We start from the raw sequence: 114471 nt of genomic DNA on the forward strand, positions 1-114471 counted from the left end.
GGGATCTGTTCCCCGCGACCGCGGGGATGAACCGTCGCACCGACTACGCTCGTGGATCGCAGCGGCCTGTTCCCCGCGACCGCGGGGATGAACCGGAACCCGAGGTGCCGCCCACGCTCAGCCTGGGCTGTTCCCCGCGACCGCGGGGATGAACCGGATGGGCAGGCGCAGGCGGTGGGCGTGCCTGACTGTTCCCCGCGACCGCGGGGATGAACCGATGGCGATCGCCAACCTCGACGCGAAGACCAACTGTTCCCCGCGACCGCGGGGATGAACCGACCTTGTGCGGCTGGAGAAGCTTGCAGTCGGTCTGTTCCCCGCGACCGCGGGGATGAACCGGTCAACGTGCAACGCGATCCGCTGGACGTGGCCTGTTCCCCGCGACCGCGGGGATGAACCGTTGGCCGTGGACGAGAAGATGGCCATGGATCACTGTTCCCCGCGACCGCGGGGATGAACCGCTCACGCAGAAACAGCAGCAATTTGCGCTGGACTGTTCCCCGCGACCGCGGGGATGAACCGGTGGGGTGCACGGCGATCCAACGACTGCTGACCTGTTCCCCGCGACCGCGGGGATGAACCGCTCACGCAGAAACAGCAGCAATTTGCGCTGGACTGTTCCCCGCGACCGCGGGGATGAACCGGTGGGGTGCACGGCGATCCAACGACTGCTGACCTGTTCCCCGCGACCGCGGGGATGAACCGGAGAAGTACAAGGGCAAGGAAGTGGTTGGGCTCTGTTCCCCGCGACCGCGGGGATGAACCGCTGCCAGCGGACGCCAGCGACGGGCGGAAGATCTGTTCCCCGCGACCGCGGGGATGAACCGCGTGAGGAATCCAGCGCCGGGATGATGGAGCTCTGTTCCCCGCGACCGCGGGGATGAACCGGTGACGAAATGGTCCTCGCCGTTGATGCGCGCCTGTTCCCCGCGACCGCGGGGGTGAACCGTGTTCGCCCGCGTGGCCCTGCGCCTGCTGGCCCTGTTCCCCGCGACCGCGGGGATGAACCGCGCAGGCCGGCCGGGTCCTTCGGGCCGTTCACCTGTTCCCCGCGACCGCAGGGATGAACCGCGTTGCACGCGGCTGGCACCCGGCCCCGCCAACTGTTCCCCGCGACTGCGGGGATGAACCGTCGTACGGCAGTTCCCCGCTGTCCAGTGTGTTCTGTTCCCCGCGACCGCGGGGATAACCGTGAAACTTTCAGGCCGATCTTCGCCCAAGTCACTGTTCCCCGCGACCGCGGGGATGAACCGTCATCCAGTCCGACAAACTCCGGGCCATCGGGCTGTTCCCCGCGACCGCGGGGATGAACCGCAGGCCAGGGCGGCGAAGTAGAGCCCGCCCCTCTGTTCCCCGCGACCGCGGGGATGAACCGACGGGCCACGATATCGCGGCCCGTCCTTTGGTCTGTTCCCCGCGACTGCGGGGATGAACCGCTTCCTTCGTTGTTCATCTCCACGCGTATAGCCTGTTCCCCGCGACCGCGGGGATGAACCGGCCTGCGCGTAGCTGATGAACAGCACGCCATGCTGTTCCCCGCGACCGCGGGGATGAACCGCTGCTGCCGGGGCTGTCGCGATCTCTGCTGGACTGTTCCCCGCGACCGCGGGGATGAACCGATCGCGCCGGTGAAGCCGGCGAAACAGTTTCGCTGTTCCCCGCGACCGCAGGGATGAACCGACCGGATCGCTCATCGCCAACGCCTTCCTTACCTGTTCCCCGCGACCGCGGGGATGAACCGTTCAGCAACTACACCGAGCAGAACATTCTGCACTGTTCCCCGCGACTGCGGAGATGAACCGCAAAACGAAGCAGAAATGAACTCGTGACGCCACCTATTCCCCGCGACTGCGGGGATGAACCGGGATGCTTGGTACGAGTGGGGATACACCTACTCTGTTCCCCTCGACTGCGGGGATGAACCGGACGACGTGCTGATGGAGCGCGCCGTGGAGGCCTGTTCCCCTCGACCGTGGGGATGACCCGGGGTAGTAGTCCGTAACGTATGGCCGCACGATCTGTTCCCCGCGACTGCGGGGATGAACCAGGAGATTTTCTAATATGGCCGCACGCGACGTACTGTTCCCCGCGACCGCGGGGATGAACCGCTCTTTGCGAACGGCACGACACTGCGAGTACTCTGTTCCCCGCGACCGCAGGTATGAACCGCCGCCCAAGGGCGCGAACTTGAGGCGTTCATCTGTTCCCCGCGACTGTGAGGATGAACCGGAGTGTCTCATGGGCCCTAGCACCTTGATGTTCTGTTCCCCGCAAGTGCGGGGATGAACCGATCAGCAGGCAGGCTGTGGTGTATCAGGAGGACTGTTCCCCGCGAGCGCGGAGATGAACTGCAGTCGTTCGTCGCCGACATGGACACTTGCGTCTGCTTCTTGTCAGCGCTCGGGACATGGTGGGCTTTCGGTTTTAGAAGGAGCTCCGGAAATCAAAGTCATGACGCCTACTAGTGCCCAAGTTCGTGACCTCGGTGTGGTGGCAACTTGGATTCCCGCCTGCGCGGGAATGACGGGGCGTCGGCGGAACTCATTTCCCGCATGGCGACACCGTATTTCTATATAGATAACTATGGTCTCGGCGGAGTATGACTCGTTTTTCAATCTGATCTCGCTGTCGTATTGGCGGAGTTGTCCACCAGCCGGGTTACAATCCTGCCTTTATTAGATTTACGCGATATCGGCGGCCCCACCACGCGGGGCGGCCCCGGCCGGCCACGGCCGGGCGCGAGCAACTACGGATTCCTACAATATGACCAAGCAGCGCCCCGTCCTGAAACTGAAAACCGCCTCGGCGCCCGCCAGCGCGGCCCCAGCCAAGGGCGCGACGTCCCGGCCCGCGCCGGGCAAGGGCGGAGCTTACAAAGCCGGCCCCACACCGCCGTACAAGAGCGGACCGGCCGCGCGCCAGGACGGTCCCGGCAAGCCGCCGGCTGGCAAGGATGGCGCCGCGCGTCCACCGCGCAAGGACGGCGAGTTCAAGCCAGCGCCCTACAACAAGGACGGCGCCGCGCGTCCGCCGCGCCGGAACGAAGAGTCCCAGTCATCGCCATACAAGGACGCGGCGTCCAGGACGCCGAACAGGGACGCCGCCCCGAGGTCCGCCCCCGAGCGCGAGGCCACGCCCGGGGTCTCCCCCTACGGCGCCGGCCCCTCCAAGCACCCCGGCCGCGGCGGCCCGGCCAGGCGCGACGGCCAAGGCAAACCCTCGTTCCAGGACGACCACGCCCGCGCCCAGGACCGCTCCGGCGCCTCGCGCGCGCTGCCGTACAAGCCATCCCCCGTGCGCGCCGAGCCGGCCGAGCCCGGCCTGCGCGCCAGCCACCACCGCGACTTCAAGCCCGTGCTGCAGACCCAGTTCAAGACCGACCTGCGCCCCGATTCGCTGTCCTTCGCGCTGATGGGCGCGGCCACCGCCGTGGCCCAGGTGCGCACCGGCATGGCGCTGCCGCAGGCGCTGGCCGGCGTGTTCGCCAGCTCGGACGCCACGCCGCAATCGCGCGGCGCGATCCAGGACATCGCCTACCGCGCCATGCGCAAGCTGGGCCACAGCGACGCGCTGATCGCCATGATGGCGCCCAAGGCGCCGGATCCGCTGGTGGCCGGCCTGCTGGCCTGCGCGTTGCCGCTGATGCAGAAGGACGAGGACGGCACGTCGGCCTACGAGCAGTTCACCGTGGTCGACCAGACCGTGACGGCCGCCGCCGCCCATCCGGACACGGCGCGCGCGAAAGCCATGATCAACGCCGTGCTGCGCCGTTTCCAGCGCGAGCGCAAGGAGTTGCTGGAGGCGGCGCAGCTGCAGCCGGTGGCGAAATGGAACTATCCCCAATGGTGGATCGACGCCGTGCGCGCCGCCTATCCGGACCAGTGGCAGGCCGTGCTGGCCACCGGCAACCAGCCGCCGCCGCTGACGCTGCGCGTCAACGCCCGCAAGGGCACGGTGGAGGATTACCTGCAAACGCTGGAGCAGGCCGGCATCGCCGCCACCCGCATCGGCCCGCAGGCGGTGCGCCTGGCCAAGCCGGTCGGCGTGCACCTGATCCCGGGCTTCGACGAGGGCCTGGTGTCGGTGCAGGACGCGGCGGCCCAGCTGGCGGCGCAATTGCTCGACGTTAAGGATGGCCAGCGCGTGCTGGACGCCTGCGCGGCGCCCGGCGGCAAGACTTGCCACATCCTGGAACTGGCCGACGCGCAGGTCACCGCGCTGGACGCGGACGCCAAGCGCCTGCTGCGCGTGGGCGAGAACCTGGAGCGGCTGGGTCTCCAGGCCGCGCTGCAGCCGGCCGAGGCGCAAAACCGCGACTGGTGGGACGGCCAGGCCTACGACCGCATCCTGGCCGACGTGCCGTGCACGGCGTCCGGCATCGTGCGCCGCCACCCGGATATCCGCTGGCTGCGCCGCAAGGGCGATACGCTCCAACTTGCAACACTTTCGGCCAAAATTCTAGACAATCTTTGGCAGATGCTGGCACCGAATGGTAAATTGCTGTTCGTGACATGTTCGTTGTGGCCGCAAGAGTCCGAGGCGCAGGCGGCCGCTTTCGCGGCGCGCAATGGCGCGGTCCGCCTCGACGCGCCCGGTCAATTGCTGCCCACCGGCGGTTCCGAGCAGGATCACGATGGATTGTTCTACGCTTTGTTCCAGAAACATGCGTGAACGTTTTATCTGGCAAATTTCGACGGATCTACTGAGTACCGGCCCACTTGTGACGCGACGTTTTTTTCGACTCCTGGCTTGCCAGTTGCTGCTGCTGCTCGCGTGCGCGCTGCCGGCGGCGCACGCCGACGACACGGTGGAGATCACGCGCAACTACATCGAGGCGGCCGAGGAGGGCTACCGCCTGTCCGCCGCCTATTCCTTTGAACTGAACCACGGCCTGGAGGACGCGCTGCAGCACGGCCTGTCCCTGTACTTCACCACCGAGGTGGAGCTGACCCGGCCGCGCTGGTACTGGGTCGACGAGAAGGCCGTCTCCGTCAAGCGCACCGCCAAGATCTCCTACAACGTGCTGACGCGCCAGTACCATGTCGGCATCGTCGGCAGCGTGCAGCAGAGTTTCGCGGCGCTGGAGGACGCGCTGTTCCTGATACGCCGGCCCAGCCGCTGGGTGGTGGCGCCGCGCGGCGCCCTGAAGATCGGCGAGGTCTACAACGTGTCGCTGCGCATGCGGCTGGACCGCGACTTCCTGCCCAAGCCGATACAGGTGAACGCCTTCAACAACAGCGAGTGGCGCCTGGAAACCAAGAAAACCTTCCAGTACAGGGCGGAATAAGTGACACCGGCGTTGCGGTATCTGTTCGTCGTGGCCGGCGCCACCGTCAGCATCCTGCTGTTCCTGCTGGCCTCCGCCTCCGACAACTCCGGCTTCTTCGACCGCTATTACTCCTGGCTGCTGGGCTTGAACGCGGCGGTGGCGGTGGCGCTGCTGCTGCTGGTGGGCGTGTCGCTGTTCCGCCTGTATTCGCGCTACAAGGCCGGCAAGTTCGGCTCGCGGCTGATGACGCGGCTGGTGCTGCTGTTCGCCGGCATCGGCGTGCTGCCGGGCCTGGTGATCTTCCTCGTGTCGGTGCAGTTCGTCTCCCACTCGATCGAATCGTGGTTCAACGTGCGCATCGAGGAGGCGCTGGACGCCGGCCTGAACCTGGGCCGCGACGCGCTGGACAAGGCCGTCATCGAACTCAACGCGCAAACCAAGAAGACCGCCGGCCTGCTGGCCGAGGAGCAGTTCTACGCCGCGCCGGCCATCCTGGCGCGCTTCGTCAAGAACCATCCGGGCACGCAGAGCGCCATCATCGTCGACGCCGAGGGCGGGCTGATCGTCTCGGCCACGGGCCCGCAGCGCATCAACCTGTCGGCCGATTTGCCGAACTCGTCGATGCTGGCCACCGCCAAGAGCGAGGATGCCTACGCCATGGCCGAGGACGGCAGCGAGCTGCGCGACGACCGCGTGGGCGCGCCGCCGCCGCCCCAGCCGGACGCCGCCAACCAGCTGCGGGTGCGGGTGCTGATGGCGATCCCGGACCTGGTGCAGGCCAACGGCACCCACCTGGCGCCGCGCTACCTGCAGATCATCCAGGCGGTGCCGGTGCAGCTGGCCGCCAACGGCAAGATCCTGCGCACCGCCTACAGCGAATACAAGGAACGCTTCGTGGCGCGGGTCGGGCTGCGCAAGATGTATGTGGAGACGCTGACGCTGACGCTGCTGCTGGCCGTGTTCGGCGCGATCGCCGCCGCCTTCCTGATCGCCAACGACCTGGCCCAGCCGCTGCTGCTGCTGGCCGAGGGCACGCGCGCGGTGGCCGGCGGCGACCTGTCGCCGCGGCCCATCGTCGCCAGTTCGGACGAACTGGGCACGTTGACGCAGTCCTTCAACACCATGACGCGCCAGCTGTCGGACGCGCGCAGCGCCGTGGAGCGCAACCGCGCCGCGCTGCAGAACGCCAAGGCCCACCTGGAATCGGTGCTGGCCAACATGTCGGCCGGCGTGATGGTGCTGGACGGCGAGTTCCGCCTGGTCAGCTGCAACGATTCGGTCGAGCGCATCCTGCAGCACGCGGGCGTCACCCTGATCGGCCAGCAGCTGACCCAGATCGACGGCCTGCAGGAGTTCGCCGCCGCCATCGTCGCCGCCTTTTCCGCCCAGAGCGCGCACTCGGCGGCCGGGCGCCACCTGCAGCGCCTGCACTGGCAGCGTCAGATCGAGATCCCGCGCCCGCCCAACAGCCAGGACGACCACGACCTGACGCTGCTGACGCGCGGCTCGCGCCTGCCGGTCGAGAGCGGCAGCGGCTACATCGTCGTGTTCGACGACATCACCGACGTGATCGCCGCGCAGCGCTCCTTCGCCTGGGGCGAGGTGGCGCGCCGCCTGGCCCATGAAATCAAGAATCCGCTGACGCCCATCCAGTTGTCGGCCGAACGGCTGCAGATGAAGCTTGAAAACAAGCTCGAGATGCAAGCCGACGTGGACCTGCTCAACAAGGCCACCACCACCATCGTCAACCAGGTGGCCGCGATGAAGCGCATGGTCGACGACTTCCGCGACTACGCGAAGACGCCGCCCGCCGTGCTGGAGCCGCTGGACCTGAACGCGCTGGTGGAGGAGATCCTGAACCTCTACCTGAGCGGCGAGGGCAGCGACGTCATCCGCCTGGCGCTGGCGCCCAACCTGCCGCAGGTGATGGGCGATCCCACCCAGCTGCGCCAGGTCATCCATAATCTCTTGCAGAACGCCCAGGACGCGATGGCGGATCTGCCGGCCGGCACGGTCGAACCCCGCATCGACGTGGTCACCGAGGCCATCCATTACCAGAGCGCCGACGGCGGCACCCGGGTCGCGGTGCGCCTGGCGATCTCCGACAACGGCCCCGGTTTCGCGCCCAAAATCCTGGCGCGCGCCTTCGAGCCCTACGTGACTTCCAAGGCCAAGGGCACCGGTTTGGGCCTGGCGATGGTGAAAAAGATTATCGATGAACATGGGGGCCGGATCGATATCCAGAACCATGTCGATAGAAGTGGCGCTTCGGTACTGATTTTGCTGTTAAAGTTGGCACCGGTGCAGTTGGCATAATGTTGAAAGACTAATAAAATCATTGCTAGCCGTGCGGGCAGTCGTTGCCCCATGTCCAGCGAAGTGAACAAAGGCAGGGATAGATGGCAAACATTCTGGTAGTCGATGATGAAATGGGTATCCGCGAGTTGCTCTCCGAGATTTTGAGCGACGAAGGACATGCGATACAACTTGCCGAGAACGCGCAGCAGGCGCGCGAGGCGCGCGCGCAGGGCGCGCCCGACCTGGTCCTGCTCGATATCTGGATGCCGGACACGGACGGCGTCACGCTGCTGAAGGAATGGCAGCGCGACGGCTTGTTGACGATGCCGGTGATCATGATGTCCGGCCACGCCACCATCGACACGGCGGTCGAGGCCACGCGGATAGGCGCGTTGAATTTCCTGGAAAAACCGATCGCCATGCAAAAGCTGCTGAAGGCGGTGCAGGCCGGCCTGACGCGCGCGCAGGAGACGGTGCGCGCGCCGGCGCTGGCGCCGCGTCCGGCAGTGGCGCCGCCGCCCGAGGACGGCGCGCTGGCCGCCGGCGTGCCGTTCAGCGCGGCCGTGCCGCAGGCGCACGCGTCCGTGCGCGGCGCCGGCGCGACCGCCGGCGAGGGCCATATGTTCAACCTGTCGTTCGACCTGCCGCTGCGCGAGGCGCGCGACGCGTTCGAGCGCATGTACTTCGAGCACCACCTGGGCCGCGAGGGCGGCAGCATGACGCGCGTGGCCGAGAAGACCGGCCTGGAACGCACCCACCTGTACCGCAAGCTCAAGCAGCTGGGCGTCGAGCCCGGCAAACTGGCCAAGAAGAACCAATGACGGACGGGGCCGCCGCCGGCGGCACCCGCACCACGCTGGTCACCGGCCCCTCCGCGGCCGCGCGCGAAGCCGCCATCGCCGCCGCCCTGGCGGCGGACGGCGGCGCCGGACCGGCCGCCGTCGTCCTGGAAGGCCTGGCCGACGCCACCTCCCCCCTCGCCGCCAACGACCTGCCCGCCGTGCAGGTGTTGCGCATCGCCCCGGGTTGTCTTTGCTGCGCCGGCAACCTCGTTTTGCGGGTAACATTGAATCGTCTGCTGCGCCATCCGCCGGCGCGGCTGTACATCAGCCTGGCCAACGCGGAACACGCCGACCAGCTACGCGAAATGCTGTCGGATCCTCCTTATGTTAGTTTGCTAACCCTCGGACCATATTTGCATGCCGGCCTCACTTGAATTCCCTTTCCAGGGCCTCACCTCGAAGGTGTAAGGCGGAACCCTATGCTTCCGCCACTAAGCGCGAAGGAAGCGATATGAACCTGATCTATAACAGCGAGCAGTACAGTGTTGTTGAGTTTGGCGCCGACCGAGACCTGGAAGCCTTGCGGTTTGGGGGCTATGAAATCGTGGACAAGGGGGGCAAGCGGGAGATCTTCATCGCCGGCGTGCTGGCGCAATCGTTCCGTCGCGACGTCAACAAGCTCATCGCCGGAGAGCCGACGATGGAGGAGGTCGACGAATTCCTCGGCAGCTACGAGCCGCTGATGAGCCAGCCGGTGTTGCTGCACTAGCGGCCCGCCGGGGGCGCATGGTAAGGTGGGGGCTAGTAGACCAGCCCCCATCGACTATCTCCTATGTGCCAACTCCTGGGAATGAACTGCAATGTGCCGACCGACATTGTGTTTAGCTTCACCGGCTTCGCCATGCGTGGCGGCCAGACCGACACCCACCACGACGGTTGGGGCATCGCCTTTTTCGAGGGCGCCGGCGTGCGCCATTTCGTCGACCACGAGGCGGCCGTCAGTTCGCCGATCGCCGAGCTGATCAAGCGCTACCCGATCAAATCCAAGAACGTCATCGCCCATATCCGCAAGGCCACGCAGGGCGTGGTCGCGCTGGAGAACTGCCATCCCTTCGTGCGCGAGCTGTGGGGCCGCTACTGGGTGTTCGCGCACAACGGCGACCTGAAGGAATTCCACCCGGAACTCGACGGCGCCTACCGCCCGGTCGGCAGCACCGACAGCGAGCGCGCCTTCTGCTACATCCTGCAATCGCTGTGCCGCCGCTTCGGCGACCGCCGGCCCGAACGCGCCGCGCTGCGCGCGGCGCTGGGCGAACTGACGCGCGAAATCGCCGCGCACGGCACCTTCAACATGATGCTGTCCAGTGGCGGCGAGCTGTACGCGCATTGCTCCACCAGCCTGCACTACCTGGTGCGCCAGTACCCGTTCGAGACGGCCAGGCTGTCGGACGAGGACGTCAGCGTGGACTTTTCCCAGGTCACCACGCCGGACGACAGGGTGGCCATCATCGTGACCCAGCCGCTGACCACCAACGAGGCGTGGACCGCGTTCGCGCCCGGCGAGCTGAAGTTATTTCTGGACGGTATGCCCCAGCCTGAAGGCTACGCCTAAAATGTCCGAGACAATGCCGGGAATTGATGCCAAAATATCAGTTAATTCCCTGAATTGATGAGTTATAGTTGCCGTCTGGCATTACCCCACCTGAGACACTTCCATGATCGACCTTTCGACTAACGATACCGCTTCCAAGAACTTGCGCGTGCGCGAGTTTTACCTGGGACGGCAGCCGATACTGGATCGTAACCAGGCGCTGTTCGGCTACGAGTTGTTATTCCGCAACGCCCCCGTCGGCCCCGCCAACATCGACAGCGACCTCGGCGCGACCGCGTCGGTGATCGCGCACGCGGCCCAGCTGGGCATGGAGAAGGTGATCGGCGACGCGCTCGGCTTCGTCAACGTCGACGCCGATGTCATCATGAGCGACATCTTCGGTTTCCTGCCGCGCGAAAAAGTGGTGCTGGAAATCGTCGAGACCATGGAGGCCACGCCCGAGGTGCTGCGCCGCATGGCCGAGCTGGTGGGCCACGGCTTCAGCTTCGCGCTGGACGACGTGCTGGCCGAGACCGGCCAGGTGCAGACGCTGCTGCCGATGATCGAATACGTCAAGATGGACATGCGCAACACGCCGCTGCCCGTCTTGATGAAGCTGGCGCCGCGCTTCAAGCAGGACGGCAAGAAGCTGGTGGCGGAAAAGGTCGAGACGCGCGAGGAATTCAAGAATTGCCTGGACCTGGGCTTCGACTACTTCCAGGGCTATTACTTCGCCAAGCCGGTCATCATGAGCGGCAAGAAGCTGTCGCCGTCGCAGCTGGCCGTGATGGAGCTGATGACGCTGGTGACGTCGGACGCGGAGAACGCCGAGATCGAGCGCGCCATCAAGCGCGACGTGTCGCTGGCGCTGAACCTGCTGCGCCTGGTGAACACGCCGGCGGTGGGCGCGCGCCAGCGCATCGATTCGCTGAGCCAGGCCGTCACCATCCTGGGCCGCCGCCAGCTGCAGCGCTGGCTGCAGATCATGCTGTACGCCGAGCCGAGCAAGCGCGGCCACAGCATGACGCCGCTGCTGATGCTGGCCACCACCCGCGGCCGCCTGCTGGAACTGCTGGCGCACAAGCTGCGCCCCAGTCAGCGCAATGTGGCCGACACCGCCTTCACGGTCGGCATCATGTCGCTGATGGACACGCTGTTCGGCATCCCGATGTCCGAGATCCTGACCCAGATCCCCGTCAACGACGAGGTGCAGGACGCGCTGATGTACCGCGGCGGCTTCTTCGGCGACCTGCTGAAGCTGGCCGAATGCATCGAGCAGATCGAGGACATGGAGGGCCACATCGTGCCGACCCTGCGCGACCTGGCCATGTCGACCGACGAGCTGGTGGAACTGGAAATGGCCGCCTTCGAGTGGAGCGACAACGTGGTGCGCTACGCGCTGTAGGCGTCCCGGCGGCGAAAAAATGGCGAGCCGTGGCTCGCCATTTTGCTTTCTTGCCTGTCTACTTGTAGATGCCCGAGGCGACCAGCACGTCCTCGTATTTTTCCAGGTAGGTGGACTTGCTTTCCACGGTTTTCTGGATGGGATTCGGCCACTTGTAATCGACCCAGCCCTTGCCCTTGCCCTTGGCCAGTTCGATGAAAGACTTGACCATGGTCTTGCCCTCGGCGTCCTTCAGGTCCAGCACGTTCTTGCCGACGATTTTCTGGTTGGCCCCGTTGGCCCACTCCAGGCCCGTCATGTCGATGACGAAGATATAGAGGTCGCGGTCCTTGAACTGGCCGTTGGGGTTGTTGAACTCGGCGTACGCCTTTTCCTTGCCGTTGGCCTTCAGGTAGGCCACCGCCTTCTGCACCAGGGCGACGGCCTCCTCGGGCGTCCCGCGCTCGGCCGCCATCGCCCCGGGGGCGAAGCTCAGGCACATCAGAAACACGACTGCGGCGTTCAGCAAGGCTTTCATGAGTCCCCCTCCAAAGTGATGATATGAAATCCCACTCTAGGCAGTGACTGGCGGCCTGTAAAGAACGCCGGTCCCAAGTGTTGCCTTTACGCCAGTGCACCAAAAAAAAAGGGGTCAGGTTCGATATTCATAAATCGAACCTGACCCCTTTTTGCTTTTAGAGGTTGGGCGCCAGCCAGCGTTCCATGTCGGCCTTGTCCACCTTGCGGCGGGCCACCATGTCTTCCAGCTGGTCGTCGCCGATCTTGCCGACCACGAAGTACTTCGATTCCGGATGGGCGAAGTAGAAGCCGGACACGGCCGCGCCGGGGTACATGGCGAAGGACTCGGTCAACTCCATGCCGATCTCCTCGGCCTGCAGGTGCTTGAACATGTCGGCCTTCACGGTGTGCTCGGGGCAGGCCGGGTAGCCCGGCGCCGGGCGGATGCCCTTGTATTCCTCGGCGATCATCTGCTCGTTGCTCAGGTTTTCGCCGGCCTCGTAGCCCCACAGGTCCTTGCGCACGCGCTCGTGCATGTATTCGGCGAAGGCCTCGGCCAGGCGGTCGGCCAGCGCCTTCAGCATGATGGACGAGTAGTCGTCGTGCGCGTCCTCGAAGCGCTGCTCGTATTTCTCGATGCCCAGGCCCGAGGTCACGGCGAACATGCCGATGTAGTCCTTGATGCCGGACTCTTTCGGCGCGATGAAGTCGGCCAGGCACTGGTTGGGGCGCTGCACGCCGTCGATGACGGGCTTCACGCCCTGCTGGCGCAGGCCGTAGTAGGTGAAGGCCACGGTGTCGCGGTCGTCGTCGGTGTAGATCTCGATGTCGTCGTGGTTCACCGTGTTGGCTGGCAGCAGCGCGACCACGCCGTTGGCGGTCAGCCAGCGGCCGTCGATCAGCTTCTTCAGCAGCGCCTGGCCCTCCTCGAACACCTTGCTGGCGGCCTCGCCCACCACCTCATCCTTCAGGATGGCGGGGAAGGGGCCGGCCAGGTCCCAGGTCTGGAAGAACGGGCCCCAGTCGATGTAGTTGGCCAGCGTGGCCAGGTCCACGTTCTTGAACACGCGGCGGCCGACGAACTTCGGCTTCACCGGGGCGAACGCCAGCTTCATCTTGTTGGCGCGCGCGGCGGCCAGCGAGACGATGGGCAGCGCCTTCTTGTTGGCGTGCTGCTCGCGGATGCGGGCGTAGTCGTGCTCGATGTCCTCGATGTATTGCTCGCGGCTTTCCGGCGTCAGCAGCGACTGCGCCACCGACACCGAGCGCGACGCGTCCGGCACGTAGACCACGGGACCGTCGTAGTTGTGGGCGATCTTCACGGCCGTGTGGGCGCGGCTGGTGGTGGCGCCGCCGATCAGCAGCGGGATCTTCAGCATGCGGAAGTGCTCGTCGCGCTGCATTTCCTTGGCCACGTGGGCCATTTCCTCCAGCGACGGCGTGATCAGGCCGGACAGGCCGATGATGTCGGCGTTCTCGACCTTGGCGCGCGCCAGGATCTCGGAGGCCGGCACCATCACGCCCATGTTGACCACTTCGAAGTTGTTGCACTGCAGGACCACGGACACGATGTTCTTGCCGATGTCGTGCACGTCGCCCTTGACGGTGGCGATCACGATCTTGCCCTTGGGCTTGGCGACGATGCCGGTGCGCGCCTCTTCCGCCTTCTTTTCCTCCTCGATGTAGGGGATCAGGTGGGCCACGGCCTGCTTCATCACGCGCGCCGATTTCACCACCTGCGGCAGGAACATCTTGCCCTGGCCGAACAGGTCGCCGACGATGTTCATGCCGTCCATCAGCGGGCCCTCGATCACGTTGATCGGGCGGCCGCCGCTGTTGAGCACTTGCTGGCGCATTTCCTCGGTGTCGTCGGTGATCCACTGCGTGATGCCGTGCACCAGCGCGTGCGCCAGGCGCTTCTCGACCGGCGCGTTGCGCCATTCCAGGTTCTGTTCCTGCTGCTTGCCGCCGGCCTTCAGGGTGCCGGCGAACTCGATCATGCGCTCGGTGGCGTCGTCGCGGCGGTTCAGCACCACGTCCTCGACGCGCTCGCGCAGCTCGGCAGGCAGGTCGTCGTAGACGCCCACCATGCCGGCGTTGACGATGCCCATGGTCATGCCGGCCTTGATGGCGTGGTACAGGAACACGGTGTGGATCGCCTCGCGCGCCGGGTCGTTGCCGCGGAAGGAGAAGGACACGTTGGACACGCCGCCCGAGATCTTGGCGTGCGGCAGATTGTCCTTGATCCAGCGGGTGGCGTTGATGAAGTCCACCGCGTAGTTGTTGTGCTCCTCGATGCCGGTCGCCACGGCGAAGATGTTGGGGTCGAAGATGATGTCCTCGGCCGGGAAGCCGACCTGTTCGGTCAGCACCTTGTAGGCGCGCGCGCAGATCTCGATCTTGCGCTCGAAGGTGTCGGCCTGGCCCTTCTCGTCGAAGGCCATGACGATCACGGCGGCGCCGTAGCGGCGGCACAGCTTGGCCTGGCGGATGAACTCCTCCTCGCCTTCCTTCATCGAGATCGAGTTGACGATGGATTTGCCCTGCACGCACTTCAGGCCGGCCTCGATCACGCTCCATTTCGAGGAGTCGATCATGATGGGCACGCGCGAGATGTCCGGTTCGGAGGCGATCAGGTTCAGGAAGCGCGTCATGGCCGCTTGCGAGTCCAGCATCGCCTCGTCCATGTTGATGTCGATGACCTGGGCGCCGTTCTCCACCTGCTGGCGCGCCACCGACAGCGCCTCGTCGAACTGCTCGTTCAGGATCATGCGGGCGAAGGCCTTGGAGCCGGTCACGTTGGTGCGCTCGCCGACGTTGACGAACAGCGAGTCGTCGTCGATGGTGAACGGTTCCAGGCCGGACAGGCGCTGGGCGATCTTCACTTCCGGCACGGCGCGCGGCTTGGTGTCGGCCAGCAGCGCGGCGATGGCGGCGATGTGGTCCGGCGTGGTGCCGCAGCAGCCGCCGGCGACGTTGATGAAGCCGGCGTCGGCGAACTCGCGCAGCAGGGCCGAGGTGTCGGCCGGCAGCTCGTCGAAGCCGGTGTCGCTCATCGGGTTGGGCAGGCCGGCGTTCGGGTAGATGCAGACGTGGGTGTCGGCGATCTGCGACAGTTCCTCGGCGTAGGGACGCATCAGCGCCGCGCCCAGCGCGCAGTTCAGGCCGATGGTCAGCGGACGCGCGTGGCGCACCGAGTTCCAGAAGGCCGGCACGGTCTGGCCGGACAGGATGCGGCCGGAGGCGTCGGTGACGGTGCCGGAGATCATCAGCGGCAGGCGCTCGATCCCGGGATGCTCGTCGAAGTACTGGTCGATGGCGAACAGGGCGGCCTTGCAGTTCAAGGTGTCGAAGATGGTTTCCACCAGCAGCACGTCGGAGCCGCCGTCCACCAGGCCGCGCACCTGGTCGTAATAGGACGCCACCAGCTGGTCGAAGGTGATGTTGCGGGCGGCGGGGTCGTTCACGTCCGGCGAGATCGAGGCGGTCTTCGGCGTCGGGCCGAGCGCGCCGCAGACGAAGCGCGGCTTGTCCGGCGTGCTGTATTTCGCCGTCGCCGCCTTCGCCAGCCTGGCCGCCTCCACGTTCATCTCGTAGGCCAGGTGGGCCATGTGGTAGTCGTCCTGGGCGATGGTGGTGGCGCCGAAGGTGTTGGTTTCGATCAGGTCCGCGCCGGCCGCCAGGTAGCGTTCGTGGATCTCCTGGATCACCTGCGGCTGCGTCAGGGTCAACAGCTCGTTGTTGCCCTTGACGAACAGCTCGCGCGCGCCGCTATCGGCGGGGGCGGCGAAGTCCACGAAGCGGCCGGTCGGGCCGCCGCGGTAAGCCAGCTCATCGAGCTTGTATTGCTGGATGATGGTGCCCATCGCGCCGTCCAGGAACATGATGCGGCGGGACAGGATCTCGCGCAGTTGCGTTTCGGTCTTGGAACGGGCTGGCAGGCTGGCTTTGTTGTTCATTTCATACTTTCTGGAGCGTGGCGGGGGGAACTTTACCGGGTCTAAAATTATACGGCATTGCCACGCCGCTGGCTTGGCGCCGGCGGGGGGCCGATCATCCAGCATACCGTTCGTGGTTCCGGTAACATTGCGGGCATGAAAATAACCGTTATCATCTCCGCGCACAAAAAGCGCCGTGAAATGGAATTCGTGCTGGCCGGCTACGCGGCGCAGACACGCCCGGCGGACGAGATCATCGTCTCGCAGGACGGGGAATTCCCTGAAATCGCCGAGGCGGTGGCGAATTCGCGCCACCTCGGCCTGCCGCTGATCCACCTGACCCAGGAACACCGCGGTTTCGGCAAGTGCCGTGCGCTGAACAAGGCCATCCTGCAGGCGACCGGCGACCTGTTGCTGTTCACCGACGGCGATTGCGTGCCGCGCGACGACTTCGTCGAAACCTATCTGCGCCTGAGCCGTCCCGGGACCTTCCTGGCCGGCGGCAGCCACATCAGCGTGCCCGAGCAGTACCACCAGGCCCACGACCTGCGCCAGCACATCCTGGACCAGAAACTGTTCGACTACGCCTTCCTGAGCGCCATCCCCGGCTTCGACAAGAGCCGCAACCGGCTGCTGCGCAATCCCCGCTTGCAGCGCTTCTACGACTTCCTGTCGCCGCGCAACGCCTTCAGCGGCGCCAACAGCTGCGCCTGGCGCATCGACGTGCTGAAAGTGGGCGGCTTCGACGAGAGCATGGCCTACGGCGGCGAGGACTTGAACATGGGCCTGCGGCTCAACAACATCGGCGTGCGCGGCGTGCGCGCGCGGCACTCCATCGTCAGCCTGCACCTGGATCACGGACGCGGCTATTACGACGCCGCGCTGCACCAGGCCAACCAGGCGTGGAACCGGGAAGTGCGCGCCAAGGGCATCGTGTATCCGCGCGCCTCGCCCATCCGGCCCCATGAGCTGATGGGGCAGGCCGCCGACCGGCACCGCTGAGCATTGGATTTGTGCGTCGAACGCGCAAATCATGTGCTTCCAGCTGGCTGGCGTGCTTCGGGCGCGCGTCCTACGATGGTGACACTCAACCACCGATAGGAGTCACACCATGCCCATCCTGAACCTCACCCTGTCCACCGCGCCGGACCTTGAAACCTCGCGCCAAGCCGCCGCCATCCTGCTGCGCCTGACCCACGGCATCCTGCACAAGGCGCAGCCGCTGACCTCGATCGCCATCTCGCACGTGCCGCCGGAGCACTGGTACATCGGTGAGCGGACGCTGGCGGACCACGGGCGGGCCAGCTTCTTCCTCGACATCAAGATCACCGACGAAACCAACACCGCCGCCGAGAAGGCCGCCTACATCGCGGCCGTGTTCGAGGAGATGGCGGCGTTGCTGGGACCGCTGCACGAGGTCAGCTACGTCCACATCGACGACGCCCGTCCCGCCGCCTGGGGCTACGGCGGACTAACCCAGCAGTACCGCGCCGTCAAGAAGATGGAACAGGCCGCGTAGGGTGGGGGCGCGCCGGCTCGCCACGCGTGCATGCCAGCGCCGCGTGCTTCAATCCCAGCGGCGCTGACGATAATACTCGGCGGCGAAATCGACGAAGGCGCGCACCTTGGGCGACAGGTGGCGGTTTTGCGGATACAGCACGAACAGCTCGCGCGGCTTCAACGTGTAGCCCGGCAGCAGCCGGACCAGCGCGCCGCTTTTCACATCCCCGTGCACGATGAAGTCGGCCGTGGCGGCGACGCCCAGCCCCGCCAGCGCCGCCGTGCGCAGGGCGATGCTGGTGTTGGCTTGCAGCTTGCCCTTGACCTCGACGGTCTCGGCCGCGCCGCTTTCACCGGTGAAAGTCCACTCGCGCGGACGCGGCTGCTGCGTGTACACCAGGCAGTTGTGCCGCGCCAGGTCGGCCGGCGTTCGCGGCGCGCCGTGCCGCCGCACATAGTCCGGACTGGCGACCGCCAGCACGGCGCTGTCGGCCAGCTTGCGCGCGATCAGCGTGGAGTCGGGCAGTTCGCGCGTCAGGCGCAGCGCGACGTCGAAGCCGTCCTCGATCAGGTCCACCATGCGGTCGTTGCACACCAGGTCCACTTGCAGTTCGGGGTGGAGCGCGATGAAGTCCGGCAGCCAGGTGGCCAGTTCCGTGGTGCCGAAGGCCATCGGCGCGTTGACGCGCAGCGTGCCGGACGGCCGCGCCTGGTGCTGGCCGACGGCGAGGTCGGCATCGTCCAGGGCGTCGAGGATCTGGCGGCTGGCCTCGTAGTATTGCCTGCCCGCCTCGGTGAGGGCGATGCGGCGCGTGCTGCGGTTCAGCAGTTGCGCGCCCAGCCGCGCTTCCAGTTGCTTGATCTGGCGCGACACCTGGGAATGGGTGGTGCCGGCCGCTTCGGCGGCGGCCGTGAAGCTGCCCAGCTCGACCACGCGGCGCAGCGCGCGCAGCGCCGCGAGCTGGTCCAGGCGGGCGGTGTCGCTCAAGGGCGAGGCTGGCGATCGGCCAAGGACTCAGGCAAAGCGCAGGCCGTCGAGCGGGAAGCCTTTGATGAACTCGCTGGCCGCCAGGCGCTTGCCGCCCGGCTTTTGCAGTTCGGTCAGGCGCAGCGAGCCGCCGCCGCCGCAGGCGACCACGATGCCGTGCTGCGCGTCGGCCGCCAGCACCTGGCCGGCCGGCGCGCTGCTGTCGGCGTCCAGCACCTCGGCGCCCCACAGCTTGATGGTGACGCCGTTGACGTCCGCGTGGGCGCCGGGGAAGGGGTTGAAGGCGCGGATCTTGCGGCCGATGTCGCGCGCGGACTGGTTGAAGTCCAGCGCGGCCTCTTCCTTGCTGATCTTGGCCGCGTAGGTGACGCCGTTTTCCGGCTGCGGCACGGCCTCGTAGATGCCCTGCTCGATCTTGCGCATCACCTTGACCACCATCTTCGCGCCCAGCGCGGCCAGCTTGTCGTGCACGGCGCCGGTGGTGTCGTGCGGGCCGATCGGCAGGCGCTCGATCAGCAGCATGGGGCCGGTGTCCAGGCCTTCCTCCATCCGCATGATGGTCACGCCGGTCTCCGCGTCGCCCGCCTCGATCGCGCGGTGGATCGGCGCGGCGCCGCGCCAGCGCGGCAGCAGGGAGCCGTGGATGTTGATGCAGGGCTTGATGTCGAGCGTGCTGCGCGGCAGGATCAGGCCGTAGGCGGCCACCACCATCGCGTCGTAGTCGGTCGATGTCAACAACTCATGGGCTTGCTTCGCCTCGGCGGCGCGCAGCGGGTCCTTGCTGTCCATGCGCAGCGACAGCGGCTGGGCGACGGGAATGCCGTTGGCCGTCGCGTACTGCTTGACGGCCGAGGGCTGTAAATGCATGCCGCGCCCGGCAGGGCGGTCGGGCTGGGTCAGGACCAGGGGGATGTCGAAACCCGACTCGTGCAGGGTCTGGAGCGCTACTGCCGCGAATTCGGGCGTGCCGGCGAAGATGATCTTCATTGTTGTTCCTCTTGGGTTGCATGCGCGCGGCCTGCGGCGCCGGCAGGGGTCGGCCGGGGGGCAGGGATCAGTAGCGGCGGCCTTGCAGCGCCTTGTCGCGCGCGATGCCCCGTTCTTCCTTGATCATTTTGGTCTTGATACGGTTGCGCTTCAAGGGGGAAAGGTACTCGACGAACACTTTGCCCACCAAATGGTCCATTTCGTGCTGGATGCACACGGCCAGCAGGCCGTCCGCCTCCAGCTCGAACTGCTCGCCCTTGACGTCGAACGCGCGCACCTTCACGCGCGACGGGCGCTCCACGCCGTCGTACACGCCGGGCACGGACAGGCAGCCCTCGTCGTAGACCTGGCGGTCCTCGCTGGTCCAGATGATTTCGGGATTGATGAACGCGGTCAGCCCTTCCTTGGTCTCGGTGACGTCGATGACGATCACCTGCTCGTGCACGTCCACCTGGGTCGCGGCCAAGCCGACGCCGGGCGCCTCGTACATGGTTTCGGCCATGTCGTCGACCAGTTTGGCCAGGCGGGCGTCGAAGGCGTTGACGGGCTTCGCGATCTTGTGCAGGCGCGGGTCGGGGTAGCGGAGGATATTCAGTATGGACATTCGGGTGATCTGGTGACTTAAAAATGCAACAGGCGCACCCTGCGGCGCAGCGTGCTTTCTCTTGCTAGTTCAGGGTATTATGGGCAGAATTTGATTTAATTCGGCTTGCCGTAGGGCAAGCATCCTCTGTGGATCGGCCCGCCGTCATCGCCGCCGTTCACGGCGCATCAACGGCGCATCTATCGGACATATTAATGAAAAATTTTAGCACAGTCGGCGCACGCCTGTTGGTCGCCAGCGCCATCTACGGTGTGACGGCCGCCTCCGCTCAGGCCCTGCAGTGCGATTTCCGTCCCAACGCGCCGGACCAGCACGTGGTGGTCAAGGGCGACACCCTGTGGGACATTTCCGGCAAGTTCCTCGAGCGTCCGTGGTGCTGGCCGCAGGTGTGGGGCATGAACCGCGAGGAGATCCGCAATCCGCACTGGATCTATCCGGGCCAGATCGTCTACCTGGACCGCGCCTCGGGCCGGCTGCGCCTGGGCACGCCGGTCGGCGCGCGCGGCGCCGGCGGCGCGGGCGGCGACCCGTCCGGCCTGCGCCTGTCGCCGCAGCTGCGCATGGAGGGCCTGGGCAAGGACGCGGTGCAATCCATCCCCACCGGCGACATCGAACCCTTCCTGTCGCAGCCGCTGATCATCGAGGACGACGAGCTGCAAAACGCGCCGCGCATCATCGCCGCCCAGGAGGGCCACGTCTTCCTCGGCAAGGACGAGAAGGCCTATGTGCGCGGCGACCTCAAGGATGGCACCTCCTTCCAGGTGTTCCGTCCCGGCAAACCGCTGAAGGACCCGGTCACCAAGGCCGTGATCGGCCAGGAGGCGTTTTACCTGGGCACGCTGAAACTGACGGCGGCGGCCAAGCCGGGCTCCGACGTGCACACCTTCCTGGTGGCGACCGCCAAGGAGGAAATGGGCAAGGGCGACCTGCTGATGCAGACCCCGCCGACGCCGATGCGCAACTACGTGCCGCACCCGCCGGAGCGCAAGGTGGACGCGGCGGTGGTGGCGATTTACGGCGGCGTCTCGCACGCCGGGCAGAACCAGGTTGTGAGCATCAACCGCGGCAAACTTGACGGACTCGATATCGGCTCCGTGCTGCAGCTATACCATAAGGGGAAGACGGTGACCGATCCGGGCGCCAGCAAAGGCTGGCACAACCTGGGGAATCCGCAGGTCAAGCTGCCGGACGAGGAAGTGGGCAGCTTGTTTATCTTCCGCGTGTTCAAGCATATTTCCTACGGCCTGATCATGCAGGTGACGGAGCCAGTCGAGGTGGGCGACGTCGCCAAATCGCCGGAGTGACCCCCACCGTGCAAGCCACGGACCACCAACCCCCAACCGCCCAGCCCGCCGCTCAGCCGAACCCGGCCGGCGCGCCGGCGGGACACGCCGCCGCGGCGGCATCGGACGCGGCCACCGCATCGAACGCGACCGCTTTTGCGGACGTGTCCGCCGCGCCGGACGCGCCTGCGCTCGGCGGCGCCGAACTGGCCGCCTGGTTGCGCCTGAGCGAGACGCCCGGCGTCGGGCCCACCGCGGCCGGCGCGCTGCTCGCGGCGCTGAACGATCCCCCATCCATTTTCCGGGCCGAGCCCGACACCCTGTCGCGCTTGCTGGGCGAGGCGCTGCCGCCGGCGCGGGTGGCGGAGGCGGTCCAGGCGCTGCGCCATCCCGGCGCCGCGGTGCTGGACGAGGCGGCGCGGCAAACGGACGCCGCGCTGGCCTGGCACGTCCAGCCGGGCAACGCCGTCCTGACCCTGCACAGTCCCGGCTATCCGCCGCAGCTGCGCGAAATCCCGAATCCGCCGCTGCTACTATATATAAAGGGACGGCGCGAATTGCTGGCGCGGCCGGCGCTGGCCATGGTCGGCAGCCGCAACGCCAGCATGCAGGGCATGGCCAACGCCGAGCATTTCGCTGCGGCGCTGTCGCGCCAGGGGGTGACCATCGTGTCCGGCCTGGCGCTGGGCATCGACGCGGCCGCGCACCGGGGCGGGCTGGCCGGCGGCGGCTCCACGGTGGCCGTGATCGGCACCGGCATCGACCGCAGCTATCCGGCCCGCAACCACGAGCTGGCGCTGCGCATCGCCGACCAGGGCTGCATCGTCAGCGAGTATCCGCTGGGCACGCGTCCGCTGTCGGCCAACTTCCCGCGCCGCAACCGCGTCATCAGCGGGCTGGCGCGCGGCGTGCTGGTGGTCGAGGCGGCGGTCGGCTCCGGCTCGCTGATCACCACCCGCTACGCGCTGGCCCAGGGCCGCGACGTGTTCGCCATCCCCGGCTCCATCCATTCCTCCCTCAGCAAGGGCTGCAACGACCTGATCAAACAGGGCGCCAGGCTGGTGGAGACGGTGGACGACGTGCTGGGCGAAGTGCTGCCCGGCGCCAGGTCCGAGCGGGCCGGCGCGCGGGCCGCCGTCACCCTCCAGCTAAAGGAAGAGCTGGAGGCCTTGCTGCTGGCGCTGGGCCACGATCCGGCCGGCGCCGAGGCGCTGGCGCTGCGCGCGGGACTGGCGCCGGCCGCCGCGCAAGGCCATCTGCTGGCCCTGGAACTGGCCGGACTGGTGGAGAGATTGCCCGGTGGAATCTTTCAAAGGATCAAGACCTGAGGCCCGCGCTATTGCGGTGCGGGGCTTGTGTTTGGCCGATCTTAACTGTTAGAGTAGCGCCATGTTCGACATCCTAGTTTATCTCTACGAGACTTATTACCGACCCGACGCGTGCCCGGAACCGGCCGCTTTGGCGAGGAAACTGTCCGCCGTCGGTTTCGACGACGTCGAGATATCCGAGGCGCTGGTCTGGTTGACCGACCTGACCGCCATGGCTGGCGCCGAACAGGCGCTGACGGCCGCTTCCACCGGTACCCGCTACTATGTGGAAGAGGAAAAGGATGCGCTGGGCACCGCCGCGATCGGCTTCATCCAGTTCCTCGAGAGCGCGCAGGTGCTGTCGCCGCTGCAGCGCGAAATCGTCATCGAGCGCGCGTTGGCGCTGGAGGAAATGCCCGTGTCGCTGGGCAAGCTGAAGGTCATTGTGCTGATGCTGCTGTGGAGCCAGGGCAAGGAACCGGACGCGCTGATGTTCGACGACCTGTTCGGTTCCGATGAAGACCAGATGCCGCGTCTGCTGCACTGAACCGCTTATCAGCTTGCTTATCCGCTGCCCACCCGCCTGCGCGCCACGCAAGCCTGCGCGCCGTATCGGCTAGCCCTACGGCCCGCGACAATTACAGTATAAAAAAGAGAATACACAATATGAGCAAAACCCTCATCATCGCCGAGAAGCCATCTGTCGCGAACGACATCGCGAAGTCGCTGGGCGGCTTTACCAAGCACGATGAGTACTTTGAATCCGACGAATACGTGCTGTCCTCGGCCGTCGGCCACCTGCTGGAGATCGCCGTGCCGGAAGAGCACGACGTCAAGCGCGGCAAGTGGAGCTTCGCGCACCTGCCGATGATCCCGCCGTACTTCGCGCTGAACCCGATCGCCAAGACCGAGTCGCGCCTGAAAGTGCTCAACCGCTTGATCAAACGCAAGGACGTCACCGGCCTGATCAACGCATGCGACGCGGGCCGCGAGGGTGAACTGATCTTCCGCCTGATCGCGCAAAACGCCAAGGCCAAGCAGCCGGTGCGGCGCCTGTGGCTGCAGTCGATGACGCCCAACGCGATCCGCGAGGGCTTCACCCACCTGCGCAGCGACGAGGAAATGCTGCCGCTGGCGGACGCCGCGCGCTGCCGCTCGGAGGCGGACTGGCTGATCGGCATCAACGGCACCCGCGCCATGACCGCCTTCAACTCGAAAGAGGGCGGCTTCTACCTGACCACCGTGGGCCGCGTGCAGACGCCGACCCTGTCGATCGTGGTCGAGCGCGAGGAGAAGATCAAGAAGTTCGTCTCGCGCGACTACTGGGAAGTGCGCGCCGAGTTCATCTGCGCGGCCGGCGTGTACGAGGGCCGCTGGCTGGACACCGGCTTCAAGAAGGACGAGCACGACCCCGAGAAGCGCGCCGAGCGCCTGTGGTCGAAGGCCGCCGCCGACAGCATCGCCATGGCCTGCAAGGGCAAGATCGGCAATGTCACCGAGGAATCGAAGCCGACCACGTCGATGGCCCCCGGCCTGTTCGACCTGACCAGCCTGCAGCGCGAGGCCAACGGCCGCTTCGGCTTCTCGGCCAAGAACACGCTGGGCCTGGCGCAGGCGCTGTACGAGAAGCACAAGGTGCTGACCTACCCGCGTACCGATTCGCGCCACCTGCCGGAAGACTACATCGACACCACCAAGCAGGTGCTCAATGTGCTCACCGAGAACAACAACTACCACACCTTCGCCAAGCAGATCCTGGCCAAGGGCTGGGTCAAGCCGAACAAGCGCATCTTCGACAACACCAAGATCTCGGACCACTTCGCCATCATCCCGACCGGCATCGCGCCCAAGGGCTTGTCCGAGCCGGAACAGAAGCTGTACGACCTGGTGACGCGCCGCTTCATGGCCGTGTTCTTCCCGGCCGCCGAGTTCCAGGTCACCACCCGCTACACCGAGGTGTCCGGCCACCAGTTCAAGACCGAGGGCAAGGTCATGACCAATCCGGGCTGGCTGGCGATCTACGGCAAGGACGTGGCCGCCGACGACGACAAGGAAGGCAGCGGCATGCTGGTGCCGGTCGCCAAGGGCGAGAAGGTCAAGACCGAGAAGGTCACGCCGAACGGCCTGGTGACCAAGCCGCCCGCGCGCTATTCGGAGGCGACCCTGCTGTCCGCCATGGAGGGCGCCGGCAAGCTGGTCGATTCGGACGAGCTGCGCGACGCCATGGCCGGCAAGGGCCTGGGCACGCCTGCGACGCGCGCGGCCATCATCGAGGGCCTGCTGACCGAGAAATACCTGCTGCGCGAAGGCCGCGAGCTGATCCCGACCGCCAAGGCGTCGCAGCTGATGACCTTGCTGCGCGGCCTGGGCGTGAACGAGCTGACCGCGCCGGAACTGACCGGCGAGTGGGAATACAAGCTGTCGCAGATGGAGAAGGGCCGCATCTCGCGCGAGGAATTCATGCGCGAGATCGCCCAGATGACGCAGATCATCGTCAAGCGCGCCAAGGAATACGACAACGAGACCATCCCCGGCGACTACGCCACGCTGCAGACGCCATGCCCGAACTGCGCCGGCGTGGTGAAGGAGAACTACCGCCGCTTCGCCTGCACCAAGTGCGAATTCTCGATGAGCAAGACGCCGGGCAGCCGCCAGTTTGAAATCGCCGAGGTGGAAGAGCTGCTGAAGGAACGCACCATCGGTCCGCTGCAGGGCTTCCGCTCCAAGATGGGCCGTCCGTTCGCCGCCATCCTGCGCATCGTGCGCGACGAGGACATCGGCAACTTCAAGCTGGAGTTCGACTTCGGCCAGAACGACGAGGAGGGCGAGGACGGCGAGGGCGTCGACTTCACCGGCCAGACGCCGGTCGGTCCCTGCCCGAAATGCAATGCCGGCGTGTACGAAATGGGCCTGGCCTATGTGTGCGAGCACAGCGTCGCCAAGCCGAAGACCTGCGACTTCCGCAGCAGCCGCATCATCCTGCAGCAGGAAATCCTGCCCGAGCAGATGGGCAAGCTGCTCAACGAGGGCAAGACCGACCTGCTGCCGGGCTTTGTCTCGCAGCGCACGCGCCGCGCGTTCAAGGCCTTCCTGGTGAGGGGCAAGGACGGCAAGGTCAGCTTCGAGTTCGAACCACGCAAGGCCAAGCCTGGCGCCAAGGGCAAGGAAGCCGTCGAGGGCGAAGGCGCGGAAGCGGCGGCGGTGGAAGGCGACACCGCTGCGGCGCCGGCCAAGAAGCCGGCGGCGAAGAAAGCCGCGGCGAAGCCGGCCGCCAAGGCGGCCGCCAAACCGGCGGCCAAGAAAGCGCCGGCGAAAAAAGCGCCGGCCAAGAAGGCCGCCGCGACGGCCGAGTAAGCAAAACGGGACCGCGAGGTCCCGTTTGTTTTCGTGGCGCCACCTCGCCTAATCGATGGTGGCGAGGCGCCAGAGGTGGTGAGGGGCGTAGGGGATGGCGACCAGGTCGCCGACGCACCAGAGCCGCAACCGGTCCGGTTCCAGCGCGCTGGCGGCCGGCACCTCCCGGCCCTCCAGCCAGGGCAGCGTGGAACCGGCGACGGTCCAGTTGCCGCCCTTGTGCAGCACCGTGATCTCGGTCCATTCCCCCGCCAGTGGCGATTGCGGATCGAACACGTCCGCCGGGCTGCCGCAAGCCCAGCCCATCCAGCGCTCGCCCGCCACCAGATAGGCCACCGCCTCCGAATGGGGATCCTCGAAGCGCAACCCCAGCATCGGGCCGGACGCCATCCGCACCCAGTCCTCCTCGTAGCTGTTGTCCACGCCGGTCTCGTGCAAGGCGTCCGCGTCCTTGAAGCGCATCCAGCCGGCGTCCAGGTCCTCGCCGAGCGCCGGGAAGGCGATCTCGGGGTGCCATTCGCAGCGCTCGCCAGCGACGACGGTGGCGCCGGCGAAACCGGTCTGCGCGCCGAAACGGGCCAGTTGGCTGGCGGGTAGCACGGCCACGTGGGCGCGGTCGCGCGGGGCGGGGCGATCGAAGGGAATCCGCAGGTCGATATGGAAGCGTCCAGCCTGCAGCCACCACACTTGCGTGCTCATGTCGCTGCTGCCGTCGCTGCGCCAAATGCCAGTCCGGCGCCACAAGCCCTGGTAGATCGCCGGCACTGTCATGGTATCAGCGTAGGTCGTCCGTATAGAAATAGACCGTGCCGCGCAAGGCGGACGGCAGCGCGTTGAGCGCCGCCGCCAGTGCCGCCGCGTCCGGTTCCGCCATGCCGTTCTTGGCGACGCGAACTGGCGCTGTGGAAGCACTCGCTGCCGCGCGGTAAGAAACAATATGATCGAAATCGGGGCGGCTGTCGATCTCCTTGATGAGGAAACGCTGCTGTCCGTTGCCAACCTGCACATACGTTGCATGGCTGTCCACCTTGGCCGCCGGGGAAAGCTGACGGAACAGCAACACCTGGTCGACCACCAGGGTGGCGCCGCCGTACTGCGTCTTGCCGCCCTGTTCGAAGTGGCCCAGCACCAGGTCCGCCTTGAACCGGCGCAAGGGATCGCGGGCGCCGGGGGCGAGACGGTCCAGTTCGAACTTCTCGGGCGCCACGGTCCACAGCGCGGTTTTGCCGTCCAGGCGGCTTTTCAGCGCCGCGTCCAGCGCCGGATCGGCGGCATGCAGGCGCAGCACAACCTGATAGTCGTGCGGCGCGTGGAACATGGGCAGGTGGGAGGCGTACAGGCCGTCCTTGCCGCCGAACAGCGCCATGCCGTGTTCTCCATGCGTGGGGCCCGCGGCCGGCGCCGGGCCGGAATGCAGGGATAGCCCGGTGGCGAGCAGCAGCGCCGGGAAGTGTCGGATGAGGGTATGCATGGGGCGATGGTATGCTGGCGTTCGTGTCGCGTAAAGCAACTTAAATTCATCCTTTGTGTCCTATTTGGAATATGAACCTGACCGACCTGCGCATCTTCGTCAGCGCCGCGCGCCGCCCCACCTTGGGCGCGGTGGCGCTGGAAATGCACCTGACCCCCTCGGCCGTCTCCAAGGCCTTGAAACGGCTGGAGGATAGCCTCGGCGCGCCGCTGTTCGACCGCAGCGCCCGGCAACTGGTGCTGAACCAGCGCGGCGCGCTGCTGCTGTCGCGCGCGCGGACGCTGCTGGCGCTGGCGGACCAGACCCGGGCCGACCTGCTGGGCGAGCACGCCGCGCTCGATTGCCGCGTCGGCGGGCCGGCCGTGCTGCTGTGGCGGCATGGCGGCGACATGGCGTCCGCCTTGCGCCGCTATCCAGAGGCGAGCCTCCATTGGCAGGGCATGTTCGAGGGCGAGGCGCTGGCCGCGCTGGCGCGCGGCGAGATCGACGCCGCCATCGTCACCGGGGAGGTCGCCGAGGGTCGGGGCGAACACTGGTCGGAGGAGTGGACGGCGACCCATCTGGGCGACATGGTGCAACACCTAGCCGCCGGTCGGACGCATCCGCTGGTGACCGCGCTGGCCGGCCAGGCGGACGGGCGGGACGGCGCGCTGCCGGACGCGCTGCCGGGGGCGGCTCCGCACGTTCCGTTGAGCGCGACACTGGCGCAAGTGCTGGCGCATGACTTCGCGTGCCCGTCCCATTCGCTGTTTTGCGGCGCCCGGCGCGGGGCGCGTTCGGACGGCTGGCGCGACGAGCATTTGCCGCGCAAGATACGCTATTGGGCGGACGACCTCCAGCTATTGCTGCACTTCGTCAAGTCCGGCCAGGCACTGGCCTATCTGCCGGATTTCGCGCTGGCCGAGGGTGACTTGGCGCGCATAGTCGTGACGGACAGCGCCTACGCCTGCGGCGAGCGGGTGGTGCTGGTGTGGAACCATGTCCGCGCGCCGGCTTGGCTGCGCGGCTTGGCGCAAGCGCTCGCGCACGCTTGACTGGCGGCCGGGGCGGCCTATATTGAAGACATAGCTCTGCTCTGTCGACCGCCATGATCACCCCCATCACCCCCCTGTCCGGATACGCCGTGCGCCGCCTCGCGGCGGTGGACGAGACCGGCAATGAGGACAGCCTGCTGCCCCGGCTGGCCGTGGGCCTGTCCGAGAACGCCAGCGTGGTGGCGACGCTGGGCGGCGCGAAATCCACCACCCAGATCTACACGGCGGCGGGCTTGCTGAGCGCCTTCCAGCAGGCCGGCACCCTGCCGGCGCCGGTGGAATTGCCCGCGCCCGGCAGCGTCACGCGGGAACAGGCGCAGCAGCAATTGGCGCGGCAGATCGCGGCCTCGCTCGCGTCCGACCCGTCCGGCTCCGGCGCCTACACGGGCACGCCAGTGCTGCAGAGCCTGCCAACCGCGCCGCAGGCGCCATCCTGGGGCAACGTCTTGAAGGCGCGTCCGGGTTTGACCAGCACGGCGGTCGCCAACGCCTACAACGCCGGCATAGTCAGTTCGTTCAGCGTTTATGCGTAAGCCTGCGTGATTCCCCGCGGAACCTTGTTAACGGCACCGGCGCCGCCGCGGGGGCGACGCCGCGCGACATGCCTAGTCCGCCAGATCGGCCGGAACCTTGCCGCCGTTGGCGGCCAGCTTGATCATCACCTGCTTGTGCAGCCACACGTTCATGGTGGCCGAATCGCCGGTGTCGCCGCTGAAATGCAGCTCCTTGGCCAACTCCTTGCGCGAATCCAGGCTGCTGTCCAGTTCGAGCAGCTTGAGCAGGTCGACGATGGAGGTGCGCCAGTTCAACGGTTGTCCGGCGCTTTGCACCTTCTGGTCCAGGATGGCCGTCACGTCGACCAGCGCGATGGCCGGATTGGGCGCGGGCGCGGCCGGAGCGGGCGCCGCCGGGGTCGCCGCGGGGGCGGCCGCGGGGGCGGCCGGGGCGGCGCCCGCCGCCGGTTTCACGGCCGGGTGCGAGCTGGGGAAGATCTTGTGGAAGATATTGCTGAGTATGCCCATGATGTTGCCTTTCAAGTAGAGGTTGCGGATGGCGGGCCGGCTTAGCGCCGGCTGGCCTCGGCCATTTTGCCCAGCACGATGGCGAGCGCCACGCCGCCCAGTGTCTTCACCAGCGTCGGGTGCTCGGCGTAGAAGTCGCCCATGCGGTCGACGATGCCGGGGTTTTGCCGCTCGGCCGTGGCGGCGATTTCCTGCACTTGCCGCGGATTGAGCTGGTTGGCGAGTTCCGGCGTGACCTGTCCGGGCTTGCCGTCGAACAGCCTGCCCAGCACGCCACCGGCCACCGAACTGAGCAAGGCGGGGCTGAGGCCGCTGATGAGCTGGCTCAGCATGCCGCTGCGCTGGTCGGCGCCGCTGCGTTCGAACAGCTGGCCGACCATTTCCGGGAACGGCGGAGTCTGGTCCGAGCGCAGGGCCTGGGTGACGCCTTGCGCCACCGTCTCGCGCGGCGCGGCCTGCGTGGCCTGGTCGAAGTCGGCGCTGGCGCGTTCGGGCGGCGGGTTCAGCGCGCCGCCCAGGTATTGCTGCAGAATGTTTCCTAAGTCGAATCCCATGCTGTACTCCAGTGAGGTGGCAGGGTAGCCACTATGCCGCGACGCTGGAACGCGGTCTGTGGGTGAACTAACGGAGTCCGGGCTTGCCGCCCATGGGCCCGGGCCTTACGGGCCGATCTCCACCGGGATCAGGTTGTCGTCCGGCTTGCGGTCGATCAGCTTGTTGTCCGGGTCGATGCCGGCCTTGGCGGGCCGGGCGCCGACCACCATCACGTGGGTGCTCTCCTTCCGGCTCAGCAGCTTGCGCTCGCGCAGCAGGCTGTTGCCGTCCTTGTCGTCCACGCCGATGTCGACCAGGTCGCGCATCGGCACCTCCTGCTCGGCGCCCAGCCCGTCGGCGCGCAGCTTGCTGGCGTGCACCGTCACCGTGACCTCGTACTTGCCGTTGGCCAGCTTGCGCGCCGTCGCGCTCAGGGCCCGGTTGTCGTGCAGCACGATGGAATTGAACAGGTCGTCGATCAGGTAGGCCTGGTCCGGCGGCGTCACCTTGCGCAGCCCGTCCACCAGCACCGACACGCTCGGATACGGCGCGCCGTGGAAGGCGTGCAGGCGCAGCAGCTCGCGCAGCACGCCGTTCACCTTGTCCTCGCCGAGGATGTCCTGCAGCTGGTACATGGCCAGGCTGCCCTTGCGGTAGTGGATGTAGTCCTGGTTCTCGTTGTCGGCCAGCGGCAGTTCCTTCTTGTTCTCGACCGCGCGGCCCATCAGGTACTTGTTCAGGTTGTAGCGCAGGAAACGGCGCATCTTGTCCGGCCCGAACTGCTTCTTCATCACCATCAGCGCCGAGTATTCGGACAGGGTCTCGCTCAGCACCGTGGCGCCGCGCGTGTTGCCGCCCACCAGCTGGTGCGCCCACCACTGGTGCGCCACCTCGTGCGCGGTGATGTAGAACGGGTAGTCGATGTCCTTCGGATTGCGGTCCTCCACCTTGGCGATGAAGCCCACGCTCTCCGAATACGGAATGGTGTTGGGGAACGATTGCGCGAACGCGGCGTAGCGCGGGAACTCGACGATGCGCACCACCTTGTGCTGGTAGGGGCTGTAGTTCCTGGTGTAGTACTCCAGCGCGTCCTTGACGCCCTTGTTGATGCGGTCCAGGTTGAACTCGTGGCCGGGGTGGTAGTAGATCTCGATGCCGACGTCCTGCCACCAGTCGTGCCGGACCGCGTAGCGGGCCGACTGGAAGGCGTAGAAGTTCAGGATGGGGCGGTCCATCTTGTAGTGGAAGTAGCGGCGGCCCTTGGCCTGCCATTCCTTTTGCAGCACGCCGGGCGCGATGGCGGTCTGGTCCGGCGCGGTGCTGATGGTGGCGTCGAAGGTCACCCAGTCCGCGTCGCCGCCGAGGTAATTGTCGGCCAGGCCCTTGGGGTCGTCGCGCGGCAGCGCCCGTTCCTGCGCGGGCAGGCCGTGCTTCTTGCGGTCGCGCGGGTCGGTCAGTTCCGCCTGGCGCTGGTAGCCGATGTGCGGCAGCACGCCGTTGTTGAAGAAGGTGCCGTTGCCCACCACCGGCGTGTCCTGGCCCAGGCCGAGGACGCCCTTGGGCGCGTATTCGAGTTCGAATTCCAGCGGCATGCTGGCGCCCGGCGCCAGCGGCGTGGCCAGCTTGTAGCTGTGGAAGCCCAGGTCCCTGTCGTTCAGGCCCGGCGCCGACACCTGGCCGAAGCGCAGCGGGCGCATGTCCGCGCGCACGTCCTGGGTGATGTAGATTTCGCTGATCGGCCGGGCGCTCTTGTTCTCCAGCATGTAGCGGCCCTTGACCAGCAGGCGGCGCCGTTCCGGCTCGATCGCCACGCCCAGCTTCACGTCCGTGATGCGCGGCTGAGGCAGGTCGGCCAACCGCTGGTATTTGCGCTCGTAGGCGGCCCGGTCCGCGTCCTGGCGGTAGGGCGATTTGTAGTCGTTGGCGATGTGCAAGTTGTAGAACAGCACTCCGCCGGCGGACACGAAGACCGCCAGCGCCACGCCCATCGTCGCCAGCACCGGCATGGTGAGCGCGTGGCGCGCCAGTTGCACGCGCTGGCGCCATTCGTCGTTGGCGCCGCGGGCCCAGAACAGCAGCGACATCACCACCAGCATCAGCGCGAAGCCGGACCAGTACAGCAGGAACCAGCGCTCGCGCGCCAGGAAATGGCCGTAGCCGTTCATGTCCGAATAGACGAACTGGGGCGAGGTCGCGTACAGCAGCATCGGATGGCTCAGGCCCAGCGAGCCGAAGGCGAGGGTGGCCACGTAGTACAGGATCATGGCGAAGTAGGCCAGGTATTTCTGGTTGATCAGCACTTGCGTGGCGATGGCCAGCACGGCCACCAGCGCGTACCTGGGCAGCTCGATCAGGAACAGCTGTTCGAAGTACAGGCCCGGCTGCAACAGGAAATAGCCCTTGACGATCTGGATCGCCATGCCGCACAGCATGACCACCACCATCAGCAGCGCCTGCAGGCCGATCAGCCCGAACAGCTTGGCCAGCAGCGGCAGCCAGCTCGGCACCGGCATGGCGTCCAGCATCAGCGCCATGCGGTTTTCGCGCTCGCGCCAGATCAGCTCGCCCGCGTAGAAGGTGGTGATGGCCAGCATGAACAGGGTGAAGGTCTCGGACACCAGTTCCAGCACCTTGTAGGTGACGGGATAGGTCTTGGTGCCGTACATCGAACCCAGGTCCAGCGCGCCGGCGAACATCAGCAGCACGCCGGCCAGCACGATGACGAGGAAGTAAATGTTCTTCACGGTCTCGCGCAGGTTCAGCCAGCTCATCCTGGCCAGCAGCAGGCCCAGGTTGCGCGCCTGGAAGTCGGGCGCCTGCTGCGTGTTGGCGGCGGTGGCGCTGAGGCGGGCCGGCGGCTCGCCGTCGCCGGGCGCGTCGTTCTTGCCGGTGTCGATGGCGCTGACGAAGTGGAAGCGCCAGTAACCCAGCAGCAGCGCCACCAGCGCGAAGGAGGACCAGATCACCCGGTTCAGCAGGTACACGCCCTCCGGCAGCACCAGGCGCGCGTTGCGCTCGGCGATGGGCCAGTACTCGGTCAGGCGGATCACGGCGGTGGTGCCGAAGGGGTCGATCAGGGCGGCGAAAGTCTTGTAGTCCAGGTCGCGCGCCAGGCCGGGCGCGACGATGTAGCCGATCAGCATGACGACGCTGCTGATGTAGACCGGCAGCATGCGCCGCGTCAGCGCCGCCAGCACGAAGAAGATGGCGCCGAAGATGAACAGGTTGGGCAGCAGCGTGCAGAAGTAGGGGATCAGGTAGGCCGACAGGCTGGCCGGCCCCAGCCGCTCGGGGTCGACGCCCGGGATGAAGGTGCCCAGCCAGGCGCCCAGCAGGATGCTGGAGAACACCACCGCCAGGGTGGCGTAGGCGCCCAGGAAGCGGCCGAACATGTACTGGTACTTGCGGATCGGCGCGCTGAAGAAGAAGTGGTGCATATCGTATTCGAAGTCCTGCTGCACCGAGCGGCCCATCATGGCCGCCACCACGATCACGCCGAAACAGCCCAGGAAGCTGGCGGTGAACATGATGGAGCGGGGCGCGTTGATGTACACCCGGCCGCCGAAGCTGACGATGGCCTCCTTGAACACGCCGCCGGCGGCGGCCATCCACAGCATGGCCAGCAGCAGGAACATGCCGAAGTACACCCAGGTGGACAGCAGCTTGAGCCGCTGCCGCGCTTCGAAACTGGCGATGGCGAACATGGCCGGCCTCAGTCGCAGCGGTCGGCGGCGTGGTGGCGGCCGGCGATGGTGGCGAAGTACAGGTCCTCCAAGTCGCCGATGGCCTCCTCGAAGCCGTCGCCCGGGTCGTCGTCGCTGTAGACGTGGATCAGGGTGCGGCCCGACAGCAGCCGGGTGGAGATCACCGCGTGGCGGGTCTGGAACTGTTGCAGGTCCTTCTTGTCGACGAAGCGCGCCCAGATCTTGCAGCTGACGTCGTCGATCAGTTCCTGCGTGCGGCCGGTCAACAGCAGGTGGCCCTTGTTGATGATGGCCATGTTGGCGCACAGGTCGGCCACGTCGCTGACGATGTGGGTGGACAGGATGACGGTGCGGTCGTCGCCGATGTCCGACAGCAGGTTGTGGAAGCGCACCCGCTCCTGCGGGTCCAGGCCGGCGGTGGGCTCGTCGACGATGATCAGTTTCGGGTCGCCCAGCAGCGCCTGGGCGATGCCGAAGCGCTGGCGCATGCCGCCGGAGAAGGTGCCCAGTTTCTGGTGGCGCACGTCGAACAGGTTGGTTTGTTGCAAGAGGCCGTCCACCACCTCGCGCCGGCGGCCGCGGCCGGACAGGCCTTTGAGCACGGCGAAATGGTCCAGCATCTCGTAGGCGGTGACCTTGGGATAGACGCCGAAGTCCTGCGGCAGGTAGCCCAGCAGGCGGCGGATCTCGTCCTTTTCGTCCAGCACATCCAGTTCGCCCAGGAACACCGAGCCGGAGTCGCATTCCTGCAGGGTCGCCAGCGTCCGCATCAAGGTCGACTTGCCGGCGCCGTTGGGGCCGAGCAGGCCGAACATCCCGGCCGGGATCGTGAGCGAAATATTGTCCAGCGCCACCACCCCGTTGGCGTAAGTCTTGGACAAATTGCGGATGCGTAACTCCATGCTAACTCCTGTCATGTCCCGCCGCGCGGCGGCGGGACTACCACTTTACGATGTTGGCATTGTATTGAATTTGCGACACACCGGTTGCTTCATTGCGACAGTCGGCGCAATCCTGCGCCCAGATTGCGCCATGTCGGGATGGGGCGCGGCGGTTTAGTTGCGGAACAGGACTTTTTCGCGTTTGAACCACCAGCTGCACAGGGCGAGCAGGGCGCCGGCGGTGAGCGTGGTCGATAGCAGGATGACGGCGAACATGTTGTAGTTCATCGTGCCTTTGACCAGCTCCTTCATGGCCAGCGCCACGTTGGTCAGCGGCACCATCGCCCACATCCAGTTCAGCTCGACACCCGGCAGCAGCGCCGCCATCACCGGCAGCAGCGTCAGTATCATCAGCGGCGAGATCAGGCCGGCGGCCTCCTTGTAGCTCTTGGCGTAGATCGACAGCGACAGCAGGATGGAGGCGAAGATGGCGGCCGAGGGCGCCAGCATCAGCGCCACCATGGCCAGTTCGCCGGCGCCTATCGATTGCATCATCTCCGTCAGGCCGGACATGCCGGACTGCGCGCTCGACCGGGCCGAGGCGCTGCCGGCCGCGAACAGCAGCGCGCTCATGCTGCCCACCATCAGCAGCGACGAGGTCATGCCGACCGTGAACAGCACCAGGAACTTGGCCAGCACGATGGACCCGCGCGGCACCGGGGCCAGCAGCAGGGTCTCCAGCGTGCCGCGCTCCTTCTCGCCGGCGCCCAGGTCGATGGCGGGATACATGGCCGCCATCAGGCAGCCCATCAGCAGCAGGTAGGGCAGCATGCCGCCCACCACGGCGCCCAGCCGCTCGCGCTTGCCGGCCGTGGAGCGCTCCTCCAGCTTGATGGGGTTGAGCGCGAAGCTGAGCTGCTGCTGGCTCAGCCCCAGCGCGGACAGGGCGCGCTCGCGCTGCGCCACGTTCTCCTCCTCCAGCACCGCCTGCACCCGCTTGCGGATCACGTCGACCGTCACCGCGTTGTTGTAGTGCAGCTCGACGGCGGCCTGCCGCTGGCCGTCCAGCCGCTGCTGGAAGCCGTCCGGGATCACCAGCGCGAACTTGATCACTTCCTTGTCGATGGCGGCCCGGATCGCCGCCCGGTCCGGCAGCGCGACTTCGCGGAAGCCGCGGTCCGCGGCGAACAGCGCGGCGACCTCGGGCGCGTGCTGCTTGCCGAACACGGCGTAGGGCAGCTCGGCGCGGTGCGCCTTGTCGAACATGCTCGACGAGAAATAGCCGAAGGCGGTCACGATGGCCGGCACGGCGAAGATGGGGATCAGGATGGTGAAGATGAAGGTCTTGCGGTCGCGCACCAGTTCCAGCATCTCCTTCAGGTAGATGGTCCACATGGCTTAGCGCTCCCGCGCGGTTTCGCGCTGGTTGATGACGCCGACGAAGGCGTCGTACAGGTCGGCGCTACCGCCCAGGTGGCGCAACTGCTCCAGCGTGCCGTGGAACGCCGTCTTGCCGCGGTTGATGACGCACACCCGGTCGCACAGCTTTTCCACCTCGTGCAGGTGGTGGGTGGAGAAGATCAGCGGGATGCGCAGCGCCTTGTAGCTGGCGATGAAGTCCAGCAGGATCTTGGCCGACATCACGTCCAGCCCGGTGGTGGGCTCGTCCAGGATGACCAGCCGCGGCTCGTGCACGACGGTGCGGGCGATCGCGCACTTCTGTTTCATGCCGGTGGACAGCTGGTCGGCGCGCTTGTTGCCGTAGTCCTGCATCTGCAGCAGCTCGAACAGCTCGTCGCAGCGGCGCTTCAGGTAGGGCGCGCTCATGCCGTGCAGGCGGCCGAAGTACTCGACGTTCTCGCGCGCGGTCAGGCGGCCGTACAGGCCGGTGGAGCCGGACAGGAAGCCGATCCGCTGGCGCGCGGCCAGCGGGTCTTGCAGCAGGTCCACGCCGTCCACCCAGGCGCTGCCGGCGTCGGCCTTCAGGGCGGTGGACAGCAGGCGCAGGGTGGTGGTCTTGCCGGCGCCGTTCGGGCCCAGCAGGCCCAGCACCTCGCCCGGCGCGCAGCTGAACTCGACGTTGCGCACCGCGTGGAACCAGCCGTCGTGGTCGCGCGGGTCGCGCGCGCCGGCCTTGTCTTTTTGCGCAGGCAGCGCAAAACGCTTGGCCAGGCCGCGAACTTCGAGCATCGCTTGTCCCTTTGTAATCGTGTGCGCTAGGTTAGCACGCCAAAATTCTCGTGTGCAAGATACAAAACCCGTTTTGTCTTGCTATAGTCGTGCCACGATGGGATCACGCTTGGCTATGGACGACAACACGCAGCAAAAAATACTGGCCGTCACGCGCTGCGGCCTGACGGTGCCGGAGGCGACCGGCTTCTTCCGGGTCGCGCTGGGCCTGCATTACCTGGCCGGCCTGATGACCAAGGAGACGCTGGACTTCAAGAAGCTGGACAAGGAATACAACCGCTTCATCTACCGCTCCATCGGCAAGGGCCACAGCATCACCAGCATCCTGCAATACATGAGCGGGGAAAAGGTCATCAAGGTGATCGACTCGCCGCGCTTCCTGCGCGCCTTCGCCGAGTACTGCGACGAGGTCGCGGTGGACAGCATCCCCTTCCTGCTGGGGCTGAACCTGGGCGTGGCGAAGGACTTGTCCGGCATCGACGTGCGCGGCCCGGTGGCGGACTGGATCGAGCGCCAGCGCGTGCTGCGGGAAGAGCAAGAGGAGCGGCGGGCGGCGGGCGAAGGCCTATAATGATGTCTTTAGAACCTGCCGGGCACGACATCATGGACGCCAACCGCCACCACCACCCCCTGGACCGATTCATCGCCAGCGCCGACAAGGCGCTGCGCGTGGTTGCCGGTGTCGCCTCGGCCTCGCGGCCGAACCCGGCGGCGCACACGGACGACGCGGTGCTGAGCGAATCGGAGCAGCGCCACGCGGCCGGCCTGATGCGCGTGAACCATGTGGGCGAGGTGATGGCTCAGGCGCTGTACAACTCGCAGGCGCGCTTCGCCAGGAGCGACGAGATCCGCGCGCAGTTCGAACTGGCCTCGCGCGAGGAGGAGGACCACCTGGCGTGGACCGCGCAGCGGCTGCACGAGCTGGGCTCGCAGCCCAGCGTGCTCAATCCCCTGTTCTACGCGGGCGCCTACGCGCTGGGCACGGTCGCGGCCGTGATGGGCGACGCGCGCAGCCTGGGATTCGTGGTGGAAACGGAGCGCCAGGTGGAGGCCCACCTGGCCAGCCACCTGGACAAGCTGCCGCCGCAGGACGCCAAGTCGCGCGCCATCGTCGAGCAGATGAAGTCGGACGAGGTGGCGCACGGCGAGAAGGCGCGCGAACTGGGCGCCGAGGAGGCGCCGCTGCCGGCCAGGATGGCGATGACGGCCATGGGCAAGCTCATGACCAGCACCGCCTACTACATCTGAATCAGCCCTCGACGATCTCGTAGGAGTGCGTGATCTCGGCCGTCTTGGCCAGCATGATGGACGCCGAGCAATACTTGTCGTGCGACAGCGAAACGGCGCGCTCCACCGTGGTCTGCTTCAGGTTCTTGCCGGTGACGGTGAAATGGAAGTGGATCTTGGTGAACACCTTCGGATCGGTGTCCGCGCGCTCGGCCTTCAGCGTCACGTCGCAGCCGCGCACGTCCTCGCGGCCCCGCTTCAGGATCAGCACCACGTCATAGGCGGTGCAGCCGCCCGTGCCCAGCAACACCATTTCCATCGGCCGCGGCGCCAGGTTGTGGCCGCCGCCCTCGGGCGCGCCATCCATGTTGACCAAGTGGCCGGAGCCGGTCTGGGCCAAAAAACTCATCCCGGATGGGCCGTTCCAGCTGACTTTGCATTCCATTTTCCATCTCCGTAAGAAAAAACTTTCCCGTATTGTAATGGAGCGCCGCGGCCCGTGCCGAGGCCCCGCCGAATGCTTGCAATAGCGCAATGCAGCAATCCCGGGACTGTGCTTGTTGTGTCCGCGCACCACTGTCGCTACTAGCGGTATCCCGCCATTCGCCTTGCTGAATGGAAGTCAATGGGGAAGGGCGCGAATCGCGCACGGATTTCCACGCCATGGGATGTGACTACTGGTGGCAATCCACTCCGGTGCGGCGCAATAACCTTGTTGCTGACGTGCAAACAATCTCGCATACTTGACTGGATACGCCCCACGTCCGTCCCTTTCAATCCCGTAGGAGTAACCGATGACGCAACTTACCCTGGACGACAACAGCTTCACGCACCTGTGCCATTACGGTGAACTTGTCCTGCCCGGCATGACCAAGAGCGGCCAGACGCCGGACGATTTCACGATGAACTCGCCGGTCGGCGTCGCGCGCGACAACTACAACCACGTGTGGGTCTGCGATACCGGCAACAGCCGCGTGCTGGTCTTCACGGCGGACTTCGAGACGCTGCTGCACGTGATCGACGGCAAGCCCGACGGTAGCGGCCTGGACAAGCGCCTGCTGATGCCTTTCCACCTGTGCCCGCATCCGACCGAAGACATCATGTACTGCACCGACATGGGCAACGGCCGCGTGGTGGCCTTCGCGTACGACGAGCACAGCGCCGAGTTCCAGTTCGCCTTCGGCGACAAGGCGGGCAAGAACTTCCTGCCGCTGTCCGATCCGAACGGCATCACCATCGTGCGCGAGGCCGGCGGCGGGCACTTCATCTACGTGGCCGACGAGTTCTTCCACACCGAGGGCGACAACCGCAGCCGCTGCGTGAAGTTCACGCTGGACGGCGAGTTCGTGCTGCAGTTCCGCGCCGTGAAGGACCTGGACAGCACCCACAGCCTGTTGTGGCCGCAGGGCCTGGCCAGCGACTCGAAGGGCAACCTCTACCTGGCCAACACCGGCTATTACGAGATCCTGAAGATCGACACCGCGTGGCCGGTCAAGGACGACACCATCATCGCCCCCAAGGAAACCTCGCTGCTGCACAGCTTCGGCAACCCCACCGGCATCGGCAAGTTCAACGTCATGCGCTCGGTGTGCGTGATCGACGATTACGTGTTCGTGCCGGGCCAGGTGGAGAACGCCATCATGGTCTACAACCCCGAGGGCAAGCTGCAGGAAAAAGTGATGGGCATGCTGCCGATCTGGAACCACGAGCCCGAGCCCGTGCATTCCTATTCCGACCTGATCTACGGCGCGCTGGAGGACCGCGTGTTCGTCGGCCCCTACCAGATCTGCGCCGGCAAGGAAAAGAACACCTATTACATCAGCGAGCCCTTCGCCTCGACGGTGCTGCACGTGAGCATCAACATCATCGACGACGACTTGCCGACCATGGCCGTGCTGCTGGACTCGGTCGGCCACCGCCGCGACAACTCGTCCAAGGCGCTGGCCACCTCGCAGTTCAACTGCATGACGTCGGTGATCCGGGTCGACCCCAACCGCAAGGGCGGCAAGGGCGTGCTGCCGAACAAGAACTGGCTGGACGGCTGGGCCAAGACCACGGCCAGCGTCTACCAGTACTGGTACAACAAGGTCATCACGCACACCGGCTACGACCCGCTGGCGCATGTCGGCACCTCCTCGTACAACATCGACTCCGGCAACTGGTGCCTGAAGACCTTCAACACCGCCGTCAATCCCTACGCCCAGCTGCAGGACATGGTGCGCGGCTTCTTCACGCCCGGCGACATCGCGATGACGGCCTACTATCCGTCGCAGCCGCTGCTGGGCCAGATCTGCCCCGGCACGCCGCTGATCTTCATCACCAACTTCAACATGTGCACGGTGTCCATGTACCAGTACGGCCCCAACGGCCACCTGCTGAACTACGGCATCCCCTTCGGCCGCGAGGGCCTGGGCGGGGAGGGGACGCTGAAGGCGCCGCAGGGCATCGCCGTCAACAGCCACGGCGAGATCTACATCGCCGATTCGCTCAACAACCGCGTGTCGATGTGGCAGCTGCAGGCCACCGGCATCGTTGCCTTCGTCAAGAACTTCGTGTGGGAACAGGACGGCAAGCCGCTGGCCTCGTTCACGCCCTGCGACATGGATGTCGATTCCCAGGACCGGCTGTTCGTGTGCGACCAGTTCAACAACTGCATCCGCGTGTTCGACCGCGAGGGCAAGAGCCTGTGGTCCTATGGCAAGGAAGGCTATTGCGACGACCTGGACAAGGATTACGAGAATTTCTACCTGCCGGCCAGCCTGTGCATCGACGAGAGCGACAACCTGATCGTCAACGACCTGGTCAACCGCGCGCTGAAGGTGTTCAAGATCAAGGACGACGGCCTGGACTACGTGACCGGCGACCTGGTGTTCAAGAAATACCCGGAGGCGGGCGGGGTGTGGATGCCGTTCTTCATCTACGCGCACAACCGGCACGTGTACGTGCCGGACACCACGTTCAATGTGGTGAACGTCTACAACTATTGACCTGTGAGGGAAGCCGGGCTATAATCGCCGGCTTTCCATTCGCTCAGGAAAAGTAAACAACAAGGCTGCGTCCGCTGCAACACCGGGGCGGAACCACCAGATGAGCGTTTTTATCTTTCACAGAAAGTCATAACATGAAAACTTTTTCCGCTAAGGGCCATGAAGTCCAGCGCGATTGGTTCGTGATTGACGCGACGGACAAAGTCCTCGGCCGTGTTGCCAGCGAAGTGGCACGCCGACTGCGCGGCAAACACAAGCCAGAGTTCACCCCTCACGTCGACACCGGTGACTTCATCGTCATCGTCAACGCAGGCAAGCTGCGCGTCACGGGCACCAAGGCAACCGAGAAGACCTACTACCGTCACTCCGGCTACCCAGGTGGCATCTACGAGACCAACTTCCTGAAAATGCAACAGCGCTTCCCGGGCCGCGCCCTGGAAAAAGCCGTCAAAGGCATGCTGCCAAAAGGCCCGCTGGGCTACGCAATGATCAAGAAGCTGAAAGTGTACGCAGAGGGTTCGCACCCGCACGCTGCCCAGCAACCTAAAGCACTCGAAATCTAAGGAACTGACATGATCGGTAACTACAACTACGGCACCGGCCGTCGCAAGAGTGCAGTGGCTCGCGTGTTCATCAAGGCAGGCTCCGGCCAAATCATCGTCAACGGCAAACCAGCCGCTGAGTACTTCTCCCGCGAAACCGGCCTGATGGTGATCCGTCAGCCGCTGGAACTGACCGGCAACGTTGAGCGCTTCGACATCAAGGTCAACGTGCACGGCGGCGGCGAGTCCGGCCAGGCAGGCGCCGTTCGTCACGGCATCACCCGCGCCCTGATCGACTACGACGCGGCACTGAAGGGCGACCTGGCGCGTGCCGGCTTCGTCACTCGCGACGCGCGTGAAGTTGAACGTAAAAAAGTCGGTCTGCGCAAAGCACGTCGCGCAAAGCAATTCTCGAAGCGTTAATTCTGCTTCCACAGCATGTGCCACGGCACATGCTGCCGAAAAAGCCGCCCGCTACGCCGGGCGGTTTTTTTTCAGCCCTGCTAAAATACACTCCCTTTTTACCCACATCCCAAGGAAAGAACATGATCAAAGTTGGCATCGTCGGCGGCACCGGCTACACCGGAGTTGAACTGCTGCGATTGTTGGCAGTCCATCCCCAGGTGCAGCTGACGGCTATCACGTCGCGCAAGGAGGATGGTTTGCCTGTGGCCGACATGTATCCTTCCCTGCGCGGCCGCGTGAACCTGGCGTTCTCGGCCCCGGACAAGGTCGACCTGACCCAGTGCGACGTGGTGTTCTTCGCCACCCCGCACGGCGTGGCCATGGAGCAGGCGCCCGCGCTGCTGAAGGCGGGCGTGAAGGTGATCGACCTGGCGGCGGACTTCCGCATCAAGGACCAGGCGGTCTTCGAGAAGACCTACAAGATTCCCCACACCGCGCCGCAGCTGATCGAGGAGGCCGTCTACGGCCTGCCGGAGCTGAACCGCGACGACATCAAGGCGGCCAAGCTGATCGCCAACCCGGGCTGCTACCCGACCACCATGCAGCTGGGCTTCGTGCCGCTGCTGAAGGCGGGCGTGGTCGACGCCGGCAACCTGATCGCCGACTGCAAGTCGGGCGTGTCCGGCGCCGGCCGCAAGGCCGAGATCGGCATCCTGTTCTCCGAGTCCAGCGACAACTTCAAGGCCTACGGCGTGTCCGGCCATCGCCACACGCCGGAAACCGTGGCCCAGCTGCAGCGTTTCACCAGCGACAAGGTCGGCCTGATCTTCTCGCCGCACCTGGTGCCGATGATCCGCGGCATGCATTCCACCTTGTACGCGCGCCTGACCAAGGAGATCAGCAACGAGGAATTGCAGGCCCTGTTCGTGGACGCCTACAAGGACCAGCCCTTCGTCGACGTGATGCCGTTCGGCTCGCATCCGGAAACCCGCAGCACGCGCGGCGCCAACATGCTGCGCCTGGCGCTGCACCGTCCGGACAACGGCGACACCGTGGTCGTGCTGGTGGTGCAGGACAACCTGGTCAAGGGCGCGTCCGGCCAGGCCGTGCAGTGCATGAACCTGATGTTCGGCCTGGAAGAGGGCTTGGGCCTGAACAATATCGCGCTGCTGCCGTAAGCGGCCGTGAAAGAGGGCAAGTGGCGCGGCGGCGGTGGCGCCGAGTCCACCACGGTATTGCAGGAGCAGAAAGCGCCGCTGCTGGCCCGCGTGGCCGGCATCGCGGTGGTGCTGGTGCTGGCCGGCGTGCTCGTCGTGTGGGGCGTGGACCTGGGACGGCGGCTGTTCGGCGCCAGCCAGGGCGTGACCCCGTCCAGCCTGCAGCAGCGGCTGGACGAGGCGCGGATCGAGATCGCCACGCTCAAGGCCGAGCGCGACGCGCTGCTGGCGGCCGCGAAAGCGGCGCCGGAGGGCGGGGCTGCAGCGGCCGCCGCTGCCTCCGCGCCGGTGGCGGGAGGCGACCTCGCCGCGGCGCGCCTGGAAAACGGCAAACTGGCGGCCGACCTGGCCCTGGCCGAAAAGGCGCTGCCGCTGGTGCCCGCCGGTGGCGGGCTGGTGATCCAGGGCTTGCAGGCCCGCATGGCGACGCCTCGGCTGCTGCACTACACCATCCTGCTGGGTTACGGCCCGAAAAAGGGCGGCCCGGCGCGCTTCGCCGGCCGGCTCACCGTCGCGGTGACGATCAGCAAGGACGGCAAGCGATCGGTGATGGAATTTCCGGTTGAAAAAGATGCCGCCCGCTACGATATAACAGTCCAGCGCAATCAGCGGCTGGACGGCACGCTGGAGCTGCCGGAGGGCGCGGCGGCCAGCGCCATCGAGATCAGCATCGCCGCCAAGGGCAAAGTTGTTGCAAAGCAGGCCGGCGCGGTGCTGGAACATCAGCCCTGAGAGCATGAGTCCGGACTAAGGACTATAATGGGCGCATGAATTTTAAGGAGTACCACATGAACGCAGTAGCCAACGCAGTAGCAGAAGCCGAAGACGTGATCCCGTCGCCCATCGTATTCACCGACAGCGCCGCCGAGAAGGTCGCCCAGCTGATCGAGGAGGAAGGCAATCCAGACCTGAAACTGCGCGTGTTCGTGCAGGGTGGCGGTTGTTCGGGCTTCCAGTACGGTTTCACGTTCGATGAAATCGTCAACGAGGACGACACCACCATGGAAAAGAACGGCGTGCAACTGCTGATCGACTCCATGAGCTACCAGTACCTGATCGGCGCCGAGATCGATTACAAGGACGACCTCGAAGGCGCCCAGTTCGTGATCAAGAACCCGAACGCCACCTCGACCTGCGGCTGCGGTTCGTCGTTCTCCGCCTAAACCGGCTCAGCGAGGGTAGAGCGCGCCCAATACGCGCTCGCCCTTCGCCCCCGTCACGGCCGGCAGGTTGCCCGCCAGGCGTTCGTTGAAACGGAACGCCAGCCACGCGAACGCCAGCGCCTCCACGCGATTCGGCGCCACACCCAGCGCATCGGTCGTTTCCAGTTTGACAGCATCCCCCAATTCGCGCGCCAGCGCGCGCATCAGCACGCCATTGCAGGCGCCGCCTCCGCACACATAAACCGCGTCCGCGCGCGGCGCGTGCTGCTTGATGGCGCGCGCCAGCGAGACGGCGGTCAGCTCGGTCAGCGTGGCTTGCACATCGCGCGGCGCCGCGGCCGGGAGCCGCGCCAGTTGCGCGTCCAGCCACGCGGGATGGAACAGGTCGCGGCCCGTGCTCTTCGGCGCGGGCAGGGCGAAATAGGGCTCGGCCAGCAGCGACGCGAGCAGCGCGGGGATCACGGCGCCGGTCGCGGCCCAGGCCCCGTCGGCGTCGTAGGGCCGGCCCTGGTGGCGGCCTATCCACGCGTCCATCAACACATTGCCGGGACCGGTGTCGAAACCGGTGGTCGTGCCGTCGGCGTGCAGCGCGCTGATGTTGGCGATGCCGCCGATGTTGGCCACCACGCGCGTCCTGCCCTCCTGGCCGAACAGATCGCGATGGAAGGCCGGCACCAGCGGCGCGCCCTGGCCGCCGGCCGCCACGTCGCGGCTGCGGAAGTCCGCGACCACGTCGATGCCGCACAGCTCGGCCAGCAGGGCGGGGTTGTTGGTCTGGCGCGTGAAACCGAGCTCGGGGCGGTGGCGTATGGTCTGGCCATGCACGCCCACGGCGCGCACATCGGCCGCCTTCATCTCCGTCTGCGCCAGGGTCGCCGCCACGCACTGCGCGTAAAGCCCGGCCAGCCGGTTGGCCGCCAGCGCCTCGCGTTCCAATTCGTTGTCGCCGGCCGACTGCAGCGCCATCAGCTCGGCGCGCAGATCGTCGGGAAAGGGCGTGTAAGCCGCCGCCATGGTGCGGGCCGCGCCGCCCCAGAAATCCACCAGCACGCCATCCACGCCATCCAGGCTGGTGCCGGACATCAGGCCGATATACAGGCTCATAAAGCGCTCGCAAGAGTAAGTTGTACCGTATTGTGCCGCACTCCCTTCCGCAAAGCAAAAAGGGGTCAGGTTGAATATTCCCAAATGGGAATATTCAACCTGACCCCTTTTTGCTTTGGCGAAAAAAACGGCGCCGTGGGACGGGCGCCGCTTTTGTGCCGCCGGGCCGCGCTTACTTGGCGGCCAGGTTGCCGCTGTTGGCGTTGGTGGGGCGCAGCAGCGCGAAGCGGTGCAGCATGTCGCCGGAGACTTGCTTGAAGCGGGTCAGCTCGGCCGCCGTCAGCGGCGCCTGCGCTTGCACGTTCAGCTTGGCCGGGTCCTTGGCTTCGCCGCCGACACGGAATTCGTAGTGCAGGTGGGCGCCGGTGGACCAGCCGGTGGAGCCGACATAGCCGATCACGTCGCCCTGGCTGACCTTGCTGCCCTTTTTCACGCCGGGCGCGAAACGGCTCATGTGGGCGTAGGCGGTGGTGTAGTTGTTCCAGTGCTTCAGCACCACCAGGTTACCGTAGCCGCCTTGCGTGCCGGCGAAGTCCACCACGCCGTCGCCCGAGGCGCGGATCGGGGTGCCGGTCGCGGCCGCGAAGTCGATGCCCTTGTGCGCTTTCCAGTTGCCCGAGATCGGGTGCACGCGCATCGAGAAGCCGGACGAGATGCGGGAGAATTCGAGCGGGGATTTCAGGAACGCTTTTTTCAGGGACTTGCCGTCGAAGCTGTAGTAGCCGCCGCCCTGGCCGGTCTGCGGGTCTTCGAACCAGACGGACTGGTAGGTCACGCCGCGGTTGGTGAACTCGCCCGCCAGGATGCGGCCGGCGCGCACGAACTCGCCGTCTTGCCAGAAGGTCTCGTACACCACGTTGAAATGGTCGCCGCGCTTCAGGTCGGAACGGAAGTCGATATTGGTCGAGAACATCTCGACGATCTGCTTGACCACGGTGTCGGGCAGTTTGGCGCCGTCGTTGCTGGCGTCGGTGGCGGCGAACAGCGTGGAATTGATGGTGCGCGCGTGCATTTCAACGCGGCGCTCCAGTTTCGCGGCCACTTCCGTCGCCTCGAAGGAATCGCCCTTGCGGGTGATCGAGATGTTCTTGACCGGGATGTCCTTGCCGTCCACCACGGTGGCGCGCAGCCACACCAGGTTGCCGTTCTCGTCGGTTTGCGCCTGCACCCGCTTGCCGGTCTTCAGCTGCATCACGCCCTTGGCGACCTTGTCCTTCTTGATGAAGGTCTCGGCCGCGTCGTCTTCCACGCCGAGACGGTTCATCAGCGTGGCCAGCGTGTCGCCGGCGCGGATGCGCTCTTCGTGTACGTACTGCTCGGTGGATTCTTGCTGCTGCAGAGCGTTGATCTGCTCGGAGATGTTGGGGAGTTCCAGGTTTTGGGCAACCGATGTGACCGGCAGATCCGCGGCGTCTGGCGCGAGCGGAGCCACGCCGGCCGCACCAAAAGCGCACACCGCCAGGAACAGCGCGGACGCACTCATGATACGCGCCTTGCGCGTCGAACCTAGCAGATTGTACAGGCGCGAGCCTGTGAATTTGTTTGTATGGTTCATGCAATCAGTTAAAATTTGCCGCTTGAACTATTCCGGAACTTGATATTTTTCTAGTTGTTATACTGTTTCGTTTTCGCGCGGCAAGATTGATGGGATCGCGAATTATATCAAACTATCGGACACCTCCTACATTTTCACGAGAATTCGTATCACCCATATGGATAACACAAGCAGCTCCGCCAAGAAGGCCCCCACCCCAGCACTGCCGCTGACCGACAGCGTTCAGGAAGCCCTGGCCATCACCAAGCGCGGTGTCGACGAACTCCTGATTGAAAGCGAATTCGCGCAAAAGCTGGCGCGTTCCGAGCAGAGCGGCGTGCCGCTGCGCATCAAGCTGGGCCTGGACCCGACCGCGCCCGACCTGCACCTGGGCCACACCGTCGTGCTCAACAAGATGCGCCAGTTGCAGAACCTGGGCCACCAGGTGATCTTCCTGATCGGCGACTTCACGTCGATGATCGGCGACCCCTCCGGCCGCAACGCCACCCGTCCGCCGCTGACCCGCGAGCAGATCGAGGCCAACGCCGCCACCTATTTCAAGCAGGCCTCGCTGGTGCTCGACCCGGCGAAGACCGAAATCCGCTACAACTCCGAGTGGTGCGACCCGCTCGGCGCCCGCGGCATGATCCAGCTGGCGTCCCGCTACACGGTGGCGCGCATGATGGAACGCGACGACTTCACCAAGCGCTTCAAGAGTGGGACACCGATATCGGTCCACGAGTTCCTTTATCCGCTGATGCAGGGCTACGATTCCGTCGCCCTGAAGGCCGACCTCGAGCTGGGCGGCACCGACCAGAAGTTCAACCTGCTGGTCGGCCGCGAGCTGCAGAAGGACTGGGACCAGGAGCCCCAGTGCATTTTGACCATGCCGCTGCTGGAAGGTTTGGACGGCGTGGAAAAAATGTCCAAGTCGAAGAACAACTACATCGGCATCACCGAGCCGGGCAACACCATGTTCGCCAAGCTGATGAGCATCTCGGACGTGATGATGTGGCGCTACTTCGAGCTGCTGTCGTGGAAGTCCATCGACGAGGTCGCCGCGCTGAAGCGCGCCGTGGAGGAGGGCGCCAACCCGCGCGACGCCAAGGTGGCGCTGGCGCAGGAGATCGTCGAGCGCTTCCACGACCGCCAGGCGGCCGAGGACGCGCTGACCGATTTCGTCAACCGCTCCAAGGGCGGCATCCCGGACGACGTGCCGGAAGTGGCGCTCTCCGGCGCGCCGGCCGGCATCGCCCACCTGCTCAAGCAGGCCAAGCTGTGCGCCTCGACCTCCGAGGCCATGCGCATGGTGGACCAGGGCGGCGTGCGCCTGGACGGCGCGGTCGTCAGCGACAAGGCGCTGAAGATCGAGGCGGGCACTTTCGTGCTGCAAGTGGGCAAGCGCAAGTTCGCGCGCGTGACCTTGACGGCATGATAGGCTTGCTGCAACGCGTGAGCGGCGCCAGCGTGGTGGTCGATGGCGAGCGCGTCGGCGCCATCGACGCCGGCCTGATGGTGCTGGTCTGCGCCGAGCGCGGCGACACCGAGCGCGAGGCGGACGCGCTGCTGAACAAGCTGCTGGGCTACCGCGTGTTCGCCGACGACGCGGGCAAGATGAACCGCAGCGTGACGGACGTGGCCGGCGGCCTGCTGCTGGTGCCGCAGTTCACGCTGGCGGCGGACACTAATTCCGGCACGCGGCCCTCGTTCACGCCGGCCGCCAGCCCGGCCGACGGCCAGCGCCTGTTCGAGCATTTCGTGCGTCAGGCGCGCGGCCGGCACGCGGTCGTGGAGACCGGGCGTTTCGGCGCGGACATGAAGGTGACGCTGACCAACGACGGTCCGGTGACCTTCTGGCTGCAAGTGCCGCCTAAAGTCGCCTAAATAAAAATACGCTGGGAGATGTCGATGAAACTGTGGAGCGATTCCTTCAAGGATGGCGGCGCGATACCCGCCGAGTTCGCGTTCGCCGAGCCGGACGCCGCCAGCCGCGTCCGGCTGGCGCCCAACCGCAATCCCCATCTGGCCTGGAACGACGTGCCCAACGGCACCGCGTCCCTGCTGCTGCTGTGCATAGACGGCGACGCGCCCAGCGTGGGCACCGACGTCAACCAGGAGGGCAAGTCGCTGCCGGTGGAGCTGCCCCGCGCCGACTTCTATCACTGGACGCTGGCCGACATTCCGTCCAGCCTGTCGTCCATCGCCGCCGGGCAACTGGCGGACGGCGTGGTGGCCAAGGGCAAGCCCGGGCCGGAGGCCGCGCTGGTCGTGCGCGACGGCATCGAGCACCCGCTGCGCCAGGGCGTGAACGACTACACCGGCTGGTTCGCCGGCGACGCCGCCATGGCCGGCGACTATTTCGGCTACGACGGCCCCTGCCCGCCATGGAACGACCTGCGCTTGCACCATTACGTTTTCCGGCTGTACGCGCTGGACGTGCCGCGCCTGCCGCTGGAGGGGCGTTTCACCGGTCCCGAGGCGCTGGAGGCGATCCGCGGCCACATCCTGGACGAAGCACAAATCATCGGCGCCTACAGTTTGAATCCGTCGGCCCGCACTTAGGACCACATGAGCACCACCATCTTATTAATACGCCATGGCGAAACGGCGTGGAACGCCGTGCGCCGGCTGCAGGGCCACATCGACATTCCACTGAATGAAGAGGGACAACGCCAGGCCGAGGCGCTGGCGCGCGCGCTCGCCGCCGAACCGCTGGCCGCCATCGTCGCCAGCGACCTGCGGCGCGCGCTGCAGACGGCGCAGGCCGTCGCCGTCCACCACCCCCACGCCGTGCAGCAGGACAGCGCGCTGCGCGAGCGCTGCTACGGCGTGTTCGAGGGCATGATGTACGCGGACATCGAAACGGTCTATCCGGCCGAGTTCGCCGCCTGGCAGGCGCGCGACGTCGATGCCGTGATGCCGCCCGGCGAGCGGGTGGCGGAAAGCTTCCTCCAGTTCTACCGGCGCAGCATGGACGGCATCGCCGCCTGGGCCGAGCGCCATCCGGGCCAGACCATCGCCATCGTCGCCCACGGTGGCGTGCTGGAATGCGCCTACCGCGCCGCCACCGGCATGACCCTGGACAGCCCGCGCGACTTCCAGGTCAAGAACGCCAGCATCAACCGTTTCAGCTACGCCGGCGGCAAGCTGGCGCTGCGGAGCTGGGGCGAGGTCGCCCACCTCGAACTCGCCGTCCTGGACGACATCATCTAGCCCAAGCAGATTGAGCCCCATCTGGTGACTCGGCGTCCCCGCCTGCCCCCCAATGGGGCTCAGTCTGCTTTGCCGCCGCACGCCCGTGCGGAACTTTTCGCTGGGGAAACAGCCGTTAGAACCCCTTACATGGCACAAGCATGGGTTTAATATCAAATAGTGCTTATTATTTGAGCAGTCCTTCGGTTAGAATAGACGGTTTCCCCGTTGAGAATCAGGTTTAGCCAGTGCAAATCGGTCCGCATTTACTCCGTAACAACGTCTTCGTCGCGCCCATGGCGGGTGTCACGGACAGGCCGTTCCGCCAGCTTTGCAAGGAGCTGGGGGCCGGCTACGCCGTGTCGGAGATGGCCGCGTCGAACCCGCGGCTGTGGGCCAGCGAGAAGAGTTCGCGCCGTATCGACCACGCGGGCGAAATGGAACCGAAGGCCGTGCAGATCGCCGGCGCCGACCCGCAGGAGCTGGCCGATTGCGCCAAGTTCAACGTGGACAAGGGCGCGCAGATCATCGACATCAACATGGGCTGCCCGGTCAAGAAGGTGTGCAACAAGTGGTGCGGCTCGGCCCTGCTGCCGCACGAGGACTTGGTGGAACGCATCGTCAACGCCGTGGTCCAAGCCGTGGACGTGCCGGTCACCTTGAAATTCCGCACCGGCTGGGACCGCCAGAACAAGAACGCGCTGCGCATCGCCCGCATCGCCGAGCGGGCCGGCATCCAGATGCTGACCCTGCACGGCCGCACCCGGGCCGACGGCTACACCGGCGACGCGGAATACGACACCATCGCCGCCGTCAAGGCATCCGTCGCGATTCCCGTGGTGGCCAACGGCGACATCACCACGCCGGAGAAGGCGCGCCATGTGCTGGACAAGACCGGCGCGGACGCCATCATGATCGGCCGCGCGGCCCAGGGCCGGCCGTGGATCTTCCGCGAGATCGACCATTTCCTGCGCACCGGCCAGCATTTGCCGGCACCCATGGTGGCCGAGGTGCGCCACCTGATGGACGAGCACCTGCGGGCCCACTACGCCTTTTACGGCGAGTCGCTGGGCGTGCGCACGGCGCGCAAGCACATCGGCTGGTACGTGCGCGACCTCGAGGGCGGCGAGGAATTCCGCCAGCGAATGAACCGGCTCGAGTCGACCGGCGAGCAGTTGCTCGCGGTGAATCAATTTTTTGAATCGCAACTGAAGTATGGCGAACGGTTACAATACCGCCTCGCCGAAGAAAAGCTGGCCGCCTGACCGGTGGCCGCGTGGCAGATACCTTAGCAAGAAGACATAAAAATGAGCAAAGAAAGCATCCAGGAAGTCGTCCAGAAAAGCCTCGAAGATTACTTCAACGACCTGGGCGAACAGCAAGCTTCGAACATTTACGACATGGTCGTGCTGACCGTGGAAAAGCCTATTCTCGAAGTCGTCATGACGCGCGCCGACGGCAACCAGTCGCACGCCGCCCAGATGCTGGGCATCAACCGCAATACTTTGCGGAAAAAATTGCAGGAACACGGCCTGCTGTAAGGGCCCCGCTGACGTCCCGGCACGCGAGTGGCTGTGACTGGCCATGGTTGCCGGAGTCTGTCGCCATCATTAGATAGATACTCTTCAACAACCTAGCCACAGCCATGATCAAACAAGCTCTCATCTCCGTCTCCGATAAAACCGGCGTACTGGACTTTGCCCGCGCCCTGTCCGCCATGGGCGTCAATATCCTGTCCACCGGCGGCACCGCCAAACTGCTCGCCGACAACGGCGTGCCGGTGACCGAGGTGGCCGACTACACCGGTTTCCCGGAGATGCTGGACGGCCGCGTGAAGACGCTGCACCCGAAAGTGCACGGCGGCATCCTGGCCCGCCGCGACTTCCCCGAGCACATGGCCAAGCTGGAAGAGCACGGCATCCCGACCATCGACATGGTGGTGGTGAACCTGTACCCGTTCCAGGCGACGGTCGCCAAGGACAGCTGCACGCTGGACGACGCCATCGAGAACATCGACATCGGCGGCCCGGCCATGCTGCGCTCGTCGGCCAAGAACCACAAGGACGTGGTGGTGATCTGCGACCCGGCCGACTACGGCCAGGTGCTGGCCGAGATGAAGACCACGGACAACGCGCCGGGCTACGTCTCCTACGAGACCCGCTTCATGCTGGCCAAGAAGGTGTACGCGCACACCGCGCAGTACGACGGCGCCATCGCCAACTACCTGTCCAGCCTGGGCCCGGACCGTTCGCACGCCAACCGCGCCGCCTACCCGCAAACGTTGAACGCGCACTTTGAAAAAGTGCAGGACATGCGCTACGGCGAAAACCCGCACCAGAGCGCCGCGTTCTACCGCGACCTGGCGCCGGTGGCCGGCGCGCTGGCGAACTACCGCCAGCTGCAGGGCAAGGAACTGTCGTACAACAACATCGCCGACGCCGACGCGGCCTGGGAATGCGTGAAATCGATGGGCGGCTTCGACCAGAGCGCCGCTTGCGTGATCGTCAAGCACGCCAATCCGTGCGGCGTGGCGCTGGGCGCCAACGCGGCCGACGCCTACAAGCGCGCGCTGCAGACCGACCCGACCTCGGCCTTCGGCGGCATCATCGCCTTCAACGTGGAAGTGGACGGCGCCGCCGCCACCGAATTGGCCAAGCTGTTCGTGGAAGTGCTGATCGCCCCTGTGTTCACCGCCGAGGCCAAGCAGATCCTGTCGGCCAAGCAGAACGTGCGCCTGCTGGAAATCCCGCTGGGCGACGCTGTCAACTCAATGGACTTCAAGCGCGTGGGCGGCGGCCTGCTGGTGCAGTCGGCCGATGCCAAGAACGTGCTGGTCGGCGACCTGAAGGTGGTCACCAAACTGCAGCCCACCCAGCAGCAATTGCAGGACCTGATGTTCGCGTGGCGCGTGGCCAAGTACGTGAAGTCCAACGCCATCGTCTTCTGCGGCAACAACATGACCCTGGGCGTGGGCGCCGGCCAGATGAGCCGCATCGACTCCGCGCGCATCGCCTCGATCAAGGCGCAAAACGCCGGCCTGACGCTGACCGGTTCGGTGGTGGCGTCGGACGCGTTCTTCCCGTTCCGCGACGGCCTGGACGTGGTGGTGGACGCGGGCGCGACCTGCGTGATCCAGCCGGGCGGCTCCATGCGCGACCAGGAAGTGATCGACGCCGCCGACGAGCGCGGCGTGGTGATGCTGTACACCGGCACCCGCCACTTCCGCCACTAAAAGTAAAAAAGGGGTCAGGTTCGGTTTTTTTTAAAAACCGAACCTGACCCCATTTTATTTCGCCCGCGCTTGCGGGCGTTTTCTTTACTGCATACAATTCGACGATGATTATTCTCGGCATCGACCCTGGCTTGCGCACGACCGGCTTTGGCGTCATCCACAAGCAGGGCGCGAAGCTGCGCTATATCGCGTCCGGGACGATCAAGAGCGGGGAGGGCGATCTGCCGGCCCGCCTGAAGGTCATCCTGGACGGCGTCAGCCAGATCGCCGCCACCTACCAGCCGGACTGCTCGGCCATCGAAAAAGTCTTCGTCAACGTCAATCCGCAATCGACCCTGCTGCTGGGCCAGGCGCGCGGCGCGGCCATTTGCGCGCTGGTCAGCAACGGCCTGTCCGTGGCCGAGTACTCGCCCACCCAGCTCAAGCAGGCCGTGGTCGGCACCGGCAAGGCCGCCAAGGCGCAGGTGCAGGACATGGTGGCGCGCCTGCTGGCGCTGCCCGGCCTGCCGGGCTCGGACGCGGCCGACGCGCTCGGCGTGGCCATCTGCCATGCCCACAGCCACGACGCGCTGGCGCTGATCAGCCTGGCGGGCGCCGGCACGGGTAGTCCGCTTGCCGGCCTGCGCATGCGCCGCGGCCGCCTGGTCGGCTAAACTCTCTCTTCCTCATTTATCCAAGGTATTCCATGATCGGACGTCTCTCCGGCATCCTGCTTGAAAAAAATCCGCCGCAACTGCTGGTCGACGTCCAGGGCGTGGGCTACGAGGTCGACGTGCCCATGAGCACCTTCTACAACCTGCCCGGCGTGGGCGAGAAGGTGGTGCTGTTCACCCACCAGGCCATCCGCGAGGACGCGCACCTGCTGTTCGGCTTCGGCAACGCCGAGGAGCGCGCCGTGTTCCGCCAGCTGATCAAGATCACCGGCGTGGGCGCGCGCACCGCGCTGTCCATCCTGTCCGGCATGTCGATCGCGGACCTGGCGCAGGCCGTCACGCTGCAGGAATCGGGCCGCCTGGTGAAGGTGCCGGGCATCGGCAAGAAGACCGCCGAGCGCCTGCTGCTGGAGCTCAAGGGCAAGCTGGGCGCGGACATCGGCGCCGGCGGCGTGCACGCCGTGCCGGACGCGCAGACCGACATCCTGAACGCGCTGCTGGCTTTGGGGTATTCTGACAAGGAGGCGCTGCTGGCGCTGAAGAAGGTTCCGGCCGGTTCCGGCGTCTCGGACGGCATCAAGCTGGCATTGAAGGCGCTGTCCAAAGGCTAAGCGGCCGCAACCCAAGGCAAGGGCCGGGGTCAGACCCAACGGGTCTGACCCCAGAAGTCGCTCTTGGTTGGTTTTTTAACCGAATCGGGTAGTCCATGAGCATCCAGACCGACAATTTCACGGAGCAGCGCATCATCGACTCCGCCCCCTCATCCCCGAACGAGGAGGCGATCGAACGCGCGCTGCGCCCCAAGCACCTCGATGAATATGTCGGGCAGTCCAAGATCCGCGACCAGCTGGAGATCTTCATCTCGGCCGCGCGCAAGCGCAAGGAGGCGCTGGACCACACGCTGCTGTTCGGCCCCCCGGGCCTGGGCAAGACGACGCTCGCCAACATCATCGCGCGCGAGATGGGCGTGAACATGCGCCAGACCTCCGGCCCGGTGCTGGAACGCCCCGGCGACCTGGCCGCGATCCTGACCAACCTGGAAGCGAACGACGTGCTGTTCATCGACGAGATCCACCGCCTGTCGCCGGTGGTCGAGGAGATCCTGTACCCGGCGCTGGAGGACTACCAGATCGACATCATGATCGGCGAGGGCCCGGCGGCGCGTTCCGTGAAGCTGGACCTGCAACCGTTCACGCTGGTGGGCGCCACCACGCGCGCCGGCATGCTGACCAACCCGCTGCGCGACCGCTTCGGCATCGTCGCGCGGCTGGAGTTCTACACGGTGCCCGAGCTGACCAAGATCGTCACGCGCAGCGCGGCGCTGCTGAAGGCCAACATCGCGCCCGAGGGCGCGGCCGAGATCGCGCGCCGCGCGCGCGGCACGCCGCGCATCGCCAACCGCCTGCTGCGCCGCGTGCGCGACTACGCCGAGGTCAAGGGCGACGGCGACATCACGCAGGACGTGGCCGCCGCCGCCCTGGTGATGCTGGACGTGGACACGGTCGGTTTCGACGTGATGGACCGCAAGCTGCTGGAGGCCGTGCTGTACAAGTTCGGCGGCGGACCGGTCGGCATCGGCAACCTGGCCGCCGCCATCGGCGAGGCGGCCGACACCATCGAGGACGTGCTGGAGCCCTACCTGATCCAGCAAGGCTATCTGCAGCGCACGCCGCGCGGCCGCGTGGCCACGCCGGCCGCCTACCGGCATTTCGGCGTCACGCCGCCGCGCACCAATCCAACCGGAGACCTGTGGGATGTTTGAATTCAAGCGAGGCGCCATCGCCAGCCTGGCGCTGGCCGCCCTCACCGCCGCGGCGCAGGCCGCCGTGCCGGTCTACGGCTACACCGTCAAGCGGTCCTTCCCGCACGACGCGCAGGCCTTCACGCAGGGTCTGTACTACCAGAACGGCTACCTGTACGAGAGCACCGGCCAGAACGGCTACTCGTCGCTGCGGCGGGTGGAACTGGAAAGCGGCAAGGTGCTGCAGAAGAAGGCCATCCCGGCGCAGTATTTCGGCGAAGGCATCTCGCCGGTCGGCAACGAGATCGTGGCGCTGACGTGGACCAGCCAGACCGGCTTCGTGTTCGACGCCAGCACCTTCGAACTGAAGCGCACCTTCAATTATCCCGGCGAGGGCTGGGCGCTGGCGACGGACGGCGAGCGCCTGTACATGAGCGACGGCACCGCCTACATCCGCGTGCTGGACCCGAAAACGCTGGCTCCCACGCGCCGCATCCGCGTGACGGCGGACGGCGAGCCGGTCACGCGGCTCAACGAACTGGAATGGGTGGAGGGCGAGATCTACGCCAACATCTGGCAGACCGACCGCATCGCCCGCATCGACCCGTTCAGCGGGCGCGTGGTCGGCTGGATCGACCTGGGCGGCCTGGCCGCGTCGGCCAACATCGCGCCCGGCGGCGACAATGTATTGAACGGCATCGCCTACGACAGCGCCAAGCGGCGCCTGTTCGTCACCGGCAAGATGTGGCCCAAGCTGTTCGAAATCGAATTGAAGCGCAAGTGACCATGCAAATCTGGGTAGACGCGGACGCCTGTCCCGCCGTGATCAAGGACATCCTGTACCGGGTGGCCGAACGGACCGAAATCCAGGTCACCCTGGTGGCCAACCAGCTGATGCGGGTGCCGGGCTCGCGCTTCATCCGCTCGGTGCAAGTGCCCTCCGGCGCCGACGTGGCGGACCAGGAAATCGTGCGCCTGCTGGAGCCGGGCGACCTGGTCGTCACCGGCGACATCCCGCTGGCGTCGGACGTGCTGAAGAAGGGCGGCCTGGCGCTGAACCCGCGCGGCGAGTTCTACACGGCCGACAACATCGCGCAGATGCTGACCATGCGCGCCTTCATGGAGGAGCTGCGCAGCGGCGGCGTCGACACCGGCGGCCCGCCGCCGTTCAACCAGGCCGACCGCCAGAACTTCGCCAACCAGCTGGACCGCCACCTGGCGCGCGTGCGCGCGTCCCGCCAGCGTCCCTGACGGCCGCCGGGCACTGTCTCCCTCCGCGGGACAGCTGCAACAGCTGTTCCACCCCGCACTGTTCCGTTTTGACACAAGCTTGTCGCATGCAAGAGGCCGGGGCCGCCCGTCGGCCCGGCGCGGCCACCCGGCATGGATGTTGCGTAGTTGATTGTGAACGTTCCAGGGACACCGTCCCCGGACTTTCGCTAAAACTAACCCAAGGAGACTGTCATGCAATGGAGCAAACCCGAGTTCATCGATTTCCGTTTTGGTTTTGAAATCACGCTGTACGTGTTCAACCGCTAAGCGCAGGCGGCCGCCGCGCATAGCGGCGGCCCCATACGGGCCACCATCATGAAAATCATCGTACTGGGTTCCGCGGCGGGCGGCGGCTACCCGCAATGGAACTGCAACTGCCACAACTGCGACGGCCTGCGCAAAGGGACCATCCGCAGCCGCGCCCGCACCCAATCGTCGATCGCGATATCCGCCAACGGCAGCGACTGGCTGCTGGTCAACGCCTCGCCCGACATCCTGACCCAGATCCGCGCCACGCCCGCGCTGCAACCGGCCCGCGCCGCGCGCGACAGCGGCATCGCCGCCGTGCTGCTGATGGACGCCCAGGTCGACCATGTCACCGGCCTGATGATGCTGCGCGAGGGCAAGCGCATTCCCTTGTACTGCAGCGCGGCCGTGCGGCAAGACCTGCGGCACGGCTTCCCGCTGGCCCGGGTGCTGTCGCACTACTGCGGCGTGCAGTGGAACGAGTTGCCGGTGGACGGCGGCGACCACGCCTCCTTCTTCGTGCCGCAACTGGACGGCATTCGCTTCACGGCCGTGCCGCTGGACAGCAAGGCGCCGCCGTATTCCCCGCACCGCGACCGCCCCGTGGCGGGCGACAACATCGGCCTGCTGGCGCACGACCTGATCACCGGCAAGAAGCTGTTCTACGCGCCCGGCCTGGGCGGCATCGCGCCCATGACGGCGGCCGCCATGCGCGAGGCCGACTGCCTGCTGGTGGACGGCACCTTCTGGACCGAGGACGAGATGATCGCCCAGGGCTTTTCCAGCAAGCCCGCCGCCGCCATGGGGCATCTGCCGCAATCCGGCGCGGGCGGCATGATCGAGGCGCTGGACGGCATGCCGGCCAGCCGCAAAGTCCTCATCCACATCAACAACACCAATCCCATACTCGACGAGGACTCGCCGCAGCACGCAACGCTGCGGCGGCACGGCATCGAGGTGGCGTATGACGGCATGGAGATTTTGCTATGAACATGATGTCGCGGGCGGAGATCGGCTGCCAGCCACGCTGGGACAAGGCCACGTTCCAGGCGCAGCTGCTGGCCAAGGAAGAGCACTATCACATCCACCATCCCTTCAACGTGCGGATGCAGGAGGGCGTCTTGACGCCGGAGCAGATACGCGGCTGGGTCGCCAACCGCTTCTATTACCAGATACGCATCCCGCAAAAGGACGCCGCCATCCTGGCCAACTGCCCGGACCGCGAGACGCGCCGCCGCTGGCTGCTGCGCATCCTGGACCACGACGGCTGCGACGGCAACGCCGGCGGCATCGAGGCCTGGACCCGCCTGGGCGAGGCGGTGGGCATTCCGCGCGCCGAACTATGGTCGCTGCGGCACGTGCTGCCCGGCGTGCGCTTCGCGGTGGACGGCTACGTCAACTTCGCGCGCCAGGCCTCGTGGCAGGAGGGCGTGTGCTCGTCGCTGACGGAGATGTTCGCGCCGAGGATCCACAAGGACAGGCTGGCGAGCTGGCCGACCAACTATCCGTGGATAGACCCGGAGGGCCTGCACTACTTCCGCAGCCGCATCTCGCTGGCCGAGCGCGACGTGGAGCACGGCCTGCAGGTCACCCTGGCGCACTTCGTCACCCGCGAGCAGCAGGAGAGGGCGCTGGGCATATTGCAGTTCAAGCTGGACGTGCTGTGGTCGATGATGGACGCGATCGAGCGCGCGTACGGCTAGTCAACCGAGTGAGGCCAAACATGGAAACGATGATCGGACACCCCAGGCTTTCGCGCCTGTTCCGCATGCAGTGGGAAGAGGCGCAGGGCGCCTACGTGCTGCTGTACCCGGAGGGCATGGTGAGGCTGAACGGCAGCGCCGCCGAGATCCTGAAGCGCTGCGACGGCCGCAGCGCCGTGCCCGAGATCGTGGCGCAGCTGGAGCGGGCCTTCAACGCGCAGGGGCTGGAGGCGGACGTGCAAGCCTTCGTGGCCGACGCGCGGCAGCGGGGCTGGCTTGTCTGACGCCGCCATCCAGCAGGTCAGCGAGGCGCCCGTGGCGCCGCCCATGTGGTTGCTGGCCGAGCTCACCTACCGCTGCCCGCTGCACTGCGTGTTCTGCTACAACCCGGTGGACTACATCGCCAACCGCAAAGAGCTGGGCACCGAACAGTGGCTGGACGTGCTGCGCCAGGGCCGCAAGCTGGGCGCCGCGCAGCTGGGCTTCTCCGGCGGCGAACCGCTGCTGCGCGACGACCTGGAGGACCTGGTGGCCGAGGGCCGCCGGCTAGGCTACTACACGAACTTGATCACGTCCGGCATCGGCCTCACGGAGGAACGGCTGCGCAGGCTGGCCGACGCGGGGCTGGACCATATCCAACTGTCGTTCCAGGATTCGACCAGGGAGATGAACGACTTCCTGAGCAGCACCCGCACCTACGAATTGAAGTCGCGCGTGGCGAAGCTGATCAAGCAATTCGATTACCCGATGGTGCTGAACGTGGTGCTGCACCGCTACAACCTCGACCACGTGGAGCGCATCATCGAGATGGCGCTGGCGATGGGCGCGGAATACCTGGAGCTGGCCAACACGCAGTACTACGGCTGGGGCCTGGTCAACCGCGCGCAGCTGATGCCGACGCGAGAGCAGTTGCGCAAGGCGGAGGCGGTGGTGGAGGCCTGCCGCGAACGGATAGGCAACCGCATGCGCATCCTGTTCGTGGTGCCGGACTATTTCGAGGGGCGTCCCAAGGCTTGCATGAATGGCTGGGGCTCGGTGTTCCTGGCGGTGGCGGCGGACGGCGCCGCGCTGCCCTGCCACGCGGCGCGCGCCATCCCCGGCATGGTGTTCCCGGACGTGACGAAGGAGAGCTTGCGCGACATCTGGTACGACAGCGACGCCTTCAACAAATTCCGCGGCGACGCGTGGATGAAGGAGCCGTGCCGCGGCTGCGAGGACAAGCACAAGGACTTCGGCGGCTGCCGCTGCCAGGCGCTGGCGCTGACGGGGGACGCCGCCAACACGGACCCGGTGTGCTCCAAATCGCCGCGGCACGGGGAGCTGCAGCGCATCGTGGTGCAGGCGCACAAGGCGCAGGCGGCCGACGTGCTGAAGCCGCTGGTGTTCCGCAGCGACGCGAATTCACGGCTGCTGTCGGGGATGTAGCCTCAGGCATGTAGCAATAGAGCCGTCCCCGTCATCCCCGCGTAGGCGGGGACGACGCGGTGTCGCTTACTCCTGCCGCACCCAGGTCTGTGTGCGGCCCAGCATCGGCATGCCGATGTAGCCGCGCACCTTGAGTTTCTTGCCGCCGTCGGCCAGTTCCATCTTGCTCTTGTAGACCTTGCCGTTGTTCGGGTCCAGGATCTCGCCGCCGGTGTATTCGCCGCCATCCTTTTTCAGTCCGCCCAGAATCACCATGCCCACGATGGGCTTGTCCTTGCGCGCGTCGGTGCATTTGTCGCACACGGGATTTTGCGGCTCGTCCGCTTCGCGGAACAGCTTCTCGATCTGGCCCTGCAGCACGCCGTTGCTTTCGGTGATGCGGATCAGCGCCTTCGGCTTGCCGCTGACGTCGTCGATGTTGCGCCACAGGCCGACGGGCGAGGCGTCGGCCGCGGAGGCCGGGGACATGATGAAAGCGGCGGCGATGGCGCCCGCCTGTATCCAGTTGCGCATGGGTGTCTCCAAAGGGGTTGTTGTTTGCCGGCGAGTGTAGCAAACAGTCCTTGCGATTTTTCACGCGCGCGGACGAATAGAGGAAAGGCTCCAAAAGCGGAAAAGCCGGCACGCGGCCGGCTTCTCATGCTTTGCAAGTGGCGATTACAGCTTGGCGAACTGCTCGCGCATCTTCTCGATGGTGGCGCTGAAGTTGGCCAGGCGGTCCTTCTCCTGGGCCACCACGGCGGCCGGCGCGCGCGCCACGAAGCTCTCGCTGGCCAGCTTGCCGCTGGCCTTGGCGATTTCCGCCTCGATGCGCGTGATCTCCTTGGACAGGCGCTCGCGTTCGGCGGCGACGTCGATCTCCACTTTCAGCATCAGCTTGGTGGTGCCGACGACGGAGACGGCGGCCGGCGATTCCGGCAGCGTGTCGACGATCGTCACCTCGGACAGCTTGCCCAGCGACTGGATGTAGGGCGCGAACACGGCTAGGCGCTCCTTGTCGGCGGCGGACGACGCTTCCACGATCAGCGGCAGGCGCAGCGACGGCGCCAGCTTCATTTCGCCGCGCAGGTTGCGGGTGGCGTCGGTCAGAGCCTTCAGCTCGCCCATCCAGGCCTCGGCGGCCTCGTCGACCTTGGTGAGGTCCGCCAGCGGGTACTGCTGGGTCATGATTGATTTACCCGCAGTGTCGCCCTTGCCGGCCAGCGGCGCGACGGTCTGCCACAGTTCCTCGGTGACGAAGGGGATGATCGGGTGCGCCAGGCGCAGCACCACTTCCAGCACGCGCAGCAGCGTGTGGCGGGTGGCGCGCTGCTGGCCTTCCGTGCCTTGCTGGACCTGCACCTTGGCCAGTTCCAGATACCAGTCGCAGTACTCGTCCCACACGAACTTGTAGATCGAGCTGGCGATGTTATCGAAGCGGAAGTCCTCGAAACCCTTGGCGATGTCCGTCTCGGCCTTTTGCAGCAGCGAGATGATCCACTTGTCGGCCTGCGACAGGTCGGCCTCGCTGGCCGTGCAATCCTTGCCCTCGGTGTTCATGATGACGAAGCGGGTCGCGTTCCACAGCTTGTTGCTGAAGTTGCGGTAGCCTTCGCAGCGGCCCAGGTCGAAGTTGATGTTGCGGCCCAGCGAGGCGTAGGACGCCATCGTGAAGCGCACCGCGTCCGTGCCGTAGGCGGCGATCCCCTCCGGGAACTCCTTGCGCGTGGCCTTGGCGATCTTCTCGGCCGCTTTCGGGTTCATCAGGCCGGTGGTGCGTTTCTCCACCAGCGCGTCGATGCCGATGCCGTCGATCAGGTCGATCGGGTCCAGCGTGTTGCCCTTGGACTTGGACATCTTCTGGCCCTGCGAGTCGCGCACCAGGCCGTGCACGTACACGGTGTCGAACGGCACCTTGCCGGTGAAGTGCGCGGTCATCATCACCATCCGGGCGACCCAGAAGAAGATGATGTCGAAGCCGGTCACCAGCACGGACGAGGGCAGGAAGGCCTTCAGGTCCGGCGTTTCCTCGGGCCAGCCCAGGGTGGAGAAGGGCACCAGCGCGGACGAGAACCAGGTGTCCAGCACATCGTTGTCGCGGCGCAGGGCGCCGGTGCCGCCGGCGGCCTTCTGCTTGGCCAGCGCCTCCTCCTCGGTCTTGGCGACGAAGATGTTGCCTTCCTCGTCGTACCAGGCCGGGATCTGGTGGCCCCACCACAATTGACGGGAGATGCACCAGTCCTGGATGTTGTTCAGCCACTGGTTGTAGGTGGTGCTCCAGTTCTCGGGCACGAACTTGATCTCGCCGGTGGCCACTTTTTCCAGCGCCACCTCGGCGATCGATTTGCCGGGGAAGAAGGTGCCTTCCGGGGCCGGCTTGCTCATGGCGACGAACCACTGGTCGGTCAGCATCGGTTCGATGACCACGCCGGTGCGGTCGCCTCGCGGCACCATCAGCTTGTGCGGCTTGACCTGTTCCAGCAGGCCTTGCGCCTCCAGGTCGGCGACGATCTGCTTGCGGGCGGCGAAGCGGTCCAGGCCCACGTAGGCGGCGGGCGCGTTGTCGCTGATCTTCGCGTCCAGTGTCAGGATGGAAGGCATGTCCAGCTTGTGGCGCTGGCCAACCGCGTAGTCGTTGAAGTCGTGCGCGGGCGTGATCTTCACGCAGCCGGTGCCGAAGGCCTTGTCCACGTAGGAGTCGGCGATGACCGGGATTTCGCGGTCGCACAGCGGCAGCTTCAGCATCTTGCCGATCAGCGCCTCGTAACGCTCGTCGGTCGGGTCCACCGCCACGGCGACGTCGCCCAGCATGGTTTCGGGACGGGTGGTGGCCACCGTCAGCGAGCCGCTGCCGTCGGCCAGCGGGTACTTGATGTACCACATGGAGCCATCCTCCTCCTCCGACACCACTTCCAGGTCGGAGACGGCGGTGCCCAGCACCGGGTCCCAGTTCACCAGGCGCTTGCCGCGGTAGATCAGGCCCTGCTCGTACAGGCGCACGAACACGTCGGAGACGACTTTCGAGCGCGGCTCGTCCATCGTGAAGTACTCGCGCGCCCAGTCTGGCGAGGTGCCCATGCGGCGCATCTGGCCGGTGATGGTGGAGCCGGATTTCTCTTTCCACTCCCAGACCTTCTCGATGAACTTCTCACGGCCCAGGTCGTGGCGCGAAATCTTCTGCGCGTCCAGCTGGCGCTCCACCACGATCTGGGTCGCGATGCCGGCGTGGTCGGTGCCGGGGATCCAGGCGGTGTTATGACCCAGCATGCGGTGGTAGCGGGTCAGGCCGTCCATGATGGTCTGGTTGAACGCGTGGCCCATGTGCAGGGTGCCCGTCACGTTCGGCGGCGGCAGCTGGATGCTGAAGGAAGGCTTGGACAGGTCGAGGGAGGCGGCGTAGTAACCGCGCTTCTCCCACTCGCTGCGCCAGAACTGTTCAATGTCGGCGGGCTCGAAAGACTTGGCTAATTCCATGGTGTTTGGGCTGAGTTGTAGGCGAAAACGACCATTATAAGGGGCCAATGCCGCCTGCGCATGCCGCCGCCGCCGCGGTGCACAATTTTTTAACGATATAACGCTGATAAAATCACAATGTTCTTCCTATGAAAGCTTCCATGAAAACCAGCGGCCGCAAGTGGCTAGCGCGCGGATTCCTCCTGTGGGCGGCGGTGTCGAGCCTATGGCTGGCCAATTCCTTCCGCACCCAGGGCGTCGCCGAGCGCGCCCTGCTGAGCGACGCGAAGACGGTGGTGTCGCAGGCCGATGCCTACCTGGCGCTTAGTCCCAAGGCGGAAGGACGGGCACCGGCGTTGCTGTTCTTCTGCGGCTCCGGCGTGGCCGCGGAAGCCTATGTGCCCTTGCTGCGGCCAGTCGCTGAAAGTGGCTACCCGGTGTACATCATCCGCCTGCCGTATCGCTTCGCGCCGCTGGAATCGAATAAGGCCGAAGCGCTGGAGCGGGCGCGCGGCTTGATGGCCGCGCATCCCGAGGTGGCGCGCTGGGTGCTGTCCGGGCATTCGCTGGGCGGCGCGCTGGCGGCCCGTTTTGTCGGGAATGAGGGACACGGCGCCGCCGCCCTGGTCCTCGTCGGCACCACGCATCCGAAGGAGCGCAGCCTGGCCGCGCTGGGCATCCCCGTCACGAAGGTGTATGGCACCAACGACCATGTCGCGCCCGTGGACCGCGTGCTCGCCAACAAGGCGCTGCTGCCGCCGCAAACGGAATGGATCGCCATCGAGGGTGGCAACCACTCCCAGTTCGGCCACTACGGGCATCAGCTGTTCGACGGGACGGCCACCATCAGTCGCGAACTGCAGCAGGAGCGCACCCGCGACGCGCTGCTGAAGGCGCTCGCGCGCCAGCCGCAAGCACCGGCCGGGCTGTGATGCGTCTTCCACGAACCTTCGATCGAATCGCGCGCTATTCATGGGCCGCGCCATGCACCGCCGTGGGACTATGTCTCGCGGCGCCGGCGTTTTTGTTCGGCGCCAGGGCTCGCGTGGTCCAAGGGGTGATCGAGGTGGCCTTGACCGCGCGTGGCGAGGCGAGTCCATGGATGCGCTGGCTCCCCTTCATCGCGATCACGTTCGGCCACGTCGTGGTGGGGACCACCAGGCCGGAACTTGAACGGCTGCGGGTCCACGAGCATGAACACGTGCGCCAATACGAAAGATGGGGCGCCGCCTTTTTCGCCGCCTATCCGTTGAACAGCCTTTGGCAGCTATTGCGCGGCCGCCGGCCGTACCTGGACAACTGTTTTGAAGTACAGGCGAGGGAAAAGGAGGCCGCCGCCGTGACGGGCGACCTCACCGCTGCCCATTCCGAAAAATCATGAGGAGACACCGCTTGCTTCCCGTTGCATTCCTGCTTGTGCCGGCGGCTTACTTCAGCCTGTGGCCCGTCCCCATCGAGCCGGTGGCTTGGCACGCGCCAAAGGCGCCGGGCTACGCGGGCGTCCATGCGCCCAACAACAAGCTACTGGGCTTGCACAACATCTCCCTGGACGGTGAGGCCGGGCCCGAATATGTGGCGTTGGGGCCGGATGGCCTGCTGTACACCGGCGTCGCGAGTGGCCGCATATTGCGCATGAAGCAGGATGGCAGTGGGCGGCAGGTCTTCAGCACCACCGGCGGCAGGCCGCTGGGCATGGCTTTCGACGAGGGCGGCGGCCTGGTTGTCGCGGACGCGATCAAAGGGCTGCTGTCCATCGCCAAGGACGGCGAGGTAACGGTATTGGCCGACGCGGTCGAAGGCGATCCAATACGTTTTGCCGAAGGGGCCGTCGTCGCCAGGAACGGCAAGATCTTCTTCACCGACGCTTCGACGCGCTTCGCGCCAGCGCAATGGGGCGGCACCACGGAGGCCGCGACGCTCGACGTCTTTGAGCAGTCCTGCACGGGGCGCGTACTGGAATATGATCGGGCCGCCAAGGCGGCCCGCGTCGTCGCGAAAGGCCTGTGCTTCGCCAACGGCATCGCCTTGAGCGGCGATGACGAAACCTTGTTCGTCAGCGAGAGTGGCAGGTACCGGGTATGGAAGATCGCCGTCGCGGCCCAAGGGCTCGACGTCGCGCATCAGTCGGCGCAAGCGCGTGTGCTGCTCGACAATTTGCCTGGCTATCCGGACAATCTGACGCGGGGGCTGGGTGGCAGAATATGGCTGGGCCTTGGTGGACAGCGCAATGACCTCGACCTGATGGCGGAGTGGCCATCCATGCGCAGGGTGGCGTTGCGTATTCCGCGCATCTTCTGGGCGCTGCCCAAACCTTACGGCCATGTGATCGCCTTTACCGAAGACGGCAAGGTGGTGGCCGATCTCCAAGACCCGACTGGCCATTCCCCGCTTACCACCGGGGCCACTGAAACGGTGGACCGCCTGTATATTCATAACGCCGACGCCAAGAGCCTGGGATGGATCGCGCAATAGGGGGCAAGGAGGGAATGTCCGTCGATCAGCAGTGTCTTCGGCAGCGCTTGCGCGCCATCGCGCGCGAGTCGGACTGGTTCATGCAGGCGCTGGAATCGGTGCGTTCGCTGCAACTCGATTCCTGGTGCATAGGCGCCGGCGCGGTGCGCAACCTGGTCTGGGATCATCTGCACGGCTACGCCACGCCATCGCCCATCGCCGACGTGGATGTCGCTTACTTCGACGATGCCGACCTCCGCCCCGAAACCGAACAGGCATTGCAGGCTTTGCTGTGCGCGCGCCATCCCGGCACGCCTTGGGAGGTGACGAATCAGGCCTGGGTGCATCTGTGGTTCGAGGGCCGCTTCGGTCATCGCGTGGCGCCATTGCGTTCGCTGGAGGACGCTGTGGCGTCCTGGCCCGAATTCGCCACCTCGGTTGGCATCAAGCTCCAAGAAGACTCGGAGATCGAAGTCATCGCCCCTCATGGCTTGGAGGATCTGTTCTCCATGGTGGTGCGGCGCAATCCCGCCAGGGTCAGCGTCGAGACCTACCGCAATCGCGTAGCCGAGAAACGGTACCTTCAGCGCTGGCCACGGGTACAGATCGTAGGCTAAGGAGGTCGGCGGATCGCCAGTTGTAAGCAGATACAGCAAGTTGTAAGCACGTGTAAAGCTGGTCAACTGGTCAATCCCGGCCCGCGTTTTCAGCTCAGTGACACGGCAAGTGCACCTAACCTGAAACCTAAGAAAGAGAACTGCAACCATGAAAAAAGCCATCGCTACCCTGATCATCGGCATGTTCGCTACCGCAGCGTTTGCACAGGCCACCACCACCCCAACGACGGCGCCCGCCGCACCGGCAGCCCCGGTCGCGAAGGCCGAAGTGAAGGCCGAGGCCAAAGCCGAAGTCAAGACGGAAATCAAAGAATCCAAGGACGCGGCAAAGCCAGCCGCCCCGGCAGTCAAGTAAGCACCATCGCAGTAAAAACCGAATAAACCATTTATACAAATACTGAGGAAACCATCATGACCAAGACCATCGCTACCCTGATCGCCGGCCTGTTCGCTACCGCTGCATTCGCGCAAACCCCGGCCCCTGCCGCCGCACCCGTTCCAGCCGCCAAGGCCGAAGCCAAAGTGGTGAAGGCCGAAGCCAAGGAAACCAAGGAAGTCGCCAAGGCCGACGCGAAGGAAACCAAGGAAGTCGCCAAGGCCGACGCGAAGGAACACAAGGAAGTAGCGAAAGCCGAGGCCAAGGAAACCAAGGCCGCCGCCAACGCGAAGGAAGAAGTGGCCGGCGCCAAGGCCGATGCCAAGGTAGAGAAGGCGAAGGCCCACGCCAAGGCCGAGAAGTCGAAAGAGAAGGCGCACGCCAAAGAAGCCAAGGAAACCAAGCCGGCCGACAAGGCGGCGGCGGTTCCCGCGGCGGCGCCGGTGGTGGCTTCGGCAGCCACTCCAGCCGCGAAGTAAGCAGCGCGTTTTGCTAGTCAGTCCCCGCTACGGCGGGGATTTTTTTTGCATGTTACCATCGCGTTCGCCCCCCCCGACCGCGGCGCCACGCCGCGGCTCTGCAACCGACATGCATCGGCAACTTCAATGAGCACTCCATCGCATCTGATCTCACTTCGTCCAGCCACCGCGGCCGACCTGCCGTTTCTCCTGGCGCTGCGGCGGTCCGCGATGACCCCGCATCTGCAGGCCGCCGGGATAGCGCAGGATGAGGCAGGGATGATGGAACGCGTCCTCGTGGGCTTCGAGGGGGCCAGGATCATCGAGTTCGCTGGCGGTGCGATCGGCCTGTTGAAAATGATCAAGGGCGAGCGGGCGTGGGATATCGTCCAAATACAGCTGCTGCCGGAATGGCAGGGGCAAGGCATAGGCGCTCTCTTGCTGTCGCAGGCTCTCGCCGAAGCGGCGGAAGCCAAGGCCACCGTCCTGCTTTCGGTCCTCAAGGTCAACAAGGCACGCCGGCTGTACGAGCGTCTCGGGTTTTCCGTCATCTCTGAAGACGAGAATTCCTATTCCATGCGGGCCATGCCATGAAAACCGGAAACCTGTATGCGAACACGGCGCCGCCTCTGGACGGTGAGCGTTTCGAAACGCTGCTCGCGCACAAAGGCCTGGTCATCGAACGCATCGTCAGTTCATCGAAGATCGCATCGCAGGAATACGTGCAGGAGCAGGATGAATGGGTCGTTCTGCTTCGGGGCGATGCGACACTCGATGTCGAAGGCGACGCGATCGCTTTGCAGGCGGGCGACCACGTGTTCCTTCCCTCCCGCACGCGCCATACGGTACTGAGTGTTTCCGAAGGGGCGCTCTGGCTGGCGATTCATCTTCATTCCCAGGCGTCTTGAAGTTGGAACGGTATTTGTAAGCAGATACAGCAACTTGTAACCACGTGTAAAGCTCGTCAACTGCCTGGTTCCGGCCCGCGTTTTTAGCTCAGTGACACGGAATGTGCACCTGATGCGGTAAAACGGAATAAACCATTTATACAAATACTGAGGAAACCATCATGACCAAGACCATCGCTACCCTGATCGCCGGCCTGTTCGCTACCGCTGCATTCGCGCAAACCCCGGCCCCTGCCGCCGCACCCGTGCCAGCCGCCAAGGCCGAAGCCAAAGTGGTGAAGGCCGAAGCCAAGGAAACCAAGGAAGTCGCCAAGGCCGACGCGAAGGAAACCAAGGAAGTCGCCAAGGCCGACGCGAAGGAACACAAGGAAGTAGCGAAAGCCGAGGCCAAGGAAACCAAGGCCGCCGCCAACGCGAAGGAAGAAGTGGCCGGCGCCAAGGCCGATGCCAAGGTAGAGAAGGCGAAGGCCCACGCCAAGGCCGAGAAGTCCAAAGAGAAGGCGCACGCCAAGGAAGCCAAGCCGGCTGACAAGTCGGCCGCCGCTCCAGCCGCAACCACCGTAGCCGCCGCCGCTCCAGCCGCCAAGTAATTCATCCGGTCTCGCAAAAGGCTCCTGTCACGGCGGGAGCCTTTTGCTATTTCGGGCTTGCGCACTGATTAAGGATTTCCTAAGCACTTGCTTGCCGCTATCGGCAATGATCACGCTAACGTTATTTCAGCGGAGCAAGCATGAAGAGATGGTCGCCATTGCTGAGCACAGTGGTCTGCTGTGCGGTTATCGAGCTCATTCTGCTTGCCTTTATCTTCCTGGTGGCGAGGGTTGGTTTCGATTTGCTAGGTTACATATGGCTGATTTTGGGACCGGCGAGCGCATGGCTGGGACCACTGGTGTACCAGCACTTCAAGGCGAAAGAGGAACCGCGCCTCAAGTAGCCCGCGCGGCCCATCGCCGCTTTGCCCTATACTGCTGCACAATTGGCAACTGGCCGCAAATTGAGAGCAGCGTATGGCAAACATAGATATCAAATTGTCGCAGTCCATTGTGAGCAGCGGGCTACTGCCGGACTGGGACCTTCAAGACGGCATGCTGGCCGACCTGGTCGACGCGATGACCATCGCCGCGTCCACCTTCCCGGACAGGTTCTCGCAGGACGCGACCTGGAGCTTCGACGGTGCCACTGCGCGCCTGTCCTTCCCGGACGGTTCGTATCAACAGTTCACCGGCGTGTCGCTGGCCGACCCCACCTCCCTGCGCGGGACCGCCACCGCGACCGGCATGCAGCTGTCCGTGCCGGGCGCGGCGTCCGTCGTGGAGACGGGGCGCTACAGCTTCAGCTACGAGATCGTCAACAACCAGCTGTTCGTGCGCGGCACCGCCTCCACGGTCACCTCGGCCAAGATCCAGACCTTGCTGAGCACATCGTCGCCCGACTATGACCAGACGCTGGGCAATGTCGGCGTCGAGCTGCGGGGTCAGCTGAATGTGGACGCCAGCGGCAACCTGGATGGCACGGTCGCCGCGATCACGCTGGCGGCGGACAAGTTCATCGCGTCGGCCAGCCTCACCGGCAGCTTCCATGTGTCGGGCAACGCGGTCAGCATCGGCGACGGCGACGGCCATATGGCGGTGGACGGCACGCTGGCGGGACTCGACGCCGTGTTCCAGGATGGCAGCCACGCCAGCATCAGCGGCATCGCCGCGGCCGTCGGCGCGGGCGCGGACCTGGGCGCCGGCCTGCTGACCGATCCCGCGCTCCTGGGCGGCAACGACACCATCCGCGTCGAGCTGCCGGCGAGCCTGCAGGGATCCCTCACCATCGCCTCCGGCGCCGGCAACGACGCGGTCGCGGTGGGCGGCGGCCGCGGCCAGCTGAACGTGGACGCGGGCGCGGGCAACGACATCATCACCGTGCTGTCCGGCAGCCACGACGTGGACGGCGGCGCGGGCCTGGACACCCTGGTCTATAGTGGCGGACGCCAGCAATACACGGTGGCCAGTTCGGACCAGGGGCGCGTCATCACCGGTTCGTCCGGCTCGGACCTGGCGAGCAATGTGGAGCGGGTGAAGTTCGCCGACGGGATGCTGGCCTTCGACCTGGACGGCGGCGCGGGCCAGGCTTACCGCCTGTACCAGGCCGCATTCGACCGCGCGCCGGACGCCGCGGGCCTGGGCTACTGGATCGACGCGATGGACCGCCAGGTCAGCCTGCGCGACGTGGCGCAAAGCTTCATCAACAGCGGCGAGTTCGCGCAGCTGTATGGCGCCAATCCCACCACGGAGGCCTTCGTGTCGCGCCTGTACAGCAACGTGCTGCACCGCGCCCCGGACCAGGCGGGCTACGACTACTGGGTCGACGCGATGCACGGCGGCGCCTCCAAGGCCGACGTGCTGGCCAGCTTCAGCGAGGGCGGCGAGAACCGCGCGCAGGTGATCGGCATCATCCAGGACGGCATCGCCTACACGCTGGTGGGTTGATCGTTCCCGGGGCGCGCCTGTTAATACTGGGACGGCGCGCGGCAATATGTCTATTTTTGCAATTTTTTTGACTCCCCGCGCCTGACTGTCTACCTTGGGCTCCCTGCAAACCAACCAGGGAGACAGAAATGGCAGTTCGCCTCACCGCACTACTGTACGCCGGCCTGCTGGCCGGAACGATGGGCCATATCGGTGCCGCGTCCGCGCAGCCGAAGACCGTCTGGATCACCGTGGGCGACGCCGCCTACGCGCAACTGAAGAAGTCCGCGCCGGAGCTGGTGACGCGCGAAAGCCGTTCCGCCTTGGTGTCGTCCGGCTCCGCGAAGGGCGTGGCCGCGCAGGAGAAGGTGCACCTGGTGGAGGTCGACGAACAGCAGATGCTCAAGCTGTCCAGCGCCGTGCACCGCGAACTGCACCGCTGCGGCGGCTTCATGGCGCACGCCAGCGAGGCGGCCGGCGTCTCGGCGCTGTCGCCGGCGCCCGCATCCAAGGCCGCGTCGCTGGCCGTGCCGCGTCCCCCCTACGCGATCGACCAGCAGACCGTCGTCAACCCCATGCTGCCGCAGATGCAGGCGGCGAACATCGGCCAGACCATCACCGACCTGTCGGCCTTCACCAACCGCTACTACACCACCACCGGCGGCGTGAACGCGTCCAACTGGATCAAGAACAAGTGGGCCACGATGGCCGCCGGGCGCGCCGACATCGCGGTCACCCAGTTCACGCACGCGGCCTACGCGCAGAAGTCCGTGATCGCCACCATCGCCGGCACCGACAACGCGTCCGAGGTGGTGGTGATCGGCGCGCACATCGACTCCATCAGCGGCGGCGGCACCGGCGAGACCACCCGCGCGCCCGGCGCGGACGACGACGCCTCCGGCGTGGCCAGCATGACGGAGGCGCTGCGCGTGATGATCGCCAGCGGCTACAAGCCGCGCCGCACCATCAAGTTCATCGGCTACGCGGCGGAGGAGGTGGGCCTGCGCGGCTCCCAGGAGATCGCCCAGTGGCACAAGGCCAACAACGTCAACGTGGTCGGCGTGATGCAGCTGGACATGACCAACTACAAGGGTTCGCCGTCCGACGTCTACATCTACACCGACTACACCGACAGCCTGCAGAACGACTTCGTTGTCAGGCTGCTCACCACCTACCAGCCCACGCTGACGATAGGCTACGACAAGTGCGGCTACGGCTGCTCGGACCACGCCTCGTGGACCGCGCAGGGCTACTGGGCCTCGATGCCGTTCGAGACCTCGTTCACGCAGGACAACCCGTACATCCACACCGCCAACGACACCTACGCCAACAGCGGCAACCAGGCCGACCACGCGCTCAAGTTCGCGCGCCTGGGCCTGTCCTTCGCCGTGGAGCTGGGCAGCGACGGCCCCGGCGTGCAGCCGCCGCCGGACGTGGTCACCACCTACACCGGCAACCTGCTGAGGAATGAGAAGAAGACCTTCGGTCCCTTCAAGGCCGGCGCGGGCGGCTTCAAGGCCTCGACCACGGGCAGCGGCGACGCCGACCTGTATGTGCGCAAGGCGACCGCGCCGACCACCACCAGTTTCGACTGCAAGTCGGACGGCTCGACCAGCGCCGAGACCTGTTCCATCACGCTGGCGGCCAATGGCGACGTGTACGTGCTGCTGAATGGCTACAGCGCGTCGAGCTACACGCTGACGGTAAGCCATCGCCCGCAATAAGCATTAATCGTTGCGAAGTATGTATCGCGCGGCGCCGGGAGATGTATAATTCGATCCGCTGCCGCAAGGCGGCACACGCTAGGGGTCCTGCAAAGCGCGGTTTATAAAGCCGCGCGGCGCGGGTGAGAAATACCCTCCGAACCTGATCTGGATAATGCCAGCGAAGGGAAGCTTTAGGCCTTCTACCTGCCTTGTCGCGCGCCGCGGTCCATCCGCCAGCGCGCCCCGGGCCGGATTGCCGAACCCTCCTTTGCTGGCTCCTGTAGCTAACGAAGGAGCCAAATGAACGCCAATCCGAAATTCCTCTCCGCCACCGCCGAAGTGGACAGCGCCGCCATCGCGCCGTTGCCGAATTCCCGCAAGATCTATGTCCAGGGCAGCCGTCCCGACATCCGCGTTCCCATGCGCGAGATCTCCCAGTCCGACACCTCGGCCTCGTTCGGCCACGAGAAGAACCCGCCGATTTACGTCTACGACACCTCCGGTCCCTACACCGACCCGGACGTGAAAATCGACATCCGCTCCGGCCTGGACACGCCGCGCCTGCCGTGGATACTGGAGCGCGACGACACCGAGGAACTGGACGGCCCCACCTCCGAGTACGGCCAGGAGCGCCTGGCCGATCCGGCGCTGGCCGAGCTGCGCTTCAACCTCACCCGCAAGCCGCGCCGCGCCAAGGCCGGCCGCAACGTCTCGCAGATGCACTACGCGCGCCAGGGCATCATCACCGCCGAAATGGAATACGTGGCCATCCGCGAAAACCTGCGCCGCCGCGAATACCTGGAGGAGCTCAAGGCGTCCGGCCCGATGGGCGAACGCATGGCCGAGCTGATGGGCCGCCAGCACCCGGGCCAGAACTACGGCGCCTCCATCCCCGCCGAGATCACCCCCGAATTCGTGCGCCAGGAAATCGCCCTGGGCCGCGCCATCATCCCCGCCAACATCAACCACCCCGAGGTGGAGCCGATGATCATCGGCCGCAACTTCCTGGTCAAGATCAACGCCAACATCGGCAACTCGGCCGTCACCTCGTCGATCGGCGAGGAGGTCGAGAAGATGACCTGGGCCATCCGCTGGGGCGGCGACAACGTGATGGACCTGTCGACCGGCAAGCATATCCACGAGACGCGCGAATGGATCATCCGCAACAGCCCGGTGCCGATCGGCACCGTGCCGATCTACCAGGCGCTGGAAAAGGTCAACGGCAAGGCCGAGGACCTGACCTGGGAGATCTTCCGCGACACGCTGATCGAACAGGCGGAGCAGGGCGTGGACTACTTCACCATCCACGCCGGCGTGCTGCTGCGCTACGTGCCGATGACGGCCAAGCGCCTGACCGGCATCGTCTCGCGCGGCGGCTCCATCATGGCCAAGTGGTGCCTGGCGCACCACAAGGAATCCTTCCTGTACACGCACTTCGAAGAGATCTGCCAGATCATGAAGGCCTACGACGTGTCCTTCAGCCTGGGCGACGGCCTGCGTCCCGGCTCGATCTACGACGCCAACGACGAGGCGCAGCTGGGTGAACTGAAGACGCTGGGCGAACTGACGCAGATCGCCTGGAAGCACGACGTGCAGGTGATGATCGAGGGCCCCGGCCACGTGCCGATGCAGCTCATCAAGGAAAACATGGACCTGCAGCTGGAGCAGTGCCACGAGGCGCCGTTCTACACGCTGGGACCGCTGACCACCGACATCGCGCCCGGCTACGACCACATCACCTCCGGCATCGGCGCGGCGCTGATCGGCTGGTACGGCACCGCCATGCTGTGCTACGTGACGCCGAAGGAGCACCTGGGCCTGCCGAACAAGGACGACGTCAAGGACGGCATCATCACCTACAAGATCGCCGCCCACGCGGCCGACCTGGCCAAGGGCCATCCCGGCGCGCAGATCCGCGACAACGCGCTGTCCAAGGCGCGCTTCGAGTTCCGCTGGGAAGACCAGTTCAACATCGGCCTGGACCCGGACAAGGCGCGCTCCTTCCACGACGAGACCCTGCCCAAGGATTCGGCCAAGGTGGCGCACTTCTGCTCCATGTGCGGCCCGCACTTCTGCTCGATGAAGATCACGCAGGAGGTGCGCGACTACGCGGCCCAGGGCATGCAGGAGAAGGCCGTGGAGTTCGTGAAGAAGGGCGCGCAGCTCTACAGCAAGGCCTGAGGCCGGCCATGACGGAAGCCATGATCGAGATAGAACTGAACGGCCAGCCGCGCGGCGTGCCGCCGCGGCAAAGCCTGCAGGCGCTGGTGGAGGAGTTGGGACTGGCGCACCAGGCGCTGGCGCTGGCGGTGAACCGCACGGTGGTGCCGCGCCAGGGCTGGGCGGCGCGCGCGCTGCAGCCGAGCGACAAGGTGGACATCGTGCGCGCCATCGGCGGCGGCTGAGTCCAGACAATAACGGAGAAAGAAGATGCGTGACCAGAACGAAGACCTGCTGACCATCGCGGGCAAGACCTATAAATCGCGCCTGCTGGTGGGCAGCGGCAAGTACAAGGACCTGCAGCAGACGCGCGAGGCCACCGACGCGGCCGGGGCGGAAATCATCACCGTGGCGATCCGCCGCGTGAACATCGGCCAGGACCCGAACGCCCCCAGCCTGCTGGACGTGGTGCCGCCGTCGCAATACACCATCCTGCCCAACACGGCCGGCTGCTACAACGCCAAGGACGCCGTCTACACGCTGCAGATGGCGCGCGAGCTGCTCAACGGCCACAAGCTGGTGAAGCTCGAGGTGCTGGGCGACGAGAAGACCCTGTTCCCCAACATGCCGGAGACGCTGGTGGCGGCCAGGGAACTGGTGCGGGACGGCTTCGACGTCATGGTCTATTGCAGCGACGACCCGATCCAGGCCCGCATGCTGGAGGACATCGGCTGCGTGGCGGTGATGCCGCTGGCGTCGCTGATCGGCTCGGGCATGGGCATCCTGAACCCTTGGAACCTGTCGCTGATCATCGAGCAGGCCAGGGTGCCGGTGCTGGTGGACGCCGGCGTCGGCACCGCCTCCGACGCCGCCATCGCCATGGAGCTGGGCTGCGACGGCGTGCTGATGAACACCGCCATCGCCTGCGCGCAGGACCCGGTACGCATGGCGCGCGCCATGAAGCTGGGCGTGCAGGCGGGCCGCGAGGCCTACCTGGCCGGCCGCATCGCGCGCAAGTTCGCCGCGTCGCCGTCGTCGCCGATGGCCGGCCGCGTGGCATGAGTGGCGGCATGGGCGGCATGGGCGGCGGCCCGGGTGGCGCGGCGGCGCCGCGCGAGGCAAGGCAACCCTGCGTGCTGGTGTTCTCCGGCGCCGACCCCTCGGGCGGCGCCGGCATCGCCGCCGACATCCTGGCCATCCACGCCCAGGGCGCGCACGCGCTGCCGGTCATCACCGCGCTGACGGTGCAGGACAACGACCGCGTCTACGAGGTGATGCCGGTGGAGCCGGAGGCGCTGCTGCGCCAGGCCCGCGCGCTGACGGCCAAGATGGCGATCCGCGCCGTCAAGATCGGCATCACCGGCAGCGCCGCCAACGCGCGCGCCATCGCGCAGGTCATCGCCGAGCTGCGCGCCCGCGCCGACATCCCGGTGGTGCTGGACCCGGTGCTGGCCAGCGGCCACGGCGACCTGCTGTCGCGCGACGACGCGGCGCAGGCGCTGGGCGCGCTGCTGCCGCTGGCCACCATGATCACCCCCAACGGCCCCGAGGCGGCCGCGCTGGCCGCCACGCTGGCGGGGGCGGCGGGGGCCGGGGACGGCGTTCCCGGCGGCGCGGCCGACCACGCGCAGGCGCGCCTGCACGCCCAGGCGCTGCTGGACGCGGGCTGCCGGCACGTGCTGATCACCGGCGGCCACGGCAAGGGCGACACCGTCATCAACCGCTGGTTCAGCGCCAACCAGGGCCAGAGCTGGAGCTGGCAGCGGCTGCCGGGCGCCTACCACGGCAGCGGCTGCACGCTGGCGGCCACCATCGCCGGCCTGCTGGCCTACGGCTACCCGGTGGCGCAGGCGCTGGTGCGGGCGCAGGGCTACACCCACCGCGCGCTGGCGGCCGCGTACGCGATCGCGCCGGGACAACTGATTCCGCAGCGCTGAGGCGCACATCATGACAACGACAAGAGGGAACATCATGCAAGGACTGTATCTGGTCACCCCGAACTGGGACGACACCCCGCGCCTGCTGGCCGCGACCGAGTTGGCGCTGGCGGCCGGCGTGGCGCTGCTGCAATACCGCAACAAGGACGCCGGCCCCGAGCTGCGCATGGAGCAGGGCCGGGCGCTGCGGGCGCTGTGCCGCCGCCACGGCGTGCCCTTCATCGTCAACGACCATGTCGACCTGTGCTTGCTGCTGGACGCGGACGGCGTCCACCTGGGCGGCACCGACGCCGAGGTGGCCAAGGTGCGCGCGCTGCTGGGGCCGGGCAAGATCATCGGCGCCTCCTGCTACGGCGACATGCAGCGCGCGCTGGACGCGCAGGCCGCCGGCGCCAGCTACGTGGCCTTCGGCGGCTTCTACCCGTCGCGCGTGAAGCAATACGCCGTCACCACCCAGCCCGCCATCCTCGACCAGGCGCGCGCGCTGATGAGCGTGCCCTACGTGGTGATCGGCGGCATGACGCCGGCCAACGCGGCGCCGCTGGCGGCGCGCGGCGCGCACATGGTGGCCGCCATCAGCAGCGTCTACCTGGCGGACGACCCGGCCGCGGCGGTGCGGGAGTTCAACGGCCTGTACAGGACAACCGAAATTCGCGACGCCGCCGCCTAGATTACGCCTTATAATTGGCCGGGTTAGCTTATGCTCAAGGTTGCCGACCATGAACGCACAAATCCCGGCCAAACGCCTGATCCTGATTGTCGACGACGACAAGCTGCTGGCGGAGTTCCTCAGCGAGGTGCTGCGCCACGCCGGCTACGACGCCATGCAGGCCCACAGCGCGGACGAGGCGCTCCAGCTGATCTCCGAGCGCGAGCCGGACCTGGCCATGCTGGACATCCACATGCCCGGCATGTCCGGCCTGGAACTGGCCAAGCAGCTCAACCGCAACACCTCGGTGCCGTTCATGTTCCTGTCCGGCCGGGGCGACAGCGACGCCGCCAAGCAGGCCGCCGCCTACGGCGCGGTGGGCTTCGTGGTGAAACCGGTGGACGAGCAGCACCTGATGCCGGCCTTCGAGGCCAGCCTGGCGCGCGCCGACGAGATCCGCCAGCTGCGGCGCACCGAACTGAACCTGAACGCGGCCCTGGCCGCCGGCCGCGAGACCAGCCTGGCCGTGGGGCTGTTGATGTGCAAGTTCCAGACCGACCGCAACACCGCCTTCGAGGTGCTGCGCGACCACGCCCGTTCCAGCCGCCGCAAGATCAACGAAATCGCCGACCAGCTGCTGGCGGCCGAGGAAATGTTGAATAGTTTACATGTGGCATTTAACGCGCGTCTGAAAAAATAGGCCAGCGGCGCAACAAAAATTGCGCTAAACTAAGTTTGTACTGATGTCGATTTGCGGGGCCTCAACCTGCCCCGCGCATTCCCCTTATGGCCGCCCGCCCCCTGCCGCCATATCCAGATTCCTCGGCCCAACTCCGCCGATTCCCTGCCTCCTGACGTCACGCCGCCGGCCCACGCCGCAGCGTCCCCGCGCCTTCGCGGCCCAGGATCGCACAACTTTAGCGCAAGCCGCGGCCGTGTCGGCCGTGGGCGGAGAAGACGATGAAAAATCTGCAAAATGTGATGGGCGACGTGATCGCCGAACTGGCCGAGGCCTGCCGCGAGGTGCCGCGCGTGCTGCATGTCGACGGCGACGGCGACGCCGCGCTGGTGCTGGCCACGCTGCTGGTGCCCGAAACCCAGGTGGTGCACGTGGCCACGCTGGCCGACGCCTTGACGGAGGTGCAACAGTCCCGCTACGCCATGGTGGTGCTGGACCCGGACCTGCCGGACGGCGACGGCGCCGAACTGCTGCATTGCCTGCGCCGCCTCGAGCGCGACCTGGAGCACACCACGCCGGTGCTGCTGTATTCGGCGCGCCACCCCGGCCTGCGCACCCAGGCGCACGCCTTCCTGCCCAAGCCCTGGACTTCGCCGCGCCAGCTGTGGCGCACCATCTCCCACCTGCTGGGCATCGCGCCGGCGGTGCAGCAGGAGATGACATCTTGAGCGCGCCCGAACTGTGCAACATACTCTACGTCGAGGACAACCCGCGGCTGCGCTGCGTCACCAAGATGGCGCTGGAGGTGATCGGGCGCTTTCACGTGCGCGACTGCGGCTCCGGCCGCGCCGCGCTGCTGGAGGCGGCCGGCTTCAACGCCGACCTGATCCTGGTCGACGCCCAGTCCTGCCTCAATGACGGCCTGCGGGCGCTGGCCCGCCTGCGCCTGCTGCCGCAGCTGCGCGACACGCCGGCCATGTTCATCACCGGCCTGGCCGCCGCCGCCGACGTGACGCAGTACGTGGCGGCCGGCGCCATCGGCATCATCGCCAAGCCGCTAGAGCCGCTGCGCCTGGCCCTGCAGGTGCGCCAGCTGTGGGCCAGCCAGGACGAGTGGAGCGAGGGCGGCCGGCTCCCCGCGCCGCGCCAGCCCCGCAATACGGTCTTGCGTTCCTTGATATGATGGGGGTTCAACCCGCATCAACACAGGACAACAGGACATTCAATGAAGACAAAAGCAGCCGTTGCATGGAAATCGGGCGCGCCCCTGACCATCGAGGAGGTCGAACTCGGCGGGCCGCGCGAGGGCGAGGTGCTGGTCGAGATCAAGGCCACCGGCATCTGCCACACCGACTACTACACGCTGTCCGGCGCCGACCCGGAGGGCATCTTCCCCGCCATCCTCGGCCATGAGGGCGCGGGCGTGGTGGTCGATGTCGGCCCCGGCGTCAAGACGCTGAGGAAGGACGACCACGTCATTCCGCTGTACACGCCGGAATGCCGCCAGTGCAAGTTCTGCCTGTCGCAAAAAACCAATTTGTGCCAGTCGATCCGCTCCACGCAGGGGCGCGGCCTGATGCCGGACGCCACCAGCCGCTTCTCGATCGACGGCCAGCCCATCTTCCACTACATGGGCACCTCCACCTTCTCCAACTACATCGTGGTGCCGGAGATCGCGCTGGCCAAGATCCGTTCCGACGCGCCGTTCGACAAGGTCTGCTACATCGGCTGCGGCGTCACCACCGGCGTGGGCGCGGTGCTGTTCACCGCCAAGGTGGAGGCGGGCGCCAACGTGGTCGTGTTCGGCCTGGGCGGCATCGGCCTGAACGTGATCCAGGCGGCGCGCATGGTGGGCGCCGACAAGATCATCGGCGTCGACATCAACCCGGCCCGCGAGGAGATGGCGCGCAAGTTCGGCATGACGCACTTCATCAATCCCAACCAGGTCGAAAACGTGGTGGACGCCATCGTCCAGCTCACCGACGGGGGCGCCGACTACAGCTTCGAGTGCATCGGCAACACCACCACCATGCGCCAGGCGCTGGAGTGCTGCCACAAGGGTTGGGGCCAGTCCATCATCATCGGCGTGGCGGCGGCGGGGCAGGAGATCTCGACCCGGCCGTTCCAGCTGGTGACCGGGCGCGTGTGGAAGGGTTCCGCCTTCGGCGGCGCGCGCGGCCGCACCGACGTGCCGAAGATCGTCGACTGGTACATGGAAGGCAAGCTCAACATCGACGACCTGATCACGCACAAGCTGTCGCTGGACGAGATCAACAAGGGCTTCGACCTGATGAAAAGCGGCGAATCGATCCGGTCCGTCGTCATGTACTGACACCGCATCTCCTCTTCGGGGCGGCCTCCCGCGCCGCCCCATTTTTTTCATAATTACCCCAGGGGTAATTTAATAATCACCCCTGGGGTAATTATGCGGCCTGTTCCCCGCTGAGCGCATTCCGTCGCAATCGCCTCGCCCCGACCCTCCACGCGCGCTACAGTCATGCCCGGACCAGTCGCATCTGGAAGTAGAAAAAAAGTTCTAGACACGAAGTTCTAGATCATTTAATCTACATCGCATACCCAAGGAGCCCAGCCCATGTATCCAGCCCAGTTGTTCGCCGCACTGATGCCAGCCCTGGGCTGGTCGCTGCTGCATTTCGTGTGGCAGGGCGTGCTGATCGGCTGGGCCGCCTCGCTGGCGCTGCACCTGCTGCGCAACGCGCGGCCCCAGGCGCGCTACGCCGTCGCCTGCGCCGCCCTGCTGCTGTGCGCGGCGCTGCCGCTGGGCGGCACGGTCTGGCGCGTGCTCGAGGCGGCCCGGGGCTATGGCGCCGCGCCGGTCATGACGGCGATCGCGCTGCCGGCCGGTGATGTCGTCGCCGCCGCGATCGGCCCGGCCGCGCTGGATACGGACCAACTCGTTTCCTGGCGCTACCTGTTGCAGCGGCAACTGCCGTGGCTGGTGTTGCTGTGGGCCTGCGGCGCCGCCGTGATGACCCTGCGCCTGTCGATGGGGCTGCTGTGGGTGCGCGACCGCACGATGGCGTCGCGCCACGCCGGCGATCCCCACTGGCAGCGGCGCCTGGACCAGCTTGCGCGGCGCCTGGGACTGGGCCGCGCCGTGCGCCTGGCCATGGCCGACGGACTGGACGGCCCGATGACGGCCGGATGCTGGAAACCGGTGGTGCTGGTGCCCGCGTCGCTCATCACCGGCATGCCGCCGGACCTGCTGGAAGCGCTGCTGGCCCACGAGCTGGCGCACATCAAGCGCCACGACTACCTGGTGAACCTGGTGCAGAGCGCGATCGAGATTTTGCTGTTCTACCATCCCGCCGTGTGGACGCTGTCGCGCCGCATCCGCGTGGAGCGGGAACAGATAGCGGACGATTTAGCCGCAAGCACGCTCGGCGAACCGCGGCGCCTGGCACTTGCATTGACCGAGCTGGACCGGTTCCAGTTCTCCACGCCCCAACTGGCCCACGCGGCCCACGGAGGAAACCTCATGTCACGCATCAAACGCCTGGTTCGTCCCGCAAGCGAACCCCTCAGCTGGAAAATCGCCGCGCCCCTGCTGGGCTTGTGCACCGCCTGCGCCGTGCTGTACGCCCACGCCGCGCCGGCCGTTGATGCGCCCGTCGCACCGGCCACACCCGCCTTGGACGCGCCGGCCCCGCCGCCACCGCCGGTCATGGACGTCCCGGCCGTTCCAGCCCCGCCCAAGCCTGTGTCCGCCGTGCCAGCCGTCCCGGCCGTCCCGGCGGCTCCAGCGCCACCGGCGCCACCGGCCATACCGGCGCCTCCAGCGGCCCCGCCCGCGCCAGCGCCGGAGGACGAGCACGCATCGGCCGGCGGCGCCCAGGCATGGCGTTCGCCGCGCGGCCAGGGAGGCGCGATCACCTTTGGCCACCTGTCCATCAACTACAACGCCAAGGACGCCTACGCCGTCAAGCGTGGCGACGGCTACGTGTCGGTCCACGTGGGCCGTGGCGACATGGAGGAAGTGCGCCGTCTGGATGGCGCCGTGAAGGGCGACTTCATCTGGTTCCGCGATGGCGGCAAGGCCTGGCTGATCAAGGATCCGGCGTTGCTGGCCAAGGCCAGCGCCGCCTGGGCCCAGTCCGACGCGCTGAACCAGAAAATGAAGGAGCAAAACCAAGTCATGGAGCAACACAACAAGGCCATGGCCGCGCTGGGCGACAGGATGCAAGCCTTGTCCGAGCAGGCGGCGCGCCAGGTGCGCGGCGAGCGGCACGGAAAAATCGAACGCCTGGCGCGCGAGCAGGAGGCCGTGGCGCGGAAAATGGAAGCGGTGGCGCGCAAGATGGAGCGCAGCCGCGACACCGGCGCCGATCGCGAAGCGCTGCGCCGCGAAATGGAAACCCTGGAAACGCGGATGGAACCGCTCAAGCGGCAAATGGGGCAGCTGTCCGCCGAGCTGGGGAAAATGCATGGCGACATGGCCGCCACACACGCTCCCATGGAGGCGCTCTCCGCGGAAATGCGCGAAGCGAGCAAACCCTTGAGGGAGCTGGGCGCCAAAATGGGCGAGCTTGGCCGCGAACAGGGCCGGCTGAGCCGCGAAGCCGACCAGACCGTGCGCGCGCTGATCCAGGAAGCCGTGCGCAACGGCCGGGCCGAAGCCATTCCCGCGCCCAAGGGCTGATCGGATATCCAGTGCTTTGTACCGGCGCGCGGGCCGCGCCGGTATAATCACCGGATGCAAAATCTCCTCCACAACCTCAATCCCGAACAACTCGCCGCCGTCACGCTGCCGGCCCAGAGCGCCCTGATCCTCGCCGGCGCCGGTTCCGGCAAGACGCGGGTGCTCACCACCCGCATCGCGTGGCTGATCCAGACCGGCCAGGTTTCGCCCGCCGGCATCCTGGCGGTGACGTTTACCAACAAGGCGGCGAAGGAAATGCTGACGCGTCTGTCGGCGATGTTGCCGATCAATACACGCGGCATGTGGATAGGCACCTTCCACGGCCTGTGCAACCGCCTGCTGCGCACCCACTACCGCGACGCGGCGCTGCCGCAGACCTTCCAGATCCTCGATTCGCAAGACCAGCTGTCGGCCATCAAGCGCCTGCTGAAGGCGTTCAACATCGACGACGAGAAGTTCCCGGCCAAGACGGTGATGTATTTCATCAACAACGCCAAGGACGCCGGCCTGCGCGCCAACCAGGTCGAGGCCTACGACGCCAACGAGCGCAAGCTGGTGGAACTGTACGAGCTGTACGACGACCAGTGCCAGCGCGAGGGCGTGGTGGATTTCGCCGAACTGCTGCTGCGCAGCTATGAACTGCTGAGCCGCAACCAGCCGCTGCGCGAGCACTACCAGCAGCGTTTCAAGCACATCCTGGTGGACGAGTTCCAGGACACCAACGACCTGCAATACAAGTGGCTGAAGCTGCTGTCCGGCCAAGGCCAGAGCAATGGCAGCAGCGCGCTGTTCGCCGTCGGCGACGACGACCAGAGCATCTACGCCTTCCGCGGCGCCAACGTGGGCAATATGCGCGCCTTCGAGCAGGAGTTCAACGTCAAGAACCTGATCAAGCTGGAGCAGAACTACCGCTCGCACGGCCACATCCTGGACGCGGCCAACATGCTGATCGCCAACAACAGCAAGCGCCTGGGCAAGAACCTGCGCACCGACGCCGGCCACGGCGAGCCGGTGCGCATCTACGAGGCCAGCTCCGACCTGCAGGAGGCGCAATGGATCATCGAGGAATCGAAGAGCCTGATCGCCGACGGCGCGCTGCGCAGCGAAATCGCGGTGCTGTACCGCTCCAACGCGCAGTCGCGCGTGATCGAGCACGCGCTGTTCTCGGCCGGCATCCCGTACACCGTGTACGGCGGCCTGCGCTACTTCCAGCGCGCCGAGGTCAAGCACGCGATCGCCTACCTGCAGCTGATGGACAATCCGCACAACGACTCGGCCTTCCTGCGCGTGGTGAACTTCCCCACCCGCGGCATCGGCGTGCGCTCGATCGAGCAGCTGCAGGGCGCGGCCCAGCAGTACGGGGTCTCGCTGTACGCCGCCGTGCCGCACATGACGGGCAAGGCCGGCTCCGCGCTGGCCGGCTTCGTCCGGCTGGTCGAGGGCATGCGCTTCGAGACGCAGCAGATGGCGCTGCCGGAACTGGTGCGCGTGGTGCTGGAGGGCAGCACCCTGCTGAGCCATTACGCCACCGAGAAGGAGGGCGCGGACCGCGTCGAGAACTTGGAGCAGATGGTCAGCGCGGCCACGCAATTCATTTCCGAGGAGGGCTACGGCCAGGGCGCGCCCGCGCACATGGGGCCGCGCTCGGACGCGCAGTCCGGCATGCCCATCGTCAGCGCGGACGGCGTCGAGATCCTGGATGCGGACGCGCCGCTGGCCACCGTGATGTCGCCGCTGTCGGCCTTCCTGTCGCACGCCTCGCTGGAGGCGGGCGACAACCAGGCATCGGCCGGGCAGGACGCGCTGCAGATGATGACGGTGCACTCGGCCAAGGGCCTGGAGTTCGACAACGTGTTCATCACCGGCCTGGAGGAGGGCCTGTTCCCGCACGAGAGCAGCTCGAAGGAGGAGGGCGGCGTGGAGGAGGAGCGGCGCTTGATGTACGTGGCCATCACGCGCGCGCGCAAGCGCCTGTACATGTGCTTCTCGCAGACCCGCATGCTGCACGGCCAGACCCGCTACAACATGAAGTCGCGCTTCTTCGACGAGTTGCCGGAGGAGTCGCTGAAGTGGCTGTCGCCCAAGGTGCAGTCGCACTGGTCCGGCACGCGCAAGTCGGCGTGGGACGACGTGCAGGTCACCAGCGGCGCGGACAACGCGCTGGCGCAGCGCATCGCGCAGAAGGCGGGCGGCGGCAGCGGCTGGCGCATCGGCGAATCGGTCTCGCACGGCAAGTTCGGCGAGGGCGTGATCGTCAACATCGAGGGCAGCGGCAGCAATTGCCGCGCGCAGATCAACTTCGGCAGTTTCGGGATGAAGGTGCTGGATTTGAGCGTCGCCAAGCTGGAACGCCTGGGACGTTGATTAAAACCGACGGCGGATGCCGGGGTCGGACCCAGTGGGTCCGACCCCGGATTTTGCGGTGGGTTTTACTCCGCCGCCGCGGCCGGCTTGGGCACCGGCGAGCCGAAGATGTGGCGGTAGCTGGCGTAGAAGGCGCAGTGGATCAGCACCGACAGCAGCAGCATCACGATCGGCATCACCATGGTCAAGGCGAACTGGCTGCGGCCCAGGATCAGCATGATGACCTGGGTGCACATCAAGGTCAGGCCGAATTGGCTGAGCGCGAACACGATGAAGGCCTTCAGCGAGCGCAGCACCGAGAAGAAGCTGAAGAAAATCGCCTTGCCCACGCTCATGCGCTGCCAGTAGATCAGCGGCGCGGCGAAGCAGAAGCCCATCGCCGCCGGCAGGCACACCAGGATCGTCAGCAGGAAGGCGCCGCTCAGGTTGGCCTGCCGCACCTCCTTGGACGCCGGATCGATCTGCCCCGTCAGCATTTTCATCAGCATGCCGCCGTCGGCCAGCGTCGACACGCCGATCGCCAGCCCCGCCACCACCAGGTACAGCAGGCCCACCGCGAACAGGCTGGGGAACTGCGGCTTGCGGAAGCCCGTCGCCAGCAGCGCCGGCACGATGCGCTTGCCCTGGTCGATGTCGGCGCAGGCCTGCATGAAGGCCAGCGAGAACACGGGGATCAGGACGATGGCGCCCAGTTGGCCGACGATCGGGATGATGCTGATCACCATGTTCAGCATGGCGTACAGCAGCGCCAGCGAGGTCAGGCCGCCCGGCTGTTTCATGAAGAGGGCCAGGCCCTCCTTGATCCACAGCCAGCCGGTGCTTGCGGGGAGTTTGCTCATAAGGTCAGTACAGCGCGGGCGCGGCGACGGCGATGCGCTCGCGCAGGATGCGTTCGAAGTGGGTGGGATCGTGGGGCGTGAGCATTTCGGCCTCGCGCGGCTGGTGGAAGTCGTACAGGCGGCTCAGCCAGAAGCGCAGCGCGCCGGCGCGCAGCATAGCCTGCCAGGCCTCCTGCTCGGCTGCCGTGAACGGGCGCACCGCGTGGTAGGCGTCCAGCATGGCGCGCGTGCGGGCCGTGTCCAGCACGCCCGTGTCCAGGTCGATGCACCAGTCGTTGACCGTCACCGCCACGTCGAACAGCCAGGTGTCGCAGCCGGCGAAGTAGAAGTCGAAGAAGCCGGTCAGCTTGTCGCCGTCGAACATCACGTTGTTGCGGAACAGGTCGGCGTGCACGGGACCCTGCCGCAATTGCTTGTAGGTGTCCGAGCCGGCGAAGGCCTGCTGGAAGTGCATCTCGGCGCGCAGCAGGTCGGCCTCGGCCTCGGCCATGAAGGGCAGCACCTGCGGCGTGGCCCAGTTCCACCATTCCAGGCCGCGCAGATTGGGCTGGTGCAGCGGGTAGTCGCCGCCGGCCAGGTGCATCTTCGCCAGCATGGCGCCCACCTCGGCGCAATGCACCGGCCGCGGGTCCAGCTGCGAGGCGCCGGCCAGCTTGGTGACCACGGAGGCCGGCTTGCCGTGCAGCGGCGTGACCAGTTCGCCTTGGGCGTTGGCGATCGGCGCGGGCACGGCCACGCCGCGCTCGGCCAGGTGGCGCATCAGGTTCAGGTAGAACGGCAGTTGCTCGAAGGACAGGTTCTCGAAGATCGTGAGGACGTATTCGCCGCTCTCGGTGGTCAGGAAGAAGTTGCTGTTCTCGATGCCGGATGCGATGCCTTTGATCGCAAGCGGTTTGCCGAGGGGGAATTGCGTGATCCACTGGCTGACGTCATCCAGGCTGACCGGGGTAAAAACTGCCATGAGAATGAAGCTGAATAAGCTGTATTAAAGGTTGGGGCGGGAAGGCAAGGGCAAAAGCTCAGCGTTTGGCTGGCGGCGGTGGCGGGGCGGTGTCGTCCTCGGCGCCGTCTTCCTTCTGCTTGGTCTTTTTCTTGCCGATATCGAATTCCATCACCGTCCATTGCGGGCCGCGATTGGCCTGGCCGGCGGCGTCGCCGGGCAGGGCGGTCGAAGTGGCGGTGTTTTTCGGCTTCACGCTGTAGGTCGTGGGGCCGCTTTTCACCTTGGCTTCGGTCACGCGGCCGCTGTTGTCGCGCTGTTCGGAGATCTTGCGATCGTCGCCGGTCTTGTTGGTCACCGTGATCGGCGTGTCGATTTCCTCGATTTTGTCGAGTTTGGGTGGCGCCGACGGCGTTTGCGCCTGGGCGTAGCCACTCAGGGCGAGAATGAGAACTGGCCAGATTTTGGAAGTGCGCATGATGGTATCGCCTCGTTAGTAACCGCAATCGGTTTCTTATGTGCCATTGTAACAAACCGGGTCGGGTCTCTGTTTAAATGCGTGAAATCCTGCCAAAAGTGCGAGAAAATCATGTGCGATAATGTTCGATTCTCGCCAGCTTTCATTATCACTTATGCAAAAGACCCTGCTGCTGGTTGACGGTTCCAGCTATCTCTACCGCGCCTTCCACGCGCTGCCCGACCTGCGCAGCCCGGACGGCCACCCGACCGGCGCCATGCACGGCATGGTCAACATGCTGCGCCGCCTGCGCGCCGACTTCCCCGCCGCCTACATCGCCTGCGTGTTCGACGCCAAGGGCAAGACCTTCCGCGACGACCTCTATCCCGAATACAAGGCCACCCGCGCCTCGATGCCGGACGACCTGCGCCTGCAGATCGAACCGATCCACGAGGCGGTGCGGGCGATGGGCTGGCCCATCCTGATGGTGGAGGGCGTGGAGGCGGACGACGTGATCGGCACCCTGTCCGTGGACGCGGCCAAGGCCGGCATGGACGTCATCGTCTCCACCGGCGACAAGGACCTGGCGCAGCTGGTCAACGCGCAGGTCACGCTGATCAACACCATGAGCAACGAGAAGCTGGACGAGGCGGGCGTGCTGGCCAAGTTCGGCGTGCCGCCGAACCGCATCATCGACTACCTGACCCTGATCGGCGACACCGTCGACAACGTGCCCGGCGTGGCCAAGTGCGGCCCGAAAACCGCCCTCAAATGGCTGGCCGCCTACGACAGCCTGGACGGCGTGATGGCCAACGCGGACAAGATCGGCGGCGCGGTCGGCGAAAACCTGCGCGCCGCGCTGCCATGGCTGCCCAAGGGCCGCGAGCTGATCACGGTGAAGACCGACTGCGACCTGAGCGCGCACATGATGTCGATCTCCGAAACGCTGATCGCCAAGGACGAGGACAAGGAATCGCTGCTGTCCTTCTTCAACCGCTACGGCTTCAAGACCCTGCTGCGCGAACTGAGCGCGATGACGCCGTCGACCCAGGTGCCCGGCCAGACCTCGGCCCCCGCGGCGCCCACCGGCGGCGCCACCGGCGACCTGTTCGGCGCCGCCAGCGCGCCCGCCAACGTGCACTACGAGACCGTGCTGACGGAGGCGCAGCTGGACGCCTGGATCGCGAAAATCGACGCGGCCGAACTGACCTCGGTGGACACCGAGACCACCTCGCTGGAGCCGATGACGGCGCAAATGGTCGGCATTTCGCTGGCCACCGAGCCCGGCCTGGCCTGCTACATCCCGGTGGCGCACAGCTACCAGGGCGTGCCGGAGCAATTGAGCCGCGAGCTGGTGCTGGACAAGCTCAAGCCGTGGCTGGAGGACGCCGCCAAGGCCAAGGTCGGCCAGAACCTGAAGTACGACGCGCACATCTTCGCCAACCACGGCGTGGCGCTGCGCGGCGTGGTGCACGACACGCTGCTGCAGTCCTATGTGTTCGAATCGCACCGCACGCACGACATGGACAGCCTGGCGCTGCGCCACCTGAACCACACCACCATCCCCTTCGTGGACGTGTGCGGCAAGGGCGCCAACCAGATCTGCTTCGACCAGGTGGAGCTGGGCCGCGCCACCGAGTACGCGGCGGAGGACGCCGACATCACGCTGCGCCTGCACATGGCCATGCACGGCCACGTGCACGGCGACGAGAACCTGACCCGCATCTACAAGACCATCGAGCTGCCGACCGCCGTGGTGCTGCAGAAGATCGAGCGCAACGGCGTGCTGATCGACGCGGCGCTGCTGAAAACGCAGTCCGGTGAACTGGGCGCGCGCATCGTGGAACTGGAGAAGAAGGCGCACGAACTGGCCGAGCAGCCCTTCAACCTGGGTTCGCCCAAGCAGATCGGCGAGATCTTCTTCGAGAAGCTCAAGCTGCCGGTGGTGAAGAAGACCCCGAGCGGCGCGCCGTCCACCGACGAGGAGGTGCTGCAAAAGCTGGCCGAGGACTATCCGCTGCCGAAGGTGCTGCTGGAATACCGCGGCATGGCCAAGCTGAAGTCCACCTACACGGACAAGCTGCCCAACATGATCAACCAGGCCACCGGCCGCGTGCACACCAACTACGCGCAGGCGGTGGCGGTGACGGGGCGCCTGGCGTCCAACGATCCCAACCTGCAGAACATCCCGATCCGCACGGCCGAGGGGCGCCGCATTCGCGAGGCCTTCATCGCGCCGCCGGGCAGCCATATCGTGTCGGCCGACTATTCGCAGATCGAGCTGCGCATCATGGCGCACATCTCGGGCGACGAGAACATGCTGCGCGCCTTCGCCGAGGGCGAGGACATCCACCGCGCCACGGCCGCCGAGATCTTCGGCGTGGCGCCGGCCGAGGTGACCAGCGAGCAGCGCCGCTACGCCAAGGTGATCAACTTCGGCCTGATCTACGGCATGAGCGCCTTCGGGCTGGCGTCCAACCTGGGCATCGACCGGGCCGCCGCGCAAAGCTATATCGACCGCTACTTCGCGCGCTTCTCCGGCGTGAAGGCCTACATGGACGACACGCGCCTGCAGGCCAAGGCCAAGGGCTACGTGGAGACCGTGTTCGGCCGCCGCCTGTGGCTGCCCGAGATCAATTCCCCGAACGGCCCGCGCCGCCAGGGCGCCGAGCGCGCGGCGATCAACGCGCCGATGCAGGGCACGGCGGCGGACCTGATCAAGCTGGCCATGATCGCGGTGCAGGACTGGCTGGAGAAGGAAGGGCTGCGGACCAAGATGATCATGCAGGTGCACGACGAGCTGGTGCTGGAAGTGCCGGACGCCGAGCTGGCGCTGGTGCGCGAGACGCTGCCCAAGCTGATGGCCGGCGTGGCCGAGTTGAAGGTGCCGCTGCTGGCCGAAGTCGGCGTCGGCAGGAACTGGGAGGAGGCGCACTAACCAAGGTGGATTCGGGGGGCAGACCCCAAGGGTCTGTCCCCGGCCTTTCGCCGTTGGTTTTGGTATCCGATCGCATAACCGAGCAGAAAACCGGGCTGGGCGGTAAAATGCCCGGTTTGCGTCGCCATGCGGGCGTGGCGCTGGGCGGATGCTCAAGAGGTTATAAAATCGATTCCATACTCATTTCCATACTGCTGGCCACCACGATAGGCGGCGTGATCAGCCTGTCGGCCGCGGCGGTGTTCTCGTTTACGCTGCTGTCCAAGGTGGTGGAGCGCATGGTCAGCCTGTCGGTCGGCATCATGTTGTCCACGTCGCTGCTGCACGCCTTGCCCGAGGCGTTCGAGTCCGGCGCCGACCCGCGCACCCTGTTCGCGACGCTGCTGGCGGGCCTGCTGGGCTTCTTCATGCTGGAAAAGCTGGCCATCCTGCGCCACTCGCACCACCACGAGCACGACGGCCACCACCACTCGCACGGCCACGACAAGCGCGAGGCCGGCAAGGCCGGCTGGATGATCCTGGTCGGCGACGGCATGCACAACTTCACCGACGGCATCCTGATCGCGGCCGCCTTCCTGGCCGACCCGGGCCTGGGCCTGGTGACGGGCGTGGCCATCATCGCGCACGAGATCCCGCAGGAGATCGGCGACTTCATCGTGCTGCTGAACGCCGGTTTCTCGCGCACCCGCGCCTATGTGTACAACCTGCTGTGCAGCCTGTTGGCGGTGGCGGGCGGCCTGCTGGGCTACTACACGCTGGAGCAGGCCAGCGGGCTGATACCGTACGTGCTGGTGTTCGCCTCGTCGGGCTTCATCTACATCGCCGTCAGCGACCTGATGCCGCAGATGCAGCGCCGCGCCACCATGCAGGAGACCATCCCGCAGGTGCTGCTGATCGCCGCCGGCGTCTGCATCGTCCTCTTCCTCACCGCCCACCGTCACTAGCCCGGCGGGCGGCGCCTAAAACGCCGCCCGCGTCGCGTGCCGCAAAAGCCCACCTTAACCTCAATGTTTTTGTTGACCGCCCGCTTGGAAATGACTACCATAACTAAAAATGACAACGATGGACAATTCGAGGAGACGGTAAGGTGTCAACGATTCACGACGTGGCCGAAAAGGCCGGGGTGTCGATCAAAACCGTGTCGCGCGTGCTCAATGGCGCGACCGAGGTGTCGGAGAAAACCCGCAAACGCATCGAGCAGGCCATGCACGCGCTGGACTTCGCGCCGTCCGCCGCCGCCCGCATGCTGCGCGGCCGTCCGACAGGCCTGGTCGCCGTCATCGCCGAGCGCCTGACCACCACGCCGGACTCCTCCGAGATCATCAAGGGCATCCAGTCCGTTTGCGAGGAACTGGGCAAGATGCTGATCATCGGCGAGACCGGCGGCCAGGCCAGCGTGGCCGACCGCCTGGTGGCCGACATGCGCGAACGCCGCGTCGAGGCCTTCATCTTCGCCACGCCCTTCCACCGCGAGGTGAGCCTGAAGCATATGCTGGGCAGCACCCCCACCGTGCTGGCGAACTGCTTCGAGGCCGAAGCCCGCTATCCGCAATTGGTGCCGGACGACGAGGCGGGCGGCTACGCTGCCGCCGAGGCGGTGCTGAAGGCCGGCCACCGCAAGATCGCCTTCCTGCAGCTGATCTCCGGCATGGTGGCGACCGATCTGCGCCTGCGCGGCTTCCAGCGCGCCATGCGGGACCACGGCGTGGCGCCCACCCCCGAATGGGTGCTGCATGGCGCCATGCCGGCCGCCGCCGCCGATGGCGTCGATGGCGGCGAATTCCGCCAGCTGGCCGACGCGATCGAGCGCCTGTTCGCCACCGCCAACCGGCCCACCGCCATCCTGTGCGGCAACGACAAGATGGCCATGCGCGTGATCTTCATCCTGCAGCGGCGCGGCCTGCGCGTGCCGGACGATGTCACCGTCGTGGGCTTCGACGATTTCCGCCTGATTTCCGAAGCGCTGGACCCCGGCCTCACCACCGTCGCCCTGCCTTACCGTGAAATGGGCGAGCTGGCGGCGCGCCGCGTCCTGGGCAACGACACGGACGGCGCGGCCACCATCCGCGTGCCGTGCCTGGCCGTCATGCGCGGCACGGTGGCGGCGCCGTCGGCCAAGCCGGGGCGCAAGCCATGAAGCGCGCCACGAGGCCGGCCGCCGCGCGAGGAGTCCTTGCCACGCTGGTGCTTGCCGCCGCCGCGCAATCGGGCGCGGCGCCCACCGAGATCAAGGTGTGGCGCCACGATACGGGCGACGAGGAAATGGCGGCCAGCAAGGCGGCCGTTGAACGCTTCAACCGTTCGCAGCACAAGTGGAGGGTGACCGTGCAGTCCATTCCCCAGGGCTCCTACACGGAATCCATCACGGCCGCTTCGCTGGTGGGACACCTGCCATGCGTGATCGCGATGGACCAGCCCACGGTCCCCAACTTCGCCTGGGCCGGCCACGTGCGGCCCTTGGACGAGCTGCTGCCGCGCGCCGCCGTCGCCCGCCTGCTGCAGGGCGGACGCGGCACCTACATGGGCAAGCTTTACAGCGTCGGCCAGTTCGACGTGGTGCTGGTCATGTATTCGCGCCGCTCGCGGCTCGATGCGCTGGGCGTGCGCGTGGCGAGCATGGACCAGCCCTACACGGCCGAGGAATTCCACGACATCCTGATGAAGGTGAAGGGCAGCGGCAAGTACCGCTTCCCGGTGGACCTGAACGGCAACGCCAAGGGCGAGTGGGTCAGCTACGCGTTCTCGCCTTGGCTGCAAAGCGCGGGCGCGGACCTGATAGACCGCGCCAACCACCTGCGCGTCGACGGCGTGCTCAATGGCGACGCCGCGCTGGGAGTGGCCCGCTACTACGCGCGCCTGTACAAGGACAAGCTGGCCGAGCGCATCCCGGCCGACGAGAAGGGCTTCGAACAGGGCAGGTCGCTGTTCCTGTACACCGGTTCCTGGAAGGCGCGCGACTACACGGCCCGTTTCGGCGGCGACCTGGTGGTGATGCCGCCGCCGGACTTCGGCCACGGGCCCAAGGTCGGCGCCGCGTCGTGGCAGTGGGCCGTCACTCGCGCGTGCCCGGCGCCGGCCGGCGCGGCGGCGTTCCTCGAGTTCATGATCTCCCCGCCGGAAATGGCGGCGATGTCGCGGGCGACCGGCCTGGTGCCGGTGAGCGAGGAGGCGGCCGCGCTCACCGAGCACTATCGGCCCGGCGGCGACTGGCGCATCTATTTCGACTTCGCCGCCCGCTACGCCACGCCGCGCCCGGCCACGCCGGCCTATCCGGCCATCTCGTCGGCCTTCGCCAAGGCGATGGCCGACCTGCGCGGCGGCAAGGAGCCGGCCGAGGCGATGGACGAGGCGGTGGAAGCCATCGAACGCAATATCGCCCGCAACCACGGTTACGGGTTCGCCCCAAGCAAAGAGGTAGCCAAAAAATGAAGATCCATCTCGGCCAGGACAGCTGGCTCGCCGTGGGCGGCTTCGCGGGACCGGCGCTGCTGCTGTTCGCCGCCTTCATCCTGCTGCCGCTGCTGGTGGCGGGCGGCGCCACCATGACCAACCACCGCCTGGTGTCGCCCGATCCGACCCAGTACGTGGGATTCGAGAACTACAAGCGCCTCCTGTCGCTGGACCTGGTCGTCATCGACGCCCAGCGCGACGGCGCTGGCGAAGTCGTGCGCGACGAGGACGGCGTGCGCTTTCCCACCTGGCGCCAGACCCGCCAGGCGCGTCCCGGACTGGCCGGCTACCGCGAGGCCTTCCACGTCAAGTTCGGCGATCGCAAGCTGGTGCTGGCGGCGACCGATCCGTTGTTCTACCGTTCGCTGATCAACACTTTCCTGTTCGCGTTGCTGGTGCTGCCGCTGCAATGCGGCGCCGCGCTCGGGCTGGCGCTGCTGGTCAACCAGAAGATACGCGGCCGCATCTTCTTCCGCACCGTCTACTTCGCGCCGGTGGTGACGTCGATGGTGGTCGCCTCCATCGTCTGGTTCTTCCTGCTCAACACCGACCGCGGCATGATCAACGAACTGCTGCGTGGCGTGACGGGCGATCCCGACGCCGGACCGGACTGGCTGGGCGAGACCCGCTACGCGCTGCCGGCCATCGCCATCATGTCCGCCTGGCAGGGCGCCGGCTTCCAGATGCTGGTGTTCCTGGCCGGCCTGCAGTCGATCTCCACCGAGCAGTACGAGGCGGCCACGCTGATGGGCGCCAACGCCTGGCAGCGCTTCGTGCACGTGACCCTGCCCGGCCTGCGCAACACCATCGTCTTCGTGCTGGTGTCGACCACGCTGCTGGCCTTCGGCCTGTTCACCCAGGTCGACGTGATGACCGGCGGCGGCCCGCTGGATTCCACCTCGACCGTCGTGTACCACTCGGTGCGCACCGGCTTCAAGGAGCAGGACATCGGCTACGGTTCGACCATCGCGCTGGTCTTCTTCGCCGTGGTGCTCGGGTTCTCCGCGCTGCAACGGGTTCTGGTTTCGAAAGGGGAGGCCAAATGACGCACTCCATGCAAAACACGCTGCGCCACGCCATGCTGTTCGCCATGATGTGCGCGATCGGCGTGGTGTTCGTCACGCCGCTGCTGTTCATGTTCGCGTCCTCCTTCAAGAGCGACACCGCGATCTTCGACAACCTCACCAGCTGGACCGCCTACGTGCCGTCGGCGGAGTGGTCGCTGGCGAACTACAAGGCCATCTTCGAGAAAAGCGACCTGCCGGCCTTCCTGCTCAATTCCACCATCATCTCGGTGTGCGTGGTGGCGGGCGGGGTGCTGTTCAACAGCATGCTGGCCTATTCCCTGTGCCGGATGCGCTGGCGCGGCCGCAAGGAGGTGCTGGCGGTGGTGGTGGCGCTGATGGTGGTGCCGTTCGAGGTGATCGCCGTGCCGCTGCTGTCGCTGGTGGCCCGCCTGCCGTGGCCGGGCTTCGAGGACGGCGCGCTGGTCATGCACACCGGCTGGTTCAACAGCCTGCACGTGCAGATCATCCCCTTCCTGGCCAACGCCTTCTGCGTCTTCCTGTTCTACCAGTTCTTCCGCGACATCCCGCCGGAACTGGACGAGGCGGCGAAGATGGACGGCGCGGGACCGTGGACGCTGTACTTCCGCATCATCATGCCCAACAGCGGACCGGTGATCGCCACCGCCGCCATCGTGCTGTTCATCGCCGCCTGGAACCAGTACCTGTGGCCCATCATGGTGGTGCAGGGCGAGACGGCGCGGCCGGTGCAGCCGGGCATACAGCAGTTCTTCGGACGCTCCAATTCGTGGGGACAGATCATGGCGTACGCGTCGGTGGTCACCCTGCCTGTGCTCGCGGTGTTCCTGGCGTTCCAGCGGCAGTTCGTCGCCTCGGTCGCCGGGGCCGGCATCAAGGGCTAAACCTTCGACCTATCGATCATGACACTCAAACTCGACAACAAATACATCTGGGACTTCTGGCATTACGCCGAAGGCGGCCGGCAGCACCTGTTCATGCTGCAGGCGGACCGCGCCATCGGCGACCCCAACCTGCGCCACTGGAATGTCTCCATCGGCCACGCCGTGTCGCGGGACCTGCGCGAATGGGACTACCAGGGCACCGTGTTCGGCCCCTCCGCCAGCCCGGGCTGGGACGATTTCACCACCTGGACCGGTTCCGTGATCCGCGCCGAGGGCGCCTACCACCTGTTCTACACCGGCACCTGCCGCGCCGAGAACGGCCTGCGCCAGCGCATAGGCCACGCCGTGGCGGACGGCATCGAAGGCCCTTGGACGCGCGTCGACGCGGGCCTGGGCCTTGGACTGGCGCTGGACCTCGACGAGCGCCACTACGAGGAGCACGCGGAAGGCCTGTGGCACGACCGCGCCTGGCGCGACCCGTGGGTGCTGGAACAGAAGATCGACGGCATGTACCACATGTTCTTCACCGCGCGCCGCAAGGACGGCCCGCTGCGCGAGCGCGGCGTGATCGGCCACGCGGTGTCGCCGGACCTGCTGCACTGGGAAGCCACGGAACCCGTGTACGCGGGCGGCCATTACGGCCAGCTGGAAGTGCCGCAGGTGTTCGAGCGCGATGGCCGCTGGTACTGCACCTTCTGCAATGTCCGCGAGCACTGGTCCGACGAGATGCGCGCGGCGCAGAATGGCGGCGTGTCCGGCACCCATTACCTGGTGGCGGACAATCCGCTGGGGCCATGGCGCCCGGCCGAGGGCTTCCTGGACGGCGACGTGCCGTGCCGCCGCTATGCCGGCAAGATCCTGCCCGACCCGGTAACCGGCGGCGACAGCCTGATGGCCTTCGCGGACACCGGCGAGGACGGACAATTCGGCGGCTACATCTGCGATCCGATTCCTCTGCTGCTGGAGGATGGCCGCTACCGTCTGGACGATTCCGCGGGCCGTGAATGACAACGATAGACATGCGGTAACCGGCGCAGACCGGGCACACACAAAGGAGACAAACTTGAATCACGATCATTCAGGCCGGCGTTCAAGCCGCCACACCGGCCCCATCGCCGCATCCGCGGCGGCCATGGCGACCGCGTTGCTGGCGTCCGCGTGCGGCGGCGTGCCGGCGGCCGCCGACAAGGCGCCCCCGACCACCCCATCGGCGCCAGCCACCGCCGCCGCGCCGGCGGCCCTGGCCCACTGGGCCTTCGACGAGCAACGCGGAAACCTGGCCACCGAAACGCTGTCCGGCCGCGCGGACCCGGTCAACTTCGTTTTCAACCGCGCCCGCTTCAAGCCCAACTCCGATCCCTTCTGGCGCTCGGGCCCCGCCTGCATCAAGGGCGGCTGCCTGCTGTTCGACGGCTATTCCACCGACATCGCGGCGCCCGGCCTGACGGCCGCGCAAACGAGCAAGGGCTTCACCGTGAGCGCCTGGGTCGCGCCGCACGCCTTCGAATGGGGCGACGGCGACCAGTACTCCAGCTTCCTCAGCCAGTTCGACCGGCAGTCCAGCAAGGGCTTCGCTTTCGGCGTGCACCGCTTCGGCGCCTGGGGCATCAAGATGGGCTTCGGCGCCTCGGTGGCGGATTTCCGCGTGAAGGACCGCAAGCTGCCCAAGGACGCGTGGTCCCACGTCGCGGCCAGCTACGACCCGGCCGCCGGTGTCGTGCGTCTCTACCTCAACGGCGAACAGGTGAGCAGCGCCGCCGCGCCGGCCGGCGGCGTGTTCGGCCTGCCCGCCGTCCCGCTGACGATAGGGCGCCATTCGCAGCCGCTGTCCACCGCCGGCGTGTTCCAGTTCAACACCTATCTCGGCCTGATGGATGAGGTGCGCGTCGCCTCCGGCGTGGCCGGCGCGGCGGCCATCGCCCGCGAGTTCGCCGCCGACCTGGCCTCCCATGGCGGCAAGCCGCCCGTGCTGAAACCGGCCGACGTGTCGATCGACGCGTCGGTGTTCGACGGCGACCGCTATCGCCCGCAATTCCACGCCATGCCTGACTTCGGCTGGATGAACGAGCCGCACGCGCCGTTCTTCCACAAGGGCCAATACCATCTGTTCTTCCAGAAGAATCCCTTCGGCCCGTTCTGGCACCAGATCCACTGGGGCCATTGGGTCAGTCCGGACATGGTGCGCTGGCGCGAAGTGCCGATGGCGCTGGCGCCGGACGACGACACGCTGGCGCCGGACGGCATCTGGTCCGGCAGCGCGAACTTCACGGAGGACGGCACGCCGGCCCTGTTCTTCACCGCCGGGAACGACTCCCTGCGCCTGCGCGAGCGCAGCGGCATGGCCCTGGCCAGCGACGTCAATGACACGGACCTGGTCAACTGGTCCAAGCTGCCCGCGCCCGTCACGCTGCAAGGGGAAGGGGAGGGCCGCGCGGGCGACTTCCGCGATCCCTTCGTGTTCCGCGACGGCGCCAACCGCCGCTGGTTCCAGCTGGTCGGCTCCGTGGTCCCGGGCCGCAGCGGCGCCGCGATGGTGTACGAGTCGGCGGACCTGAAGAACTGGACCTATCGCGGCCCGCTATTCACGATCGACCCGGTCAAGTATCCATCCTTCGTGCGCACCTTCGAACTGCCCGTGCTGCTGCCCATCGGCAAAGGCAAGGATGGCCGCGAGCGCCACGTCTTCCTGGCCGACCTGGCCGCGCAGGCCTACTACTGGACCGGCGTGTTCGACACCGCCACCGCGCGCTTCATCCCCGACAGCGAAGCGCCGCGCGTGTTCGACCTGGGCGAGGGTCATTTCTCCGGCCCCAGCGGCTTTGTCGATCCCAGGACCGGGCGCACCATCGTGTTCTCCATCGCCCAGGGCGAGCGCACCGCGCAGACGGAATGGGAAAGCGGCTGGGCGCACAACGCCGGCTTGCCGATCGAGCTGAGGATCGGCCCCGATGGCGACCTGCGCCTGGCCCCCATCCAGGAGCTCGGCGGCCTGCGCGAGGCGCAATTGCTGGACCTGCGCGACGCGACGCCGGCCGTCGCGGCGGCGCGCCTGGCCAGGGTGGGCGGCGACTTGCTGGAGGTGGAACTGGAGCTGGCGCCATCGAAGGCCAGCAAGGCCAGGCGCGGCCTGGTGCTGCGCAAGACGCCCGACAACGCCGAACGCACCGGCCTGTATGTGGACCCCGCCAGCCAGCGCTTCGAGATCGACCGCACCCGCACCACGCTGGACCCGGACATGCGCTCCCACGGCGTGCAGGGCGGCGCCTTCGACCTGGCGGGCGAGAATCTGCGCCTGCGCGTGTTCCTCGACCGTTCGATGGTGGAGGCCTACGTCAACGAGCGCAAGAGCCTCACCAGCCGCGTCTTCCCGGCCCGCCTGGACGCGACGGGACTGGACCTGCTGGCCGCCCCGGACGACCGCATCGTCAGCCTGAAGGTGTGGCGCATGGGCGCCTCCAACGGCAAGCCGGTGGCGCCGGCGCAGCCGTCCGGCGTGCGTTTCGATCCGGCCACCGCCTTCACCACCGGTCTGCCGAACGGCGACTTCGCCAACTGCGACCTGAGTGGCTGGAACATCGTCGAGGGCGGCGCCTTCGCGAACCGGGGCGTCACGCAGGCCGTGAACGTATCGACCTACCAGTACAACGCCGCCTTCCGCATGCCGGACCGCTGCCACTTCGCCGGCGCGGGCGTGCCCGGCGGGGACGCCGCCACCGGCGTCATGCGCTCCGCGCGCTTCGTGCTGGGCGGCGATGGCCGCATCAACTTCCTGCTGGCCGGCGGGCGCGATCCCGAGCGGCTGCACGTCGCCCTGGTGCGCGCCGCCGACGGCAAGGAGCTGATGAGGGCCGGCGCCATCGGCTTTGAACAATACCAGCGCGTGTTCTGGGACGCCTCCGCGTTCATCGGCGAGGAGCTGTACCTGCAGGCGGTGGACCGCGCCACGGGCGAGGGCGGCCACCTCAACCTGGACAGCGTCAACGTGCCTGTGGCCAGGCTGGTGAAATAGGGGAATCGACATGGCATCAATTGAACTCGCGGGCGTCGCCAAGACCTACCCGGGCAAGGAAACAAGCCACATCCTGAAGGACATCGCCTTCTCCATCGCCGATGGCGAATTCGTGGTGCTGGTCGGGCCGTCCGGCTGCGGCAAGTCCACGCTGCTGCGCATGATCGCGGGACTGGAGGAAATCAGCGGCGGCGAGATCCGCATCGATGGCGAGCGTATCAACGACACGCCGCCCGCGAAGCGGGGCTTGTCGATGGTGTTCCAGAACTACGCGCTGTATGCCCACATGAGCGTGTTCGAGAACATCGCCTTCGGACTGCGGCTGGCGAAGACGCCGAAGGCCGGCATCCAGGAGGCGGTGAGGGCGGTGGCCAAGATGCTGCAACTGGAGCATCTGCTGCAGCGCAAACCGCCGCAGCTGTCCGGCGGACAGCGCCAGCGCGTGGCCATCGGCCGCGCCATCGTGCGCAAGCCGCGCGCCTTCCTGTTCGACGAGCCGCTCTCCAACCTGGACGCGGCGCTGCGGGCGGACATGCGCGTGGAGATCGCGCGCCTGCACAAGCAGCTGGGGGCGACCATGGTCTACGTCACCCACGACCAGGTGGAGGCGATGACGCTGGCGGACCGCATCGTCGTGCTGGGGCCGACCGGCGTGCAGCAGATCGGCGCGCCGATGGCGCTGTACGAGGAGCCGGCCAACATCTTCGTCGCCGGCTTCATCGGCAGTCCCAAGATGAACCTGATCGAGGGCGCCATCGACGCCGGCGGACGCTTGACGGTGGGGGCCGGGCTGGCGCTCGCATGGGAAGGCGGCGCGGCGCAGGCGGTGACGGTGGGCATACGCCCGGAACACCTGGTGGCGGACGCCGATGGTCCCATCCGCGGCACCGTGCTGCTGGTGGAGCGGCTGGGCGCGGAGTCCCATGTCCACCTCGGCGTGAAAGGCCTGGAGCGGCCGCTGGTGGTCGCCGTCAAGGAGGATCCGCCGCGCGACGACACGATATGGGCGGTGCGGCCGGTCGCGGGCAGGGTGCACGTGTTCGGACCGGATGGGCGCCGCATGCCGGCTCGCGCGCCGGAGGCGGCCGGGGCGTCGCTCTTCGCGTGATTGTGTTGCAAAAAAGACGCACGCGCGTCCGGTGATGACAACGATAGACATCGGACTGGCGCTGACCTAGAATGACAACGATGGACAGTCCACTGTGACATCGTCAAAACAAGGGAGGACCGGGAGAGAGAAAAACGATGAAGCACGGCGGGCCAGGCGCGCGGCGATAGCCGGCGATGGCCGCCGAGGGATGAAAAAAGCTAATAATGGAGACCACTATCATGCGTTACTCGATTTCACGTTACATGGGCCGTTCCGCCGCACTCGCCGTTTGCCTGCTGCCAGCCATGGTGTTCGCCCAGCAGCAGAATGCCGCCGCCAACGCCGCCGCCAACGCGGGCGCCGCGCCGGCCGGCCAGCTCACCGCCGCCGAGGCCAATGACGAGGCCAAGCCCACCGTCATCATCACCGGCGTGACGCGCACCACCACCAAGAAGAACGCGACGTTCTCGATCAACACCCTGAGCGGCGAGGACATCCAGCGCCTGGCGCCGATGAGCACCGCCGACCTGCTGTCCAACTTCCCCGGCATCTACGCCGAGGGCAGCACGGCGGGCGAGGCCAGCAACAACATCACCGTGCGCGGCCTGCCGGTGGTGGGCGGCTTCCGCTTCGCTCCGCAACTGATCGACGGCTTGCCGGCCTACGAGGAACCCGAGGCGCCGCTGATGAACAACGACGTCTTCGTGCGCGACGACTTGATGACCGAGGCCGTGGAAGTGGTGAAGGGCGGCACCGGCGGCATCCTGTACTCCAACGGCCTGGGCGCCACCGTCAACCACATCAGCCGCACCGGCGGCGACCAGCTCGAGGGCGGCTACAAGATCGAGTACGCCGACTACGGCTTCATCCGCCAGGACGCCTTCGTTTCCGGTCCGCTGGGCGCCAACCTGAAGGGCGCCGTGGGCGGCTTCTACCGCACCAGCAAGGGCATACGCGACACCGGCTACACCGCCGACAAGGGTGGCCAGATCCGGGGCAACCTGGTGTACACCAGCGACGACCGCACGCTGACGGCGCGCGTCGACGGCCTGCTGATCAACGACCGCACCGCCTTCTACCAGAACCTGCCGATCTCGGTGCCGCGCCTGACGCAGAGCGGCACGCCGTCCAATCCGACCATCATCGACCAGGACACCATCCAGCCGATCGGCATCCCCTTCGCGCACGGCACCACGGCCTCGCCCAACAACCGCCGCTTCAACATGATCGGCGAGTACGGCACGCGCACCATCGACCAGGCGGACGGCATCCACCCGAACTTCAAGATGCTGACGCTGAAGGTCTCCAAGGACCTGGACTCGGGCTGGAAGCTGTCCAGCGGCCTGCGCCACACGGGCGGCAGCAACGGCTTCAATGCCGTCTTCACCGGCAACGACACCACCAGCGCGTCCACTTTCCTGAACGCGCGCTTCCAGAACGACGTGGTCTCACCCGCGCACTCGGCGGCCCTGGGCTGCAACCTCGCCAGCGCGAAGCTGGTCGGCTTCTTCAACGTGCCCTCGTCCGGGGCCTGCGCGGCCTTCGCCAACATCAGCCGCGAGGACTTCGTGAAACGCTATGCGAAGGCGAGCGGTGTGGTCGGCCATTGGCTGAACGACGGCAGCCAGGTGGCCGGCAACGCCAACCTGAACTTCCTGATCCCCTTCGTCGCGCGCGTGGAGGCGGCCAGCACCTCGCTGGACTTGAAGGCGCAGAAGACCTTCAACCTGCTCGGCACGCACGACGCCACCTTCGGCCTGTACGGCAGCCACTACACCTTCGACCCCAACTTCCAGGCCTCGCTGATGGTGGGCGAGAGCGCCGAGAATTCGCGCCTGGCCGAGCTGACGGTGGTGGACGCCAGCGGCGCCCGGGTCGGCCCCTCGCTGACCACCGGCAGCGCGATCCTGCCCGGCTGGTTCGGCTTCAACAGCAACGTCAAGGCCGACGGCCGAGCCGCCTACGTGATGGACCACTGGGAAACGCTGGACAACAAGCTGAAGATGGACTTCGGCGTGCGCTGGCAGGACGTGCGCGCCAACGTCGACCGCCGCGACCGCGACACCGCCACCGACCTCACGCCGGCCAGCGTGGTCCCCGGCTCGCTGCAAGACACCACGGCCGACAACGAGATCCTGTTCCCCGGCGCCTCGCACAAGTTGAACCGCACGTTCAGCGCGGTTGGCTGGTCGGTGGGCGCGAACTACAGCATCAGCAAGCCGCTGGCCGTGTATGGCCTGGTGTCGCGTTCCTTCCGCCTGCCCAGCCTGGAGGACTTGAACAACCTGGCCACCGCCAATCCGCCGGTGGTGGACGGCAAGCGGGTGGATATCGACGCCATCGAGCGCATCAAGCAGTACGAGGGCGGCCTGCGCTACCTGACGCGCGGCTTCGGCGCGGCGGTGGCGGTCTTCTACAACAACTTCTCGCCGCGCGGCGCGGTCAATGTGCACAAGGACATCGAGTCGCCGCGCTGCTCGTCGCTGGGCGGCGTCACGCAGATCAATTCCTGCCCGGACGTGGCGCAGCTGTACAAGCGGGGCGTGAAGAACGTGGGCGCGGAGGTGGAGCTGAGCTGGCGCCCGCGGGAGGTGGAGGGGCTGGAGCTGAAGGGCAGCTTCGTCACGCAGAATCCGAAGATCACGGGCGCCAATTACACGTTCACGCAGGAGGACAAGAACGCGCAGGGCGTGATCACGGGCTACCACTACGTGCATGTGAGCGAGGACGGGCGCCGTCCGCGCCGGCTGGCCAAGTTCATGGCCAACTTCACGCCCTCGTATGACCTGAAGCACGCGACCGGGGTGCCGCTGACCATTTACGGCCAGTACCAGTACAACGGCTCGCGCTTCTCGGAGGCCACCGACACCAACGTGACGCTGTACCCCGCCTATCACATCATCAACCTGGGGGCGCAGTACCAGGCCACGGAGCGGCTGAGCGCGCAGATCTTCGTCGCCAACCTGACCAACCAGCTGTCGTTCACGGAAGGCGACCCGCTGTTCCCGGACCTGCTGTCGCCGGACGGCACCCGCAACCGCGGCGTGGCGCGGCCGCTGTTCGGCCGCACCATCCGGGCCAGCCTGACGTATAGGTTCTAACGGCTGTCGGCGGCCTTGCCCAAGGGCGGGGCCGCCGCGAGTGGCGTCAAGCCTGGCCGCGCCACTCGGCACGCACGGCGGCGCGCACCCGCGACACGCGCGACCGCACCGTGCCGACCGGGATGTCCAGCTGCTCGGCCGCCTCCTCGTAGGTCGAGTCGCCCTCCAGCACCGCCTCGAAGGTGCTGCGGATCTTGACTGGCAGCGCGTCCAGCATCGCGTCCACCTTGCCGGCGATCTGGCGCAGTTCGACCAGCATGGCCGGATCGGCGTGGCTGTCGGCGATCTGCTCCATGAAGCTTTCCTCCACCTCCTCGTACAGGTCGGCGCAGTTGCGGCGCACCTGGTTGCGCGCCAGGTTCAGGGCGATGCCGAACAGCCAGGTCGACGGCTTGGACAGGCCGGAGAAACGGTCGGCGCAGCGCATCGCCTCGATGAAGGTCTTTTGCACCACGTCCTCGGCGTCCTCGGTGCTGCGCACATAGCGCTGCACGAAGCGCAGCAGGTGCTGGCGGTGGGTGCGGTACAGCTGGTCGATGTTGATGGCGACCGGCGCCGCTGCCTGGGTTTCGACGGTGTTGAGGTTTGCGTTTGCGTTCATGTTCCGGTCTCCTGGTAGTCGTGTTTGACTGCGATGGATGAACGATATCAGCGGGCCGCGGCGGCGCGGGGATTCGGTGAGGATTCGTGAGACATTGAGGATTGTTGAGATTTCGGCGGGGCCGGTTTGATCGCCGACAAGGGAAAAGCGCACGGCGGGGAACCCGGGCCCCGGCCGGCGCCACCCATCCTCCATGAACAATCGACAGGAAACGACAAACATCCCCGGCGCGCTGGACGGCTCCATGGCGCGGCTCACGGGCCTGCTGCGGGAACTGGTCGAATTGACCGGGGAGGAGGCGGGCGCCGTGCCCGTGCTGGAGCTGCGGTTCGAGGACATCGTGACGCGCACCAGCGTACTGGCCTCGGACGGGAACTATCTGCTGATCACCGCGCTGCTGCCGCCATGCGGCGACGCCGGCTATGTCGCCCAGTCCAGCGGCGCGGTGTCGCTGCAGGCGGCGCAGGGCATGGAGTATCTGTGGCACGCCGACCAGGGGCGCCATGTCGGCATGCGCACGGTGCCGGTCGCGGCGCTGCCGGACGAGCCGAGCGTGATGGACGCGATATTGACCACCTCGGACCGGGCCGCCGCGTGGTTTTCCTCCAGGCGCGGCCACGAGCCGGCCGCGTGAGCCGCCCCGTCGCGGCGCGGCGCCGGGCGCCGGATCAGGCGCCGGTGGCCACCGGCCGCGCCGGATCGGCGCACCACTCGCTCCAGGAGCCCGGATAGAGCGAGGCGCCGTGCAGGCCGGCCAGTTCCATGGCCAGCAGGTTGTGGCAGGCGGTGACGCCGGAGCCGCACTGCATGATGGCGAAGTTCGGGTTGCTGAACAGCGGCGCGAAATCCTGCTTGAGCTGCGAGCCGGGCTTGAAGCGGCCGTCCGGCTGCAGGTTGTCCTTGAAGAAGCGGTTCTTGGCGCCGGGGATGTGGCCGCCGACCGGGTCGATGGTCTCGTTTTCGCCGCGGAAGCGGTCGGCCGCGCGGGCGTCCACCACGGTGCGCTGCCGGGTGGCCAGGTTGGCCACGATCTCCCTGGCGCCGACGGTGTGCGTCAGCGTCGGGCGCTCGGCGATGCTGCCGCGCGCGCGGGTGGCCACCGGGGTCACCAGCGGCAGGCCCTCGGACTGCCAGGCCGCCAGGCCGCCGTCCAGCACCGCCACGTTGGCGTGGCCCACCCAGCGCAGCAGCCACCACAGGCGCGCCGCGAACATGCCGCCGTGCGCGTCGTAGGCCGCCACCTGGCTGCCGTCGTTGACGCCCCAGGCGCGCAGCGTCTCGATCAGCGCGCCGCGCTCGGGCAGCGGATGGCGGCCGCGGAACACGCCGTCGGCGCCGGTCTTGGCGCCGGACAGGTCGTCGTCGATGCTGGCGAACTGCGCGTTCTGGATATGGCCGATGGCGTAGCCGTCGCGGCCCGCGTTCGGATTCATCAGGTCGTGCCGGCAATCGAGTATCACCCAGTTCGGATCGGTCAGGTGCTGGGCGAGGGTGGCTGCGGAGATCAGGGTGGTGTGGCTGTGCATGGCGTGCTCCTCAAACTTCGCTGGCGATGGGATCGGTGTCGGCAATGGCCTTGCCGCGTTCTGTACTGCGCGTATTGTAAAACGTCGCGGCGCTGCCGGAGGCGAGAATGACGGCGATGCCCAGCCAGCTGTGCCAGTCGAACACGTCGGCGAACACCAGCACGCCCCAGGCGCTGGAGAACACGATGCCGGTGTACTGCAGATTGGCCACCACCAGCGTCTTGCCCAGGCGGTAGGCGCGCGTCATCGCCATTTGCGCGGCGGTGGCGCACAGGCCCATGCCGAGCAGCAGCAGGAAGCCCTTCCAGTTGTTGATGGGGTGCCAGGCCACGGGGCCGGCGCCCGCCTCGAGCACGTGGCCGCCCACGCCGGCGATCACGTTGGTGACGGCGAAATAGAACACCACGCGGTATTCCGGCTCGCCCGCCAGCCCCAGCTTGCGCACCTGCATATAGGCCATGGCCGACAGCACGCTGGAGGTCAGCGCGACCAGGGCGGGGCCCAGTTGGTTGGAATGGAAGGCCGGCTGCAGCAGCAGCGTGACGCCGACAAAGCTCATGAACACCGCCACGATCAGCGGCCATTCGACGTGGTTCTTGGAATGCCACCAGCCGTGCGTGAACAGCCACACGGCGATCCAGATGGGGGCCATGTAGTTGAGCGTCATTGCGGTGGCCAGCGGCAGCTTGGCGATGGAGTAGAACCACAGCCACAGCGAGACCACGCCGACGAAGCCGCGCCACAGGTGGGCCAGCGGCATGGTGGTTTTGAAACTGCCGCCCTGGATGCGTATCATGCACGTCAGCACCGTGATGCCGATGATGCCCCGGTACATGACGAGCTCCGACGTGGAGTAGGTTTCGGAGGCCAGCTTCACGAGCACGCCCATGGCGGCGAACATGAAGCTGGCGAACAGCATCCAGAGCGAGTGCATCGTTTCCTTGTGGTGGGGCGCGATCTAAAGCGCGATCTTGCCGCGGTACCACTCGTGGAAGTGCTGCATGCCGTCTTCCATCGGCGACTGGTACGGCCCGGCGTCGTTCTCGCCGCGCGCCAGCAGGATCTTGCGGCCCGCGTCCATGCGCAGCGCGATCTCGTCGTCCTCCACGCAGGTTTCCATGTAGGCGGCGCGCTCGGCGTCGACGAAGTCGCGCTCGAACAGCACGATCTCCTCCGGATAGTAGAACTCGACCACGTTGCGCGTCCTCTGCGGGCCGTCCGGCCACAGCGTGGACACCACCAGCACGTGCGGATACCACTCCACCATGATGTTGGGGTAGAGCGTGAGCCAGATCGCGCCGTAGGGCGGCGGTTCGCCGTTGCGGAACTTGAGCACCTGCTCCTGCCACTTCTGGTACACCGGCGAGCCGGATTTGCGCAGGCCGCGGTTCACGCCCACGGTCTGCACGCTGTACTCGGCGCCGAATTCCCAGCGCAGGTCGTCGCAGCTGACAAAGCCGCCCAGGCCCGGATGGAAGGGCTCGACGTGGTAGTCCTCCAGGTAGACCTCGATGAAGGTCTTCCAGTTGTAGTCGCACTCGTGCACTTCCACGTGGTCGAACATGTAGCCGCTGAAATCGAGGTCCTTGGTGACGGACATCGTCTTGAGCTTTTCCATGACGTTGTAGCCGTTCTGCTCGAACTGCAGGCCGTTCCAGCTTTGCAGCCTGGTCTTGGGCAGGTTCAGGCAGGGCGTCTCGGGGAAGTGCGGCGCGCCGATCAGCTCCCCCTTCAAGTCGTAGGTCCAGCGGTGCAGCGGGCAGACAATGTTGTTCGTATTGCCACGGCCATTGAACATCAAGGCCTGCCGGTGGCGGCAGACGTTGGACAGCACTTCCAGGCCATTGGCGTTGTGCACCAGCATGCGCCCTTCGTTCTCCGAAACGAGGGTCGCGAAATCGCCGACGTTCGGCACCATCAATTCGTGCCCGACATAGCGCGGGCCAGTTTTGAACAATTGCTGCATTTCACGCTGCAGTAGCGTTTCGTCAAAGTAGACGTTAACCGGAAGTTGCGCGTTGGAGCGCGCTAGCTTGGCGTGGGTAGCCAGATCGGACATCCCAACCCCCCTTAATTAAAGTACAGCAACCAAGAAGAGACAGAATCCGTAAAGACCTGTGTCAGTTTCAGAAACGGTATTTCGGACAGAACCGGAGATTATACCGTGAAACGCGCTACAGGCGGGCGCGGCCGTTGCGACCGCGGGTCCGCGCATTCCCCGGCGCGCCGCGGGCCGCGAAAACTAATCATATTCACAACAAATCCAGAATGCTTGGACCGCCCGGACGCCTGTTAATTCCACTGCATTCGGTGGTTTGTTCTAAAATAACGGGCTACACTGAGCTGGCGGCTTTCCACGCCGCCCTTGCCACACAGATTTGAGTGCTTATGTCAAAGAAATTGATCGCCGAACCCGCGGCAGCGCCGGCCTCCTTCGAGGAAGCGATGGCCGAACTGGCGCAACTGGTAACGCAAATGGAGTCGGGCCAACTGCCGCTGGAGGCCTCGGTCGCGGCCTACGCGCGCGGTTCGGAACTGGTGAAATACTGCGCGGGCCAGCTCGACAAGGTGGAGTCGCAGGTCAAGATCCTGGAAGGCGACATGCTGAAACCGTTCGCCGACGCCGGCGAGGTGCAGCCATGACGGCGGCGTTCCAGGATTGGATGAAAACCATCCAGGCCGGCATGGAGCACGACATGGACCGCTACCTGCCCGGCGCGGACGCGGTGCCGGCCAAGCTGCACGAGGCCATGCGCTACGCGCTGCTGGGCGGCGGCAAGCGCGTGCGCCCGCTGCTGGTGTACGCGGCCGGCGCGCTGTCCGGCGCGGACGCCGCGGTGCTGAGCCGCGCGGCGGCGGCGGTGGAAATGATCCACGCCTATTCGCTGGTGCACGACGACATGCCCTGCATGGACGACGACGAGCTGCGCCGCGGTAAACCGACCGTGCACGTGGCCTACGACGAGGCCACCGCGCTGCTGGTGGGGGACGCGCTGCAGTCGCAGGCCTTCCTGACCCTGTCCGAGGCCGCCGCGGCCGGGCTGCCGCCCGCCCGTCTGGTGGCCATGCTGCGTCTGCTGGCGCACGCCTCCGGCTCGGCCGGCATGTGCGGCGGCCAGGCCATTGACCTGGACAGCGTGGGCCTGAGCCTGACGCTGGAGCAGCTCGAACGCATGCACCAGCTGAAAACCGGCGCGCTGCTGCGCGCCTCGGTGGTGCTGGGCGCGCTGGCCGGCAAGGAGCTGGCGGACGACGAGATCGCGGCGCTGGACGACTACGCGCGCGCCATCGGCCTGGCGTTCCAGGTGGTGGACGACGTGCTCGACGCGACGGCCGATTCGGCCACGCTGGGCAAGACCGCCGGCAAGGACGCGGCCGACAACAAGCCGACCTACGTGTCCATCCTGGGCCTGGAACCGTCGCGCGTGCTGGCGGAAAAATTGCGGCTCGACGCGCACGCAGCGCTCGCGCCGTTCGGAGACAAGGCTCTGCGGTTACGCGAACTCGCGGATTTGATCGTGCAGCGGAAAGCATAAATGAACTTGCTAGACAACATAGATGACCCGGCGGACGTGCGCAAACTGGCGCGCCACCAACTGACCCCGCTGGCGCACGAGCTGCGCAACTACCTGCTCGATTCGGTCTCCAAGACCGGCGGCCACCTGTCGTCCAACCTGGGCACGGTGGAGTTGACCGTCGCGCTGCACTACGTGTTCAACACGCCGCAAGACCGCATCGTGTGGGACGTGGGCCACCAGACCTACACGCACAAGATCCTCACCGGCCGCCGCAAGCAGATGCACACGCTGCGCCAGCTGGACGGCATCTCCGGCTTCCCGCGCCGCGTGGAGAGCGAGTACGACACCTTCGGCACGGCCCACTCGTCGACCTCGATCTCGGCCGCGCTGGGCATGGCGCAGGCGGCCAAGATCAAGGGCGAGCACCGCCACGCGATCGCCGTGATCGGCGACGGCTCGATGACCGCCGGCATGGCCTTCGAGGCGCTGAACAACGCCGGGGTGCAGGAGGACGTGAACCTGCTGGTGATCCTGAACGACAACGACATGTCGATCTCGCCGCCGGTGGGCGCCTTGAACCGCTACCTGGCGCGCCTGATGTCCGGCCAGTTCTACGCGGCCGCCAAGAACGTCGGCAAGTCGGTGCTGCCCGGCCCCGTGCTGGAGCTGGCCAAGCGTTTCGAGGAGCACGCCAAGGGCATGGTGGTGCCGGCCACGATGTTCGAGGAATTCGGCTTCAACTACATCGGCCCGATCGACGGCCACGACCTGGATTCCCTGATCCCCACGCTGGAGAACATCAAGAAGCTCAAGGGCCCGCAGTTCCTGCACGTGGTGACCAAGAAGGGCCAGGGCTACAAGCTGGCCGAGGCCGAGCCGGTGCTGTACCACGGCACGCCCAAATTCAACCCGGCCGAGGGCATCAAACCCGGCCCGGCCGGCAAGAAGTCCTACACCGACGTCTTCGGCGACTGGCTGTGCGACATGGCCAAGGCCGACAAGCGCCTGGTCGGCATCACGCCCGCCATGCGCGAAGGCTCGGGCATGGTGCGCTTCGAGCAGGAACAGCCGGACCGCTATTTCGACGTCGGCATCGCCGAGCAGCACGCGGTGACCTTCGGCGCGGGCCTGGCCTGCGAGGGCATGAAGCCGGTGGTGGCGATCTACTCCACCTTCCTGCAGCGCGCCTACGACCAGCTGATCCACGACGTGGCGCTGCAAAACCTGGACGTGACGTTCGCGCTGGACCGCGCGGGCCTGGTGGGCGCCGACGGCGCCACCCACGCCGGCAACTACGACCTGGCCTACCTGCGCTGCATCCCGAACATGGTGGTGATGGCGGCGTCCGACGAGAACGAATGCCGCCGCATGCTGACCACCGGCTACCAGTACAACGGCCCGGCCGCGATCCGCTACCCGCGCGGCGCCGGCATCGGCGCGGCGATCGATCCCGCGCTGACGGCCATCGAGATCGGCAAGGGCGAGATCAAGCGCCAGGGCCAGAAGATCGCCATCCTGGCCTTCGGCTCCCTGGTGGCGCCCAGCGTGGCGGCGGGCGAGCAGTTGAACGCCACCGTGGCCAATATGCGCTTCGTGAAACCGCTGGACGTGGAACTGGTCAAGCGGCTGGCCGAACAGCACGACTGCCTGGTGACGGTGGAAGAGGGCTGCGTGATGGGCGGCGCTGGCGCCGCCGTGGCCGAGGCGCTGGCCGCCGAGGGCATCGTCAAGCCGCTGCTGATGCTCGGCCTGCCGGACAAATTCATCGACCATGGCGATCCCGCCAAGCTGCTGGCCGGCGTGGGCCTGGACGCGAACGGCATCGCCGCCTCCATCAAGGCGCGCTTCCTGGGCGAAGAGCCACGCCTCGTGGTCAACAATGGCTGAAAGTTGAAGATGCCCATCAGTTCCTACCTCGACACCACCCCAAAACTGGACGAAGGCGTCTACCTGCACGAGACCGCGCAGGTGATCGGCGACGTGCGGATCGGACGCGATTCCTCCGTCTGGTGCAACACCGTGCTGCGCGGCGACGTGAACCGCATCGTCATCGGCGAGTGCAGCAACGTGCAGGACTTCGCCATGGGCCACGTCTCGCACAAGAACGCCGCCAAGCCGGACGGCTCGCCGCTGGTGATCGGCAACCACGTCACCATCGGCCATTCGGTCATCCTGCATGGCTGCGAGATCGGCGACGAATGCCTGATCGGCATGGGCTCCATCATCATGGACGACGTGGTGGTGCAAAAGCACGTGATGGTCGGCGCCGGCAGCCTGGTGTCGCCCGGGAAGGTGCTGGAAAGCGGCCACCTGTACGTGGGCCGGCCCGCCGTGCGCGTGCGCAAGCTGACGGACGAGGAAACCGCCTACCTGAAGTACTCCGCCGAGCACTACGTGCGCGTCAAGAACAACTATCTGAAGTAATCCCAAGCCGCCGGCCTTGCGGCGGCCCCAGGCTTCTCCTATATTGGTATAAACGGTTTATGCCGATTATGCGGGGAGGCCATCATGAAATCCACCACGCTGTTTCTGGGGCTGAGCCTGGGACTGGGCTTGTGCGCCGGAGCGCCGGCCCAGGTGCCGGACTCCGGGCGCTGGCAGGAGCTGCGCTACGGCGCCGAGGAAGTCGGCGAACGGATGGAGGACCGCTACATCGAGCAGGTGGTGGAACTGGCCGCCGCCGGCCGCCTGGACGCGGACCGCGCGCTGCTGCGCCGCCTGCGCGCCATCAGCGCGGACCTGATCGCCGCCGCCATCGAACTGAAGCCGGAGGCCGCGAACTGGCAATGGGAAGTCCACACGGCCAGCGCGCCGGACGTGGAGGCGTCCTGCCAGGCGGGCGGCAAGCTGCTGGTGGGCTCCGAATTCGTGCGCAGGCTGGCGCTGAACGACGGCGAACTGGCGATCCTGCTGGCGCACGAGGTGGCGCACGCCATCGCCGAGCATCACCGCGAAATCCTGTCCGAGGCGCAGCTGCTCCATCGTCCGCTGGTGCCGGTGGACGTGGTGCTGGAGCGGCTGGACAGCGACCTGTCGATGCAGATCCGGCTGGCCGGGCTGTCGCGGCTGCAGGAGCGCGAGGCGGACCAGCTGGGCATGGTGATCGCGCACCGGGCGGGTTGGTCCGGCGCCGCCATGCTGGGCTTCTACCGCAAGCTGGCCGCCGACGCCGCCCGGGGCCGCGGCGAGCCGGTGATCTCCAGCCATCCGTCGCACGCCTCCCGCGTCAGCATGTCGCGCGGCATGGCGCGCTTGCTCGATCCCTGGGTCACGCCGTAACGCACGCGGACCCGTGACGCCAGGGCGGATCCGCGGCCGCCGGCGCATGTCATCGCGCAGGCGCCAGCAGCCGCGCCGCCGCCGCCGCCATCGCCTCGTATCCCGCGTCGCCCGGATGCAGATGATCCCCCGAATCGTAGGCCGGCAGCAGCCGCGCCGGCCGCCGCGGATCGCGCAGCACCTTGTCGAAATCCACCACCGCGTCGAACGCGCCACTGTCGCGTATCCAGTCGTTCACCTTGCGCCGCACCGCGTCCTTGGCGGGGCTGTAGTGGTCCGCCAGCGGCGTGCCTTGCAGCGCGTTCTCGAACGGCGCCATCGTCGCGCCGATCACCATCACCTTGCGCTCGCGGGCGCGGGCGATCAGCTTCATGTAGCCCGCCGCCAGCGTGGCCGCGTCCATCGCCGGATCGTGCGGCGCGAAGGCGCTGCCCGGCCAGCCGATGTCGTTGATGCCCAGCGCGATCACCACCGCCGTCACGCCCGGCTGCGACAGCACGTCCCGCTCGAAGCGCGCGGCGGCGCGTTCACCCATGCCGTCGGCCAGCACGCGCGCGCCGCTGATGCCGGCGTTGGCCACCGCGACCCCCCGCGGCGCCAGGCGCGCCGCCAGGTAGTCCGGCCAGCGGCGGTCGCGGTCCGGCGTGGAGCCGTTGCCGTCGGTGATGGAGTCGCCCAGCGTCACCACGAGCGCGCCGCGCGGCGCCTCGACCTGCACGGCGCTCAGGAAGACGCGGCCCTTCAGCTCCGTGGCGCCCGCCATGTCCGCTTCCGCGGTGACGTTGCCCGACGCGACGAAGCCCGTCTGTTGCGCACCCCAGTGGAAGGTCGTCACGGCCGCCCGTTCGGGGAAATAGGTCGACACGCTCAGCCGCTCCAGCGGACGGGCGCGGAAATCCAAGGCATCGCTGACCGCCTCCCGGCCCGGCGCGATCGTGACGGACCGGCTGCCGCCGAAGGTCAGCGGAGCCTGGGCATCCGGCGCGATCCCGCCGCTCGCCGCCGCGCCGCCGCCGCGCGTGGCGGGGCGCGCGTCCTCGGCGGGTGCGCGGGACACGCGCGCCTCGCCGATCACAAGCGGCTCCAGGCCGTAGCGGTTGGACAGCACCACCCGCAGCCGCTCGCCGCCCGTGCTGAGGCGCAGCGTTTCGCGCACGGTCTGGTCCCGCAGGCTGACGGGCACGCCGGTGGGCAGCGCGAAACCGGCGTCCCACACCGGCTGCGGGGCGGCGTACCAGCTGGTGCGCCATTGCTGCGCGGCGGCGGGCAAGGCCAGCGCGGCGGCGCATCCCAAAGCGGCAATCGACTTGAACATGATGATCTCCTGAATGGTTGACCAATCCATCTTCAATCATTCGCATTCAACGCGGAAGACGGAAAACCGGACTATCATTCATTCGATATTGGAATGAGGGGCGCATGGACACCATCAGATCGTTGCAATACTTTGTGCGCGCCGTGGAGCTGGGCAGCCTGTCCGCCGTCGCGCGCGAGCACGGCACCACGCAACCGACCGTCAGCAAGGTGGTCGCCGCGCTGGAGGAAAGCCTGGGCGTGCGCCTGCTCGAGCGCAGCACCGCCAGCCTGTCGCCCACCGTGCAGGGCAGGCGCTTCTACGAGCGCGCCAGGGGCGTGCTGGAGGAATACGCCGAAGCCGTGG

General features: G+C 66.5%; 107 protein-coding genes, 1 CRISPR repeat array and 1 riboswitch (1 of these 109 cut by a window edge). Of the genes, 81 read left to right on the top strand and 26 right to left on the bottom strand.

Annotation, left to right across the window (positions count from 1 at the left end; genetic code table 11):
* Positions 1-5 precede the first annotated feature (5 nt).
* A CRISPR array of direct repeats spans positions 6-1986; the repeat unit is 29 nt; unit sequence CTGTTCCCCGCGACCGCGGGGATGAACCG.
* A gap of 1425 nt (positions 1987-3411) precedes the next feature.
* The 8 genes from rsmB to BM436_RS00300 all read left to right on the top strand — a co-directional run bounded on the left by rsmB (position 3412) and on the right by BM436_RS00300 (position 11345).
* Complete coding sequence (gene rsmB, locus BM436_RS00265; RefSeq protein WP_229488787.1) at positions 3412-4671, top strand: 16S rRNA (cytosine(967)-C(5))-methyltransferase RsmB; 1260 nt, start codon at positions 3412-3414, stop codon at positions 4669-4671.
* Positions 4664-5287, top strand: a complete 624-nt coding sequence (locus tag BM436_RS00270; protein ID WP_093552239.1) for a DUF4390 domain-containing protein — start codon at positions 4664-4666, stop codon at positions 5285-5287. The genes rsmB and BM436_RS00270 overlap by 8 nt, the downstream gene beginning before the upstream one ends.
* Positions 5288-7585, top strand: a complete 2298-nt coding sequence (locus BM436_RS00275; protein WP_093552242.1) for a sensor histidine kinase — start codon at positions 5288-5290, stop codon at positions 7583-7585.
* A gap of 83 nt (positions 7586-7668) precedes the next feature.
* Entirely contained in the window at positions 7669-8388 is a 720-nt protein-coding gene (locus tag BM436_RS00280) for a response regulator (RefSeq protein ID WP_093552244.1), read from the top strand.
* Complete coding sequence (locus BM436_RS00285; RefSeq protein ID WP_093552248.1) at positions 8385-8783, top strand: hypothetical protein; 399 nt, start codon at positions 8385-8387, stop codon at positions 8781-8783. Before BM436_RS00280 ends, BM436_RS00285 begins: the two co-directional genes overlap by 4 nt.
* 77 nt (positions 8784-8860) lie before the next feature.
* Positions 8861-9118, top strand: coding sequence for a BTH_I0359 family protein (locus BM436_RS00290; RefSeq protein ID WP_093552251.1), 258 nt, complete (start codon positions 8861-8863; stop codon positions 9116-9118).
* 63 nt (positions 9119-9181) lie between these two features.
* The gene (locus BM436_RS00295; protein ID WP_093552253.1) at positions 9182-9961 is read left to right on the top strand and encodes a class II glutamine amidotransferase; all 780 of its coding nucleotides are present in this window, start codon (positions 9182-9184) and stop codon (positions 9959-9961) included.
* 103 nt (positions 9962-10064) lie between these two features.
* Positions 10065-11345 (top strand): EAL and HDOD domain-containing protein, encoded by a 1281-nt coding sequence (locus BM436_RS00300; protein ID WP_093552255.1) that lies wholly within the window; start codon positions 10065-10067, stop codon positions 11343-11345.
* Positions 11346-11403: 58 nt separating this feature from the next.
* On the opposite strand, the gene BM436_RS00305 is transcribed toward BM436_RS00300, so the two are convergent.
* Both BM436_RS00305 and metH read right to left on the bottom strand, forming a co-directional pair.
* The gene (locus tag BM436_RS00305; RefSeq protein ID WP_093552259.1) at positions 11404-11862 is read right to left on the bottom strand and encodes a cache domain-containing protein; all 459 of its coding nucleotides are present in this window, start codon (positions 11860-11862) and stop codon (positions 11404-11406) included.
* 157 nt (positions 11863-12019) lie between these two features.
* On the bottom strand, positions 12020-15802 hold the full coding sequence (metH, locus tag BM436_RS00310) for a methionine synthase (protein WP_093552262.1): 3783 nt from the start codon (positions 15800-15802) through the stop codon (positions 12020-12022).
* Between the two features lie 135 nt (positions 15803-15937).
* Here metH and BM436_RS00315 point away from each other — a divergent pair, with 135 nt between their 5' ends.
* Entirely contained in the window at positions 15938-16783 is an 846-nt protein-coding gene (locus BM436_RS00315; protein ID WP_093552265.1) for a glycosyltransferase, read from the top strand.
* 109 nt (positions 16784-16892) lie between these two features.
* The gene (locus BM436_RS00320; RefSeq protein WP_093552268.1) at positions 16893-17300 is read left to right on the top strand and encodes a tautomerase family protein; all 408 of its coding nucleotides are present in this window, start codon (positions 16893-16895) and stop codon (positions 17298-17300) included.
* A 48-nt stretch (positions 17301-17348) separates the two neighbouring features.
* Here BM436_RS00320 and BM436_RS00325 read toward each other — a convergent pair whose 3' ends face one another.
* The 3 genes from BM436_RS00325 to def form a co-directional block, all read right to left on the bottom strand.
* On the bottom strand, positions 17349-18269 hold the full coding sequence (locus tag BM436_RS00325; RefSeq protein WP_229488676.1) for a LysR family transcriptional regulator: 921 nt from the start codon (positions 18267-18269) through the stop codon (positions 17349-17351).
* Between the two features lie 27 nt (positions 18270-18296).
* Positions 18297-19256, bottom strand: coding sequence for a methionyl-tRNA formyltransferase (fmt, locus tag BM436_RS00330; RefSeq protein ID WP_093552271.1), 960 nt, complete (start codon positions 19254-19256; stop codon positions 18297-18299).
* 67 nt (positions 19257-19323) lie between these two features.
* Complete coding sequence (gene def, locus BM436_RS00335) at positions 19324-19860, bottom strand: peptide deformylase (RefSeq protein WP_093552274.1); 537 nt, start codon at positions 19858-19860, stop codon at positions 19324-19326.
* A gap of 194 nt (positions 19861-20054) precedes the next feature.
* On the opposite strand from def, the gene BM436_RS00340 reads away from it, so the two are divergent.
* From BM436_RS00340 to BM436_RS00355, 4 genes are all read left to right on the top strand, one after another.
* Positions 20055-21164, top strand: coding sequence for a LysM peptidoglycan-binding domain-containing protein (locus tag BM436_RS00340; RefSeq protein WP_093552276.1), 1110 nt, complete (start codon positions 20055-20057; stop codon positions 21162-21164).
* Between the two features lie 143 nt (positions 21165-21307).
* On the top strand, positions 21308-22471 hold the full coding sequence (gene dprA / locus BM436_RS00345; protein WP_093552278.1) for a DNA-processing protein DprA: 1164 nt from the start codon (positions 21308-21310) through the stop codon (positions 22469-22471).
* A 61-nt stretch (positions 22472-22532) separates the two neighbouring features.
* The gene (locus BM436_RS00350) at positions 22533-22997 is read left to right on the top strand and encodes a Smg family protein (RefSeq protein WP_093552280.1); all 465 of its coding nucleotides are present in this window, start codon (positions 22533-22535) and stop codon (positions 22995-22997) included.
* A gap of 119 nt (positions 22998-23116) precedes the next feature.
* Positions 23117-25804 (top strand): DNA topoisomerase III, encoded by a 2688-nt coding sequence (locus BM436_RS00355; protein ID WP_093552282.1) that lies wholly within the window; start codon positions 23117-23119, stop codon positions 25802-25804.
* Between the two features lie 48 nt (positions 25805-25852).
* On the opposite strand, the gene BM436_RS00360 is transcribed toward BM436_RS00355, so the two are convergent.
* A complete protein-coding gene (locus BM436_RS00360; protein WP_229488679.1) occupies positions 25853-26503 on the bottom strand; it encodes a hypothetical protein in 651 nt (216 codons plus the stop codon).
* A 76-nt stretch (positions 26504-26579) separates the two neighbouring features.
* Positions 26580-27275 carry a hypothetical protein gene (locus BM436_RS00365; protein ID WP_093552286.1) on the bottom strand — a complete coding sequence of 232 codons (696 nt, stop codon included), beginning with the start codon at positions 27273-27275 and terminating at the stop codon, positions 26580-26582.
* Positions 27276-27346: 71 nt separating this feature from the next.
* Here BM436_RS00365 and BM436_RS00370 point away from each other — a divergent pair, with 71 nt between their 5' ends.
* Both BM436_RS00370 and BM436_RS00375 read left to right on the top strand, forming a co-directional pair.
* Entirely contained in the window at positions 27347-28309 is a 963-nt protein-coding gene (locus BM436_RS00370) for a LysR family transcriptional regulator (RefSeq protein ID WP_093552289.1), read from the top strand.
* A gap of 53 nt (positions 28310-28362) precedes the next feature.
* Positions 28363-28842 carry a hypothetical protein gene (locus tag BM436_RS00375; RefSeq protein WP_093552292.1) on the top strand — a complete coding sequence of 160 codons (480 nt, stop codon included), beginning with the start codon at positions 28363-28365 and terminating at the stop codon, positions 28840-28842.
* A gap of 72 nt (positions 28843-28914) precedes the next feature.
* Here BM436_RS00375 and BM436_RS00380 read toward each other — a convergent pair whose 3' ends face one another.
* From BM436_RS00380 to BM436_RS00405, 6 genes are all read right to left on the bottom strand, one after another.
* Positions 28915-29331 (bottom strand): DUF3597 domain-containing protein, encoded by a 417-nt coding sequence (locus tag BM436_RS00380; protein ID WP_093552294.1) that lies wholly within the window; start codon positions 29329-29331, stop codon positions 28915-28917.
* A gap of 41 nt (positions 29332-29372) precedes the next feature.
* On the bottom strand, positions 29373-29885 hold the full coding sequence (locus BM436_RS00385; protein WP_229488681.1) for a hypothetical protein: 513 nt from the start codon (positions 29883-29885) through the stop codon (positions 29373-29375).
* A gap of 105 nt (positions 29886-29990) precedes the next feature.
* Positions 29991-33569, bottom strand: coding sequence for an ABC transporter permease/M1 family aminopeptidase (locus BM436_RS00390; RefSeq protein WP_093552298.1), 3579 nt, complete (start codon positions 33567-33569; stop codon positions 29991-29993).
* A gap of 8 nt (positions 33570-33577) precedes the next feature.
* A complete protein-coding gene (locus BM436_RS00395) occupies positions 33578-34471 on the bottom strand; it encodes an ABC transporter ATP-binding protein (RefSeq protein ID WP_093552301.1) in 894 nt (297 codons plus the stop codon).
* A gap of 153 nt (positions 34472-34624) precedes the next feature.
* Positions 34625-35845: an ABC transporter permease gene (locus BM436_RS00400; RefSeq protein WP_093552303.1), complete on the bottom strand. Its 1221-nt coding sequence runs from the start codon at positions 35843-35845 to the stop codon at positions 34625-34627.
* Between the two features lie 3 nt (positions 35846-35848).
* Entirely contained in the window at positions 35849-36640 is a 792-nt protein-coding gene (locus BM436_RS00405) for an ABC transporter ATP-binding protein (RefSeq protein WP_093552305.1), read from the bottom strand.
* Positions 36641-36755: 115 nt separating this feature from the next.
* Here BM436_RS00405 and BM436_RS00410 point away from each other — a divergent pair, with 115 nt between their 5' ends.
* Together BM436_RS00410 and coq7 are read left to right on the top strand one after the other, a co-directional pair.
* Positions 36756-37211 (top strand): hypothetical protein, encoded by a 456-nt coding sequence (locus tag BM436_RS00410; protein WP_093552307.1) that lies wholly within the window; start codon positions 36756-36758, stop codon positions 37209-37211.
* 32 nt (positions 37212-37243) lie between these two features.
* Positions 37244-37888, top strand: a complete 645-nt coding sequence (coq7, locus tag BM436_RS00415) for a 2-polyprenyl-3-methyl-6-methoxy-1,4-benzoquinone monooxygenase (protein WP_093552309.1) — start codon at positions 37244-37246, stop codon at positions 37886-37888.
* Between the two features lies 1 nt (position 37889).
* On the opposite strand, the gene BM436_RS00420 is transcribed toward coq7, so the two are convergent.
* The gene (locus BM436_RS00420; protein WP_093552311.1) at positions 37890-38312 is read right to left on the bottom strand and encodes an OsmC family protein; all 423 of its coding nucleotides are present in this window, start codon (positions 38310-38312) and stop codon (positions 37890-37892) included.
* Between the two features lie 349 nt (positions 38313-38661).
* Here BM436_RS00420 and BM436_RS00425 point away from each other — a divergent pair, with 349 nt between their 5' ends.
* The 6 genes from BM436_RS00425 to erpA all read left to right on the top strand — a co-directional run bounded on the left by BM436_RS00425 (position 38662) and on the right by erpA (position 44181).
* Positions 38662-40854: an NHL repeat-containing protein gene (locus BM436_RS00425; protein WP_093552313.1), complete on the top strand. Its 2193-nt coding sequence runs from the start codon at positions 38662-38664 to the stop codon at positions 40852-40854.
* A gap of 134 nt (positions 40855-40988) precedes the next feature.
* A complete protein-coding gene (gene rplM, locus BM436_RS00430; protein ID WP_093552315.1) occupies positions 40989-41417 on the top strand; it encodes a 50S ribosomal protein L13 in 429 nt (142 codons plus the stop codon).
* 9 nt (positions 41418-41426) lie between these two features.
* The gene (rpsI, locus tag BM436_RS00435; RefSeq protein WP_093552318.1) at positions 41427-41819 is read left to right on the top strand and encodes a 30S ribosomal protein S9; all 393 of its coding nucleotides are present in this window, start codon (positions 41427-41429) and stop codon (positions 41817-41819) included.
* Positions 41820-41941: 122 nt separating this feature from the next.
* Positions 41942-42979 (top strand): N-acetyl-gamma-glutamyl-phosphate reductase, encoded by a 1038-nt coding sequence (gene argC / locus BM436_RS00440; protein WP_093552321.1) that lies wholly within the window; start codon positions 41942-41944, stop codon positions 42977-42979.
* Between the two features lie 6 nt (positions 42980-42985).
* A complete protein-coding gene (locus tag BM436_RS00445; protein ID WP_093552324.1) occupies positions 42986-43750 on the top strand; it encodes a hypothetical protein in 765 nt (254 codons plus the stop codon).
* 56 nt (positions 43751-43806) lie between these two features.
* Entirely contained in the window at positions 43807-44181 is a 375-nt protein-coding gene (gene erpA, locus BM436_RS00450; protein ID WP_093552326.1) for an iron-sulfur cluster insertion protein ErpA, read from the top strand.
* Between the two features lie 6 nt (positions 44182-44187).
* On the opposite strand, the gene BM436_RS00455 is transcribed toward erpA, so the two are convergent.
* Together BM436_RS00455 and BM436_RS00460 are read right to left on the bottom strand one after the other, a co-directional pair.
* Positions 44188-45285: an anhydro-N-acetylmuramic acid kinase gene (locus BM436_RS00455; RefSeq protein ID WP_093552329.1), complete on the bottom strand. Its 1098-nt coding sequence runs from the start codon at positions 45283-45285 to the stop codon at positions 44188-44190.
* 172 nt (positions 45286-45457) lie between these two features.
* A complete protein-coding gene (locus BM436_RS00460) occupies positions 45458-46840 on the bottom strand; it encodes a M23 family metallopeptidase (RefSeq protein WP_093552334.1) in 1383 nt (460 codons plus the stop codon).
* Between the two features lie 157 nt (positions 46841-46997).
* On the opposite strand from BM436_RS00460, the gene tyrS reads away from it, so the two are divergent.
* The 17 genes from tyrS (at position 46998) to pqqE (ending at position 60283) form a co-directional block, all read left to right on the top strand.
* Complete coding sequence (gene tyrS, locus BM436_RS00465) at positions 46998-48254, top strand: tyrosine--tRNA ligase (protein ID WP_093552336.1); 1257 nt, start codon at positions 46998-47000, stop codon at positions 48252-48254.
* The gene (gene dtd / locus BM436_RS00470) at positions 48251-48703 is read left to right on the top strand and encodes a D-aminoacyl-tRNA deacylase (protein WP_093552338.1); all 453 of its coding nucleotides are present in this window, start codon (positions 48251-48253) and stop codon (positions 48701-48703) included. Before tyrS ends, dtd begins: the two co-directional genes overlap by 4 nt.
* Before the next feature lie 24 nt (positions 48704-48727).
* Positions 48728-49381, top strand: coding sequence for a YbhB/YbcL family Raf kinase inhibitor-like protein (locus tag BM436_RS00475; RefSeq protein WP_093552960.1), 654 nt, complete (start codon positions 48728-48730; stop codon positions 49379-49381).
* 6 nt (positions 49382-49387) lie between these two features.
* The gene (locus BM436_RS00480; protein ID WP_093552340.1) at positions 49388-50032 is read left to right on the top strand and encodes a histidine phosphatase family protein; all 645 of its coding nucleotides are present in this window, start codon (positions 49388-49390) and stop codon (positions 50030-50032) included.
* A 227-nt stretch (positions 50033-50259) separates the two neighbouring features.
* On the top strand, positions 50260-51276 hold the full coding sequence (gene dusB, locus BM436_RS00485; RefSeq protein WP_093552343.1) for a tRNA dihydrouridine synthase DusB: 1017 nt from the start codon (positions 50260-50262) through the stop codon (positions 51274-51276).
* Positions 51277-51318: 42 nt separating this feature from the next.
* Positions 51319-51552 (top strand): helix-turn-helix domain-containing protein, encoded by a 234-nt coding sequence (locus BM436_RS00490; RefSeq protein ID WP_008445162.1) that lies wholly within the window; start codon positions 51319-51321, stop codon positions 51550-51552.
* 104 nt (positions 51553-51656) lie between these two features.
* A complete protein-coding gene (gene purH / locus BM436_RS00495) occupies positions 51657-53243 on the top strand; it encodes a bifunctional phosphoribosylaminoimidazolecarboxamide formyltransferase/IMP cyclohydrolase (RefSeq protein ID WP_093552345.1) in 1587 nt (528 codons plus the stop codon).
* 104 nt (positions 53244-53347) lie between these two features.
* Entirely contained in the window at positions 53348-53896 is a 549-nt protein-coding gene (gene ruvC, locus BM436_RS00500; RefSeq protein ID WP_093552347.1) for a crossover junction endodeoxyribonuclease RuvC, read from the top strand.
* A 32-nt stretch (positions 53897-53928) separates the two neighbouring features.
* Positions 53929-54507 carry a Holliday junction branch migration protein RuvA gene (ruvA, locus tag BM436_RS00505; RefSeq protein ID WP_093552349.1) on the top strand — a complete coding sequence of 193 codons (579 nt, stop codon included), beginning with the start codon at positions 53929-53931 and terminating at the stop codon, positions 54505-54507.
* A gap of 95 nt (positions 54508-54602) precedes the next feature.
* Positions 54603-55658 (top strand): Holliday junction branch migration DNA helicase RuvB, encoded by a 1056-nt coding sequence (ruvB, locus tag BM436_RS00510; protein WP_093552351.1) that lies wholly within the window; start codon positions 54603-54605, stop codon positions 55656-55658.
* Positions 55651-56421, top strand: a complete 771-nt coding sequence (locus BM436_RS00515; RefSeq protein WP_093552353.1) for a glutaminyl-peptide cyclotransferase — start codon at positions 55651-55653, stop codon at positions 56419-56421. The genes ruvB and BM436_RS00515 overlap by 8 nt, the downstream gene beginning before the upstream one ends.
* A 2-nt stretch (positions 56422-56423) precedes the next feature.
* On the top strand, positions 56424-56888 hold the full coding sequence (locus BM436_RS00520; RefSeq protein ID WP_093552355.1) for a YaiI/YqxD family protein: 465 nt from the start codon (positions 56424-56426) through the stop codon (positions 56886-56888).
* Positions 56889-57101: 213 nt separating this feature from the next.
* The gene (gene pqqA / locus BM436_RS38645) at positions 57102-57176 is read left to right on the top strand and encodes a pyrroloquinoline quinone precursor peptide PqqA (RefSeq protein ID WP_093552962.1); all 75 of its coding nucleotides are present in this window, start codon (positions 57102-57104) and stop codon (positions 57174-57176) included.
* Between the two features lie 45 nt (positions 57177-57221).
* Complete coding sequence (gene pqqB / locus BM436_RS00530) at positions 57222-58145, top strand: pyrroloquinoline quinone biosynthesis protein PqqB (RefSeq protein WP_177306882.1); 924 nt, start codon at positions 57222-57224, stop codon at positions 58143-58145.
* Positions 58142-58858 (top strand): pyrroloquinoline-quinone synthase PqqC, encoded by a 717-nt coding sequence (gene pqqC / locus BM436_RS00535; protein WP_503826271.1) that lies wholly within the window; start codon positions 58142-58144, stop codon positions 58856-58858. The genes pqqB and pqqC overlap by 4 nt, the downstream gene beginning before the upstream one ends.
* A 20-nt stretch (positions 58859-58878) precedes the next feature.
* Entirely contained in the window at positions 58879-59142 is a 264-nt protein-coding gene (gene pqqD / locus BM436_RS00540) for a pyrroloquinoline quinone biosynthesis peptide chaperone PqqD (RefSeq protein WP_093552359.1), read from the top strand.
* A gap of 43 nt (positions 59143-59185) precedes the next feature.
* Positions 59186-60283, top strand: coding sequence for a pyrroloquinoline quinone biosynthesis protein PqqE (pqqE, locus tag BM436_RS00545; RefSeq protein ID WP_093552966.1), 1098 nt, complete (start codon positions 59186-59188; stop codon positions 60281-60283).
* 66 nt (positions 60284-60349) lie between these two features.
* Here the strand turns inward: pqqE and BM436_RS00550 are convergent, their stop codons facing one another.
* Positions 60350-60796: a DUF2147 domain-containing protein gene (locus BM436_RS00550; RefSeq protein ID WP_093552361.1), complete on the bottom strand. Its 447-nt coding sequence runs from the start codon at positions 60794-60796 to the stop codon at positions 60350-60352.
* Positions 60797-60940: 144 nt separating this feature from the next.
* The gene (locus tag BM436_RS00555; protein WP_093552364.1) at positions 60941-63736 is read right to left on the bottom strand and encodes a valine--tRNA ligase; all 2796 of its coding nucleotides are present in this window, start codon (positions 63734-63736) and stop codon (positions 60941-60943) included.
* A gap of 140 nt (positions 63737-63876) precedes the next feature.
* On the opposite strand from BM436_RS00555, the gene BM436_RS00560 reads away from it, so the two are divergent.
* From BM436_RS00560 to BM436_RS00670, 23 genes are all read left to right on the top strand, one after another.
* The gene (locus BM436_RS00560; RefSeq protein WP_177306865.1) at positions 63877-64647 is read left to right on the top strand and encodes an alpha/beta hydrolase; all 771 of its coding nucleotides are present in this window, start codon (positions 63877-63879) and stop codon (positions 64645-64647) included.
* A gap of 125 nt (positions 64648-64772) precedes the next feature.
* Complete coding sequence (locus BM436_RS00565; protein ID WP_218164789.1) at positions 64773-65096, top strand: hypothetical protein; 324 nt, start codon at positions 64773-64775, stop codon at positions 65094-65096.
* A gap of 11 nt (positions 65097-65107) precedes the next feature.
* Positions 65108-66187, top strand: coding sequence for an SMP-30/gluconolactonase/LRE family protein (locus tag BM436_RS00570; RefSeq protein ID WP_307663697.1), 1080 nt, complete (start codon positions 65108-65110; stop codon positions 66185-66187).
* A gap of 14 nt (positions 66188-66201) precedes the next feature.
* Complete coding sequence (locus BM436_RS00575; protein ID WP_229488683.1) at positions 66202-66783, top strand: nucleotidyltransferase family protein; 582 nt, start codon at positions 66202-66204, stop codon at positions 66781-66783.
* A 148-nt stretch (positions 66784-66931) separates the two neighbouring features.
* Positions 66932-67138: a hypothetical protein gene (locus BM436_RS00580; protein ID WP_093552370.1), complete on the top strand. Its 207-nt coding sequence runs from the start codon at positions 66932-66934 to the stop codon at positions 67136-67138.
* 56 nt (positions 67139-67194) lie between these two features.
* The gene (locus tag BM436_RS00585; protein WP_093552372.1) at positions 67195-67638 is read left to right on the top strand and encodes a hypothetical protein; all 444 of its coding nucleotides are present in this window, start codon (positions 67195-67197) and stop codon (positions 67636-67638) included.
* A gap of 126 nt (positions 67639-67764) precedes the next feature.
* The gene (locus tag BM436_RS00590) at positions 67765-68211 is read left to right on the top strand and encodes a GNAT family N-acetyltransferase (RefSeq protein WP_093552374.1); all 447 of its coding nucleotides are present in this window, start codon (positions 67765-67767) and stop codon (positions 68209-68211) included.
* Positions 68208-68525 (top strand): cupin domain-containing protein, encoded by a 318-nt coding sequence (locus tag BM436_RS00595; RefSeq protein WP_093552377.1) that lies wholly within the window; start codon positions 68208-68210, stop codon positions 68523-68525. The genes BM436_RS00590 and BM436_RS00595 overlap by 4 nt, the downstream gene beginning before the upstream one ends.
* Before the next feature lie 161 nt (positions 68526-68686).
* Complete coding sequence (locus tag BM436_RS00600) at positions 68687-69115, top strand: hypothetical protein (protein WP_093552379.1); 429 nt, start codon at positions 68687-68689, stop codon at positions 69113-69115.
* 140 nt (positions 69116-69255) lie between these two features.
* On the top strand, positions 69256-69459 hold the full coding sequence (locus tag BM436_RS00605) for a hypothetical protein (protein ID WP_143132877.1): 204 nt from the start codon (positions 69256-69258) through the stop codon (positions 69457-69459).
* 73 nt (positions 69460-69532) lie between these two features.
* Positions 69533-71002 (top strand): DUF4214 domain-containing protein, encoded by a 1470-nt coding sequence (locus BM436_RS00610; protein WP_093552383.1) that lies wholly within the window; start codon positions 69533-69535, stop codon positions 71000-71002.
* A 128-nt stretch (positions 71003-71130) separates the two neighbouring features.
* Positions 71131-72705, top strand: a complete 1575-nt coding sequence (locus BM436_RS00615) for a M20/M25/M40 family metallo-hydrolase (RefSeq protein WP_093552385.1) — start codon at positions 71131-71133, stop codon at positions 72703-72705.
* Between the two features lie 70 nt (positions 72706-72775).
* Positions 72776-72891: riboswitch (TPP riboswitch) on the top strand.
* A 96-nt stretch (positions 72892-72987) separates the two neighbouring features.
* Entirely contained in the window at positions 72988-74868 is a 1881-nt protein-coding gene (gene thiC / locus BM436_RS00620; protein ID WP_093552387.1) for a phosphomethylpyrimidine synthase ThiC, read from the top strand.
* 20 nt (positions 74869-74888) lie between these two features.
* On the top strand, positions 74889-75092 hold the full coding sequence (thiS, locus tag BM436_RS00625; protein ID WP_093552972.1) for a sulfur carrier protein ThiS: 204 nt from the start codon (positions 74889-74891) through the stop codon (positions 75090-75092).
* A gap of 25 nt (positions 75093-75117) precedes the next feature.
* The gene (locus BM436_RS00630; RefSeq protein WP_093552389.1) at positions 75118-75909 is read left to right on the top strand and encodes a thiazole synthase; all 792 of its coding nucleotides are present in this window, start codon (positions 75118-75120) and stop codon (positions 75907-75909) included.
* Between the two features lie 17 nt (positions 75910-75926).
* On the top strand, positions 75927-76784 hold the full coding sequence (thiD, locus tag BM436_RS00635; RefSeq protein ID WP_093552974.1) for a bifunctional hydroxymethylpyrimidine kinase/phosphomethylpyrimidine kinase: 858 nt from the start codon (positions 75927-75929) through the stop codon (positions 76782-76784).
* A gap of 34 nt (positions 76785-76818) precedes the next feature.
* A complete protein-coding gene (thiE, locus tag BM436_RS00640) occupies positions 76819-77454 on the top strand; it encodes a thiamine phosphate synthase (RefSeq protein WP_093552391.1) in 636 nt (211 codons plus the stop codon).
* Positions 77455-77503: 49 nt separating this feature from the next.
* On the top strand, positions 77504-78133 hold the full coding sequence (locus tag BM436_RS00645; RefSeq protein WP_093552393.1) for an ANTAR domain-containing response regulator: 630 nt from the start codon (positions 77504-77506) through the stop codon (positions 78131-78133).
* Between the two features lie 260 nt (positions 78134-78393).
* Positions 78394-78840 (top strand): response regulator, encoded by a 447-nt coding sequence (locus tag BM436_RS00650; RefSeq protein ID WP_093552395.1) that lies wholly within the window; start codon positions 78394-78396, stop codon positions 78838-78840.
* Positions 78837-79295, top strand: a complete 459-nt coding sequence (locus tag BM436_RS00655; RefSeq protein WP_093552398.1) for a response regulator — start codon at positions 78837-78839, stop codon at positions 79293-79295. The genes BM436_RS00650 and BM436_RS00655 overlap by 4 nt, the downstream gene beginning before the upstream one ends.
* A gap of 42 nt (positions 79296-79337) precedes the next feature.
* Positions 79338-80444, top strand: a complete 1107-nt coding sequence (locus tag BM436_RS00660; RefSeq protein ID WP_093552400.1) for an S-(hydroxymethyl)glutathione dehydrogenase/class III alcohol dehydrogenase — start codon at positions 79338-79340, stop codon at positions 80442-80444.
* 261 nt (positions 80445-80705) lie between these two features.
* Positions 80706-82772: a M56 family metallopeptidase gene (locus tag BM436_RS00665; RefSeq protein ID WP_093552402.1), complete on the top strand. Its 2067-nt coding sequence runs from the start codon at positions 80706-80708 to the stop codon at positions 82770-82772.
* A 54-nt stretch (positions 82773-82826) separates the two neighbouring features.
* The gene (locus BM436_RS00670) at positions 82827-85136 is read left to right on the top strand and encodes a UvrD-helicase domain-containing protein (RefSeq protein WP_093552404.1); all 2310 of its coding nucleotides are present in this window, start codon (positions 82827-82829) and stop codon (positions 85134-85136) included.
* A 65-nt stretch (positions 85137-85201) separates the two neighbouring features.
* On the opposite strand, the gene BM436_RS00675 is transcribed toward BM436_RS00670, so the two are convergent.
* Genes BM436_RS00675 through BM436_RS00685 form a run of 3 tightly spaced genes read right to left on the bottom strand, consistent with a single transcriptional unit; the run spans position 85202 to position 87393 of the window.
* Positions 85202-85975 (bottom strand): BPSS1780 family membrane protein, encoded by a 774-nt coding sequence (locus BM436_RS00675; RefSeq protein ID WP_093552406.1) that lies wholly within the window; start codon positions 85973-85975, stop codon positions 85202-85204.
* A 4-nt stretch (positions 85976-85979) separates the two neighbouring features.
* On the bottom strand, positions 85980-86936 hold the full coding sequence (locus BM436_RS00680) for a homoserine kinase (protein ID WP_093552408.1): 957 nt from the start codon (positions 86934-86936) through the stop codon (positions 85980-85982).
* Positions 86937-86994: 58 nt separating this feature from the next.
* The gene (locus BM436_RS00685) at positions 86995-87393 is read right to left on the bottom strand and encodes a hypothetical protein (RefSeq protein WP_229488686.1); all 399 of its coding nucleotides are present in this window, start codon (positions 87391-87393) and stop codon (positions 86995-86997) included.
* 154 nt (positions 87394-87547) lie between these two features.
* Between BM436_RS00685 and polA the strand changes: the two genes are divergently transcribed.
* The 10 genes from polA (at position 87548) to BM436_RS00735 (ending at position 103887) form a co-directional block, all read left to right on the top strand.
* Positions 87548-90310 carry a DNA polymerase I gene (gene polA / locus BM436_RS00690; protein ID WP_093552413.1) on the top strand — a complete coding sequence of 921 codons (2763 nt, stop codon included), beginning with the start codon at positions 87548-87550 and terminating at the stop codon, positions 90308-90310.
* Between the two features lie 107 nt (positions 90311-90417).
* A complete protein-coding gene (locus BM436_RS00695) occupies positions 90418-91254 on the top strand; it encodes a ZIP family metal transporter (protein WP_229488688.1) in 837 nt (278 codons plus the stop codon).
* A 143-nt stretch (positions 91255-91397) separates the two neighbouring features.
* The gene (locus tag BM436_RS00700) at positions 91398-92447 is read left to right on the top strand and encodes a LacI family DNA-binding transcriptional regulator (RefSeq protein WP_093552415.1); all 1050 of its coding nucleotides are present in this window, start codon (positions 91398-91400) and stop codon (positions 92445-92447) included.
* On the top strand, positions 92444-93739 hold the full coding sequence (locus tag BM436_RS00705; protein WP_093552416.1) for an extracellular solute-binding protein: 1296 nt from the start codon (positions 92444-92446) through the stop codon (positions 93737-93739). Before BM436_RS00700 ends, BM436_RS00705 begins: the two co-directional genes overlap by 4 nt.
* Complete coding sequence (locus tag BM436_RS00710; protein ID WP_093552417.1) at positions 93736-94806, top strand: carbohydrate ABC transporter permease; 1071 nt, start codon at positions 93736-93738, stop codon at positions 94804-94806. Before BM436_RS00705 ends, BM436_RS00710 begins: the two co-directional genes overlap by 4 nt.
* A complete protein-coding gene (locus BM436_RS00715; RefSeq protein ID WP_218164790.1) occupies positions 94803-95687 on the top strand; it encodes a carbohydrate ABC transporter permease in 885 nt (294 codons plus the stop codon). Before BM436_RS00710 ends, BM436_RS00715 begins: the two co-directional genes overlap by 4 nt.
* Positions 95688-95705: 18 nt before the next feature.
* Positions 95706-96695, top strand: a complete 990-nt coding sequence (locus tag BM436_RS00720) for a glycoside hydrolase family 68 protein (protein WP_093552980.1) — start codon at positions 95706-95708, stop codon at positions 96693-96695.
* A gap of 55 nt (positions 96696-96750) precedes the next feature.
* Positions 96751-99696, top strand: a complete 2946-nt coding sequence (locus BM436_RS00725) for a GH32 C-terminal domain-containing protein (protein ID WP_177306868.1) — start codon at positions 96751-96753, stop codon at positions 99694-99696.
* A 10-nt stretch (positions 99697-99706) separates the two neighbouring features.
* A complete protein-coding gene (locus tag BM436_RS00730; protein ID WP_093552421.1) occupies positions 99707-100804 on the top strand; it encodes an ABC transporter ATP-binding protein in 1098 nt (365 codons plus the stop codon).
* Between the two features lie 221 nt (positions 100805-101025).
* Positions 101026-103887 (top strand): TonB-dependent receptor, encoded by a 2862-nt coding sequence (locus BM436_RS00735; RefSeq protein WP_218164791.1) that lies wholly within the window; start codon positions 101026-101028, stop codon positions 103885-103887.
* 46 nt (positions 103888-103933) lie between these two features.
* Here BM436_RS00735 and BM436_RS00740 read toward each other — a convergent pair whose 3' ends face one another.
* The gene (locus BM436_RS00740) at positions 103934-104488 is read right to left on the bottom strand and encodes an RNA polymerase sigma factor (RefSeq protein WP_093552425.1); all 555 of its coding nucleotides are present in this window, start codon (positions 104486-104488) and stop codon (positions 103934-103936) included.
* Between the two features lie 193 nt (positions 104489-104681).
* On the opposite strand from BM436_RS00740, the gene BM436_RS00745 reads away from it, so the two are divergent.
* The gene (locus BM436_RS00745) at positions 104682-105122 is read left to right on the top strand and encodes a hypothetical protein (RefSeq protein ID WP_143132879.1); all 441 of its coding nucleotides are present in this window, start codon (positions 104682-104684) and stop codon (positions 105120-105122) included.
* A 34-nt stretch (positions 105123-105156) separates the two neighbouring features.
* Here BM436_RS00745 and BM436_RS00750 read toward each other — a convergent pair whose 3' ends face one another.
* Genes BM436_RS00750 through BM436_RS00760 form a run of 3 tightly spaced genes read right to left on the bottom strand, consistent with a single transcriptional unit; the run spans position 105157 to position 108073 of the window.
* The gene (locus BM436_RS00750) at positions 105157-106014 is read right to left on the bottom strand and encodes a sulfurtransferase (protein WP_093552430.1); all 858 of its coding nucleotides are present in this window, start codon (positions 106012-106014) and stop codon (positions 105157-105159) included.
* A gap of 10 nt (positions 106015-106024) precedes the next feature.
* Entirely contained in the window at positions 106025-106948 is a 924-nt protein-coding gene (locus BM436_RS00755) for a DMT family transporter (protein ID WP_093552433.1), read from the bottom strand.
* A 24-nt stretch (positions 106949-106972) separates the two neighbouring features.
* Positions 106973-108073: an aromatic ring-hydroxylating oxygenase subunit alpha gene (locus BM436_RS00760; RefSeq protein ID WP_093552434.1), complete on the bottom strand. Its 1101-nt coding sequence runs from the start codon at positions 108071-108073 to the stop codon at positions 106973-106975.
* Between the two features lie 329 nt (positions 108074-108402).
* Between BM436_RS00760 and BM436_RS00765 the strand changes: the two genes are divergently transcribed.
* The 5 genes from BM436_RS00765 (at position 108403) to BM436_RS00785 (ending at position 112811) form a co-directional block, all read left to right on the top strand.
* Positions 108403-108657 carry an exodeoxyribonuclease VII small subunit gene (locus BM436_RS00765; RefSeq protein ID WP_093552436.1) on the top strand — a complete coding sequence of 85 codons (255 nt, stop codon included), beginning with the start codon at positions 108403-108405 and terminating at the stop codon, positions 108655-108657.
* Positions 108654-109550, top strand: a complete 897-nt coding sequence (locus BM436_RS00770; RefSeq protein WP_093552438.1) for a polyprenyl synthetase family protein — start codon at positions 108654-108656, stop codon at positions 109548-109550. The genes BM436_RS00765 and BM436_RS00770 overlap by 4 nt, the downstream gene beginning before the upstream one ends.
* Complete coding sequence (dxs, locus tag BM436_RS00775) at positions 109551-111419, top strand: 1-deoxy-D-xylulose-5-phosphate synthase (RefSeq protein ID WP_093552443.1); 1869 nt, start codon at positions 109551-109553, stop codon at positions 111417-111419.
* A gap of 9 nt (positions 111420-111428) precedes the next feature.
* A complete protein-coding gene (locus tag BM436_RS00780; protein WP_093552982.1) occupies positions 111429-111956 on the top strand; it encodes a gamma carbonic anhydrase family protein in 528 nt (175 codons plus the stop codon).
* An 84-nt stretch (positions 111957-112040) separates the two neighbouring features.
* A complete protein-coding gene (locus tag BM436_RS00785; protein ID WP_093552446.1) occupies positions 112041-112811 on the top strand; it encodes a M48 family metalloprotease in 771 nt (256 codons plus the stop codon).
* Between the two features lie 49 nt (positions 112812-112860).
* Here the strand turns inward: BM436_RS00785 and BM436_RS00790 are convergent, their stop codons facing one another.
* On the bottom strand, positions 112861-114126 hold the full coding sequence (locus BM436_RS00790) for an SGNH/GDSL hydrolase family protein (RefSeq protein ID WP_229488690.1): 1266 nt from the start codon (positions 114124-114126) through the stop codon (positions 112861-112863).
* A 104-nt stretch (positions 114127-114230) separates the two neighbouring features.
* Here BM436_RS00790 and BM436_RS00795 point away from each other — a divergent pair, with 104 nt between their 5' ends.
* A protein-coding gene (locus tag BM436_RS00795; RefSeq protein WP_093552450.1) for a LysR family transcriptional regulator crosses the window boundary here: on the top strand, positions 114231-114471 show its 5' end (the start). The gene runs 653 nt beyond the window's last position; the window shows 241 of its 894 coding nt (coding positions 1-241); the start codon lies at positions 114231-114233; the stop codon falls past the right edge of the window.

The organism is Pseudoduganella namucuonensis, from assembly GCF_900116645.1.
In the GTDB taxonomy this organism is placed as follows: domain Bacteria; phylum Pseudomonadota; class Gammaproteobacteria; order Burkholderiales; family Burkholderiaceae_D; genus Rugamonas; species Rugamonas namucuonensis.

What these genes read in the sequence shown, in the direction of transcription:
- rsmB (WP_229488787.1), top strand. Translation starts at nt 3,412, where the DNA reads ATGGGCGCGGCCACCGCCGTGGCCCAGGTGCGCACCGGCATGGCGCTG.
- BM436_RS00270 (WP_093552239.1), top strand. Translation starts at nt 4,664, where the DNA reads ATGCGTGAACGTTTTATCTGGCAAATTTCGACGGATCTACTGAGTACC.
- BM436_RS00280 (WP_093552244.1), top strand. Translation starts at nt 7,669, where the DNA reads ATGGCAAACATTCTGGTAGTCGATGATGAAATGGGTATCCGCGAGTTG.
- BM436_RS00285 (WP_093552248.1), top strand. Translation starts at nt 8,385, where the DNA reads ATGACGGACGGGGCCGCCGCCGGCGGCACCCGCACCACGCTGGTCACC.
- BM436_RS00290 (WP_093552251.1), top strand. Translation starts at nt 8,861, where the DNA reads ATGAACCTGATCTATAACAGCGAGCAGTACAGTGTTGTTGAGTTTGGC.
- BM436_RS00295 (WP_093552253.1), top strand. Translation starts at nt 9,182, where the DNA reads ATGTGCCAACTCCTGGGAATGAACTGCAATGTGCCGACCGACATTGTG.
- BM436_RS00300 (WP_093552255.1), top strand. Translation starts at nt 10,065, where the DNA reads ATGATCGACCTTTCGACTAACGATACCGCTTCCAAGAACTTGCGCGTG.
- BM436_RS00305 (WP_093552259.1), bottom strand. Translation starts at nt 11,862, where the DNA reads ATGAAAGCCTTGCTGAACGCCGCAGTCGTGTTTCTGATGTGCCTGAGC.
- metH (WP_093552262.1), bottom strand. Translation starts at nt 15,802, where the DNA reads ATGAACAACAAAGCCAGCCTGCCAGCCCGTTCCAAGACCGAAACGCAA.
- BM436_RS00315 (WP_093552265.1), top strand. Translation starts at nt 15,938, where the DNA reads ATGAAAATAACCGTTATCATCTCCGCGCACAAAAAGCGCCGTGAAATG.
- BM436_RS00320 (WP_093552268.1), top strand. Translation starts at nt 16,893, where the DNA reads ATGCCCATCCTGAACCTCACCCTGTCCACCGCGCCGGACCTTGAAACC.
- fmt (WP_093552271.1), bottom strand. Translation starts at nt 19,256, where the DNA reads ATGAAGATCATCTTCGCCGGCACGCCCGAATTCGCGGCAGTAGCGCTC.
- def (WP_093552274.1), bottom strand. Translation starts at nt 19,860, where the DNA reads ATGTCCATACTGAATATCCTCCGCTACCCCGACCCGCGCCTGCACAAG.
- BM436_RS00340 (WP_093552276.1), top strand. Translation starts at nt 20,055, where the DNA reads ATGAAAAATTTTAGCACAGTCGGCGCACGCCTGTTGGTCGCCAGCGCC.
- BM436_RS00350 (WP_093552280.1), top strand. Translation starts at nt 22,533, where the DNA reads ATGTTCGACATCCTAGTTTATCTCTACGAGACTTATTACCGACCCGAC.
- BM436_RS00355 (WP_093552282.1), top strand. Translation starts at nt 23,117, where the DNA reads ATGAGCAAAACCCTCATCATCGCCGAGAAGCCATCTGTCGCGAACGAC.
- BM436_RS00360 (WP_229488679.1), bottom strand. Translation starts at nt 26,503, where the DNA reads ATGAGCACGCAAGTGTGGTGGCTGCAGGCTGGACGCTTCCATATCGAC.
- BM436_RS00365 (WP_093552286.1), bottom strand. Translation starts at nt 27,275, where the DNA reads ATGCATACCCTCATCCGACACTTCCCGGCGCTGCTGCTCGCCACCGGG.
- BM436_RS00370 (WP_093552289.1), top strand. Translation starts at nt 27,347, where the DNA reads ATGAACCTGACCGACCTGCGCATCTTCGTCAGCGCCGCGCGCCGCCCC.
- BM436_RS00375 (WP_093552292.1), top strand. Translation starts at nt 28,363, where the DNA reads ATGATCACCCCCATCACCCCCCTGTCCGGATACGCCGTGCGCCGCCTC.
- BM436_RS00380 (WP_093552294.1), bottom strand. Translation starts at nt 29,331, where the DNA reads ATGGGCATACTCAGCAATATCTTCCACAAGATCTTCCCCAGCTCGCAC.
- BM436_RS00385 (WP_229488681.1), bottom strand. Translation starts at nt 29,885, where the DNA reads ATGGGATTCGACTTAGGAAACATTCTGCAGCAATACCTGGGCGGCGCG.
- BM436_RS00390 (WP_093552298.1), bottom strand. Translation starts at nt 33,569, where the DNA reads ATGTTCGCCATCGCCAGTTTCGAAGCGCGGCAGCGGCTCAAGCTGCTG.
- BM436_RS00395 (WP_093552301.1), bottom strand. Translation starts at nt 34,471, where the DNA reads ATGGAGTTACGCATCCGCAATTTGTCCAAGACTTACGCCAACGGGGTG.
- BM436_RS00400 (WP_093552303.1), bottom strand. Translation starts at nt 35,845, where the DNA reads ATGTGGACCATCTACCTGAAGGAGATGCTGGAACTGGTGCGCGACCGC.
- BM436_RS00405 (WP_093552305.1), bottom strand. Translation starts at nt 36,640, where the DNA reads ATGCTCGAAGTTCGCGGCCTGGCCAAGCGTTTTGCGCTGCCTGCGCAA.
- BM436_RS00410 (WP_093552307.1), top strand. Translation starts at nt 36,756, where the DNA reads ATGGACGACAACACGCAGCAAAAAATACTGGCCGTCACGCGCTGCGGC.
- coq7 (WP_093552309.1), top strand. Translation starts at nt 37,244, where the DNA reads ATGGACGCCAACCGCCACCACCACCCCCTGGACCGATTCATCGCCAGC.
- BM436_RS00420 (WP_093552311.1), bottom strand. Translation starts at nt 38,312, where the DNA reads ATGGAATGCAAAGTCAGCTGGAACGGCCCATCCGGGATGAGTTTTTTG.
- BM436_RS00425 (WP_093552313.1), top strand. Translation starts at nt 38,662, where the DNA reads ATGACGCAACTTACCCTGGACGACAACAGCTTCACGCACCTGTGCCAT.
- rplM (WP_093552315.1), top strand. Translation starts at nt 40,989, where the DNA reads ATGAAAACTTTTTCCGCTAAGGGCCATGAAGTCCAGCGCGATTGGTTC.
- rpsI (WP_093552318.1), top strand. Translation starts at nt 41,427, where the DNA reads ATGATCGGTAACTACAACTACGGCACCGGCCGTCGCAAGAGTGCAGTG.
- argC (WP_093552321.1), top strand. Translation starts at nt 41,942, where the DNA reads ATGATCAAAGTTGGCATCGTCGGCGGCACCGGCTACACCGGAGTTGAA.
- erpA (WP_093552326.1), top strand. Translation starts at nt 43,807, where the DNA reads ATGAACGCAGTAGCCAACGCAGTAGCAGAAGCCGAAGACGTGATCCCG.
- BM436_RS00455 (WP_093552329.1), bottom strand. Translation starts at nt 45,285, where the DNA reads ATGAGCCTGTATATCGGCCTGATGTCCGGCACCAGCCTGGATGGCGTG.
- BM436_RS00460 (WP_093552334.1), bottom strand. Translation starts at nt 46,840, where the DNA reads ATGAACCATACAAACAAATTCACAGGCTCGCGCCTGTACAATCTGCTA.
- tyrS (WP_093552336.1), top strand. Translation starts at nt 46,998, where the DNA reads ATGGATAACACAAGCAGCTCCGCCAAGAAGGCCCCCACCCCAGCACTG.
- dtd (WP_093552338.1), top strand. Translation starts at nt 48,251, where the DNA reads ATGATAGGCTTGCTGCAACGCGTGAGCGGCGCCAGCGTGGTGGTCGAT.
- BM436_RS00475 (WP_093552960.1), top strand. Translation starts at nt 48,728, where the DNA reads ATGAAACTGTGGAGCGATTCCTTCAAGGATGGCGGCGCGATACCCGCC.
- BM436_RS00480 (WP_093552340.1), top strand. Translation starts at nt 49,388, where the DNA reads ATGAGCACCACCATCTTATTAATACGCCATGGCGAAACGGCGTGGAAC.
- BM436_RS00490 (WP_008445162.1), top strand. Translation starts at nt 51,319, where the DNA reads ATGAGCAAAGAAAGCATCCAGGAAGTCGTCCAGAAAAGCCTCGAAGAT.
- purH (WP_093552345.1), top strand. Translation starts at nt 51,657, where the DNA reads ATGATCAAACAAGCTCTCATCTCCGTCTCCGATAAAACCGGCGTACTG.
- ruvC (WP_093552347.1), top strand. Translation starts at nt 53,348, where the DNA reads ATGATTATTCTCGGCATCGACCCTGGCTTGCGCACGACCGGCTTTGGC.
- ruvA (WP_093552349.1), top strand. Translation starts at nt 53,929, where the DNA reads ATGATCGGACGTCTCTCCGGCATCCTGCTTGAAAAAAATCCGCCGCAA.
- ruvB (WP_093552351.1), top strand. Translation starts at nt 54,603, where the DNA reads ATGAGCATCCAGACCGACAATTTCACGGAGCAGCGCATCATCGACTCC.
- BM436_RS00515 (WP_093552353.1), top strand. Translation starts at nt 55,651, where the DNA reads ATGTTTGAATTCAAGCGAGGCGCCATCGCCAGCCTGGCGCTGGCCGCC.
- BM436_RS00520 (WP_093552355.1), top strand. Translation starts at nt 56,424, where the DNA reads ATGCAAATCTGGGTAGACGCGGACGCCTGTCCCGCCGTGATCAAGGAC.
- pqqC (WP_503826271.1), top strand. Translation starts at nt 58,142, where the DNA reads ATGAACATGATGTCGCGGGCGGAGATCGGCTGCCAGCCACGCTGGGAC.
- pqqD (WP_093552359.1), top strand. Translation starts at nt 58,879, where the DNA reads ATGGAAACGATGATCGGACACCCCAGGCTTTCGCGCCTGTTCCGCATG.
- pqqE (WP_093552966.1), top strand. Translation starts at nt 59,186, where the DNA reads ATGTGGTTGCTGGCCGAGCTCACCTACCGCTGCCCGCTGCACTGCGTG.
- BM436_RS00550 (WP_093552361.1), bottom strand. Translation starts at nt 60,796, where the DNA reads ATGCGCAACTGGATACAGGCGGGCGCCATCGCCGCCGCTTTCATCATG.
- BM436_RS00555 (WP_093552364.1), bottom strand. Translation starts at nt 63,736, where the DNA reads ATGGAATTAGCCAAGTCTTTCGAGCCCGCCGACATTGAACAGTTCTGG.
- BM436_RS00560 (WP_177306865.1), top strand. Translation starts at nt 63,877, where the DNA reads ATGAAAACCAGCGGCCGCAAGTGGCTAGCGCGCGGATTCCTCCTGTGG.
- BM436_RS00575 (WP_229488683.1), top strand. Translation starts at nt 66,202, where the DNA reads ATGTCCGTCGATCAGCAGTGTCTTCGGCAGCGCTTGCGCGCCATCGCG.
- BM436_RS00580 (WP_093552370.1), top strand. Translation starts at nt 66,932, where the DNA reads ATGAAAAAAGCCATCGCTACCCTGATCATCGGCATGTTCGCTACCGCA.
- BM436_RS00585 (WP_093552372.1), top strand. Translation starts at nt 67,195, where the DNA reads ATGACCAAGACCATCGCTACCCTGATCGCCGGCCTGTTCGCTACCGCT.
- BM436_RS00590 (WP_093552374.1), top strand. Translation starts at nt 67,765, where the DNA reads ATGAGCACTCCATCGCATCTGATCTCACTTCGTCCAGCCACCGCGGCC.
- BM436_RS00595 (WP_093552377.1), top strand. Translation starts at nt 68,208, where the DNA reads ATGAAAACCGGAAACCTGTATGCGAACACGGCGCCGCCTCTGGACGGT.
- BM436_RS00600 (WP_093552379.1), top strand. Translation starts at nt 68,687, where the DNA reads ATGACCAAGACCATCGCTACCCTGATCGCCGGCCTGTTCGCTACCGCT.
- BM436_RS00605 (WP_143132877.1), top strand. Translation starts at nt 69,256, where the DNA reads ATGAAGAGATGGTCGCCATTGCTGAGCACAGTGGTCTGCTGTGCGGTT.
- BM436_RS00610 (WP_093552383.1), top strand. Translation starts at nt 69,533, where the DNA reads ATGGCAAACATAGATATCAAATTGTCGCAGTCCATTGTGAGCAGCGGG.
- BM436_RS00615 (WP_093552385.1), top strand. Translation starts at nt 71,131, where the DNA reads ATGGCAGTTCGCCTCACCGCACTACTGTACGCCGGCCTGCTGGCCGGA.
- thiC (WP_093552387.1), top strand. Translation starts at nt 72,988, where the DNA reads ATGAACGCCAATCCGAAATTCCTCTCCGCCACCGCCGAAGTGGACAGC.
- thiS (WP_093552972.1), top strand. Translation starts at nt 74,889, where the DNA reads ATGATCGAGATAGAACTGAACGGCCAGCCGCGCGGCGTGCCGCCGCGG.
- BM436_RS00630 (WP_093552389.1), top strand. Translation starts at nt 75,118, where the DNA reads ATGCGTGACCAGAACGAAGACCTGCTGACCATCGCGGGCAAGACCTAT.
- thiD (WP_093552974.1), top strand. Translation starts at nt 75,927, where the DNA reads ATGGGCGGCGGCCCGGGTGGCGCGGCGGCGCCGCGCGAGGCAAGGCAA.
- thiE (WP_093552391.1), top strand. Translation starts at nt 76,819, where the DNA reads ATGCAAGGACTGTATCTGGTCACCCCGAACTGGGACGACACCCCGCGC.
- BM436_RS00645 (WP_093552393.1), top strand. Translation starts at nt 77,504, where the DNA reads ATGAACGCACAAATCCCGGCCAAACGCCTGATCCTGATTGTCGACGAC.
- BM436_RS00650 (WP_093552395.1), top strand. Translation starts at nt 78,394, where the DNA reads ATGAAAAATCTGCAAAATGTGATGGGCGACGTGATCGCCGAACTGGCC.
- BM436_RS00660 (WP_093552400.1), top strand. Translation starts at nt 79,338, where the DNA reads ATGAAGACAAAAGCAGCCGTTGCATGGAAATCGGGCGCGCCCCTGACC.
- BM436_RS00665 (WP_093552402.1), top strand. Translation starts at nt 80,706, where the DNA reads ATGTATCCAGCCCAGTTGTTCGCCGCACTGATGCCAGCCCTGGGCTGG.
- BM436_RS00670 (WP_093552404.1), top strand. Translation starts at nt 82,827, where the DNA reads ATGCAAAATCTCCTCCACAACCTCAATCCCGAACAACTCGCCGCCGTC.
- BM436_RS00675 (WP_093552406.1), bottom strand. Translation starts at nt 85,975, where the DNA reads ATGAGCAAACTCCCCGCAAGCACCGGCTGGCTGTGGATCAAGGAGGGC.
- BM436_RS00680 (WP_093552408.1), bottom strand. Translation starts at nt 86,936, where the DNA reads ATGGCAGTTTTTACCCCGGTCAGCCTGGATGACGTCAGCCAGTGGATC.
- BM436_RS00685 (WP_229488686.1), bottom strand. Translation starts at nt 87,393, where the DNA reads ATGCGCACTTCCAAAATCTGGCCAGTTCTCATTCTCGCCCTGAGTGGC.
- polA (WP_093552413.1), top strand. Translation starts at nt 87,548, where the DNA reads ATGCAAAAGACCCTGCTGCTGGTTGACGGTTCCAGCTATCTCTACCGC.
- BM436_RS00695 (WP_229488688.1), top strand. Translation starts at nt 90,418, where the DNA reads ATGCCCGGTTTGCGTCGCCATGCGGGCGTGGCGCTGGGCGGATGCTCA.
- BM436_RS00705 (WP_093552416.1), top strand. Translation starts at nt 92,444, where the DNA reads ATGAAGCGCGCCACGAGGCCGGCCGCCGCGCGAGGAGTCCTTGCCACG.
- BM436_RS00710 (WP_093552417.1), top strand. Translation starts at nt 93,736, where the DNA reads ATGAAGATCCATCTCGGCCAGGACAGCTGGCTCGCCGTGGGCGGCTTC.
- BM436_RS00715 (WP_218164790.1), top strand. Translation starts at nt 94,803, where the DNA reads ATGACGCACTCCATGCAAAACACGCTGCGCCACGCCATGCTGTTCGCC.
- BM436_RS00720 (WP_093552980.1), top strand. Translation starts at nt 95,706, where the DNA reads ATGACACTCAAACTCGACAACAAATACATCTGGGACTTCTGGCATTAC.
- BM436_RS00730 (WP_093552421.1), top strand. Translation starts at nt 99,707, where the DNA reads ATGGCATCAATTGAACTCGCGGGCGTCGCCAAGACCTACCCGGGCAAG.
- BM436_RS00735 (WP_218164791.1), top strand. Translation starts at nt 101,026, where the DNA reads ATGCGTTACTCGATTTCACGTTACATGGGCCGTTCCGCCGCACTCGCC.
- BM436_RS00740 (WP_093552425.1), bottom strand. Translation starts at nt 104,488, where the DNA reads ATGAACGCAAACGCAAACCTCAACACCGTCGAAACCCAGGCAGCGGCG.
- BM436_RS00745 (WP_143132879.1), top strand. Translation starts at nt 104,682, where the DNA reads ATGAACAATCGACAGGAAACGACAAACATCCCCGGCGCGCTGGACGGC.
- BM436_RS00750 (WP_093552430.1), bottom strand. Translation starts at nt 106,014, where the DNA reads ATGCACAGCCACACCACCCTGATCTCCGCAGCCACCCTCGCCCAGCAC.
- BM436_RS00755 (WP_093552433.1), bottom strand. Translation starts at nt 106,948, where the DNA reads ATGCACTCGCTCTGGATGCTGTTCGCCAGCTTCATGTTCGCCGCCATG.
- BM436_RS00760 (WP_093552434.1), bottom strand. Translation starts at nt 108,073, where the DNA reads ATGTCCGATCTGGCTACCCACGCCAAGCTAGCGCGCTCCAACGCGCAA.
- BM436_RS00765 (WP_093552436.1), top strand. Translation starts at nt 108,403, where the DNA reads ATGTCAAAGAAATTGATCGCCGAACCCGCGGCAGCGCCGGCCTCCTTC.
- BM436_RS00770 (WP_093552438.1), top strand. Translation starts at nt 108,654, where the DNA reads ATGACGGCGGCGTTCCAGGATTGGATGAAAACCATCCAGGCCGGCATG.
- dxs (WP_093552443.1), top strand. Translation starts at nt 109,551, where the DNA reads ATGAACTTGCTAGACAACATAGATGACCCGGCGGACGTGCGCAAACTG.
- BM436_RS00780 (WP_093552982.1), top strand. Translation starts at nt 111,429, where the DNA reads ATGCCCATCAGTTCCTACCTCGACACCACCCCAAAACTGGACGAAGGC.
- BM436_RS00785 (WP_093552446.1), top strand. Translation starts at nt 112,041, where the DNA reads ATGAAATCCACCACGCTGTTTCTGGGGCTGAGCCTGGGACTGGGCTTG.
- BM436_RS00790 (WP_229488690.1), bottom strand. Translation starts at nt 114,126, where the DNA reads ATGTTCAAGTCGATTGCCGCTTTGGGATGCGCCGCCGCGCTGGCCTTG.